This window comes from Stratiformator vulcanicus, assembly GCF_007744515.1.
GTDB lineage: Bacteria > Planctomycetota > Planctomycetia > Planctomycetales > Planctomycetaceae > Stratiformator > Stratiformator vulcanicus.
On the sequence record NZ_CP036268.1, the window covers coordinates 405,367 to 503,131 of the forward strand.

The window sequence follows — 97,765 nt, forward strand, 5'->3', positions numbered from 1 at the left end:
CACGGTCATCGGCTCTGATTGAAGGCCGGTCCGTCGGCGATAAAACCGCCGCGTCACCTCATCAAATTCGTCGATCGCCTGTTCGACGCATTGATGCACCAGGGCGTAACCCTCGAGCATTTCGCCATCGGCGGTCTTCTCACAGCATTGATCGACGATCCGCTTTGTGACCGTCGCGATCTCATCAGGTTCACGCATTCCACACGAAGTCAGATACGCAGCAACGACGCGACGCGCACATCGCGAGTCCCACTCGTTGAGGCGATTTGCTTCGTCACAAACCGACGGCTGCTGCGATTGTGCAGCAGTGTTGGTTTCGTTGACGATTACGGCTGACATCGGTAGCTCCATGTTTCTGAAAGAAAGTCTTTGCCGGAGACGAGGCACGCCCGTGCTTCGCCTGACAGTTCCGTTCCGGCTTGCAGGTCAAAGACTGCAACGATCGTTCCATCTTCAGCGCGCCGGACCAGCGGTCCGGCGATTAAGCGGTCTTTCGGCGTGACGAGAACGTCAAAGTCGCGATCTCTCGCCGAGTCATCTAATCCTCCGCCACCGAAGGTCAGCATGACCTTCGCCACATCCTGCTTCGCGTTGTAAGTCACGGAAGAGCTCAGTACGCGTCCTCCGGAAAAGGCCGGAGGATTCCCAGAGCAAAACAGCAGGTCGTATTTCAGGTCGATGACGTCGTCTGCGAGGATCGGCCGCTCCGGTACCCAGAACGCCGCGATGTTATCGATCCACTCACCGGGTGATTCGATTTCGAGCAGTTCGACGCGTCCGCGACCAAGCGATTGCTTCGGTTCGACCCATATCGAATATCTCCGATGATAAAGGGCCTCATCATCTCGGTAGTTGTCATAAGACTGATCGCGTTGCAGCAGTCCGAAACCCCGCAGTCCGTCAAATTCGAAGACTGAGCGTGTGGTCGTCGACGGGCACCGCAGCGGACGCCACAACCACTCTCCGCTCTCGGACCAACAAAGCAAGCCGTCGGCATCATGGACTTCAGGGCGGCTATCGCCCGAAGGCGGCGGCGTTCCATCCCCCCACATGAACATGCTGGTGATGGGGGCGATGCACAACTTGCCGATCTGATGCCGGGCTTTCAGCCGAGCGGTGACATCGAGCCGGGTGGTGTCTCCCGGGTAGATGTCGAACCGATACGCACCGGTGATCCCGGCACTGTCGAGCAATGCCCACGCTCGGACGCGCTCGGCGTCGGGCTTCGGACGTTCGACCCAATACTCTCGAAAACTCGGAAACTGCTCCGGCATATTCGAGGCGGTGTCGATGGCCAATCCGCGGGCGGAGGAACCATAGATATGATCCGATCCGAGGGCGCGAAAATAGGTCGCACCTAAGAAGCTGGCCACCTCTCGATAGCTCTCTTCTCCTTGAAAAATGGAGTTCAAGCGGATGCCCGCGTAGCCGAACTGTTCGGGGATTTGATCGCGTTTGACGACGTCATCAAGATACCAGAACAGGTCGGGATCAAACGCGATTGGCTTGATCTCCGGCTGTCGCTCGGCATTAGCTTCAACGGTCGGATCGCCGGAGCCGATCGCAGGGGCCGCGGCTGAGTCCGCAACAGAGTCGGACAGCACCTGCCACACCCGCACCGGCTCTTTGAAGATATACCCGGCGTGGAATAGGTCGAGAATCCAGCCGAGGTCATCCCCCTTCCAGAACTGCTTGTCCGGATCGAAGATGATCTTTCGGTAGCCGTCGTAATCGATGTCGGCCAGCGGGCCGGAGACGATCGGGATGGCCCCTTCACGCGGGCCACGGGCGATCGCGGTTTGCCAGACTTTCTCAAAGACCGGGTCGACGTCAGGCGGCGGAGAATTCCCGCCATAAATGTGCGGCCCGGTCGGGACGGCTACCGTCTGCTCTACGTCCGAGGAGCGCGAAGCGACGAACACAATGATGATGACCGCAGCGCAGAATAAACCGATCGCCGCCGACTTCCATGGCGGGGCTGAACGTCGTTCTGTCTTCGAAACCGTAGCCACTTCTTCCTACTGCAACTTTCCGCCGACCCGTGAGGCCGGCCATCGGCTTAAAAAGCGAGAGTCGATTTCGACGGGACGCCATTGAAGCCATTGTTCCTGAGTTTTGTCGCAGCGCTCGCATCATCAGATCCTCATCCGATCGTGAGCGCGACCTGACCGATCGAATATGCGCAGCATCGTCGAACGGCGCGCACTCTCAAGAGTGAAAACATTAAATTTTGATCGAGTCGACGCATCCATAACTGTTGAGGTGGACGCCTTGCATTTTCAACGTGGCAAAATCGCGCGAAGACGTTGGAAAACGCTGGGAAATTGCGCGTTTCTGCGTCAGTGACGCAAAATAGATCGCAAGATCGGTTCGACTCCGGGCAAGAGTCTCCCGACCGGGTACGTCCGGGTTTCCCCGATGTCTTGGAGGGCAAATACCCTGTTACGTCCAAGCGGAGTTGCGAACGGCCGACCTGCGCCGCCTTTTCAACTGGTCGTTTTCGAAGGTTTTCAGGCATCAGCAACGCGCTTTTACGCTGCATTCGACACATTCAACGAGACCAAACTCGAATGCTTGCTAAGCGGCTTACTGATGATGGATTTAAAAACGCACAGGCGACATAAAGTTGAATCATAAGGTTGAATCAAATCGTCCTTCTGGCGATCGATCTGTCATCGATTGATGCCCTCTGCCCGCCTCCGCCGCAGAGGCGAATGTCGCAATGACATCGACGCTTCACCCACAGGTCATTTTTTCAATGAGATCGTCGGTCGGTGTGTCGGAACCGTCTAGCCACAACGGAAATGCCCGTAATCTTGTGGGGGAAGCAATCACGTCAGCACGGGTGACGAGTCGTGATGCCGTCGCGACGCTCAACCGTTCCAGGCCAGTCGAGCCGTACTGCGGATCGTCAGCAATTCGGCAAATTTCAACGAAATTGTGCGTCGATGCGATTCGCTCGCGAACCTCCGGAAGTACCCTTGCGGTCTCTCGGTAAGATTCAGAAGATATTGCTCTCCGGAGAGGTGACAGAGTGGCCGATTGTGCCGGTCTCGAAAACCGGTGTACCGCAAGGTACCGGGGGTTCGAATCCCCCCCTCTCCGCTTTTGTTTTCACCGCTACGCGTAACACGTTTCGCTGAGGCATGTTACGTAAGACAATAGCCATCGTCGATGCTTCCCGGTGCACGATTGGTGCACAACTTGTGCACGGGAGTGTATCCGATGGCGCCGAAGAAGATCGCCCGCCGACAGAAAGTCGGCCGCGTGAGTGTCTATCTCCACCACGCTAGTTGGTGGCTCTATTATCGGGAGCTTGGTACCCCGGTCAGGCGGCGGTGTTCGAGCGACCGTGATGTCGCGCTTGAAACAGCCGCACGTGTCAATGCGCAGCTCGCAAGGGGTTGTCCCCAAGAAGCGACGTTCGTTCCCATTTCTATCGGAGAACTGAGGCGACGCTTTCTCGAATACCACGAAGACGTCGCCCGCTCATCAGTGGCGACGGTACGTCGCTACGAGGCAGCGACCGATCACCTCAGCAAATTCGCGGGATCATCACCAGCTCACTTGCTCGACGTGGAGGCGTTCGCGAAGCACCTACGGTCGATCGAGGTGCCGCCCAATGGCCATCCGCATACAGCCTGTCGCCCACTGCGAGAGAAGGGGGTTCGGTACATTCTCGAAGTTTGTCGAGGAATGTATTCCTATGCGAAGCGGTCGCGAAACTTGCCCGCATACGAGGAGAATCCTTTCAGCAGGATTCGGATCGATCGCCTCCCGGCTACGGACTCAAAACCGATTTTCGTATTTGACGAAGTTGAAGAGGAGAAGTTCCTCCGGGTAGCCGACGCATTCGACTTCGCCATCCACTTCGTTCTGGCGAAAACAGGCCTGCGACCCGGCGAATTGGTTCATTTGATGGTCGATGACGTCCACCCCGATGACGCGCTGCTGACAGTACGGAATCGACCGCAACTGGGGTGGAGAACCAAGACCGGACAAGAGCGGATCGTCCCACTGGTCAAACCGGTCTGCGTGCTGCTTCGCTGCGTTGTCGGCCATCGACACGGTGGCCCTTTATTTCTGCGACGACGATTCCATCTCGGCGAAACCGCTGAATTGCAATCGGAATCGGAAATGTCGGCCGCACTCCTTGAGCAAGGTCGCGGCAAAAACCGGCTGACGCGACGGGAACTCGCTACCGAAGCCCGCCGCGTCTGGCGGGACGCAGGGGCGTTGAAAACCGACGATATCCGAAAGTCGATGATCCGGACCGCTCGTCGTGCGGGACTCATCGGCGTGACCTGCCCAAAGTCTTGGCGTCACACGTTTGCCACACTGCTGCAGGAAGCTGAAGTCGATCCCGTCGTGCGGCAATTGCTACTCGGGCACAAGGTGACCGACTCGACCGAATTGGGCATGACAGCGCGCTACACACACACCCGCCTTCGGACGCTGCGGCTTCAGCTCGAACGAGCGATTTCGCTTCGCCCGCAAACCTTGAACCTCGCACGCAATCACACAGAGGACCACAAATAATGCACACTTTTATTAACGCCTCGCGGCCCGACGGCATTCTACGAGTGCTTAAACCCGGCAGAATCTCTACGCCAAACCAACGCGATGAAGCTATTCAAGCCAAGAACGACACTGTCGAACAATGGCTTAGACAGCGATTTGACGGCGAGATCGAGTTCAAATACGTGTCACAGCAGGTCAGCGGCTATTCCTGTCAAAACGAGGTCTATAGTCAATCGCTTGCCTTTGTGTGTGACCAGTGGCCCGATTTGGTGGTCGTAACCGAAATCCGGGAAATCGTGAGGGAGCCATCTCGCCAGCACACTTTTATCAACACATGTGTTGATAACGATGTTCGACTTATCTCTATCCGAGGAGCACTCGATACGGCAGATCCCAATTGGCGGCAGAGCGCCTGCGTCGGTGCACTACTTGAAAGCATGGCGCCGGCCGAAGCCTCTGAACGGGTCAAGGAAATGGCGGCATATAGTTTTAAGCGGGGAGGAATGACTCTCAAGGTCAGATTCGGCTACGAGAAAATCCCCGTAAACGAACGAGTCGTCGAGAAGAACGGCGATTGCGTCGCCATTCGGAAACTGACCTAATGTACCCCTGTCATCCAAAAAATGTACCAAATGGCGATCGTCGGAAAAAGTGCTGTGCAAATAGCGGAATGGCTCAACGAATCGGGTGTGAAACCGGGACGATACACTCAATTGCAGCAATGGTCATCGAAGACTGTTGGTAACCTTCTTCGAGATCGACTTCTTTATGGACTCCGGCGGTTTGGCAAGCAGAAGTCACGTTGGCTGCTCAATGCCGGAAAATACAGGATCGAAAAGAATCCGAACCCTGATGAAGATTACCGGCCCGAACTCGCCCACATAACAGAGGAGCAGTTCGATAAGCTCCAAGACGCCCTTGATCGCCGCAAGCGGGGTGGTCAAAAAACCGGAAAAGAAAATCCACTTTATGGAAAGCCGCGGAGCCGAACGAAGTGGCCGGGACAAACCGCTAGCTGCAGTGTCTGCGGCGAACGAATGCACTCGGACGGTCGTCACCTCCGATGCAAAGACTCAGCAGTTCAATACGGGTCGAAGTGCTGGAATCATGTGAAGGCCAAGAACGAAGTGGTAGTCAATGAGGTAATACCGTGGTTGACCTCCTTAATAAGAGAAAACCCTGAATTTCTACAGGAGGCTATCTCGGCCTGTTGGGTCGAATATCAACGCGAAATCGACGGTCTCGGCGCGGAGGCAAAAAAGATCAGCAAGCAAATGGCGAGTCTTGAACGAGAGCTAAAGAATTTGACACAGGCGATCCGTCTTGCCGATACTTCGGGCAAGTCGTTGCCGACTTTGCTTGATGCAGTTGAAGTGACTCAGAATCAGCTTTCTGACCTTAAAACCTGGAAAGAGGAGAACACACTTGTCGTGTCGCAGCGACGGTATGCTTCCATCGGGGCGGTTTCGGCACACTTTGACAACGCCTTTCTCGAACTCGCGCGAACGTCGCTAGATTTTGCGGAGGTTCTCCGTGATCTCATGCCGACGTTCGAAATTTTTCCCGTAAAAGCTCTGGACTCCAATCAGGTTCGACCTATGGGGGAAGTGGTTGCTTCAATACCCTGCGGCCCAGACTTGTCGGACCGTCAAGAGTTTCGGAAGCGCTTTTATCTATTTCAGCCCTCCAAACCGATTCAGCTGCTGGACTCGATAAAAGAAATGCGAATGGAACATCCCGACTGGTCACGGTGCCAAATTATGAAAGCGGTTGGCGAACGCAAATCGACAGTCGAGCGGAGTATTTTTATTCTCAAAGTCATGGAAAAAGAGGGACTTTCGGTGCCTTTTCGCCGGCTGCATTGCAAACCTGAGAAAGCGTCTCGATTGTATCGAGAAGAGACAAGAGCAGCCGAGAAAAGAAAGAGAACTTCTTGATAAGTGTCAGCTCAATGGATGGAGTCGACTTAATGGTGTTGTACGCCTCAGAGTTTTCTGGGGCACCTTCATTAACAACCGAGCAGAAAGGTTCCAATACGAAGTATGCTGATCAACAGACATGAGGCGGGCCTTTTAGATGGGGTTCAATTCGACTCCGAAACAATCCGTGAAGCTGTTTGATCTCGCGGTACCGGTGTAGAGCGGAAACGGGCTATCTAGTCCACATGAATCGGCTGCTGACGACCGCGTATCAGGCACTGGCCGGAGGCGAATCTATATAGATTACACAAACGAGGATCGACGGGGCGACGCTGCCGCATGGGGTCCTAGTCTTAAGCTCACGTCATTTCTCATCGAAGGCCGGTTCGACGTATGTCGGCCCGGCCTTTCTTAATTGAGGAGCTCGACAGCGACTTCTCGAATCTCGCCCTTGCGGCCCTCAACTGATGCCCCCGGTCGTGCGCGACCGGGGGCATCTTTATTTAAGGACACCTATATGAGTAAGAAATCCCGACTGCCGATGAAGCGGCGGTTTTGGAAGACGGCGATAGTCGGCACATCGGTGCATGCCAGCCGTCGTCGAACGATCAATGCCCCGCAACGCAGCAACCGACAATCGATCCACCTTCACCGCCGCGTTGGCGGTTCGTGATACATCACTATGAATCAAATTCAAACCGGGAGAATGAAAGGTGACATGTAAAGAGATCAGCGACCGCACCGGTCTTGATCCAAAGCTCGTGGCGCAGGCTGCGGCTTTTGTAAATGGACGTCCGAGCAACAAACCAAAGACTTCCGTCCGGATCGCTCTTGCCGGCAAATTATTCGTGGCAGGGCTGAATGAATTCCAGGTCGGCTGCATCCTGTCTCACGCCCACGATCAAATAACTTGGGGATTTCCACCAAAACCCCGCGTCCAGCTCGAAGGCCGTCGCGAAGTCGAGCTTCCAGACCCGCTCTATCCGTGGGAACTGTGGCTGGTCGATCGCCGCTTCTTTCAGATACTCAATCGCGGACTGTGCAGCCATCGCAACAGCCGCCTGCTGACAAGTTGCTTCTACGACCTCACCACCGGTATGGCTGTCGGGGCCGAGGAAGTGACGTGGAACCACGACGGGGCCGCCGAGAGAATTCCCGATCGAATGTTCCCGTTCGATCTCGCGGTCGCGTACTCCGAGGCGTACTCGCTGAATCTGACGGAACTGGAGGAGAAGCTGGCTCCTCGAACTCATCGGTAGTGAGGTGTTTGTAAGAGTCGGGCCGCGGCAACGCGGCCCGGCTTTTCTGTTTTTTAGCTATTGGAGTCATTCGGAGGTGATCGGGCATCCTTTTCCGCCAGCCTTCACAGTTCCTATTCCATCCTATCTCTCGACCAACAACCGTTGATTTAATGGGCAATTGGAAACGTTAATATCAAATTGTGAATACACGGCTCTATCACGGCTGCTCGGCGACCGCCGAAAGGCAGCCGGATTGACGCAAATCGATTTGGCCAATGCGCTCAAGATCACGCAGTCCGAAGTCAGTACGTTCGAGCGCGGTGAGCGACGGCTCGATGTCGTACAACTCAGGGCATATTGCCATGTCATCGAAGAGCCGTTGAGCGAAATTGTCATCGAGTGGGAGAGGCGGATTGTTCGTCCACGGCAGTCGAAGTAAACCGAGCATTCGCTATCCGAATTCTCGCGCTTCGATTGTTTCCGAATTCGAGATCGGCTGTTTCGTAAGTGCTCACTTTATTGTGGGCACGTCAGGTGAACGGAGCCCTCGCCCGGCGTAAGACTCACCTCGGCCAGCGACGCTTCGTACGGGCAGATGCCCTGCGCGCTAAGATCAACTAACAGCCACGCGACCACACGAGTGGGCCTACGCCGCCTTCCGCTCGAACGACTTCACGAGCCCGCCCACGTATAACCTTACCTCGATCTGTTCCAGCGAAATAGTCCTCACGTCGTCCGGCGGCTCTACGAGCGGGGGCAGGTGAACTCGCGAGTCAGGTAATCCAGGTGCTGTTTCCCGAACACAACGAAACGATTCAGGCATTCCAGCTTGATCGTTTCGATGAACCGCGTGCAGAACCCATTCAGTATGGCGAGGCTCTCGGCAAAGGATTCGAGCATCTGAGGATGCGATTCTCCTGCTGAGGATACTCGACGTACCTTGCCACTTCGCGGTCTGTAGCGGACGCTACGAGTGCCAGCAATGGGTGGAAAGGGGCCATCTAGGTAACATTCGAGCAGCGAATCTGGAAGGTATGTCACATTCGTTGAAACGGAGGGCCAACCTCAATCCGAGCGAGATGTCCCACCCTTCCAAGTTTCGTAAGGAGGGTCGAAGTTATCTACACAACGCTGGCCCGTATCCTTCTCCAACGCCGCCAGCACACCAGGTGTGAGAGAGCCTTTAGTGCCACTGCCATCAAGAGAAAGAATGCGAAACATTTACCGGGTTTTCTCCATTCATTCTTCCCGTCGCTTTCGGAGAGTATTACTTGCTCTTCCAAGAATAGCGGTCCCGTTTTCCGTCGAATGTGTATTCACCGGTGAGTGCCGTTGGGGCATTACGATAGACTGTGAAGAATACATCTCCTTTGGAATTGCGCGCAGTCCATCGGCCGGCTAAGTGACACCCCTTGTCATCTTCAAACACCGCGAGATCGGTAAATCGCCCGGCAAAGTCGGACGTTTCGAAAGTCAACTTTCCGAACTCAACCCTTGCACCGTAATTTTTGCCGTTGCCCGCCTTGTAAACGGTTTCCCACTGTCGCTTAAGAACTCCGTTTGCAAAGCTTGAGTCGGTTTCTCCAGAGAACACTTCAACGCTTCGCTTTTCACTGTCCAGTGTTGCGCCGCTTGCTTGAAATATTACACGACCCTGAACATCTTTTGCCGCAATTGCGAGGCTCACGTCGAATTGGCCGATGTCTCGTGCGAGTGCCCTGAGTGGAATAGGACGCCCCACCTTGGCGTGAAATACTTGGATTGTTCCGTTCGAATCTGACTTTGGCTTGAGATAAAAGGACACGTCATAAGGGTCCTGCCCAAGGATGGACACTCGTGTAACGCTCCCGTTTTCCGAAGGAGGAATGCTGATCTCGTCCATTTTTCTGGGCCGTCGGTTGCTCGGAAGAAATCTCATCACAATTGTATTGTCGCTCGAATTCGCGAGCCGAAGCTCTTCGGCATGGCTCATGCTGGAGATGAAGCTGATAACAGTAAGCAGTGTTGCAAATCGCATTGTGTCTCTCTTTGGGTTTAGGGTTTCGAGAACTCTGGAGGCATTATTTTGTAGAACTTAAGCGAAAGTCCATGTTCTGTAAGTTCAGTGATGGTTGCCACCACGAAGGGTTCCTTGTAAAGCGCTGTGCTGTAAAGTTTGCGTGCTTCGGTGCCGTTGGCGGAAGCAAAAAAAACAAAATAGCCCGGGTCTAATCGGAATAGCTTGAAGCGTGCATGTTTGCCGGGTTCTATAGAACTCTTAGTTTCAGATTGTTTGATTTGTGTCCATCTGGCTGCAAACGGATTCTGTAATTGCGGGTTGTTCGATGGCGGCAGCCAGAACAAAAGTACGTCCAGATGTTGCTGAGTCATATTTTGAACGATCAGCTCGACATCCTTTGCTGGCACGTCATTATCGGAGATATCATCTGCAATCTGTTCGTCAGTAGGCCAACCAAGGACGCTTCCGACATTGGGCTTAATCGCCTCGAAGTAGTCAATGTCGTCCAGACAATCATCAGAGTTAGTTGCGCGATCTAGCGCGATCTTGATCAGAAAACCGTCATCTGATTCGGCAACGTTAGTCTTGCTAGAGTCGACCGTGGACTTGAATCCGCGGCATTCAACAGAAGTAATTGAAATATCCTGCGGCTTCGTGTCGACAAGTAGGTGCTGCACAGCCGGGGGGCTCTCGGCTCTGTCGTCTACTCGTAAAGCGAATGGTCGAAGTACGCGCTCGCCCGTCGATGAATCAAACGCTTGGACGATAGTGTCTGGTATCTGTGGTCCTAGCCCGAGAAAAAATGCAGCAACCATTAATGCGAGAAACACGCTCGCCGCAGCAACAAATTTAGGCCACAACTTTTTCGGTGGAACGTGCTCGGCGATGAGTTGGCAAAGGCTCTCCATGTCGTCCGTGAAATCGGGGTCAGGACGAATTTTGACCGCGTTCCGATCAACCAATTCAGCGAGGGCCTCCGGCAATTCCTCTTTCTTCGGTATCTGCTGATGATTGACGAGCACAGGAATGACAATGCAACCTGGTTGCGAAAGGGCCGCTTCAATTTCGAAATGAACATAGTCTTCAGGATTGTCAAGACGCCGAAGCCCTTGGTCGTCGACCGCATCAACCCAGTGACTGCCAATGACCGCGAGAAAAACTTTCGTAGCGTTCAACTGATCGCCTATTACTTCTCGAAAACGCTGTCCACCTCTGATATCAAATACGTCATTAAAAACGGCCTTTTTTCCGAACCGTTGGACTAGATCATTAACGATCCGCCCTGTCTCGCTCGCCGCGTCTTTCCGTCGGTATGAAACAAATATTTTAGACATCAGTCACTCGATATGCGAGAATATGCGTCGCCTAAAACTCCGCTGGCTCACCGAGGTAGCCGTGGTCGACTTGCGAGCGAATCCAGTGGACAAATAACCCTGCCAGCACGTGAGGAAAGTTGCACTTGTGCCCGGGACCGGAAAGGCAAACATCAAGGCCGTTGTAATTGCGGAATTGATTTGGAATCTTAGGACCGGATTTTCCCCAGTAATAGAACTCTTCACCGATCAACACAGCGTCCGACTGCGTGTCACGCTCAACGTTGGCGGGATTCGAGCTTCCATCCGCGTAGCTGTGGTGCGAGTCTTCTTGAAGCCAGTCACCAGTTTGGGGATGTCGATGATAAATGTTGTCGCCATACGCCTGCTTCAGACTGCCGCGTAGGTTGGGTCGCTTGCGTTTGAAGCGAGTGTCAGACCAGTATTGATCGAAGGTAAGAACCTCGGTGACCCGCATTGCGAACACGATGTGACCATCGAGGCGGAAGCCCTTCGAGCCCGTGCCGACAATCCAGTCACCGGGTCGTGCCGTCGCTCGGATCTTTGGCTTACAAGTTGCTAAAGTGCAAATCCCGTAGAAGGGATTTGGAGCGAATCCAAAGTCGCGGGCAACGATGTAGGAGTACAGTCTCACGTCCCGATCCTTCACTGGCACTTGATGCGCTTGATATCGCGTTTCGGCCATGCCGTACCGTCCGACTTTTGCGAGTTGTCGAGTTTGCCGTCGATCGCGTCCATGATTCGGTCCGACTGCCAACCGACCAAGGCGTCACGGTACTTATGCAGATTTTTTGGCAGATCTGCCTCAGTGCCACCTTGTTCGTAGACGCCGATGATCCTCTTTCCCTGCTTGTGTGCCTGCTCGATCTCCCAGTCAACCCACGGACGAGAATGTGTCTCCTTGCCGACTAAGACTACAACGGCCCCCGCCCAAGAGATCTTTGCGCGAAGCCAGCGTCGAATGGTCTCGTCCTTGACCATACCCTTCTTCATGCGTTCTTGATTCTCAGGCCGCAATGCACGTATTGAGCTGTTGCGAGCATCGCAGCCGCCACGCTTGAGGAGATCGGTCATCTTATCGACGCCAGCGTCATCCTTGTGGTGATGGCTGACAAAGATGTGCCGTCGTTTGCTTTCGTTCTTTGCGTTGCTCACGTTACAACCTTTGTTCATGTTCTGATGTCGGCTTCACCACCCGGTGGACCGAGGAATGCAATTCTCCGCTCGGGCAAGTCGACCTCCACCGTGCCGCCGCGATGTTCGCGGACCTGACGCCACACTTTGTATCCGGCAAGAATTGCCTGTTCCCACTCGGCCAGCGAACGGGATTTGACTTCACGGTCGGCGACTAGCGACTGGATCGTCTTGAGCAGGTGATAGTCGAGGCTACCCACGCCTTCCAAGTATTTGTGTTCGCGGGCGTAGGTGTAGGCGAGTTGCGAAATCAACTCCTCGATGATCCTGGCACGGGCTCCATCTTCAACTTCGTCGATCTGTTCGTCAGCTTTACGTTTGACCTTCAGTAGTTTCCGGGCAATGGGAGACCAGCCTAACATCGCCGCATAGGAAAAGTGAAAGACATCGTGGAAGCGATAGCCGTCGTCCTCGTAGGCGTTATCCGTTAATTCGTCACCGATCTGCCGATCGTCTCGGCTAATGATGACCCGCACCGAGTCGCCTTCGCATTGTTCTTTGAACTGGATTGTGAACTGGCGGGGGATTTGCTGGTCCGGCGGAAAGTCATCGTCGAAAAGACGACTTCGATCCGAGTCGAAGAGCGTTCCATGATCGTCGAGCGCGTACTCGGGCCATCGTCCACGGGTTTTTTCCAGATTGCCTTTCGCAACCTGTTCTAAATCGAGATCGAACTTGCTGGCCACGTTAGCGATGTACCACAACAGATCGCCGAGTTCCTCGGCCACTTGTTCGTCAAAGCGTTCGTGAGCGCTGCCATCGCGCAGGAGTTTCTTGTACTCGGACAACAAAGTCCCGACTTCACCGGCCAGACCGAGCAATGGAACGAGCTTTCCCTTTTCGTCGTCGGGAGTTTGGTCCGTTCTTAAAGATTCGTTTTGGTACGTCCGGAAGTCCATCTTTAGGCTCAATCAGTCGTTGAAGATGAATTGACACTGTTCTGCCGATTTGGAGCAACATCGACATTATCGACTGCATCGCCCTCATTGTTGGGCTGGTCCGGGCGCCTATCCAGGACGTTGTCCTGTTCCTCGGTCTGCGATTCAGATGTTGCTCTACTATTCTCTTCAAGCTCTAAGAGTTCTTTTCTCATTTCTTTGATGACGTCGATTCGAAGTTGTTCAATGTCGGACGACGATGGAGCAGCAAAGTAACTCATGAAAAAGAGCCGCAATAGTATCGCCACAACAAGTGATAGAAAGACGGTCAACACCAACTTGATATTCATTCCTAGATGCTTCAGATTCTCGGTCTTGGAATCCACTTCGCGCCTCAAAACTTCGATTTGTGATCTCAGTTCAGCGGGCGATGCTATTTCACCGTGCATGACATTTTGGTCGTCGGATGAAATCTTGTCTTGGTCTGGACCAGCAGAAGGGTAACCGTCTGTCGTATTATCATCGAGATTTGCGTACCAAATCAGAAATACTCGGTCTCCCTGCGTGATTGTGATGTCACTACTGCCCGCATTGTAGACGGAGAATTTAAGGCGACCTTCAAAACCTGGATCCACGTGAAAACCAGAAACATTGATCAATCCACGGCGTTTGACGCCAAACCGCATCGAAATGAATGCGATCGCATTCATCGGAACGTTGATGCGTTCTTCTGTGAGCAACAGAGCAAACTGTCCCGGTGGAATCACTAATGACTTCCCAGCAGCCAGTTCGATCTTTACTTTGTTCTCAGTCGACGTGATGAACGCTTCGGAGCCCTGGCATAGCTCGTAGGCGGATCGCGTGACATGCTCCTCGCGATAAGGGGCAATCAGTTGCTCCGCGGGGATGCGTTCTCGCATCGTTTCGGTACGCCAGAAAGTCATTTCAGCTAACCTTTCTGTTCATGGAACTCGATTGCGATGCAGTCGTTGATACCCCACTTAGGCGGATACCACAGAGAGAGCGAATCAAGATTAGGTTTGTACTTCTGCTTTATTCGCGTCCGATTGGCGACACCTCTCACGTTTGGATGCCGAACGCGGGCATATTTGCTGATCTCGCAAAACAAATTTTGGCAGTCAATTAGTTGCAGCGGCCGTCCCCAGAGGCTTTGAAATTCTAGGCCAAGCCGGTCAAATTCCTCGGTTTGTCGCTGGGTGACCAGTTTGATGATCTCCGTTTCGGTGAGACCGCCGAGCGAAGTGAAACACTTGCTGATGCCATCGATCGCACCTGGACCAGGAACGACAAATTCCATTTCCGTGAAGTCGCAAATCCCGCTGTAGTTCAAATCCGTTATGTACTGGTACGCCAGAAAATCGCCGATCATCGGGTACGATACGAGGATCCGGAAGGCATCTTGCATAGATGCGGCCGTGGCGATGCGGCCAGGAACGCCATCCTCCATCATCCGCTCCAGTAGCCGCAGATGGCTGCGATGTTTTTTTGTGCTACCGTTTTTCCGACTTCCGGAAGGCATGATGTAGGCCGCGGAGTAAATCGTTTTTTTAATCTTCATAGCGTGGGTCAAAACCCGGTCATACTCTTTAAAACAGTAAAACTTATAACTCAAGTGACCGAGTTCATGCGTCAGCAATTTCCACGTTTCGATTTTGTTGAACAACTTGAAGAGGATCGTGCGAAAGAAGATTTCTTCCGTTGTTTGAGGACCATGATAGATCACGTTGCGAATCAAGTACTGGCTCACGCGATCGGAAGCGCGGTACGCGTTGGTGAACTTGTAGGTTTGCAGAATCTCATCATCCGACCACGGGTACGAGTTGCCCAAGTATCGCCGAAAGAAGATGGCCTGACGCTCGGCAGCGAATTGCCAATAGGTATCGAAGACTTCCGTCGGCTTTGCGGGCGCAATCGCGGTAGAAGCAATTGCGGCAGGGGGCTTCGCCCGTTCGATTGGCCAGAATGTCTGCTGAAGTTGGTTTAATCCCATGCCGCTTAGTCCTTCATGGTTCGCTGGGGATCTGCTCCCTATAGGTAGCGTGGGCACCGATCATGGCAATTTGGGGACGATTCATTCAAGCTGGTGGCCGGGGGGCATCCTTCAAGGTGGATGCCAGATGCATCGGCGGCACGAGTTGATTATGGCCGCTGTGGGAGGTGTCCTGCCCCAGATTCCTGATACATGCGGAGTGCGAGCGACCTGCTCCGTTCGATTAGTTTTCTCAGTGACAGCGTGCCCAATTGGCCGGAGCCGGACTGATTTCGAATGTCTCGTTCTTCTCGGCAAGATGTTTCGTAGATCCGATTACTGCCGCAAACGGAAGCGGCCGTCGCCGTAGAGGAGGTAATTGGCCCAGTCGGGCTGTTCGGGCTGGTGATCCCTCAGCGCGCAGCGGGCGGCGGTGACAGCATCGAGCAGGCTCTCCCCGGCAGCGAGGCTGCCGTAGAGGCGTTCAGCGAACATTGCTGCCGCGAGATCGCCGACCCGCCAGAAGGTTCCGAGATAAGATTCGACCCCGCCACGGAGGAAGAACTCTGCGAAGCTGGCCGCCTTTTCAGGATCGGGTTCGCCTCGGTATCCTCGGACGCGTCCGGCTTCGCAGGCATTGAAGATTGCAACGCGCGGCACCTTCAGCCCGGCAAGCTCCGCAAGTCGAAACTCCTCCTTCCCCGACAGAACCAGTCCGCTCTCTGTCTCACCCGGACCGTCAAAGAATGCGTGGCCGCAGTAATGAAGCAGGTCGGCACGTTCCAGCTCGGCGGCAAACGTTTCGCGATTCGCGTCTTCTCGATGAAGAATGACCGCTTCGACGGCACCTGTGGCATCGAGAATTTTCTCGACGACATTACCTTCTCTTCGAGCACCTTCCAAGTCGCCCGTCGGATCGACCACGAGTAAGACCCGCAGCTTGGTCGTCCGCGGCGCCTTGCCGAACATGCGGTTCGATGGCAGGCCCGGCACGATCAAGCATCGGGTAAGCCCTTTAAATGTCGCCGGTGTCCCGCCTGTAATTGACCGCAGACACTCGAACGGGAGTTTTGAAGCGGAAATGTCATGCGCAACGACGAACCGAGACCCAGCGACGAGGCTGAGCAACTCGGTAGCGTCTGCTCCGAACAACATATCAGCCAATTCGTCGCCGCGTCTGGCGATCTCGTCAGCCGTCGGAGTATTCCGCCCGTCACCCGAACCAGAGGCCAACCGGCCGATTTGCTCTTCTGACAGTTTGGTCCGCCTGAGGCCTCCCACTGGACTGGAGGACGGAGGAAGAGTCGCCACTGTTAACCCGTCGTCACTGTGAGTGACATGCACGACAAACGGTTCCGCTGACGGCTCAAGCACTCGTATTGAAGACTCGACCCTTCGAGTGGTTAGATGAACCTTCGGATCTTTTCTCAGGATTGCTTCAACCTTTTCAAACTCATGCTCTTTCGATTCAAACCAGCAAATTTGCGTTCGGTCCCCGAGGAGCGCGAGACCGCTCAGCATCGCTTCGACGACCTTGGCGCTATCACCGATGGCGCGGCCACCGAACGTGACGACGCCGAGCCTTTCAAGACCAAACCGCTGACAGAATTCGGCGCATTGCTCAGCGGCCCCACAGATTTTGTCAAAGATTTCTACAGGTTCTGCGGGTTCTCCAAGCGAACTGGACAACACCCAATCGGCGTCGATGCGGTGGCTGCTCTCGTCGCCGACTAAAGGGCGAGCCGACATCCGGCCCTCTTTGAAAAGTCCGACCGCAAAATCATCGAGAGCGGCCCCCGCACCCCCTAACGGGACGTCCGCGAAGGTCGCTATAGCAATGGCGTCGAGATTCACGGCATCCTTGACTGTGGCGTAAACAAGTTCGATCGAAAGCTTTCCTTCAGTTTGCTTTCGCGCGACCGCGAGCAGGCCCTTCATAATCAGCGTATTGATCAGCACAGGGTCGCGCGAGTCGAAGAGCATGCGGTTCTCTGCAACGCTCAGGCCATTCCACGCTCTTGAAGACTTAGACGAGGCGAGCAACGTAGTTCCGCGTTCGCGGATCGCCTGAGCCAACTCCTCCATCGAGTGGGGTAGGTTTAATTCCGCAAAACGATGGTCCGCAAGAATCGCCTCCGCGTTATTACGATAGCGTTCCTGTTGTCTCCAGTGCGTATCGTCAAGTGCTTCCGGAAATGAACCACCCCCTAATAGTATCGCCACCAACTCCGCCGCTCCGCCATATCCTCCTACGGCATAGAGGGGAAGATTCTGCTCCAAAGCTCGCCACGCCTCTTCGACGATTCCGGGGTATAAGCCTGAGTAGCCATCATGATCTTCGTCGTGGAGCTTCGGATATGTCTTACCGCCGACGAGAATTTGGGCATCGATCTCCTGAGCGATAATTCGACGCATGTCAGAATAGTACATTGCGGCAGGATGTTGCTCGCTCTCCTCAGGAGGTAGAATCCGACGCCTGGTTAGGTTGTCCGACTCCGCCAGATGGGAAAGTGTGACCGGAACGCCCGGCGAAAGTTTGGTCGGTTCAATAGCAGCAAGAAAATTTATCAGCAATTCGGCCGGATTTGCCGCCGTCTGGTTATAAGCCGCGATCAATTCTGCCAGCAGAAGTGTGTAGCCGCCTCGCCGCTGATCGCCGCCATAAACGATCGCTGCCCCCGTCGACACCATCGCTCGTGCGATTTGCACAATCACGTCTTGCACGTGATACTCCGAAAAGCCGTCCGCCTGATCGACGTCAGGGCTATTGGAAAGTGACAGCGCGACTTTAAATCCCGACAGCGGGGACGAAGTGTGCGGTTCCGACTCCGCATGATCCTCGATCTGCAAGAAATGCCGGAACGCCGTCAGCGGAGTGACAAGCCTCAGACGCGGATTGGCCGAGCGCAGCAGTTCGTGCTCAAGCACCGGAAGCTCTGGATCGGGATACATGACCAATTGCGGCGCACCCGCTTTGAGCGGACCCTGCATGAGATCAAGCAACTCGGGAGGTCGCGTCAGAATGCTGGATTTCGGCAGATTATTTAGTGACGCGACCCGTTCTGCTTCTCGCTCGAAGTGCGCCGCCCGCAGTGCCTCGATCATCGCTTTCGATAGAATCTGCTCCTCATTGTTGACGTCACCCCAAACGACCGTTGGACCGTTCCCGCCGTAGGCACTACTCCGCCGCTCGCCCCGGCATAAGACTTCAACCGTCAAAGTCGGCAGATGATTCTTCTTGGCGTGCAGCACTTCCCGCTGACACCACACGCGCGAACTGTAATTGTCTCCCCGAACGGCGACAAAAACGCCTTGTTCCAAAAAACCTTCAATTTGTTCGTCCAGCGGCTTGCCGACCATCAGCTCAGTGCGATCAAAGAACGAATCGATGCCACTCCGTTGCGTCTTACCGAATGCAGCGATTCGCTTGGCCGCATTCTGTGTCGCTTTAAGATCGGCCTTGGCGTGGGAAACAAACAATGACGGACGATCATTGCGCAGTTGCCTGTAGAGAGCCAGTACGATCTCGTCGATCGTGGCTCGCCCAGGAAGCACGTCGTCAGCTTCATATAACTGCGTCAGCAACGGTGTGCCTGGAATCGTCCCTTCGGCATTACGCCAGACGTCATCAATTGGCAGCGGCAGCACTCTTCCTTCATCGCATAATTGATGCCACTCCTGAATCCTTAATACGGTGCTTTCTTTGGCGTAATGAAACGCCGAGCCACCGAGCACGGGTATCGTCACGACGATCTCCGCCGCACTGAAATCGACTCGATCGGGATGCACATTGCACAGCACCGGGATGCCGCCTCCGAAAGCGAGCGGATCATCCAGCGGCCGAGTCAGCTCATTGTAGAGCGCGAGCCCGACCTTCCGGGCGTCTTCCGCATCATTGTCGTGAAACGCAACCGTTTGAACGAGTAGCGTGGGGCGTGAAGACTCGACCGAAGCCATAGCGTTACCAATTACGATTTGAAGCCGTTCGCGTGTACTAATTGCCCGTCGTTCGGTTCGCCGGTTCTTCCAATTCGGTCAGGTCTTCCACGCCAGCGAGATCAGCGAGGGCCCTACTGAACTGAACGAGAGTTGGACGGATTCGTCTGAGATCGGCACGGAACTCTGTTCGGCGCGCTTCATCCTTAAAACCATCACTCAGGCTGATTGGGTGCCACTTCGCCGTCACCGGGCGGAGGACCTGATTGAGCACGGGGATCGCGATCTTGGCGAACTCGCCCGTGTACTTTCCGTTCCGCCTTAATATCTCGCGGGTGACGGGAAATAACTTATATAAACTCTTCAGCGCAGCCGCCTCGTCGCCATGATCTGTCGGCAACGGCTGCGTTGCCACCCGCGTGAGCAGTTCGATGTAAAGCTCCCACGCCGCGTCGCGATCATAATCCTGTGGTTCAAATTCCGCTTCAAGAAACGGGGCCGAAAGCTTAAGATTCGACAGACCCCAGTTGGCGAGCCATTGTTGGCGTTTCATCGACTACACCCTCGTAAATGTTCGAGAAAAGATATCACGTCACTAATATGGTCCTCTCGTCAGTAAAATAAATGCGGACCGCGTTAGACGGTTTTATCAACAAACAAATCCAGCTCTGGGCTGAGATTAGAAAGAAAATGTCGCCACCTCCTGTGGCGACAAATGGGCCTCTTACTCGGATTCACATTCAGCACACGGGACGGATATCCGAAGAATCCCGTCATCCTCGGTGACTGTCAGGTCTTGCGGATCGTCCGTAACTGAAATCACTTGGCACGCACAGATCGTGCGATCGGCATTCCAGACACCGACCACCCTCATTCCATTTGCAAAACTCGACCGTGAATGCGATTGGCCGGGCGCGATTTCCCGACGATACTCAGCGTTTGGTGAGACATTGCCACCGGATATACACCGAACAAGAATTTTCCCAGAGGTAGAGTTACGAAAACTGACGGTCCCTGCATCGGCTCTACTACCAATGCAGCAGGCGGTCGCCAAGAGCACACACTTCAGCAGCATCTTCATTTTCTCGCCTTTTCAAAAGAGGTCTCGACGATTCGGGCTCCGTGCCGGTCAATTCGCCTTCATTATCCTCCGAAGGCAATCCAATTAAGTCGACGTTCTTTGTCGCCGCACTATTTATCAATGCTTCGACCGCGTTTGGTGTTGACCTGGGCCAGTCGATACCTGATAGGTTCAGCGACTGAAGAGCTTCTGTTGAATCAAATGCAGCCACGACTTCGAGATCGATGACAAGCTGTTCACATGCCGGAAGATTTAGTGTCGTCAGCGACCTCATTGTACGCAGTGTGTACACGGCATCTTCGCTCTTTATCGCTCGGTTTCCTCCTAGGTGCAGTATTTCAATGGTATCGTTACGCTCTATATCACGTAGGCGAGCCGGGTAGAGCTCCGTGCTTGTGAGGCTCAACTCCTTCAGGCGTGATAGTCGATTAATGAATTGAAGTGACGGCAGGTTTTTGCATCCTCTCAAGATCAGCCGTTCCAACGACTCCAGCTTGGCAATCGGCTCAAGATGAAGACCTTCTCCACCTTGGATGACGAGATGGGTCGTCGTGCCGGCCTGGGTGGCCAGCGAAACAACACTCTCGACGTTCCCGTAGAGATCAATTGCTGCTGCAGAAGGAAATGTTATTCTTAAAATGTTTGTGTCGCCATCAATTTCGGCACCGTGAATATGCTTGAGTCGATATCGTGCCACCGACGGACGAGTCGCGACGTAAAGGACAAGACCAAATACGGAGAGCCCCGCAATTGCAATCATTGCGACCGACTTCAAAAGAAATCGTCGCCTTTCGGCTAAATTGTGCTTCCTTACAAATAGCCCATACTCGACTTTGAGTAGGCCCGCTAGCAGCCGGAGTCTTTCAACTCTCAGCCGTTTCGCATAGTTCCGCGTTTGCTCTTGGATATCAGCGCGGCCCTTGCCTTCTGCAATGAGACGACGACGCAGGGCAGCAGACGATGTAAAACCCTGATTTGGCAATCCTGAGGGTCGAAAATCCGCGGCCAATGGGGGATCTTCGGTGTTTTCAAACAGAGCCGGCGGGAAACACGTCACACCGGGCTCACGCGTCGATGGATCTCCATCAATTATGACGCAAAAAATTCTGTCCGCGGATTTCAACTCACGAAACTCGGTAATCTCGCGATTGACATGCGGTGAGACGGCGGATCGTGGAGAGCACAACACGACCAACGCATCTGATTTGCTCAGTTTGTCCTTTAGAGAATCCGTCAATCGGTGAGCCACGGCCAATTCGTCGTGATCGACGAAAACTGGGAAAAATGATCTTCGACCGTCCGACTTAATTAGCGACGAAGGTATTTGGTAGTGTTCAAGGTAGTCCTGCAGCCAATCTGCCCAATTTCGGTTGCGGGAGCTATTGTCGCGACGAGAATAGCTGATGAACGCACCGAATCGTCGTGCGGTCCGCCGAGAATCAGACGTGTGGGACGGTTGATTAAACATCAGGCTGTTTCCCGACACAGAAGAAGATGTCAATCTGTCAGCAAATAATTCAGGCCAACCGTCCCAGGATCTTGGTCAGATATCGCTCCATATTGTGGTCGCGGATGCTGGGGAGCCAGCCTTCGAGGAACAGGTCGCCGCGGGCGCTTTCAATAAGGGGCGTGGCGGCCTTTGCGGCGCGGCAGCGGGCCTGGAGTTCTTCGAACTGGGCGGGGGACATCGTGGGGGTGTCGTCGCCGATCGCCTGCGGGGCAAGGCTTTCGTGCCGCAGCGTGTCGTCACCGGTGAAGTGATAGAGCTTCCCCACGTGCCGATAGAATGGCGGGACGCGGGGGACGATGTCGTCCTCGTTGACGAAGCGGTGGAAGGAGTCCGGGTAGCGAACCGCCATTGCCGAGCGAAAGTTGCTCAACCCGACCGCCGGCTGCCCGAAGGTGTAGACGCCGGCGATCTCGAAGTCGCCGTGCCACTCGGCGGCCGCCAACGTCGCCAACGCGCCGCCGAGGCTGTGACCGGTGAAGTAGACCTTCTTATTCGCACCGCCGGCGTCGCGGATCGCCTCTTCCACCTGCGACCTCACCGCCTGCAATGCGAAGAAGAACCCGCGGTGCACGGTGCCCAGCGGAAATTGAGTGTAGCCGACATTCAAATTCGCCAGCCAGTCGCGAACCTGTTGCGTCCCACGGAAGGCGACAACGACTGCATCGGAATTCGAAGCGACGAATCCCTCCGTATCGGCCTCGGCGAAGGGGACGGCGGTCTCGAGTCCCCACTGATTCTTCGCGGTCTGCTGCACCGCGCCGCCATCCCGGTAGGCCAAAGCACTGCACAGGGCAGTATTTAACGCCGTCTGCCAACCGAACGCGGACTCAGAGAACGAAGCCGCGTTGAATCGGCGGGATGCCTCCTCAAAGGGGATCTCATCGGAATCGGAACCGCCAAACAGCCCTTCGGCAGTGACGCCTCGCCCCGAACGCTCGCGCAATTCGGGCGAAGCAGATCCGAGGGAAAGGGTCACCTGCAATGGAACCGTCCAGGTTGAAGTCACAGGCATGTTGCTGCTCCGCTGTCGAAAGTCTGACTTTCCAAGCACGAGTCTAGGCATCTACGTCTACAGCAATACACTGAAAAAATCATCTGTAGACACTTGCGTTCACATTCCCGATATGTGGAACTAGTTATTTTGACAGAATGGATCGTTCGTATGTTCACAGACGGATCGCCGGCGCCTCACTACAGAAACGGACCGACATGTCACCGATTGAACGGCTTCTTGAGCGAGTTGACGAAACGAAGAATCGCTATAACGAGCGAGAGCAGCCGCGGGAGCAGGCGACGGAGCGGCTCGAAAAGCGGGACTTCATCGGAGCGAACGAGGACGATGTCGTCCGTCGGCGAATGGAGCGGCTCGGGGCTCCGCCGGAGGCAACGGCGGGGGTCGGGACTCGATCGTTTTCCGCGCCGGAAGTAGCGCCGGCCGCCGGGGCCCGTGCCATTATCGAGAATGTCACGCTGGAACGGATTCTCGGTTCGAACGACCTGATGCCGATCGCCTTTCTGGCCCTGGGACTACATCGTGCCCGGAGCGTGGGGCGGATTCATATTAAAGACAGTCGCGGCAATCGCCTCGGCCACGGCACCGGATTTCTCGTCTCGCCGCAGTTAATTCTCACCAATAATCACGTGCTCGAAACAGAGCAGGACGCCGCCGGGAGTGAAATTGAATTCGACTATGAACTCGACCTTGCCGGAAAGACGAAGCGGAGCGTTTTCTTTCGGCTGAATCCGTCAGCCTTCTTCCTCACCGATCGGAGGCTCGATTTCACACTGGTGGCGGTGCAGCCCGATGGCGGATCAGCCCGCAAGCCGGAGGATTGGGGCTGGAACCGGCTTTCAGAGACCGAGGGCCTGCTCGTCAAGGGCGAATATGTCACGATTATCCAGCACCCTAGCGGCGAGCCGAAGCAGATCGCATTACGTGAAAATCAGGTGATCGACCTGCTCGACGACTTCGCCCACTATAAAACCGACACCTCCCCGGGCTCCTCAGGCTCCCCCGTCTTTAATGATCAGTGGGAGATCGTGGCCCTGCACCACTCCGGCGTGCCGGAACCTCACCCGGACGGCGGCTACATGTCGACCGACGGTCGCAAGTGGGAGCAGTGGATGGGCGAGCACAAACTAAAGTGGATCGCCAATGAGGGAGTTCACGTTACGCGGATTGCCGGTTTCATTAAGGATCAGTCGTCGCTCACTGCTGCGCAGAAGCGGCTGCGGGACGACCTGTTTAACCTTGAATCGCCGCTGCCGACTACGATTCATCTTCCCGATGACGGGAGCTCCGACCAATCGGCGATATCGCTCACGGCTCGCCCCCGACAATCGGAGCAGAATCCCTCAGCCGGGCATATGACGCCGGGCTCTTCCGTAGCGTCGGCAGCCGAAATCAGTTTTACGGTGCCGCTGCAGGTGAGCATCTCCCTCGGCTCCCCCCTGACGCCGCCCGCATCCGGAGCCTTCGGCGGCCCGTCCACGCCTATAGACAGGCCGCAGTCGGTCACTCCTCCCACAGACAATGAGGGTATGCAGCAGGCGCTCGCGGAGTTGGAGCAGGGGCGTCGCCGCACTTATTATGATGGAGGACAAGATCATCGCGACCGTGACGAGTATTACCGCGACATCGACGCCGAGAATCTCTCCCGCCGTGACTTCTTCGAAAAATTAAGCCGCCTCCTGAAATCGACGCATGCGAATCAGCCGAAGTACGCCCCAAGCCAACATGTCTACCCTTGGGTCGATCTCCACAAGGACGGCATGCTCCGCAGCATTTATTCCGGTAAGGCCTACGATCCCGCCGAGTTCATCCGCGAAGACTTCCGCATTGAGGAGGAGAGAACGCAGGTTCTTAATGGAATGTTGCGTGCGGAAACCTTTACCGCCGAACGAATGGAACAGGAACTCAACTTGCTCGAAGCTCGGCTGCCTTACAATTGCGAGCACGTCGTGCCACAGAGTTGGTACAATAAAAAAGAGCCGATGCGGGGCGACCTGCACCACCTCTTCGCTTGCGAGTCAGGCTGCAACAGCTTTCGCAGCAACATCGCCTACTTCGACTTCTCCGACTTCGAAGAAGCCGAGCGCACAGCGTGCGGTAAGCGGCTGAGTAACAAGTTTGAGCCCGTCGCGGGCAAGGGGACCGTCGCCCGCGCGACGCTCTACTTCCTGCTCCGCTACCCCGGCAAGGTCGACAGTCCGGAGGAGTTTCCTGCCGAACGCATCAGCACCCTCCTCCAATGGCACCACGACCACCCGCCCAATGAATACGAACGCCACCGCAACCAGGCGATCTTCGAGATGCAAGGGAATCGTAATCCGCTGATCGATTGGCCGGATTGGGCGGGGAGAGTGGAGTTTACGCTAGCAATTGCGACCTAGAAGAGCCAAATTTGAACAATCGTTTACAGTTCACCCACAATTGTCCGTCAGTTAACACTTCGAAGGAGTCAAGAAATGGTTTACCGCCTTGTGTCGATAGTGACCGCGATCTTGCTGATGAGTGTGTTTACGCCGCATTTCTCTAATGCCCAAGAGAAGACGATCACCAATAGGACCGCGTCGCCGCTACGACTGACACTTTCCACACGGCAGGGCAGACGGTTTACAAGCCCCCTTTTGGAAAAGAACAAATCATGGAAAGCGGACATCCCTCGTGGCAACTATGATGCTGTTGTGGAATATCCAAACGGCGTTTCGGCGCAGTTATCGGACGGCACAATGATAACTCTCCAGCCAGGGCATCGCGAGCAGTTCGGGCAGCTTTCATTTACCGATCCAAGAAAATCAGTCGCAAATCTTTCGCGCAAGCTTGTCGAGTCAACCGTTCTTCGGGAAGACCCCACCTCTGGCGAAATCAGGCAAGAAGTAAGGGGTCGTTTCGTTTACTTGGCCGTTTTGGGAGCCCAGGACATCAACCAAGATGGGCTGAGGTTTGGCATCACATTAACAAACCATTCCCGAGGAGTCCGGATTATCAAGGCTCATGCGAACATGCCGTCGCGAAACTGTGCGGACGCCAATGGACAGCGGGGCTTAAGCCTAGAGACCAATGATATTATCACCCATGTCAACGGGCGACAGATTACGGGTTCAGCATCGATGCTGAAAGCCGTTGCCGAGTCACCCCAAGACATGACTTTTCGGGTACTCGATCGAAACACTGGGCGTACAATGCAGCTTTCGACGCTTCTCGCTTGGTAGTCGAGCTCCAATCCACCACATTCGAGCGATTTTCGATGCAAGATACGTTTGCATTAAAATAGCGGCCTAAGACGGGAATGCACGGAACCATTCCTCGAATTCATGTCTTGCAAATCGTAATAACTCTGCCACGGCTGCCTGTCGGCGGATCCTGCCGATTATCTCAAAGGTCTCGGCGTCGACGTCAGTCTCTAATATGTTGTCGACTAATCGCCTGGCGGTGATTATTTCGTTGCAAGCCAGAGACAACTTCTGTCGAAAAAGGAGGCCCAGGGCTTTCTCCTGACGTAAATGCGCTAGATGTAGTCCGGCAAGTCGAGCCCGCTGTGCGGCGTGCGGATTATGGAGTGTCTCGATACGACTGATTGCCTCGTCGAGGGCGTTTAGGCCAGCCGCAGGCTCACGAATTAGGGCGAGGTCACGTGTTGCTAGGATCGCTTCTACAAATATTTGATTGTTATCTGGATATCGTATTGTCGCGTCGATGGCCAACTCGGAAAGCCTAGTGATTACACGTTCTGTTTCGTACCCAAGTTGTTGCAAGGAGAAATACGCGTTCCTGAGAAGTTCCAGCAGCCTTTCGCGATGGTTTTGCGAAGTTCCCGCCGTATGGCTTGTGCCGAGAAAACTCTCAGCAGAGTCGCAGAATGTCCACAGTCGATCGGGCGATGCGTTTGGACCGTCAGCAAACAATTCGAGGGTAATTATTCCAAAGAGTTCAAGAATGCGTGGGTCGCGAGGCATGTCGATTGCCAACCGCTTTGCCACCCCCCACGCCGTGTTTCGATTCGACGGGGCTCGATCTCGAATCTGGCTGACCAAGTCGAATGTCTTTTGTCGAAGCCTTCTGCAGGATTCATCGTCTAGATGTGGTCCGAACTCTTCTATGGCCACATCAATCCATCTGATCCATGATTCTAACTGCTCCATCGTAGGATGTTTTGCGGCCGATTGCTCAATTGAGAGCATCAATTCGTGTGCATGGACCAAATGCGAGAGAATTTGCACATTGGTAAAAGGCGAGTGCTCTTCAGCGTAGAGTTGCATCCCGGTGTTGAGATTCTTGATGCCTGTTACTGCCAAGACGCGAGCCGATCGGTACTCACTGTCCGACAATTGAATGCGAGCGATTGCTAAGCGAATACTGCCAGCCTTGCGATAGAAATTCCAGAGAGCCGGATTTGAGTCGGGATCGTGTATTTCGATCGCGGTTTCGACGTGAGATAAAGCCCGAAAGAGTCGAGCGACTGGTTCTTCCTGAACTTCGTTGTCAGCGTTTGCTATTTCGGAAAGCGCCATTTCGGTTGAAGCGAGGTTTAATAGAAACCAAGAGCGCATTGGGTGATCATGCAACGAAGCAAGCTCGTTCTCAAGTGTGTAAGCTTCGGTAAGCAATTCATCCCAATTACTTCGTGGTAAAAATGATCGCTTCAGCCTAGCGAGATTACCCAAAGCGACTGACCGTTGACGTTTTTGCATGGTAGCTACTTCGTTATTTTTTGCTGCGAACTTGCACGCTTTCACTGACGCCTCATACGCCTTAATTGCGTCTTCATGCCTCGCGTTTTGAGAGAGAACGCGACCGTAATTATTTAGCACAAAAGCCATTTGTATTCGGTCTTCGCCTCGGCTATCTGAAGTGGAAGTTAGCTCTTCGCAGATCACAATAATAATTTCAAAGAGTTGCGCTGAATTGTCGATGGCTCCAATATCTCGCAGGTTTTCGGCAATCACAATGTAAGCGTCGACGAGCCGGCGTAGTGATTCCGGCGACTTCTGTAAGTCATTGGTGATGCTTTTCATCCGTGATATCGCATCTGAGATCACTTGGGTGCGAAGCGAATTCGTCTCGGCATTCGGCTGGAGGCCCGCAGTGTTGATCGCATTCAACGTGTCGATCAAACTCTCGCCTTGGTCTCCAATACTCTTAATCGCTGCTTCTGTGCGTGAGGCAGCGACCTGGTTTTGTACATACGAAAATGCACCCGTGGCGAGCATTCCAATGAAAAGGATGCCAATCATGCACAGTGAAAGTGTGGCGGCAACTTTGAAGCGACGATGCTCTCGAACATCGGTACCGATCAACTCATCTTTCGGCACTTTGTGAATCGCTGCAGCAAGTGTCGCGACAGCATCAGCGAACTTCGGATGTTTTAGCGATCGGTCTTCTTCTGACTCGACCCAGCGTAAATCGATGAAGAGGGGTTCATGCTCAAAAACGTTTTGAAAAGTGTTCGGAAGGCTGTTTGTTTTATTCCAGTCAAAGTCCTGTTTGGCACCGTCCCATCCGATCTCTCCGTCGGATAATACAATCAGCACATTTTGCGACTTCCTGTGTTCGCACCAGAATTCGGCTTCGCGTGCAACCCACGGTGACTCAGAAGCTGCTTTGCTGGCAATCAATATGAAGTACTCGGAGGAAGCTAGGTTTCGCCGCAAGAGAGGCCATAGTTCCGGCGTTGCTGAAAGACTAGTGAAGTCGCGAAACAACCTAAGCGCGCGGCGACGATACCACTTCTTTCCAAAACGTGTAAGAGAATACTGAAGGGCGGTGGCAAGCGCACTATCTGCTCTCTGACTGTACGAGATAAATCCATCAAATCGGTCAGCTTCCAGGACAGCGGCTTCGTGCTGGGCATCCTGTACCTGCGAATCATCGAATTTTTTCATTGCCATGACTCTAAACAGCCGGTTAATGCCATTCGAACAGCCTTAGTCAGCTTGCGCGATACCGGCAAAAACATCACTATCGTTGAGGTAAAAATATGTTCGATCGATGAAAAACTGGAGAATTTGGGCATGAAGTGTGGAATCAAAACTCTACAAGTAGACAACGTGAGCTTATTGGAGCTTGATTGAAGTGACACCTTAAGGGCGACATACCCTACCGGTGGTTATGTGACACGTTTCAATCCGAACCTGGAGATCAAAATTGTCTGGCACCCGGCTTTCGCCTCCGGCGAAGCCATCGCACGTCACCTCTTCGCCCGGCTCTCGCGTGATCTGAGCGTGCGACGTCGCGGGGGATCGGAATTCCGGTCCGGTTTCGCTGCGTTGTTGAAGACGGCCGGGATCGGCCGAAGGCGATCTCATTCGACGACTGTCAGCGGTCGGCGGTGGTCGTACTCGTCTCGGATGAGATCGTCGTTGACGATCCGTGGGGCGAGTATGTCGCCGAGTTGTGGGAACAGACGCGTGACCCGGTCGGGCCGCACCGGTTATTGCCGGTGGCTCTTTCGGAGCATGCGTTTAACCTACATGCGGAAGTCGGGGCGGCAAACTTCATTCGTGCGGCGTCACTACCGACCGAAGAGCGTAACGGGTTTATCGCGGACTCGGTCGTGCATGAACTGTGTCAATTGCTACTGAATCGGCCCCGTGTCGATGGCGAAGCGGATCCGTCGAAGGCGGAGCGGACTCCTGCCGTGAATGTATTTTTAAGTCATGCCAGTGTTGGCGGGCGTGGACTGGTTGAAGGGTTCCATCAGCATCTGGTCGCGAGCTGCCCGCTCAACGCATTTATCGACGTGCGGACATTGCGCCCGGCGAAGATTTCACCGTACGGCTCGGCAACGGAATCGGCGAATCGTCGTTACTCCTGATATTCCTCACCGATCGCTATAGTTCTCGCGAGTGGTGCCGATTCGAGGTTCTCGAAGCCAAGAGGCGGGGGCTGCCGATGCTTGGCGTCGACGCCCTGAACGAGGGCGAGAAGCGTTCCTTGCCTTATGTGGGGAACGTACCGACCTCGCGCGTCGAGCCTAACGCAAATGGGCTGACCGAAGCCGACTGCGAACACATCACGGCTGCGCTTCTGACCGAGGTGTTGCAGCGGACCTACTTTGAAAAGCATACCGAAAATCTGCTGGACTTGTTCGGCTTGCCTTCGGACCTGACAATTATGAGCTGATCGCCAGAGTTGTTGGCCGTTCTGCAGGAAGCCCGAAGGAACGATAGGCTCTCGGGAATACTTTATACCGACCCGCCGTTGGGGACGCAGGAAATGAGCGTGCTGCGCCAGTTCGACGATGCACTCCGCGTCGCCACGCCGCAAACAATGTTTCACGTCTTCGGGGAGGCAAATCTATGACGACTCCCGCCCGCCCCTGGTCGACCGACCGCAGCGAACTCCCGCTCGCGGAGCTTGCCGTCGGTATTTCGATCTCGGAAGCCGACGAAGAGGAACTGAAGCTACTCGGGCTCGGCGAGGCATTTCAGCGTCAAAATTTTCCGATCCCGGCGAAGACGGGAGAGAGCGACTTCATCGATGCGTTTAACCAAGAGCATCCCGACGAGGCGATCGACTGCCCCGCCCTTGTTTTCGCTTTCCAACGATCCGGCGTTGCCGGACAGAACAACCGTCTGACCGCCGCGGAGAATCATGTCCTGTTCGAGTCGGACCGCATGGAGGTGATTGTCGCCTTGGTGCTCAAAGGGCTGACGCAGGTGGCTGCCGGATAGGCCCCACGCTTCGCCCACCACCCCGACCACGCTCGCCTGCCGGCTCCGGCCAATCGGGGTCGCCGTCGCTGAGGTCGCCGAACGGGCAGAGTGGGTCGTACTCCTCACCGGGGAAGAGGTCATTCCATTCGGCTTTGGTGAAGTTGCGGCCGACGGCGCGGTAAGCGTCATCGATTAGGATTCTCCAATCCAACGCGTGCAGCCGTGCGGTCGCGTCGTCGCTGCCGGTGACGAGCCAGCGACCGTTCGGCCCGATCGCGACGCTCCCGATCGAGCCATCGTGCCCGGCGAGGACGCGCGCGGTCGTCTCGGGCTGTTCAGCGGTCAGGTCCCACAGCCGTGCGGTCCCGTCGCGGCTGCCGGTGACGAGCCAGCGACCGTTCGGCCCGATCGCGATGTTCCAGATCGGTCCATTTTGACCAGTCAGCGCGACACCGCCCAAGCCCTGCAGTCGATCGCGGAACGCCTGCTCGGCAGCCGCCGGAAACTCTATTCCGAACTTTCTCGCATCTCCAATTGCGCGTACCGCCATCAACATCGCCGAAACAGGTCTCTCTTCCGCCATTAGCTGTGCCTGCAGCCCCATCGTGGATACAAGCTGGCGATGAGCGTCGCGGCTTTCGCGTCTCGCCCTTTCCGCCTCCATGTCCGCCCGACTTTTCTCGGCAATTGCTTCCTCTTTCACCGTGTCGGCGATCCGAGTTTTATACTCCGCGATTCCTCGCTGAGTGTCGGCTTCGACAGCTTTCGCCGAGGCCTCGCTCCATTTCCAGCCCGCGACGCCGGCCGCGATCACTCCGATTAACGCTAAAGAGACCGCGACGGCGCTTAATTTGCGCAGCCGCGAATTGATCTTTTGTTGCCGTTCCAGCTCCGCAGCACGCTCCGAAATGCTTGCCTGAATAAATTCGATTTGCTCGTCACTCAGGTCGCTACTGTGCTTCGCGAGCCAGTCCTCGGCCTCCACCAATGGGCCACCTCTCAGCAGCGCTCCTTGATCGCGTCCCTGCGTTAACCATTGCTCGACTTGCATCTCCAGCCGTTGGCGCCAACGAAGAAAATCGTTCGACTCCTCCGCCCAATCCTTCAGCCGATCCCATCGGTCGATCAAAGCTTCGTGGGCGACTTCGACGGCTTGGTCGTCGGCGCGCTCGACGTAACTGGTCGTCAGCAGTCGGGCTTGGATGAAGTGTTCGGCCGTTGCTTTTTGGTTATCGTCGAAGTGGCTGAGATCCTCCCGTCTCCGAGTCAGTTCGCTCTGATCGCCGATGCTGACAAGCCGCATGAAGATGCGTTGCAGTTCTTTTTGCCTATTGCCGTCGAGTTCGGCGTAAAGGTCCTCGGCCTTCTTCGACATCGCCCCCTGCACGCCGCCGACGGCGTCATAGGCCTCGTGTGTGAGTCCGTTGCCCCGGCGGTGCTTCCAGAGTTCTTCGAGTAGGAAAGACAGGAGCGGGAGTCCGCCCGGTTCGCTGCCAACATCGTCAAGGATGCGGCGAACTAAGCCCTCCTCGTATTGAAGACCCGTCTCCTCCGCCGGGCGTTTAATGACGGAGCCGAGTTCATCCTCGCCCATCGGCCCGAGCGCGACATGAGCATCTCTCTGAATCCGGTCGGTGAGCGGCCTGTAGCTGATGACGCGGCCGTAAAAATCGCCGCGGCAGGTGAAGACGACCCGGAGCGGAGAGTCGATTGTCGCTTCTAAGAGTTGGTCGATAAATGTTTTTGCGGCTGCCGGATCTTTGGCCTGCGTGTAGAGTTCCTCCCATTGATCGACGACGAGCAGGAGGCGATCGGTGCCGGGTTGCGCATCGAGAACGTGCTCGGTGCACCGTCGCAACGTTCCCTTCTTTTCGCGGAAGTCGCGGACGTATTTTTCTGTTTCGACATCCCTATCACGCTTGGACCAGTTGATCCACTTCTCCGGTTCGATCAGCGGCAGCAGCGTCCGCGCGAGCGAAGTGAGTGGATCGCTAGTCGGGACAAGTGTGGCGATTTCGTAAACACTCTCGGAACTTTCGCGCAATTCTGGGACCAGCCCCGCCCGGACGACCGAGGACTTGCCGCTGCCGGAGGCTCCAACGACGGCGATAATGGAGTGAGCGGCGACGGCATCAACAAGCTGTTGCGTATAAACCTCGCGGCCGAAGAAGAGCGGAGCGTCCTGCTCGCGGTAGGGAAGCAGTCCGCGAAAAGGGCAGATTTGGTGCTGCGGCTCAAACTCGGTCTCCAACTCTGCCGGAGAGAGGCCGCGTATTGCTGCGGCGAGGATTTGCAACTGCCGCGACTCGTTGACCGGATCGCTGAGATCGACCCACGTGTGGAGTGACAGAAATCCAAGAGCTGCGTCGGCACCGGGCAACAGGACCGGGATGACGGGCAGTTTTGTTTTCGTATGACGATCGAGGGCTAGGTATAGCTCGCGATCCTGCCATCGCCCGGTCCCGGCACTACCGAGAAAGACCGCAACGGCACCGCTGGCGTCGATCGCCTTCTCCAACGCCTTCGGCCACGGCTGACCCGGGACGAGATACGTGCGATCCGTGAAGCATGTAAGTCCCTGATCTTTCAGCCATCTCCTGACTCGCTCCACGACTTCGTGGTCATGAGTGTTATAGCTGAGGAAGACGTCGAATTGTTGGTCGGCCATACGGCACGCTGAGACAACCGGCAGGGGTGGACGAACGAACGGACAAATGCTTGCACGCAGTCGTCAGCGTTTCAAGTCTTGTAGGATTAATGCTTCGGGCTGGTTATTGCGGAGGCTAAAAAGGCAAAAGATTTTTCGGCGGATATTGAGTCGATTGATAACGGAACTAACGAATACCTCGCGCCGTCGGAGCACGAACGGTGCTACGGCCGGCTTCGCTTCGGCCACGAGCCGGGCTTCTCGCTCGACCTCGGGGCCGACGTGACCTTCGAGCATCCGTTCGAAGCCACGGATCACAAGTCGTGGCAGGCCGAACTCGCGGCCAATCTCACAGTGCTTCAACCGCAGACGGTCTGCGGCCCGGACCTCGTCGACCGGGATGAATTCTTCGACGAATAGAACTTCGACTGGGACTGGAGGTGGGAGGATGAGAAGCCGTTTAATGCGGCAGAGCGGGCTGGTGCCCGAGGAGAGACTTATTGAATCGCCGGTGACGGTGATCGGCGTCGGAGCGATCGGCCGGCAGGTNGCCNTNCANGCGNCNTCGCTCGGNGTGCCGNCNCTGCAANTAATCGACTTCGACACGGTCGATGAGACGAACGTCTCAACGCAGGGGTACCGACAGCAGGATGTCGGCCGATTAAAGGTCGATGCCGTGCAGGACGCGATCCGTGAGATCGACCCCTCGATCGAAGTGCAGAGAATCGCCGACCGCTTTCGCACTCGCCATGAAGTTCATCGAGCGGTGTTCTGCTGCGTCGACTCGATCTCGGCCCGGTCGGCGATCTGGAAGGCCATTAAGGACCGCTGCCGCTTCTGGTGCGACGCTCGGATGCTGGCGGAGGTGATCCGCGTGCTCGCTGTGTCGTCGCATGACGATCACCCGCGGTACGAAGCGACGCTATTCACCCAAGACGAGGCTCAAGCCGGCAGCTGCACGTCCCGCGGGGTGATCTACACCGCCCACATCGCCGCGGGCTTAATGCTGCACCAGTACGTCCGCTGGCTGCGCGGCATCCCGACGGAGCCGGAGCAGACGCTGAACTTAACGGCCGCGGAACTCACCGTCGGCCACCCCTCAAATTAACAAAAGGAGATAACCAGATCTTCGAGCGGATGCTGATGTTCGCCCTCGCGGTGAACGTGCTGGTTCAAGTCGGCATTCTGGGCTTTCGCGACATGGGAGAGGTGATCGAGTTCGTGCTCGCGATGCTTGCCCTTGTGCTGGCCTACTGGGTGCTTAAGAACATGTTCGGCTGAGCCGCGTGGCTTAGCCGATTAATCCTGACCGATACCGAAGGCCGCTCCCGAATGGGGCGGCCTTCTTTAATTCCTGAAAGGCTTTCAGCTATGACCACGAATGACCTGAACCGGGCCGTCGCCCGAGCCACCGGTGAGACCGTCCGCACAATCAAGCATCGCGGCTTCGGACCGGAGGAAGAGGACGAGAGCGGCTCCTACATCGACTGGGACGCCGTCGACCTCCGGCGGAACACGTCGCTGTTCTCGCAGCCGAGCGTCAATCGAAACCCTTAATTCCGTGATCGCGCGGAAGGTCCACACGAAACCAAACGGAGAATCTATGGAAGAACTGTTCTACATCGCCTTAATCGGCGGTATCGGCTACTGGCTGTACCGCGCAGGGAAACGGACCGGCAGCCGGAAAGGCTATAACGTCGGCCGTAGGCATGGGCGGAGACGGCAGAAATAACTTTCCGGCTTGATTAAGACGACCGGGTTCATTCTTGATGTGCAGTGGCCGGGAGTCCGGCCACTGCACATCAAGGTCAACTGCCACCGCAGATCCGGGGTGCGTGAGATTTTTTTAGCTATTAGAAGTTCCGGCTTCAATGGGGCCGCGTATCCGAACCGAGGAAAGACGCCTCGAATCCCAAACCGATGCTCCACGGCTCAGGCTTCAGAGGGGCCGCCCGTCCGGTCCGAAAATCTGCCGTGCTGTCTGTCACGACATTCTGACACTTCCTGTCCGAATTTCCGACAACTGGCCACGGCTGATTCGACACGTTCGCTTCGCGAGTGCAATGCCGCGACAATCGGGAGATGTCCAACGCCACTCGCACGCATCGCCAGTACGATCACCGACTGAAAGAACTCGTCCGAGCCACGGGCGATATCGAACCGGCGATTTCGCGAGGCGTCCCTCGCTCCACCGCGCACGGCTGGCTGACAAGACCACAGAACGAGGTCGTGACGCTGGATGTGCTGGGCTGCGACATCACGTTCCTACAAGCGGAGGTCGTTCGGCTCCGGCAGCGAAACGCGAAGCTGATCGCGCTGCTGCGACTCGTGATCACCGTCATGAAAGTCACGGGAATCTCGCTCTCTCAGGCCCGGCTTCCCGATGAACGCCAGAAGCAGCGAGTGCTGAAGGCGATCAAACAGGCCGGCGCAGATTTGGCTCTACGGTCGGTGCTGCGGGGAAATCGCCTGGGCCACGAAACTTCGGACAGAATTTGCCAGAATGTCGTGACAAACAGCAAGGCGATTTCTCAGCAGCGTGTAGTTTTCGATCACTCCATTGTGAACGAGCACCACCTCGCCGTTGCCGCCGCGATGCGGGTGGGCGTTGACGTCGGTCGCCGGGCCGTGCGTGGCCCAGCGGGTGTGACCAATTCCCAGCGACCCGAGAGGCGACTGTTGCGCCAGCGCCTTTTCCAACTCCTTCACGCGGCCGGCTTTTTTATGAACCTTTAGCGTTCCGTTGTGCGAAAGTCCGACTCCGGCGCTGTCATACCCGCGGTACTCGAGCCGGCGCAATCCGNCGATCAAAATTTGCGAAGCGGCCTGAGAACCGACGTATCCGACAATTCCGCACATGGGACCCGTTCCTTAATCAAAATCGTCCGTCGCAGGCGATTTTCGTAAATAGCCGATTGATAACGTGTTGTGATCCATGGCCGGCGCACCGCGAGTCTTGGGCGGCTGACCTTGGAACAGTAGGTCAAACGCGAAGGATCAGTCAATTCGAGACCGGCGATGAGGCCATTTCGAAGCATCCGGCGGGAATTCTACGAATCAAGGAGGGCCAATGTATTTATTCCGCATGTGCGAAACCGGGTCACGCAATAGACACCTTCGCAATGCCATCGAACACAGGTATTGGTATCTACCGACGACCCTCGGCTTTCTACTTCGGCACTTTCAGTGACTTCCAGTCGCCATAGCCATTCGACGAGTTTGTTATACCCGTCCTATCCTCAACGCCAAAAGCCCTGTTGAGTTGGCGAAAGTTGTAGCGGCCGTACTGGGTCGCAAACTCCGCCATGTCTCGAACGAGGCACGGTCCTGCAAGTAGTGGACGAATTATTGATCCCGTCGGCATGGCCACTTAAAAAGTCAGATCCGCAACTTGAGTCTGCAGCACGCTTTTGGCAAGCATTGAATGTTGTTGACAACTGCACTCGCTATCACATAGCCTCCCGTCGCCTCGGGCCACACATGGTTGGCAGAGAATTCACACTGGAACGCCCAAGGCAGGCACATTAACGCGACTTTTGGGGTTTCGCCGGAAATGGGAATGACAACAGCATCAGGATCGTGTCGCCTCCCCGATGCTGACTCTCCTGAGGGCAGCCCGGCGCCCGTCGTTCCGCCAGCTTCACCTGACTTGTGGGCGCGCCAGCCGAGCCTAATAACGATTGTTGCACCGGTGTACCGCGAGTCAGACGGGATTGCCCATTTTTTTTTAATCTGTCATGACGGTACTCGAACCGCTTGGTCTGCCGTTTGAGGTGCTTTTTGTTGAAGATGATTCACCGGACGAATCATTTGAACGGATCTGCGAGCTGCACCGTCGCCACCCGGAGATCGTGCGCTGCATTTCGCTCTCGAAGCGTTTCGGTCACCAAGCGTCTTTGGCGGCCGGCTTTCAGGCAGCCGCGGGCGAGGTTGTGATCTGCATGGACAGTGACATGCAGCACCCCCCCCGAACTGCTTCCGACGCTCCTTTGGAAATGGTCGCAGGGCTACCAAATCGTTTACACGCGGCGGCTGCGGCAGGAAGGACGTACTCGATTTAAGGAGGCACTTTCGTCCCTCTTTTGCAGGGCAATCAATCGCATTTCGGAGGTATCGTTTGAACCCGGAACGGCTGACTTCCGTCTGATGGATCGCGTCGCTGTTGATGCCCTGAATCGTTTCAGCGAGCGCTGGCTGTTCTATCGGGGGCTGGTCCACTGGGCCGGATTTCGAAAAGCGGCTGTGGATTACGACGCGCCGCCTCGCTTTGCGGGTTCGTCAAGCTATTCGCTAACGCGCATGTTCAACATCGGCCTCGATGCGGTCTTCTCTTTCTCGCTTCTGCCGTTACGGGTGAGTCATGTCTTCGGCGTCATCTGCATGTTTAGAGCCTGTTATGCACTTCAATTAAGCAGTCGATTGGTCAGCAGGCCGAGGAAGGCGAGCCAGTGCCAGCCGGTTAATGTCGTTGCAAGCCGTTCATAGTCGCGGGCGAGGCGGCGAAAGCGGCCGAGCCAGCCGAGCGTCCTCTCAACGACCCAGCGACGCGGAAGCAGTATAAAACCCTGACGGGCTTCGTGATGTTTAACGACCTCCAATTCGATCGATTCCGTAGCCGCCTGCTCAGCGGCACTGGCCCCGGTATATCCTTGATCGACGTAAGCCAGCTCAACAGTCCCGCCGGTGACCTGCTGAACCTTTTCGGCAAGTTCTTTGACATAGCCACGCTCCTGCTCGTTCGCGGCGGAGATCGTGACCGCCAACAAATTTCCCAGCGTATCGACGGCAATATGGGCCTTCGACCCCTTCTTTTTCTTAGCGCCGTCGAATCCCGCGCGAGCGCCGCTTTCGGGTGTCGACTGCAACGTCCGGGCATCAAGGATGACGGCCGTGGGCTGCTCGTCGCGTTCTTTAAGAATGCGTTCAATGATCCTCAGATCGTGCGCGATCGTCTCGAACACGCCGGCCTGCATCCATCTTCGGGCCTGCTGATACGCGGCCGACCATGGCGGGAAGTCATGCGGCAAATAGCGCCACTGGCAGCCCGTTTTCGCCACGTAGCGGATGGCATTAAACAACTCACGCAGCGAGTGCTCCCGCTGCGGGGCGTCTTCTCGCATCAAGGTCAAATACGGGAGCAAAAACTCCCATTCCGAATCGGTGACATCGCTCGGATACGACTTCCTTGTCGTGCTCATGCCCCAAATTCAACGCCTCACGGCACATAAGTCAATAACAGGCTCTAGAGTCGCTATGGCGACCTCCGAGTGGCCCGGGGGGGGGCTGGAAAGAGCACTTCGACCAGAAGCCATTGTGAATCATTGAGTTGTCGTGGGGGTTCCGTCCTGAATCCCGCTTCACGGAGTCGGCCTGACTCCGTGCGGGATCGCGTGGACATGGCGGTGCCTCCTTTCTAAAGAGAAACACCCCTGCAATTCGCAAGCCAAAAGCGTTCAGTGCAAACACATTTCAGGACTGGTTCGTGTCGATTCTGGGGCGGCGGACACGTGTAGCCGAGAACGTGCCACACTCCCGGCGGCTGAGTAAGATTCGGTTCTGCAATCGAACAACAAACGCAAATATTACGAATTCATACAGAGTGGAACAAGCGATTGCGCCTATGGTGCGAAAGCAAGGATTACGATGTCCCGGACGGATTTCAGACCGAGCATATGCTGCGAAAACTGCAACAAGCGGTCGGCAAGTGTAATCTTCGGGGGCGAAATGCTTTGAAATTCGGGGCGAAGATGGGTCCGCCGCCTCTCCTCAAGACCACTTCGCGCTACCTGCATCCCGCGTCACACATCCCCTCGATAACGAATTTGTACAGTCACCTGTCTTGACGCATCTTTGAGCGAGTGATAGCAACTCGCCAGACCGTCTTGGCATGCACCAGAAATCGCATTCTCGTCGTTGCAGCAGCCGTCTCTGCTGTCGCAAGACGTCACAACCGGCGTTGATGGTAGGGGTGAATTATGGACCACAACCACAGGGGCGGCTTAGCGTTTGATGTCGCGTTGAAGGCTGCCTGCCCTGCACCAGGCCCCCACTCGGGCCATGGCGTGCCGCTAGATGCCGGTCAACCAGATGGGCCGACGCTTGAGTCGCCGATGCCCCCCCCTGCCGGAATAACGCCTCGGTTGAAACGATTCAGTCAAGCAATCCGAAGTCGAACAAAAAACTTGTTGCGTCGTCCCTACAGAGTGACGAAACGTCTGAGCCGTCCTTTTGTTTTGCCGGTCGTCACCCGACTTCGCGAGCACCTCTTAGGGGAATTGCGGGCCGAACTGCAACGCGATCATGCTGAGTTGAGGGAGACGTTCAAAGGAATTCAGGGCGAACTCGCCCGGGTGTCGGCGGAAATTTCGGCTTCGCGTGCTGAGTCACGCACCGTCGGGGCAAGAACGCAAGATGTTAACAGGTGTGTCTGGGGCTTGGGTGATAGACTCGGGAGCCGAATCGATCAAATTCAAAGTCAGCAGGAAAGTAGTCTTCAGTGCCTCAGCCGGGTCGAAGAATACTCGCTGGGGACGGCGCGGCGGCTCGTTATAAATTGCGGTGACGACGGGATGCTTGTGCGGACTGCAGTCGGTTACTTGTTCTGCGACTCAGGAGATTTTCAGCTTATAACACATCTCTTAGAGGCTGGAGAACTTGAGCGTGGAACTCGCCTCGTCATTGAAAGGTATCTGCGTCCTGCCGATACCTTCGTTGATGTCGGGGCGAATATCGGCATCCATACACTTGCTGCCGGCGCGGTTCTCAAGGGGTCTGGACGAATATTCTCTTTCGAACCATCCCCCCGGACTTTCTCTCTACTTAAAAAATCGATTCACCTGAACAGCATCTCTCGGGTTGTTGAACTTCACGAGGCAGCAGTTTCTGACAATGCCGGAGAGCACTCGCTTCACTTCGGCGACACGTGTGGGCATCACTCCCTGTTTCCGGTCGAGGCTTCCTCCAATGAGACTGTAAATGTCAAAACTGTAAGGCTCGATGACGTTCTCGGCAGCACCGAGCGGGTGGACCTAATTAAGGTCGATGTCGAGGGGGCGGAACTGTCAGCTCTACGCGGAGCGTCAGGCGTAATCACAAAAAATCGTGATGTCGCGATGATTGTCGAATACGGTCCGTCGCACCTGCGTCGTCTGGGCCAAAAATCAACTGACTGGTTCGACGCCTTCACAGACGCGGGACTGATCTTCAAGGCGATTAACGAGCAGGACGGCACCCTATTTGACACTTCGATCGAAGAACTCGAATCAGTGCCCTCCGTTAATCTGTTCTTTGCTCGGCCCGAATCTTCGGCATGGGAAAGGGCTGCGGCATGAATGACAGCATTGTGATGGTCGGCGCCGGTGGACACGCAAAAGTGTGTATCGAGCTTTTTCGTGCTGCCGGTCAGGAGGTCGCATACTGTATCGGCGGGCCGAATGAGACTGGCGAATGTCTCGGCGTTCCAATCATACAAGGCGACGAGCAGATTCAACAACTACGCCAAAAAGGCTTCGCAAAACTTTTTGTCGCCATCGGATCAAATTCGGTGAGAGAAAAACTAGCCGCTCGAGCGATTGACGCCGGATACGAAATTGTGAACGCGATCAGTCCGGTTGCCCAAGTTTCTCCGAGTGCGGTCATGGGCAGGGGAATCGCCGTGATGGCGGGCGCCGTCATTAATGCCGCTACCGAGGTCGAAGATTTCGCAATCATTAACACCGGTGCGACAATCGATCACGACTGTCGAATCTCAAGCGGCGTTCACATTGCCCCGCAGTGTGGACTTGCAGGAAATGTAATGATCGGCGCGAAGACGTTCCTCGGGATAGGTTGTAGGGTCATACCCGAGAAAGCAATCGGAGAATCGAGCGTCGTTGGTGCGGGCAGCGTCGTCATCAACGATCTTCCATCGCATATCACTGCAGTGGGTGTTCCCGCGAAGGTGATCCGTTCGCACAATCAAGCCGCCGCTTAATTCGTATTCGCGGACACGCCGACACTGCCCGGCGGTTCCTTACTTTGTAAATCGGGAAGCGGTCGCAAGCACCGCTCCGCACCTCCTAATCTGATATTCAGGAACAGCTTGATGAAACGCATTGCAGTTGCCAAACCGAAACTTGCCGGGAACGAGCGACAATACGTATTGGACTGCCTCGATACGAATTGGATTTCGTCGAACGGTAAATACATTCCGGCGTTCGAAGAATCGTTCGCAGACTTCTGCGGAGTGAAGCACGCCGTCGCCACGAACAATGGAACGACGGCACTTCACCTCGCACTCGTGGGTCTTGGCTTGCAACCCGGCGATGAGGTGATCATCCCTACCGTCACCTATATTGCAACGGCAAACGCTATTCGATATTGCGGCGCCGTTCCCGTGCTTGTCGATGTTTGCCCGGATAATATGAATATCGATTCCTCTGTGATCGAGGCTAAAATCACGTCCCGCACGAAGGGCATTATCGCCGTACATCTTTATGGGCATCCAGCCGAGATGGAAGCGCTTAACCAAATTGCTGAAAAACACGGGCTGTGGGTCGTCGAAGATGCCGCTGAGGCCCACGGTGCAGAAGTGAGCGGCCAGCGGGTTGGTGGCCTGTCGAACTGCGGAATCTTCAGCTTCTTTGGCAACAAGATCGTTACGACCGGCGAGGGAGGAATCATCACCACAAATGATTCCGAGCTTGCAAGCCGGCTGGTTCTTCATCGCGGCCAAGGCATGGACGTGAACCGTCGATATTGGTTCCCGGTCGTCGGATATAACTATCGGATGACGAATATCCAAGCGGCCATCGGCTTAGCGCAGATGGAAAGAATCACAAGTTATCTCGAAGAACGAGAACAATTGGCCCAATGGTATAGCGAGGCCCTCTCCGATATGGGCGATGAAATCGTCCTGCCAAGCACTCGTTCGTGGGCCAAACAAGTATTCTGGATGTACAATATTTTCCTCAAGGACGGAGACGCCGAGACTCGAGATGCGGTTATGTCGGAACTGGGAAACGCGGGCATCGAGACTCGACCGGTGTTCTACCCGATGCACGTCATGCCACCGTATTATGAGCAGGCGTCCTACCCCGTAGCCGACACTTGGTCAGCACGTGGAATTAATTTGCCCACGCACTTGGAAGTGTCGCGTTCTGATGTGGAATATATTGCGTCGAAACTTCGCCTTGCGATAGCAACGGTCAGTGACAATCGCGGACTTACATCCCCGGTTGCCGAACGACGCCTTCGTGATGCGGCTTAGTCTACCCAACGAACTCGACATATGGTTGAGGCGGATCGCATAAAGTGGGCGCATTCTACGGTGACAGCACTAGTTCAACTGTCGCGGAACGTTGAGCGAAATTAGTTACCGCGACAACCACTGTGTCATCACGAGCATGCAATTTGCACCGCATTTGAGCCGAATTGACTTTCTACGAAAGCCTCGCATGAAAATCGCGCTCTGTTCGACGGTCGTCCCTTTCATTAAAGGGGGAGGACGAAACATCGTTGAGTGGCTTGAACAGACACTCCTTACGTATGGACATGAGGTTGATCGAGTCTATATCCCGGAAATTGACAGGCCGGACCTGATTTTTCAGCAAATGATGGCATTTCGTTGGCTTGATTTAAGCGCAGCAGATCGAATCGTTTGCTTCCGGCCTCAATCGCACCTGATCCCGCACGATCACAAAATTCTTTGGTTTATTCACCACATTAGAGAATTTTATGATCTCTGGGGTGGGGGGTACAGCTTTCCTGTTGATGCTCACCACGAAGCAATTCGTCACGAACTCCATCGAGTCGACACAAAGGCCATCAGCGAAGCAAAAGCGGTCTTCACAAATTCGCAAGTCGTCTCCGACCGCCTTGAACGATTTAACGATGTCCCTTCCGAAGTTCTCTATCCGCCTGTATTTCAACCCGAACGTTTCCGCTGCGATGACCACAATGACTCCGTCGCTTATATTTGCCGAGTCGAACACCACAAGAGACAACATTTGCTGATTGACGCAATGCGGTACACAACCTCGCCAGTCAGGCTACATATCCTCGGTGCAAGTATAAATCAGGGACATCCCGAATGGCTTAAAAATCGAATTAAGAATGCTGGGATTCAAGAGAAAGTTACTTACGACAGCAGGTGGATTTCAGAGAAGGAAAAGGCAGACGTTCTTGCAAATTGTCTGGCTGCTGCTTATCTGCCGCTTGACGAGGACTCCTACGGCTACCCCAGTGTGGAAGCAAGCCATGCCGAGAAGGCATTGCTCACGACGACCGATGCTGGCGGCGTGACCGAACTTGTCGAAGACAACTACAATGGGATCGTTTCCGAATCAACTCCAGAGGCCTTGGCTGAGGCACTTGACCGCCTTTATTACGATCGTCAGCAGACAGTTGTGATGGGACGTAACGCAAAGGAACGTCTCTCTCAGCTCAATATCTCATGGGACCATGTTGTCGAAAGGCTTGTCGCATGAAAGTACTTGTCGTAAATAATATGGCACCTTTCATCCGCGGCGGCGCCGAAGAGCTTGCAATTCATCTTGAGCGAAATTTAATAGAGTTTGGTCATGAGGCCGAGATTCTTCGAGTTCCTTTCCAATGGGAACCCTTTGATGGTATTCCTTCGCAGATGCTTCTTGCACGGACGCTCGAACTCGTTAATACAGACAGAATCATCGCACTGAAGTTTCCGGCGTACCTCATTCGGCATCCCGAGAAAACGATCTGGCTTCTTCACCAGTATCGGCAGGCATATGACCTCTACGACCTGAATGCCTCAAACATTCCGACTGGGCAAGAGGGCGATCATGTTCGAGATTTAATTAAGAATGCAGATAATGAGACTTTCCGAGAGGCTCGGGAAATTTATACCAATTCCGCAGTCACACGCGACCGGTTACGACACTACAATGGCTTCGATGCCGAGATTCTTCTTCCACCGGTCAACGATCCCGAAGCGTTCTCCGAGCCAACACACGGTGATTACATCTTCGCTGGCGGTCGTGTGAATAGCATGAAGCGTCAGCACCTGTTATTAGAGGCACTCACGCGGACCGAGTCGCACGTCCGATTAATTATTGGCGGACCGCCTGAAGATCCGGCTTATGCTGAGAGATTAAAGGCCACCGTGGCCGATCATGGATTAGTCGATCGCGTTAAACTTGATTTGAGATTTCTGCCACGCGAAGTTTACGCGGACTACGTCAAACATGCAGCGGCCGTGGCCTATCTGCCGGTTGACGAGGACTCCTTGGGATACGTCGCAATGGAGGCGGCTGTTGCCGCGAAGGCGCTGATAACGGTCTCTGACAGTGGCGGAATTCTCGAGCTCGTAAAACCCGGTCAGACAGGATGGGTTGCAGAACCCGATGCCGAAGCAGTGGCTCACGCACTCTCATCGGTCTATAAAAAGCCAAAAACCACGCGTAGCTTTGGTGATGCAGCGAAGCAGCTGTGGGAAGGTTTTGGCATCAATTGGCCTCATACCGTTGAAGCTTTACTCAAATGAAATTAATTACATTTACGCCTACGCTGGAGTCTTCGGCGATCGCCAGAATGGCTGCGCTGGTAACGAAATCGTTGTTGGCAGCCGGTCACGAGATCACCATCGTTTCTAGTGAGGACCTCCAATTTGCCGGACACCCTCGCCGCGATTTTGGTTGCGACATCCTTCCGTGGCATGACGGGGATCGCGTGAGGGCGAGTGCTCTCGAGACCGACGGATTGATTTATCATATCGGGGATAATTACGGGTTTCACCGAGGCTGCCTCGAGTGGATTGAGGAATTAGGCGGCGCGGTTTGTCTTCACGATTATTTTGTAGGGTACTTGTTTTGTGGGTGGGCGCAGACGCGCCGCGAGCAAGCCCGCCAAGTGCTCCAAAATCTCTACGGAGCAGACGTTGCCAACTCCTATTTCAATCATGCTTGCCAGTCTGATTTCATCGAACGCACGCGAACGATTGCGCCCCTGACCGAGTGGATCGGCTCTCTCGCCGATGGTGTGATCACGCATAGTTCGTGGGATATTCAGCGACTGTTGTCCTCGTGCCCCGGTCCCGTTCGTACGGTCGCGCTCCCCTATGATGCGGGCATTCAGCCAAAACAGCTTGGTCGCCAAGCGAAGCGCGATGAGCCGTTTCGGCTTCTGACAGTAGGGCATGCCAACCGCAATAAGAGAATTTCGAGTGTCATTCGAGCGATCGGCGGCTGCGAGTTGTTGCAGTCAAGAATACAGTACACGCATATTGGTCATGCTGAAGCCAGTATGATAAGTGAGCTGTCTGCGGTAGCGGGAGATACCGGCGTCGACTTCAGGATGCTAGGCGAAGCCTCACAAGATGTTTTGAACGGCTTTATCGAACGTTCAAATGCAATTTCCTGTTTAAGGTGGCCTGCGTTAGAGGCAGCTTCGGCAAGCGCAATCGAAGGCATGCTTTGCGGCAAGCCGATTCTCGTGACAGATACCGGTTTTTACTCTGAAATTCCTGATGAATTTGTGATTAAGATAAACCCTCATTGCGAAGTCGAATCGATTCAGCAGTCGCTCCAAAAGCTTCTTTTGCAAACTCGCTATGGCGAAACCCTTGGACTTAAAGCGAAAACGTGGGCGAGTCGGATGTTCTATGCAGATAAGTACGCCGAACGACTGGTCGAACATATTGAGGAAGCGAAGCGATCATCCGTCACGGTACAGGGATTGCTCTCTTTTAAGAAGATTTTAGAGGGGTGGGGCGGGCGTACTCATACGCTTGCAAATCCAAGGACCGCGAAAACCCTCAATATTTTTGACCCGACGAAAATCAAGACGCCGACTTTGCGACGGCAAAGTGATGGGCAACATGGCTTTCACGCCGAGCAAGTCGTTCTATGAAAATGTCCAACCATGGACGGTAAAAAGGTTAGCGACAACTAAGTTATGGGAAATTGCGACGTTCGCGAGCACGCGGCGAATCATCTTTCTCTCAAAGCCTACTTTTCTGAATTACGAACGCTGCAATGCGGAAGATCGCCAAATTCGAGTTGGCGAGCATCGACAGCGTGATATGCCCGGTGTGGTCATTTGTTACACGGACTTCATATTCGTCGAGTTTAGACTACTGCCTGGACTGCTCGAGGCAATTTTTCAATTGTCTATCACGAGCCGGTGACCTCTGAATTTTTCTAAAGGCTTATCGCCTCAGCGCTACGGGTCAAATAGCAGGCACGCTCTTTCGTTTCATCAAAACTCTAAAGGACTCATGAGGTTTGCATCCCGACCACGCCTCGCTAATTCTCGTACGGTAGAGGGACCGGGCGATAAGCGAGGTTTTCCTCGATACCGTTTCCACGGATTAATTTCTGCCCCCCCTTTTTTTCGGAGATTGCATCGTGGTAATCTTCGAAGCGTCGCTGTGTGGCCCCCCTCACCTTTTGAAGTAGCAAGAGCATCTGCCAAGGGGACGTTACACTGTTAAACGGGGCCTTAGAGACAGGGCTAAGCAACGCTCAGAACGAAACATACTATCTATACGATCAAGTTCCGTTGCTTTGACTACGCTGCCGAATGGGAAACAACAGCATGTTCGAACCACTCGCACGTCTCGCGCAGGCCGGTTTCGAAGTCGATCGCGGCTTTGAAGCCGAAGCGTTCTTCGGCGCGGGTTATGTCGAGGCAGCGGCGGGGTTGGCCGTTGGGCTTGGTTTCGTCCCAGACGATGTCGCCCCGAAAGCCGGTCACACGCTGCAGCGTCTCGGCGAGGTCGCGGATGGAAATCTCCATCCCGCTGCCCAGGTTAACGGGATCAGATTCGTCATAGCGTTCGCTGGCGAGCCGGATGCCGCGGGCGGCGTCGCGAACATGCAGGAACTCACGCGTCGGCGAACCGTCGCCCCAGAAGACGACCTCTTTGGCGCCGCTGTCCCGCGCGGTGATGAATTTGCGGATCATCGCCGGGATGACGTGTGAGGTTTCGAGATCGAAATTATCCCGCGGGCCGTACAGATTCACCGGCATCAGGTAGATGCCGTTAAAGCCGTACTGGTCGCGATACGCCTGGCACTGCACCAGCAGCATTTTCTTGGCGAGGCCGTAGGGGGCGTTGGTTTCTTCCGGCATGCCCGACCAGAGTTCGTCTTCTTTAAAGGGAACCGGTGTCATCTTCGGATAGGCGCAAATCGTCCCGGCCACGACCGTCTTTTCGACGCCCGCAAGGCGGCAGTGTTCAATCAGATGCACGCCCATCACGGCGTTTTCATAGAAGAACAGTCCGGGTTGGTCGCGATTCGCCCCGATGCCCCCCACGACGGCGGCCAAATGCACGACCACGTCGGGTCGGTACATCACCAGCATCCGGCTGATGTCGTGTTCGCTGCGGAGATCGAAGTCGACCGACCGCGGCGCGAACAACTGTTCGCAGCCCTGAGCACGGAACTCTTCGCAGACAAATGATCCGAGGAATCCGCCGCCCCCGGTGACCAACACGCGTGCCGATTTTAAGTCCATCCCTGACCGCCTTTGATCGCGTCGCCAGAGGCGTATCGTACGCCCCGATTTGATTTCACTCGCGGCTTTTATATCGGTCGGCCTTTTCCGTCAATTTCGATCCGGCCTCTGACCCGCACTTAGTCGCACTCGTATATTCTCATTGACTCAGACGGTAGCGAAGGGTCAATCTACCAGCAATTGTGAAAGCCGATTACTGTTATAAATACGAAAATTTTAGAAGTGTTACCTGCCCACGCAAACCGAAGCCACCTGTTGGGCTAGAAACCCGACGATTTGACCTTGCCCCTAACTTTGATCCAGTTGGGGTGTTAATAACTTAGTAAACAGGATAATGCCTGAGCGGCGAATTCAGCCGGGGGGACCTGCTCCAGGCTGCTGTGCGGTCGATAGTTGTCGTAGTCGTGACGCCACTGGTCGACCCTCTCCTGGGCATCCTGCAACGACAAGAACCAGTGCTCGTTGAGACATTCCGCCCGCAACCTGCCGTTGAACGAATCCGCGAATGGATTGTCCGTCGGTTTCCCCTGACGACTTGTTGACGGCGGTCGAAAGTGGTGTCGGCGGGCGCTCGAATTTGGTGGCGCTTGGTGTGTAAAGGTTCTCCGTGGTTGTGGTGTGTCGCGGAACGTTTCGGTCGGGGTCGACTGTCTTCAGCCGGCAGTCCGTTTTCGCCGCTTGGCGTCCTGAAGCCGGTAGCTCTCCCTGGTGGTTTCTAAAATGTGACAACGATGCGTCAGCCGGTCGAGGGCCGCACCGGTGAGTCGCTCGCTGCCGAGCACTTCGGTCCAGTTCTCGAACGGAAGGTTCGTCGTCACGATCAGGCTGTAGCGTTCATAGGCCGTGGCGATCACGTCGAACAGCAACTCGGCCCCCGCCTTGCTCGCCGGAACGTAGCCCAGTTCGTCAAGCACGAGCAGGTCCAGCTTCCCCAGCTGCTGCCGCAGCCGCAAGAGCACCCGCTCCTCCCGGGCTTCCAGGATTGTGGTGACCAGTTCGGTCACGCGAAAGAACCGCACGCGGCGTCCCTCGGCACAGGCCGCCATCCCCAGCGCCATCGCCAAGTGCGTCTTCCCTGTGCCGCTGGGGCCGACCAACAGAATATTCTCCCGGCGGTCGAGGTACTCTCCGGTCAGCAGTTCGAGGACCAACGGCTTGTTGACGCTGGGGCGGGCCGAGAAGTCGAACTCGTCGGTCCCTTTGGCCGTCGGGAAGCGGGCCGCCTTCTGACGTCGCTCGGCGGCCTTCCGCTCCCGCTCGATCAGTTCCTGTTCCACCAATTGCAGCAGGAACGCCAGATGATCGGCATTGTCGGCGGCGCACCGTCGGGCGACTTTCTCGCACTCCGCCAGCATCGTGGGGAGCCGCAGGGACTTGAGGTGATGCTTCAGAAGCACCGTGCTCTTCGTCTCAGTCTTGGTCATGACGCTTCTCCTTCCAAGAGGACCTGATAGGCGGCCACGTTCGTCTCTTCGACCCGCACGTGGGCGAGGTGCGGACGCCCCTCCAGCGAAAACAGCCGCACCGGACGATCGCGACGGTGCCGGGCGATCATGCGGATGCCGTCGACGTCGAGCACGTCAAGGCCGAGCGCGTACTCGACGGCCCCGGTCAATTCGGGCAGTGTGAACTGCTCCAGGAGTCTGAGTACGCGGATGAAGGACCGGGTGCCGTGACCGGGAGCGTCAGCCTCCAGACGCCGCCGGAGCAGTCCGAAGCAATCGGGCAGGCGCCAGTCCTCCAGCAGCCGGGCGTGGTCGAAGCCGCCGGGCTTACGCTCCAGCAGCGCGAGATAGTGCAGCGGCTCGAAGAACGTCCGCGTGCGGCCCCAGCATCGCCGGTGCCGGGCCACCAGGCGTCCTTGAAACGCCAGGCGGACCTCATCGACCGTGGCGACGACGGTCAGCGTCCGATGGGCGTGCCGCACCGGAAAGGCACGGCTGTGCGCCGCCAAATTCGACTGCCGCGACACTCCCCCGCCGACGCCACTTTCGACCGCCGTCAACAGCGTGAGCCGGCCGGGAAATCTTCGATACGCTGAGGGAGGCCAAGGTGCTCATCGAATGGTGGCGGCGAGACTATAACACGCATCGACCGCACAGCTCGCTGGGCTACCGCCCTCCGGCGCCGGAGGCGCGCAGCCCGTTGGAGTGGAAGAGACTAAATTAAAGGCTGATACCATCCTTGGGGGCAGGTCATCCAAATCGGGCCGCTCGCCGCAAGCGGATAACATGCTTTAGACATTCGCCGTTTCGATTGAGCCGGGCAATGTAGCTACAGCTGCATTGCCGGGCTCAATCGGTCAGGCTAAATGCCGCAAGCCATTTATTTGAAACACGTTATGAATTTCGCTTGGCCAAGCGGATCGATCGAATGATCGCCCGAGCCCTTTAAATTTCGGTCTGAACTGTCTGTCGGCCTACCGCGACGGACAACTCGCACCGCTCAGATTCGTGCTCGAATCCAAGTGCGCAGACGCCCCTCGCGACTGCCGCCCGTGAGTTGTCAGGCCCATAGAGGCGTATCGACCCCGCATTGATCTCGATAGCTGGCTGGTCTGGATATTCGTTTGCAACAACGCTTGAGAGATTCGGAGCGGGTCAGTGACCGTGGGCACCCCGAGCAGGGGCGGCCCAACGTCATTGCTTAATAAACTGCGAAAATGCGGCATATCTATATGAAGGGCTTAGCGGTCGAAACCGCCCCTGGACCTTCTGCCTGGTGTGCCTTTCAGAATTGAGGTGACCGTTACTTTGGACTTTGGGGAGAAATTGATGATGAGTGAAAATAGGAGGCTTAGGCGAAGGGGGAGCCGAGAGGGCACAACTTCGGCATCGACGCCGGGAAACTGCGCTTGGATGGATCTGGCGGAAGAAATTGGCAGGGTGATCGCAAGGAGATATCTGCAGTCGCAGGACGGGCCATCGGAACATAAAGCGTCCGGCGATAGATAGGTATCATCGCATCGTCTCTGTTGGCGATAAGCGCAGACTTAAGCGTTTGGTGAGCAAATCGCGGGTTTTCGAGGCTCAGCCAGGTGGCCCTAGAAATTTTTATCTTCATATCAAGAAACGCTTTACGTCAACGAATCCTCGTTGCGGCGGTGAACCGGCTGACGCGAGTGGACATTCTGCTCACAGATTGCTTTACTGAATATGCTGGATTTGGGGTGCTAGTCGCTTGACGACTGCAGCTTAACTGATCTACCGGCCCTCGGCTGGTGAGTCGACCAGCCGGCTTCGCGGCCACTCGCGGTTCCCATACGGGCGTCGATTCACCGTGAGCCGAACGAAAATCGGCACGATCGACCGGCGCGAATCAGCCCACACTGAATTTCGCAGCTTTCCGAATTCTTGGGATCGGATTGCGCGCTGGTCACAAATGCATCACGCAGTTTCGGGTGAGTTCGGGAATCGGTGTTGGCGAAGGATTCGCTGACGACAACGAGGCAGCGGTCATGGATGACGACGAACAAAGCTCCGAATTTCTCTCCGTCGCTGAAACCGCGCAGCACTTTCGCGTGAGCGAGAAGACGGTCCGGCGTTGGATCGACAAGGGGCGCCTCTTCGCGACGCAGCCCGGCGGCCCCGGCGGCCGGCTCTTGATTCCGCGGTCGGAATTGGACGCGATCGGTTCGCGGCCCCCTGTCTCCGGCTTCGCGAATATCGAACAACCACGCTCATCCAGCGGCCCGCAGCCTCGCTGGATGACGAATCGGAGATAACCCATGAAAAACTCAAAAAAGAAGGCCCGCTCAGGCGGAATGAAGATCAATGCAAGCCATTATGAGTGGCGGCTTTTTCAACGCGACAACGGTATCTGGTACGCCGATGGCCGCGGGAAACATCCGTCGCTCGGTAAGCACTCTCTTGCAACTCGCGACTGCGAAGATGCCCGAAAGGCAGTCACGGCGCTCGATCAGGCAATGGCGATTCAGCACGGATTACTCGATCCGCGCGATGCCCCGAACTCCGGTGCCGAGTTTGCCTCGATCGACGTCGGGATCGACGCGTTCCGCGAACACGTCGGACGTGATGAGGCCACGGGCGGAGTCCGCTCAGCCACGAGGAAAAGATACGATGCCGCCCTCGACCACATCAGGCGATTCTGCCATCTGCAGAGGCTCAGCCACTGGGGACAGTTCCGGGAACGGCAAGCAGATCACTATGCCACGTCACGCAGCAAGGCGGGAGCCAAGCCGAAGACCGTCTATCTTGAACTGACCCTGCTCAAGCAACTCGTTAAGTTCCTCGCCGAACGAGGGTTGGCCCCCGCCGGTTGGGAACTCAAAACCAAAGTTCCCAAGCCGGACGCCTCTCCCACATATTGCTACACAAGACAGCAGGTCGCCGCGATGATCCGGCACTGTCGCGAAGTGGAAGGTCTTGAATGGCTCGCGGACATCATCCTCGGTCTGGCTCGAACCGGCCTTCGGATTGGAGAGTTTGTCAATCTTCAAGCCGAAGACATCGATCTGGAGCGGCAAGTAATCCGCGTCGTTAGCGAGAATGGGAAGCTGGGAAATTCATCGATCCGACGAACGAAGAGTGGTAAGAGCCGGGAGGTTCCGATTCATCCCGAACTGTTGCCGGTTTTGAAGCGGCTTCTGAAGGGCTCGCCCGGTCCCGTGTTTCGGACCGCGAGTGGGAACCAACTCCGTCCGGACCGGCTGCGAGAGCAATACGTCAAGAAGGCGCTCGTGCCCATCCTTGACGACTTTCCGAACGACAGACTCCTAGCCGAAGGACGGCTCCACTCGTTCCGACATCACTTCTGCAGCGAGGCAATTCGTCAGGGCGTCAGCCAGCAGACAGCCATGGCGTGGATGGGGCACCGTGACCCGGCGATGACACAACACTACTTTCATCTCCACCACGGGGACGCGGCTCGGGAGATTAGCAAACTCGAACCGCTCCAACTTGAATCGGTGGAGCAATCGAACACGGTCGGCAATGTCGCCGGCGTGTCACTTGATGAACCCGGAGATCTTCGACTCGAGCCGAGGGAGGACGAGACGACGCCGGAAAACTGACCGTTTTGTCTCAGTTGTGTCCCAGTTCGGTTTTCGGGCCGAAGCCCATGCCGCAAACTGAAACACAGAAGAGACTTACGGATCGGTCAAAATTGGGAGCGGAGAGGGGGGGATTCTCCGCCGCAGCACATTCGACCCGTTCGCTTGGTGATAATACCAGCATTTCTTCGACTTAAAAGCCTCAATCAGTACGCCGCGGGTAGTCTTCTTTGTCGCATTGACGCCACAAATACGCCACAACGAACAGAATAAAGCGGTGTCATCACGATTCGCGGTTTCAGTCAGATTCCGATGCAATCAGCTCGTCTCTCCACCGAAATCGGCCTCCTCCATCCATTGATAGGAAGGCCTCCTTAGTCAGGTAAACCTTCCGCTGAAATTCTAACCCAACAGGTGGCGTCGGTTTTAAGGGGCAGGTCATAACAGTTGACGTTTCGGCGCATCGAGCGTCGGCACACGTATCACCGTAGGCCTATCTTTCATTGCAATTCTTTGCCTTCTCAGGTTCCTTTGTCCTGCTCCGAATTCTCCGATCGCACAATGCGGCAAGTCTGAGCGTTGCCCGGTGGTAGGGCCGACTCACCGAAGGCGCTCCCGAACGCCAGCAAAACTTGATAGATCAGCACACAGAAACTGCTTCTTGGGGAGTCTTGCAATTAGCTGCGGGGGTTTATTCGGCTATTTCTACCACGGTCCCTTCGCCGTTCATTGACGATTTTTCTTCCGTCAGAAGACCCGATTGTTTTGCGATTAATGAGTCTCGAATAATCATGACAACGGCTATCCTCGCTTCACGACACGGCGGAACACCAGCCACCTGCATCTCATTACGCTGACACCTAAAACGGCCTCAATCTCCGTACCAAGAAAGCGAATGACACGCAGCCAAATTCAAACTGCCTAGAGACACCCCTATCCGGCTGGTACTTATGAGCACCGCAGGGAAAAAATTGCCTTTTGCTGCTTCATTACCTGTAGGGGCAATGCCCCCGCTGACGTTGTCGGAAGCCAATCATCTACCTGCGAAACACGGGGAAGAGCAATGCGAACGAAATCCACTTCCAGCTCAGTTGCCACTGTCACCGAGTATAAACTCGCGCAAACCGCCGAAGTCAGCGAACCCCTTCGGTCTCCTTCGGCAGTTCAAGTAAGCCCGGAGACACAGCTATCGCGACTTGCTCATCGCGTCGCCGACAAGCTTCCCAGTGATCATGATCTGATCGACAAGGAACTGAATCAAATACGAATGAACGCTGGCGGCGAGTAGCACGAGCCTCATATCGTACTCCGTCGAAAAGTTCAGTGTGTTCACCGATCGATTGGGTGAAGGGACCGCCACGAGCCACTTTCGGCGTGATCAATCGACTTGTAAGTCGTTGAGTTCGGTGGGGCCGATGATCAGACCGTCAGATGGTTCGACGCTCGCGACCTACATGCCATTTTTCCGGGCCATTTTGGATCGGCCCCACCCAAACCGTTGCGAAATGATAGACACGAAGACCGCTGGGCGCCTTGCCGGATCAACAGCCCCGACGGTCGACCCGTAGCGGTCGTGACGTGAAAACCTTTCCGCCGCGTATTCCGAAGTGTGCCGTCCGACTGGCTCGAACTTCGGCGGCAAGCTTCGACGGACGGCCTGACTTGCGACCGCCGCTTCAGTCGTCGACATCAATCCTTCTCCGCCGGCTCATCGCGGGACCGCCGGTCATCGTCGTCCAGTTCGTCTGGGCGGCGATCCCAGATCAGGACGCGGCACCGTCACGACTCATTTGCAAGCAATCATTTGAAAAATCATTCGCGGGACTCTTGCCGCCGGAAAATTTCCGGTGCACCTGCTTAATGAATGTGAGCGGGCAGAAAGACTCCCGCGCCACCGATTTCAGTCAGGAGAAACAAAAATGTTACTCGCCTCGTTTTCCGCTTTCTGCGCACCATTCCTGATCCTCTTTCTAGCTTACCTGATCTCAGGAATTGTTCGGTTCACCCGTCTCCTTCACCGACTCGTGTCAAATCATGTTTCACCAGTTCGCGAAATTGTTTGCGAGAGCTAACGGTGCAGCACCAATGGACACGGAACCTGTAAACGACGAAGTTACGAAGCTTTTGCTGCCGCAGACGCGCCGCAAGGCCGTCTGCGGTAGCGATGGCTTATGTTTACAGCTTTTTTTGACAGCGGCTGCATAATGACAAGGCAGTCGCGGCGCTCGGAGACTGTCTCTTCTCCGAGCACCTCGCGGACAGAAGTTACCGACGGCCGCTGCCTCGCCGGACGTTCCGCATCTCCACGTCCTTCAGCAGCTTGACCTGATCGGTCGGTCCGGATTACGCCCTCTCGCGGTCACTTCGCAATCAAAACAAAACAGTCCTCCCTTAATCGGTAGCAGGTCTGCTCGGTCAGCCGATGTGACGGCAGACCTGAGCGGCGGTCTTGCGCTGCGCGAGCAACACTTCGGCCTCACGCAGAAACCCGACAAACTACGCGATTGTAAATCGCTTCCGCGGCAACGCATGCCCGCTCTGCTTTGGACGCCATCCCCCACTTTTGGGCCGACCACTGCCGTCGGTTTGAAGTCGAGATTTGCTCTGACTGAAAAAAACGCAAATTCGCGTGCGGACGACATTCTTTTAGGAAAAAAAGATCGCCGTCCGGCTTTGTATTTTGGGATCGATAGTTGTCGACCCCGCCAGAGTAAACCCCAGAAAACCGGAGATTAAGATGTCCAGAACGAAAGAGCGATCAAACTCGAAGTTTTCTCGTCAAGGTAATGGTGTTCTCACGTCGCGTCTTGACAAATTAAACACCGCCGGAACGGACAGCGAGTCGAGTCTCAAAAAGAGACTTTATCAAGCCGTTGCAAGGCGGATGCAGGATCACTTTAAAACAGACTGTCGGAGTTCTATTGCGAATAGTCTGGATCTCATGGCGGATGAAGCGGAACCGCGGTTCGAACCTTACGAAGGCTTCTCACCAGTTGATCTGGGCATCTATGAAATCGCGGAACTTGCTGACAGTCTGAGGCGGGGAGAGCCCGCCTCAACCGAGGTGCAAGTCTTGGTAGAGAACGCAGGCGACCCGCTCAGATCGTTTGCACAGCATTATTTTAGGTATTCAGAAGGCCCCCAAGAACTCGCAGCTGTGAATGAGTCGGAGCAGGTCGGACTTCGACTCACATTCTACGTGGCTGGCCTGTTGGTACCGAGCTATGTAGCGATCGGTCGGGTTGACGAAGCCGCGTTTATCGTGCGTCGACTCGCAGCGTGGATCGTAGGCGAACGTTTCGCGTTGATCCCTGGCGGTGGAACTGAAGGCGAACTCCCGGATCACTTGCTCGGTGCCGACGGAGATGCTGGTCGTGCATTCGTCGAACTTCGATACCTCTTGCTCCAGCCGCTTTTTACCGCCATGGTCGGTCACTGGCCAGAACGCAATTCGGCCGGCTACGATTACTGGAATGATACAGCTTTAGATCTTATCGCGATCGCTGAGAAGCTGCATCCCATTAGTCCCTGCACCTTGATTCGGGCTGCGATGATGATCGCGTTTCTGGATCAGCCTCGTCTGTCGCTGGTCGACAAGGCAGTGGCAGCGTTGAGAGTGCGAAGACGGTCGGGAGATGATGAAGTTCTGTCCGCTCTCGAAGAACTGGCCCGAGCCATTTCGGACTGAAAACTACAACACCCGATGGCTGCGACAACGGAAATAGCCTCGGAAGGTCACCCTAAGGACGGTGGCCTTCCGAGGCCTTCCGTTTCTGTTCGACATCAGCATTGGGAGCTTTGAAGCAAGCTTTATGCGAACCAGGCCGTCGAATTATCAGCTGCAGCTATGTTCGAGACATATTTCTTCGTTGCTGCTTCGGGTTGCTGAAGCGGTTATCCTGACGCTGGGTGAGTCGGACGTTTTTTTCGAGGACGCGGATCGTTGCCAGAGCCAAGTGCGCCGATAGCGAGTCAACTGACCTTTCTGAGGCATCACGTACCCAAGGTGCTGTCGAAGACGGATGACCTGTTGGGTCTGGCGGAATTAAGAAGAAGGTTGGGGCCGGAAGCCGATTCCGCCGAAGGTCGACGGCTGCTCTCGCCATGGGCGTATTTCTACAATGACCTTCCCGGCGAACAGCTCTACCTGCCCCTGCCGCTTCGGGCTGAGAGGAACGACGCCGGCGCGGAGCAGCTTCTGAAAGACGCGAAGCCGCATACCGAACGTGTCAATCCCACGCTCTCGGCGATGCTGCGGCACCTGGGTGAGACGGGCGACACGCATGGAGTCTTACTACTGTCTCGCTCGGGAGCAGGTAAGACGGTTGCGTGTCGGCGGGCGTTCTTCGACTGCTTCCCGATACCCGAACAGCTCGGTGTCCGCAGCGAGCGCGTCGGCCAACTGCCCGAGCTGGCCGGCTACCTACCCTGCTGGGCCAATTTCGGCGTGCAGCTCCCGAGACTCTACGAACTTTACAAGAGCAGCGGTGCGGACATCGACAACGCCTGCGAGCGGATCGTCGACGGTGATCCGATGTTGGAGTTAATCGCTCAATCATCCGGTTGGAGCACGGAGCAGAAGGAACTGATCCGCCGGCGACTGAAGCGATGGCTGACGACGGCTGGCGGGCCAAAATTGCTCTTGTTCGTCGATCTTAACTCGGCCGAGAGCACGCAACGCCAACTACTCGCAAAAGCAATCAGGCTATTCCAGCGGGACTTCGGGGAGTACGGCCATCGCGTGGTGGTCACCTATCGCTCGACCGCCTCCGGCGACGCGGTGATGACAGAACTCCGGGATGATGAGCAATTTGTCGCCTTCGATCTCGAACCGATCCACCCGCAGAACGCGGAGGACTACCTGAGGAACTTTCGCGGCTATGAGCAGTATCTGCGAGAGAAGCTTGGCCTGCCGGTCTTACAAGACGACGTGGAGTCCGAGTGCCGAAAACTGGGAGAGTTCATCCGGCGACACGCCAAGCAGGAGAGCCTGATCTCGACCCCGCTTTTGACTCACTTCGTGGCGTCATTGGAGGGAGAGCGTCTGGAGCAAATCGACTCGTTGTTCGATCTCTATGACGCCGTCGTCGATCAGCACATTATACGCGACATTAATACATACGGCAGACAACTGCCGACGCGGTTGGCGGGACATCGTGCTCCAGCGCTGGTGCGAACCGCGCTGTGCCGGCTGGCACTGGCAATTCTGCCGAACGAGGAAAGCACGCGACTCGACAGTCTCGAAACGGCGATCTGCCTGCTTGAGGATCCACTACACCTGCGCACCCACTGGTGGCCGGAGGACGAATGTTGGCATCAGGGGTCGTACTTCACTGAAGAGTTCAGTGAGTCCGAGCAGGACACGCTCCTGGAGTTCTCACTGCTCCGCGAGGACGGTAACGGCGTCGGCTTCCTGCACGACTCGCTACTGTACTACTTCGCCGCGCTCTCGCTGCGTTTTCCCCGCCGACCGGGGCGTGGTGCACTGGCAGATATTCCGGAGGAGTGGGCCGCGCAGGTCGTGCGGCGAATCCGAACCACACCGCGACAGTGGATGCTTCCGGCCGAGTTCCTCGGCGGAACGCTTCAAGAGGACGGAGGCCGATGCGAACGTGTCCTGCATCTGGCCGAGGAAATCATCGTCTGCGAGCAGGGGCAAGACGAACCAGAAGCGGACTTCCTGACATTGCCATTGGTGCTACAAAACCTGCTGAGGGGAGTCGGAGGGAAAGACGAGGTCATAAAGGCCTTAGGCCAAGCGCTGACTTGGCATGGCAGTGACGTCACTAAATACCCGGGAGTGCTGCCGCAGGATTGCGTCAACTTCCTGGCTTGGCGGGAGGAGGAGCGGGGACCCTGCCACGCCTATTCCGAGCGGCTTCGCGAACGCCTGCGAAACACCGATATCCATTGGCTGAGGCAGGTTTGGGGGCCAAGGGTCAGCCTCGTAAAAATTTTGCAGGAGCATAGAGGCTTAATCATCTCCCTATCGATTCTTTCTGACGGTCGTGTGGTCAGCGGGTCATGGGACAAGACCGTGAAAGTCTGGAATGCCGACATCGGCGAGGTCCTCACGATGGACGAGCATCAGCACAGCGTTGNTTGCCTTGCGGTNNTTCCGGACGGNCGTGTGGTCAGCGGGTCATGGGACAAGACCGTGAAAGTCTGGAATCCCGACACCGGCGAGGTCCTCACGATGGACGAGCATCAACGCCTGGTCGATTGCCTGTCGGTTCTTCCGGACGGTCGTGTGGTCAGCGGGTCATGGGACAGCACCGTGAAAGTCTGGAATCCCGACACCGGCGAGGTCCTCACGATGGACGAGCATCNCCACGGGGTTTATTGCCTGTCGGTTCTTCCGGACGGTCGTGTGGTCAGCGCGTCATGGGACAAGACCGTGAAAGTCTGGAATCCCGACACCGATGGATTGATAACTATTAGTAGCACGACAGTACATGGAGTGTTTCCGAAAGCTTATCACTTCTACACATTAAAACCGGTCAGCATTCTCGCGATGGAGCCCGATGCGACGAGAAATTGAATGGACCGGCACCGGAGTCCCGGACTAGAAGCAGTTTCAAAACCGCATGAGTAAGGTGTACGCGCAGGCGAGTTGGACGAAGCCGTAATAGAGGTGAGCGTGATATTCCCAGCGGGTGACGAGCCGACGGAAGTTAGGCAGCCAAGCGAAGCTTCGTTCGACCGTCCAGCGTCTTTAATATCTTGCCAGCGTCCATTTTCTCTTGCAGCGGCGGCTTCACCCGGCCGCGACGATGCGGCGCGATCAGGTCGATTCCCTTCGAGCGCAGCCGGAGTCTTAATGCGTCGCAATCGGCCGCGCGGTCGTAGATCAGCCGTTCTGCTTTTTAATATGTAAGAACTGTCTTATCGAGCAGCGGTTCGATCAGTTTGACATCGTTTCGGCCGGCCGATTCTGTGTCGATCGCCAATGGCGGACCGTGACCGTCGACCCAAAACATGATCTTAGTGCCATTGGCGCGGCGGAATGGGCCGACTTCCAGGCCCCCTCTGTTTTCAACGAAAACATGCTCAAGGCTGCTGCCGATGCGAAGGTCGCGTCGGCGAAGCGCTCTCGCCAGATCACGATCAGGCGTCGATCAGCTTTCGCGAGCAATCTTCGACAGGCTTCTTCGAAGACGCTGGCTTTGGGCCACTCTTTGTGGCGTCGCCAGCACGTTGCAGAACTGGGATATCGCGGTGGCCGACTTCTCGACAAACGGGCTTTCCATCGCGCGCCACTTCTTAAGATTCACAGGATGCCTTCAAGGCAGCCCCGCGGATCGACTCTCGGGCGTCCGTCGAGTTCGGACGGTGGCGAGTCTTCGAACAGGTCGCGGATCAATTCCCATTGGAAATCATTGAGGAGTGGCTGCGGAGCCGTCCTGGACCCTGTCGTGTTCGGTCGACGGCGCGAGGGCCACGAAGACAGGGTGATGAGCAAAAAGCCTCCTCTCGGAGGCCAAAGTATGCAGCTTGCTTGCCAAACCGTTCAATTCAATTCGGGTTTTGAAACTACTTTTAACCCACACCTCAAAGTACAGGCCAACGCCCCCGCGCCGTATTTTTTACCTGATTTTCGGGTGCAACACTTAGGCGATTCAGAGCTCACATGCTTTTTCCGAGCCTCTAGCAAAGCGGTGTTGAAAATGCCTGAACTGCCCGACTATTCCTGGTCCATGCGGAATGCGAGTCTTCATAAATTCACTCTTTTGGAGAGGGGCAAGGCACGATGGATTGGAAGGGTTTATCGACAGACGGGTCATTTTTACTCTGCGTCAGAGTTCAATCGCCTTGCGGGGTTCAGGAATCGCAGAGGGCTGATAGAGCCGCAAGCTTACCAATCTCAATTCCCTCAAATACTTCGGCCGGTGGTCACCAATTATCTTGGTCAAATCTCTGCTCAATATAGACATCGCAATTAATTGTGATGTCTCTCAAGTCCCGTCTGCGTCACCACTCATTCCGGGTGACATCATCGTTATCGAGAACAATCCGAGAGATTTCTGGGATGGAATTCTCTTTTTCGTAATGATGTTTTCTGTTCTGGCATAAGCGTTACAGGTCAAGAATCAAGGTTAATAAGAAACCCTGATTGCGACGATCAGGTCGGACACCATGCAGTCTGGGATTCAACGGAATGATGACGAGCGAATTCGAGTGCAACCTGCTGGGCTCGTGTTCGAAGTTCCCCCCGCTGCACTTCGTCTTTGGAATCGTATGCCGCGATCCAAGTTGCTAGGATTTCGTCCATGTCATCGCGATAGTCGGCGGCAGGTACCGTTGAAATCCAGCCCGCAGGGAATATTAACCGCTATTCCGGGTTGATAAGGATTGCCGGCTACGCTAGCCGAGATCCATTAAGTCGTCGAATAAGAAAAACCGGCTGCCCCCGACGGCGAGTCAGGGGCAGCCTCGGCGCTCACTTTTCAGCAACCTCAATAACCGGTTTCAGGCTTCCTAGGAAGTTTATGAGATCGCTTTTCTGACGATCGTCCAAGTCGTCCAGCGTCCCCTCCGGCATCGCCGACCGAGAAGGCTGGAAGTCCTCCACGTCTTTGGCCAAGAAGGTTTTGCTGACGCCCGGTTCGACCTCGACGCGGTAAACGCCGTCAGCGACCGTGACTTTACCGTTGAGAACGCGACCGCTGACCAGCAGCAGAGTCGCATTTTCAAAGCCTTTAGCGATTTTTGCATTCGGCTTCTCGATCGCTTCCAAGATTTCGTTCCGCTTCATACGGCCTCCGAGGCCGAATAGACTCGGCCCGACGTCGATGACGCCTTTACAAGTCGAGTGGCAATACGCGCAGGCTTCTTCGAAATGCAATTGGCCTCGCAGTACCGCATTTCGCTTTACGACAGCATTTGCGTTCGGCGGAGCCGCGTTCACCACAGCAGGTTGCAACATCAGCGATGCCAATGTTCCGGCGATAGACAACGAAACGATAACCACTGGTTTCCGCTTTACGCGGAAGGCAGCGCGAATCGCGCCCTTAAAGTTCAATGACTCCCGCGTGAGTTTCGCTGAAACTGTTGCCGTTTCGGCGATTGCCGTTACACCGACCGGCAAGATCTTCTTCAACATTTTCATCACCTCTGGCTTTCTCGAGGTTCCCGGCGACTGGCTCGGTCGCCAAGCGGGCTTCACAGGTGAGTAAGCAAGAGGGCTTCAAATTTTCTGCCAAGTCGGATTGAAAAATCTGAAATCGATCAAGAAAGAGCTTGGACGCAGGTTTCAGACGACGGGACGTGGAGATGAGGGACGGGGAAACGATCAGCTTGCTTCTGATCATGTCCGAGACAAAGTTCCGCCGTGTCAATCATCTGATTCACCCAGCTGACAAGGCAGCTGCGTATCAAAGGGGTCAGGCATCATGATCAGCTCATCCGAATGCGAGGTTCTCACGCGATCCCACCCGAGCGTTACGTCGTCGCAATGCCACAAATCGGCAATGATTTTCGCTCTCGCGTCAGCGCGGGTGTGCAAGCGTCGAGAAATGCTCGAAAATCCTAGGGGAGGCGAAGGCACTGCCTCCGGGGCAACAAGGCCGCCTTCGCACTGCTCTTGGAAAATCTTGAGTGGCCCAACGAATTCGTGGTACCCCTGATTCACGACTGCCAGCCGCGAGCCGAGACTCAAATCAGTCGCCGCCTCGTCCCAGGTTGCTCCCAGTTCATCGATAAACTCGGTCAGGAAGCGGTACTTGATCCACGGGTCAAGTCTCTCAGCCAGCCATGGCTGATCGTCAGACGTAATGGCGCCGAGTGTGCTCTCCCACATCTCGAAGATGACCTCGGTCCAGTCAGGTAATGAAACACATCGATCGGCATATCGCCGAGTTGCGTCGAGAAAAAGCCGCTGCACTCGCAGGGACCAAGCGTCGACCCGTAGCGGCTGGCCGAGCGAAGCGAAATGATTGAATCTCTCCACCGCTCGCATCCAGAAAGACCGGCGTCTTAAATCTGGCGCAATCCACTGTTTCAGCGGAACGAATGCGTCGGGTGATTCGACGGCGGCAGCAAGGACCAAGGCGGTTGCCCCCAATCGCAAGCAGCGCGAAAACTTGGAGCGGTTCGAGTCGCCGGCAGTGCAGTGGTAGCGGAAGTACCCGAGATCGGAGCCGGCATAGTTGTCTCTCAGGCCGCGAGCCGCCAGAGCACGGCCGTTGTTGTATCCGGGGAAAATATCCCTCTCGAGAAATCGGAGACGCGGCGAGCCGACGAAGGCATCTTGTTGGAAGTCCATTCCACCGGCACCGAGAAAGCATCTGGTTGCGAAGAAAGGGACTACAGCCGTCGCGATATCGGCGGGATTTCGGGTAACGAGATAATTTTCGTGACATCCCCACGCCGGCGAACCGGCTGCGAGAATCCCTCCATAACCGACGTCTGCAATGACCATACTTTCATTGCAGACGTCATCGCGACAACAGGCGTGCCGGGCCAAGTGTTCTTGGCTGACCCGCATCAGTTCCACGTCGAACGGCGACCGGCATTCGGCCGTCGCCAACTCTAGATGACCAGAGTCGAAATAATGACGCCCGAACATTGAAAATACGCCCGCCGACGCGGAAATCGTCGGCGTCAGCTTCGAGGTGGCGTCGAAAAATTGCGATTCGAACTCGCCCGAATCGCGCCGAGACGGGTCGCGAAGAGCCGTGAGGTACTCGACCTCTTCGCCCATACAGAACTTGGGTGCGATGATCCGGCGCATCGACGCTTTGCTCGATTCGAAGATTGAAGATGCACAGTCGGCTTACCCGTGTCGGCCGCGACAAGATAAGGAAGCGAGATGGAGGCGGCTTTTCGGGTGCCTTCTGTGACGTTTGCCATTCCAATCTGCCGTCAAACGGCACTCGGATCGTCGAGCGTTACTCCGGCAGTCTCTCGTCGTCCCCGGCCATCGGCGACAGGCCAGACGCTGTAGGCCATTTGTCGGAAACAGGTTAGGGCTGCGACTTCCCGACTCTTGCTGCTTTCTACCGCAAGCCGAATTTCGGATGACGAATTTCCGGAAAATTTTGCCAGCAGGTGCTTCCTCTACAAGGGCAACAGCACAGTTCCCCGCGAAATACTCACCCACGAGGCACCGCAATGAACACCAAAACCACAAGCAAACTCGTGCACCTTTCCGGCCAAGACTATCTACGCGAAGAACTTCCGACCGAGGGCGAAGCCGTCGCACAGCAAGTCCGCTACTCGATCTTGCAGGGCGAGGGTGAAGGGACGGCTTCCCGGTCTGGTCGATTCGCCAAGCATCTCATTTGGCTGCTTCCAACGCTCGCCGCTATGGCGATCGGAAGCGGATTGGCGTGATTTCTCGCCAAAAAAGCGTTTACAGTCGACATTCGAAACGACAATCTGAACAACTGCAATTCTGAATTCACTCACAGAAAGAATCGATGCCCGAGCTCTTCCCCTATCCGCCAGTTGACCCCGAAGTCGAAGTCGAAGACGTCGACGGAGGCAAGTCGTTACAAGAAAGGCTGTTCGAATTGGTGCAAGCGTCAACCGTGGTCACATACCTGACTCACCCTCAGACGGGACTCCACAGTAACGCAAAGTGGTCAGCTGCTGACTCTACAGCTGAGTTCGTTTTGACGGCCTATTCGCGAAAGTTTCTTAGAGACGGGAGATTTGACTACAACAGCCTCGACGAGCTCAGGCAGATGCTGGTAGTGGAAACATTCAAACGTCTTGGTCAACAGCGATTCTTCCCCTCCGAACGCTCTTTCCTATATTTTCTCGCCCTTGGCCAGAAACAGCGAGAACAGCGCGGCCGGGACGCAGTCACGTTCTGTCTACTTTTTCTCGCCTCCTTGGACGACGACCGCACCAATTGGAGATTCCTTGCCGAGAACTTTGGGGATTCCGAGCTCTCTTCGGAGGTGGGTGATGTTGAATTGCCCCGCTCGGAACACCTCACGCTAGAACAACAATCTGGACTTGTAGAGAGACGCGATGAATTGAGAGAGCTGGCGAATCCCACTGACCGCGAAAAGCGGGCACGCTCTGTGATTCGCGACTACTTAGACAGCAAACGGCATCCGCGCAGTGGATTTCGAGTAGCTGCCTCGGCTCCTTTCATCGAGGTAGATGACAGCGACGAACGTTTGTTAAAATCGCTCGGGAGATTGCTGTGGACTGGCGAGCCGGATCATCAACTCTCAAATTCTGAAGAACTCTTTGATTTGAACAAAAAGTTCCAGCTTCTGTTCCCCAGGTCGGTTGGGTTTTCGCTATCGCCGAACGACGCAGGGAACCCAGTGATTTTTCTGACCGCACAATTTATTAATCTTCTTGGCGAGGTGGGTGAAGCAATTGCCGTCGACTGCGCGATTTTAAACGAGTGTCGAGAAGGGGAGGCTTTACGGCTTTCAGGAGAACGCCTCGAAAAGGCTTCTTGGGTTCACAAATTGATGGCACAGGCTCGCGAACGACTAGTGCATAGAGTGAGTGAAGAGAAGCATAGGGAAGTCTTGCGCGATTATCTTTATGGAATGAAGAACAGCGAAGTCGCCACAAGGCAAAATATCGCAGCTCCAACTGCATCGAATCGGTACAGGAGAGCAAAAGCTGAGTTGGCCAGCCAGCTTAGAGTGCTCGGTGTAGCCCCGGAAAAGGCTAGTGATGAACACACTGCGGAGTATGCGCTAGCGGTCGTTGACTGCTACGTCAACGGTCTCCGCGATTTCTTCCGCACAAAGAGTCAGCCACCCGCGGAGCGCAATTACGACGCGCGGACCGATCAAGACATTCGCAACCTAGCGAAGTCGAAATACCCAAATGAACACGTGATGAAAAGCGAAATAGATCACGTTGGGAACGCCGCCAATCACGGTCTGCAATTTCCCACTTATCAGAGTAAGCCGCTCGGAAAAATATTTTCTACTCCGTGGGCTCGATTTAACTCCGACTTCAGCGAATTGGTAGAGCCATTAAAAGAGACTATTCATCATCCTTGAGGAAGCAAGGATTGGGGGGGGACCACTGAAGCGAGACCGGAAACGTAGTCGAAACTAACACTTTCCGGTACTTCTCATAGTGAATTGTGTCGCCGAAGATTCAGCTCAAAAGCGACGAAAAATATTATTAAGGAAATTGTCATGAGCATTCAAACTGACACGATAATCGAACCCGCTTTTTTCGCATCGGACAGCGTCTTTGGCGTCATCCGTCGCGGGTATCCGGAAGAGTATGTTCTGGCGAAATGGCTTTCGGCGAGCAGCGATTCGGCTCCAGGCCACATCGTCTCGCTCCCTGATGCCGTGAATCTCACTGAAGCCGGTTCCGCTGCTCGGTACCAGATCGCCGCTGCTTCGGAGTCACCGAATCTAGCATTCACTGTATCAGGGGAATTAGCGGCATTTCAGGACGAATTTGAGGAAGACCAAGTCGAGTGGGACATCGTGGAGGAACGGAGCAAAGTGAGCTTCAACATTGGTCCGTTAGAGTTCGTTGACGATAGTCAGGAGGCGGCGCTCATTATTGGCGACGACGATTCGGTCGGGAAAGTTGACGAGTATGACTGGCCCAAGTTGCTGTCCGATGCGACACTCGATAACGATGTCGAGAGATCGGATTGGCTTGCGCGCCAAGCGCCTTTATATGGCCTGTGCCAGGGAAAGCATCTAAGGATCGGGCCGATTCAATTGCCCGCTGACACATCGTTTGATGCCGTGCGACAGCGACTTGCTAGTTCCATTTTTGTCGTCGTCGTTAATCTTACGAGTGCCGAAGGTGACGAAGGATGAACTATTTCAAATCGTTTTCGCAAAGTAGCGACGCACGGCAAGCTGTTGCGAGGGTTGCGCAAGACGAAGGTCACTCCGCCGCAATCGAATTTTTTCTCGATAAGGCTGCTTACGGTGTCACGGACTCGTTCAGCTTGCAGGACAAGATTCGCTCCTTTGAATCAGGGGTCGCGACTGCAGCGTTCAAAATGCTGATCTCCGAGTGCCGGCTGCCGGGTGATCCTTGTCGCGGCCTATCGAGTGAAATTTGGATTCGATTCGCCAACAGTAACGAAGATTCAATAAGAGCGTTCTACTCGTCGCTCTGGCGTGCACTTCCCGAATCTTGGCGCGAGGATCAGCTTCCATACCTAAGCTCGCATGACGGCTCATTAGATGACCTCGCCGGACTCGTGGAACGCTTCGACCATGAACCGCATGTGATGCAAGCGGTTTGGTTCCCGACTGCGGAAATCGACGAAGGCAACCCTACTGAAACAGTATTTCTTTTCCGAGTCGTCGTTTCTTTCCGTGAGAACACGTCGGTTGCGGGGCAAGACAAGAGGGATGAGGTACTCCCTCGAATCATTCAAAGGCCGAGATCTCGCTATTGCGTCGAAGCGATGACGCTGGCCACGGTCGAAAAAGGTCTCGCGACTATGCTGCAGAACTCCGATCTCAAGCTTCCGGATGGCAGTCTAATCGAGATCGACCTTCAGCACCGACCTCTCCAGAACGAGGGAGAGGCGTCGCCAGCTCCGAAGACCAATCAAATCACCGGGCGTTCCCTGACACTTGCGGTATGCATCGCGACTTGGGCGTCGTTAGTCCAGCGTGAGTTGCAACCCATTTTAGCGTCGGCCTCTATGGTGGGGCCCAGACTTCGAGGCGTTGAATACATACTCCAGAAGTCGAAAGCGCTCAACGATACCTACTTCAAGTATTTCCTTGTCGAAGAGGCGAACTATTCGGAAGTCGTCGGTCCAGCTTGGAAAGAGCGATGCATTCCGGTCAAAGGGATTCCGGATCAAAGGTTCTGGAACAATTATGGCTCAACGATTTTGACAGACGGCTTCGATTTATGGAGGACCTTGCTGCTTGACTCCACCACAAGCTCCCACGGCGATGACTCTACCGGTTTGGCAACAAGCAATCCGAGCGAGCCGATCAGCGCGATCATCAAGTCTGCGTTGGAAACGATCGCGGATGCTTGCGATAGTGAGACTACCGACGATGATGATAAATCCGTGAATTGGCCAGCGGATGAGCACACCACCATGATCGCCGTTCCTTTCGGCGATGATCCGTCGAAGATTGCTTGCAAGTTGACAATTCAGTTGACCCGATTGCTACAACAGTTTCCGGCTGAGCAAGGATTACCTCGAACTGCGGTGCCCTTGTATCTCGGCAGCGTCCCATCTTCGGACGCGGCTTCGAAACTGACTTCCTGTATCGTCGAAGGGGCGAACACCGTCCGGCAATTTTTGAACCATTCGCTTGACGCCCAGCCGCCATTCACAGAATTCGTGCTTCAAAACCGCCTACGTCAACAAACGTGGCTAGACACAATTTTCGTCTGCTTTGAGCCGGACGTTTTCAAAGCGGAACCTGGCAGTCAATCTGCAATTTGGTTACAGATGATTCGCGATCTCAATGCGGCTCATCTGGTCTTAATATCCAACAGCATCCATTCCGCAGCCTGCCTTAAGTAATGTCGCATCAGTGCAGCGTGTGTGCATAAAACGGTCGATTGAGGCGGGTACTTCGACTAGATATGGACCGCCCCCATTCTGAGTCATAGCTCGCACTTCGCTCAAACCGAGGCGGTCAAGTCGTTTTCCGCCTTAAAATTGGGAGCGACGGAGCCGCCTTCGAGGTCGAAAAACAGGGGCGCTGTAATAAAGATGTCCAAATTGTGTGAAAGGACACTTTATTTCGATATTGACGGAGTGAAACTCTGGAAAGACGATGAAGTTAAGCCCGCCCTCACAGGCGAAATTCTCCACCGTGAACTTGACCGCAAGAGGTTTACTCGCCTCGAATGCGTGAGTGGCCACTCGGGCCAACTGTTTCTCAATTCATTGCAGCGTCCCGGCAAATTTGATTTAGACATTGTCAAAACAAAACTCGCCGACTTACTTGAACCCGCTTTTCCCGACCGGGACGGGTTTATCAAACGACTTGTCCCGTAGTCCAATACAGACAACCACGTGCGGGAAATCGATTTTTCGGCAGATTGGTTCTACGCAGACGACTTCGCCGAACAATTCTGGCTCAGGGAATATCCGATCGAGACGCTGCAAGAGTCTTTACACCCGACAACTTTTGCAGAGTCCGATCTGAAGTCGCAGCTTGGACTTTTGCCGAAAAATCTGCCGAAGCCAGCCGACGATGATCGTCGCGTCTTTCTTACCGATCCGAATGATGACGGGAGGGAATTACTCAGATGTATTCGGTCGCTCGGATGACTTGAGCGTTTGGCATCAACCAGGTTAGCGCCGGCAATTAACTATGAACTGCTCCCTCACCTTTGAACTTGCGTAGCGACCTATGGAGTCCATTTTTTTATGACGGCCGACATAACGCGCGACTGAGAAGGTTTCACCGGCGTCCTATGCAAGTATCTCCTCACACCGTCGCATCATGCCATACACGCTGACGACTGAGTCACAACATCACGCAATCATCGTATCACCCAAGACTTAGAACGACTGAATCTGTACCAAGAGTAATCACGGTCGTGTTAACAAGATATATCACAAACACCAGTTTGACCGTACGCCTTCGGCTCTTAAAACAACAATCCCCCCTCCCGAGGTCTCTACCGCGAACCACCCGGATGTAGAAAACGCGACACCTCTAGGATGTTCAGGAACAAATACTTCGTCGATTACAACAGCGGAATGATTGCAGATCGTCAATCGTCCACTTTCCTTCAACACTCCGAATAGACAGTCTCCCACTTTGGCGATATCAACAACTCGGTCTTCATCCTCCGCGAGTATTACTTCGCCCGTCCCCGTTGATTGGATCAAGTGTGCTTGTCCAGTCTTGTCGCGAGCTATAATGACCTTCGTTGATCGCAGCACCACAAACTTTTCAAATGCGGGCTGCCCGTGCGAAAGCTTCACTGTACAATCGGACACAATATTCCACTTATAGACAGATCCCCGCGAGGTCCCGATGACAAGGGTCGACGAATCAAACACCGCGACTGATGTAGGATACTCATCTGATAATTTTAGGCTCGCTCGCTCGCCCCAATCGTATTGTTTCCAGGCCCGCGGGCGATCTCGCCATCCCCGAATTGCGGGCCGTGGGTCCCACACCTCAATCTTTCCGTCTTGCCCGGCGCTAGCCCATCTTCCGTCTATCAGCGGCACGATTGAAGAGACGCGGTCATTGTGGGGGCGGAAAGCTGGCCCGGGCGGCATGGCATTACGCTCAAACCTCTTCGATCTAGCAAGGATTGCATCTCCGGACGTGTCGCTGAACCCCGCGTTCATATCGCGGTGCATCGCTTCGAACTCGTCAATTACAGCAATTTCTCCATACAAATTAGAAGTGATAACAGCGTACGGTCCTCCTTCGACAGCATAATCCGCCCCAATCCGGTGCGTTGCATGTTTTTTTACATTTGTAAATATTTCCCATCTTATGAAAATATTTCTCTCACCGTCGTGCAATATCAATTGCGTTGGGCCGGCAAAGCCGATCATGGTTAAATCTTCACAACTGTAGTCGCCATCTGCGTTGCAGTAATCCCGCTCTAGTTGTATTCCTTCATTCGTCGTCCATAGCGACAGCGTTTTGTCTTCACCTGCCGACACCAGCGAACCGTCGCTATTGCATGCCAAGCAAGTGACCCCGCCCCTGTGCGCTTTAATTCTCTTTGGCGGTCCGTATAGATCGGTGAATTGAAGAAGGTTCCCTTTGTCGTCGCCAACGAACAGACCAACATGCGTCAACAACATGCAGTTTAAAGTGTGTTTTGTCTCAAACACTTTCCTGACTTCCGATATGCCAATATCCCACGCGAGAAGAGTGCTATAGGGTCCTAAAATCATTACCGCTTCTGCCGGATTGTCAATATCCGGGAAGAAAACGTGAGATGCCAAAAGTAAAATTGCATTCTCGCCAAGGCATTGCAACTCTTTAAATATCCATTTGTGGCCCTCAAATTGTTGGCCTCCGTAGTTCAATGACTTTTCTATATAAATCCCTGCCTTTGGGTTCCATTCGATAATGTTGCCTGACTGCATCATCAAGAGAACCCAACCGCTATCCGCAAGAAAGAGGTTTATAGAATCCTTAAAGTTAGAGAAATCATCAGCCTCCTCTTCGATCGTTATGCAATCAATCATAACTCGTTCCTCAAAATTGTAGGCGACGACCTGCCTGTCGGTAGTAAGCGCGCAGATATATGGGAAATGCACTTTGAGGGTCTCTACTGGTGAGCAGCAAGAGAAGAGCGACTCTGGTCGAGATGCAGGCAACTCCACATAGAGAACTTCTTCTCCGGTGCATATGGCGAGACCATCTTCGATTCGAGCTGCAGCGGTTATAGTCTTTTCTGTTTGATATAAGATGCGTATTTCGTTTTCTCGCAGATCCCAGTGAACAATCTGCGTACATGTTATTGCGAATACTTCTTCATCTTGTGTAATAAAGAAAACATCTTGGAATCTGAGAGAATATTGATTGCATTTGATCAGTGTCCCGTCCAGTACATTCCAAGAAATGAGTTGGGAGCGTGAGTCCAGAGCGATTACCCTATTTGAACTCGAAAGACGTATTGATTTGCAAGTGGTGCCGGAAAGCGAAATTGTGTAGGGGATGCCACTACGCATCGTGTTTATTTCAGCAAGCCAAGGCCATTGCGCGTCACCATGGAGGGCCGAGAAGATGCGTTTGACACGGTCCACGGCTTCGGACAGCGAATCAAGCTCATTCTTTTTTAGCGTAAAGAAGTTATAGACCTCCTGTATCAGTGTGGCCGGGTGCATATACACAAAAGGTCCGTGCCAGCGGATGGCTTGTAACATTGCCGTGAGGACTTCGTGCTGGGATCCCGATCCCTCAAGCAAGCGCATTACAAGACGGGGGAGCCCGTCTTTCGGCGGTGAAGCCACCAGCCGTTCCGCGAGATCGATGAGAATTTCGTCCGCTAGCGTTCCGCCGAGGAACTCGGCCGGAAGCATCCACTGTCGCGGTGTGGTTCGGATTCGCCGCACGACCTGCTCGGCCCACTCTTTTGGAAGTTCTGGCAATGCACCACGCCCCGGTCGGCGGGAATAACGCAGTGTGAGCGCGGCGAAGTAGTACAATAGCGAGTCGTGCAGGAAGCCGACGCCGTTCCCGTCCTTGCGGAGCAGTGAGAACTCCAAGAGCGTGTCCTGCTCGGACTCACTGAACTCTTCAGTGAAGTACGACCCCTGATGCCAACATTCGTCCTCCGGCCACCAGCGGGTGCGCAGGTGTAGTGGATCCTCAAGCAGGCAGATCGCCGTTTCGAGACTGTCGAGTCGCGTGCTTTCCTCGTTCGGCAGAATTGCCAGTGCCAGCCGGCACAGCGCGGTTCGCACCAGCGCTGGAGCACGACGTCCCGCCAACCTCGTCGGCAGTTGTCTGCCGTATGTATTAATGTCGCGTATAATGTGCTGATCGACGACGGCGTCATAGAGATCGAACAACGAGTCGATCTGCTCCAGACGCTCTCCCTCCAATGACGCCACGAAGTGAGTCAAAAGCGGGGTCGAGATCAGGCTCTCCTGCTTGGCGTGTCGCCGGATGAACTCTCCCAGTTTTCGGCACTCGGACTCCACGTCGTCTTGTAAGACCGGCAAGCCAAGTTTCTTTCGCAGATACTGCTCATAGCCGCGAAAGTTTCGCAGGTAGTCCTCCGCGTTCTGCGGGTGGATCGGTTCGAGATCGAAGGCGACAAATTGCTCATCATCCCAGAGTTCTGTCATCACCGCGTCGCCGGAGGCGGTCGAGCGATAGGTGACCACCACGCGATGGCCGTACTCCCCGAAGTCCCGCTGGAATAGCCTGATTACTTTTGCGAGTAGCTGGCGTCTCGTGCTGTCGGCCGAGTTAAGATCGACGAACAAGAGCAATTTTGGCCCGCCGGCCGTCGTCAGCCATCGCTTCAGTCGCCAGCGGATCAGTTCCTTCTGCTCCGTGCTCCAACCGGACGTTTGATCCTTGCCCCGGCCAGAGGTTTGGGCGATCAACTCCAGAATCCAGTCACCGTTGTTAATCCTTTCCAGCGTGTCGTCGATGACGTTGTGCCATTTTCGGTCGCCGCCCGAGTTGCAGCTTTCGACTAATTGGTCGAGACGAGACAGCTTAGCTCCGACTTCGGCCCAGCAGGGTAGGTAGCCGGCCAACTCGGGCAGTTGGCCGACGCGCTCGCTGCGGACACCGAGCTGTTCGGGTATCGGGAAGCAGTCGAAGAACGCCCGCCGACACGCAACCGTCTTACCTGCTCCCGAGCGAGACAGTAGTAAGACTCCATGCGTGTCGCCCGTCTCACCCAGGTGCCGCAGCATCGCCGAGAGCGTGGGATTGACGCGTTCGGCATGCGGCTTCGCGTCTTTCAGAAGCTGCTCCGCGCCGGCGTCGCTCCTCTCAGCCCGAAGCGGCAGCGGCAGATAGAGCTGCTCGCCGGGAAGGTCATTGTAGAAATACGCCCATGGCGAGAGCAGGCGTCGACCCTCGGCGGAATCGGCTTCCGGCCCCAACCTTCTTCTTAGTTCCGCCAGACCCAACAGGTCATCCGTCTTCGACAGCACCTTGGGTACGTGATGCCTCAGAAAGGTCAGTTGACTCGCTATCGGCGCACTTGGCTCTGGCAACGATCCGCGTCCTCGAAAAAAACGTCTGACTCACCCAGCGTCAGGATAACCGCTTCAGCAACCCGAAGCAGCAACGACGTTGGGGATCCAGCCCGTGTGGAAAAACTCTGAGTCCGTGCAATCGGAACAGTCAATTTTCCGTGTTTCTGTAAATAACACAGATCGCCGGCGGAAAAAATTCATTGAGCCGCTTTCTGTTGTCGGAGGGGCATGCCGAGTGTCGGCCGCCCTCAACGAATACCCGATGAAATGAGCGAATTGATGCAAGCTAGTCGACTCTTCTTTTTGTCCGCGAGCCTGCTCTGGGGGACCTTCGCATCCGCACCGGTCCTCGCCGGCCCTGTCCCGTACGGTCTCCCCGCGCCGGTCCGGCCGCAAAAGCCGCATCCGCTCGATAATCCAAACGTAGAAACTGCCGCACCCAGCAAGCCTGCACGACCATTGCGGTTCTTCCTTATCGCCGAAGACGGTGAGCGCGTCATGCAGATGGAAGCCGAATTCCTGCCGGAAGGTGTGCGGGGACGCATGGTCGCAGAAGATCAACGGCTCAATGCCCAACTACAGCAGCAGGCCGCGGCCTCTCCGAGAAATTCCGACGGTGAGATGCTTTATGCAGAAGAAGCTCCGGCTCCGCCAGTACAGCGCCGATCGACCCTCCGCCCGGTCGACGGCTATTGGGACGAACGTCCGGTCTACTGCAGGCACGGCCGGCTGCTCGGTTACGAGAAGGTGTGGATGGAATTCTGCCCGAAATGCGGCAAGTACCACCCGCAGAATTAAGACCAAAATTTCCACGCGTCAAGCTTATTCCTCAAACACTGCAGGGCATGTTGCACTGCCAATGGGCTCAAGCGGACGGCCGCGACTTGAGTCTCAATAAAAATGGCCGCGGAGAATTTTTTATGTTTATCTCACCGAAGATGCTGACCCACGCCATTGCCGCTCCCGTGTTAATGTGGTGCGCCGGAGCCGCTGATGCCGGAAGCAGCTACACCGAGGCCTACGCCGGCCCGGGCAGCAATGTGATGGTGGCGAATCGCTCTTACGGCAACGCCGATTCCCGGATGTATGCGTCGGCGTCGAACGGCGGAATCGCCAGAGGACAACAGATCGCCATCGGCCATGGAAATGGACGTGCCAAAGCCTCGATGAACCTGCAGTCGATCGGCGGCCAATCGACCGGCGACAGCTTCGTTGAGGCGGGGCACGGATCCTTCGCGACGGGTGACACGCGTGTCGGGAGCTTCTACGGCGCCGCCGAAGGATACACTCGCTCCTCCTCGAATTTCGGTGGCCACAGTGCGGTCCGCACTCGGTCCTACTCGAGGTTCGGCCACACGGACGTTACGGGCTGCGGCAAAGCAATCGGAAACGCCCGCACGACCGTTAATTCGTTTGGGCAAAGTTTCAGTCCACTGACGTATTCGTTCGCCAAGGGTACTTCTATTGGCCTCGACGGTGGTTCCGCATTCTGCGAGTCGACGACCCGCTCAATCGGCTTTGGTCATCCAGCGTGGTCCCAGTCGGTGGGAATCTCCCGGGCCCGCGGCTGGGGAAGTCGGTCGTCCGTCCATTCGACGGATTTCTCGATCGGCTACTAAAAACTGAACCGAGCGGGTGGCAGCAGCTGCCACCCGCTCTCTTTCCTTTCAACCCGGAGTAAAGTTATGAGCAAGAATTTTGGCTTATTGCTCGGTTGCGTGTTGGCGGTCGTAGCAACGACCGGATCAGCGAATGCCCAAGATTTTCGGTCCGCACTCAAAATCGATTCGCGAGGAACTGGTTTTCAGCAGTGGGCGAGCGGCTACGAGGAAATGGAACACAAGGTCGAGATGAGTGATCGTAGCGCGGACGCACTCTTCACTGGACGGTCGCCCGGTCGTCATGCCATGAGTGATTCCACCGCTTTTCGCCTGCCTGATGGGTCGATGTTCATATCGCGATTCGACATGGAAATCGGCCATGAACGGTCGTATTGCGGAGCGGGCTACGTTGCCGGGGCTGACGAGGCGATGGTTGAAGGCGGCTTTATTCCGACCGGTGGATTCATGAAATTGCAGGGCCGCACCTATTGCCCGGCAATGCCTCGCAATGTGGTCACCCATTCGCGTCTTGACGACGTCCGTTAAGGTAGGCCGAGTTCGGTCCACTCTCAATTCACTATACAATGAACAATGGAAATACCCATGAAACCGATCCTGAAAACTGCAAGCATTCTTTGTGTGTCGACTCTCGCCGCTGCCGTCACACTTGGGGGAGATCGAGGGCCGGCGCGGCAGCAAGACCCCGCGGTCACCGAAGCCCCCCATCTTAGCCCAATCGAGCACGCCCTCGGGGCGATGCTGCGAGAAGTCCCGCCTTTGCTCGAGCACCATATGCCGGTGTTAAAGTCCGGGGCCCTTGTGACGGAAATCGCTACCGATTCGCTGTTGCGGGAAGAAGGCGTCTGCCGGGGCGATGTCATCATCGCGGCGGATGGTCGGCTGCTCGAAAGTTGTTCCGAGTTCCTGCGGCAGTTCGAGCAACAGCCCCCGCAAAAGTTGCTCATCGCGCGCGGGACCCGCATCAAGCAAGTCGATCTGGCAATTGGGGCTGGGCCCACAAACCCCCGGACCGTCCAAGAAGTCGTCGCTATCAACGTGAATATCTCGGAAGGTTCCGTGTCCATCACTGGTACCAACGGCCTTTACCACATCGTCGCGACCTACTCCGGCGAAAACGGCCAGTTAATTCGCATCGACGAGCACGGCCCGCATGCCAAGATTCAGGGTCTCGTCAACGCACTCCCGGAGCCGCTTCGTCGCGCTGTTCGCGAACGCATGTGACGGATGGCATCGGCCCAATCGATCAGGCTCCCGGTTCTCCGGGAGCCTCTTTTTTTGAATCGTCAACGACGAATACAACAGGTTTCGTCAGAAAAACGATGCCCATCTCGCTTACTGCTTGTAAGAGTCGGCGGTAGTCGCGGTGACTGCCGCCGAATCTCGCGGAGAATTCCAACTTAGCGAGGTGAGGAACATGGCGATGAAAAAGGTTCGGTACTTCGGATTGGCTGTTGTGGCATGTGCTTTATTGTACCTCGCGGGGGCAGCCGCCGCGCGGCAGATGCCGACGGACGCAGTCGAAAGCAGTCCGCCTTTCACTCAGCAAGAGCTGGCTGTCGACTTAGAGTCGATCGAGCGCGCCGCGTGCATTTCGATACGCGCTGCAGCGATTGCCACGCCTTGGAAAAGGACGTCGTGTTCGCCGGCCCGAGTCTCTTCGGGCTCCGTGCTCGGATGAGCCTGGCCGAAATCAAAACCGCGATTTCGCGGCCGAATGAGACAATCGCGACGGGATTTGAGGATGGGACATTGGTGCTCGTCGACGGCCGATTAATCTCCGGCAACATTACAGTCGAGGAAGACCACTACTTATACAGTTCGGCCGACAAAAATGAGTCCTTCACCAAGGTGGAAGTCGAGGTCTACTCGCCAGCGATTTCCGGAATGCCTGAGGGGCTGCTCGAAGACCTCGGGAAACACGAGATCGACGACCTGCATTATTTTCTGGTGAACCTGAAGGGCGAGTAACCCTGAGAAATTTTGCGTCCCCTTAGAACTGCAAAATGTCGATGACCAGCGGCTCGATCTACGACGCCTTCGACGAACAGGCGATGAACGTCATGCGGGTCGCCGTACAGCTCGCTATGCCTCCGACCGTCAAGGTCACCGACTGGTTAATGGCCGTTGCCCGTTGCGGGATCGTCGTTCTAGACGAGATTCCTTCTGCCGAACCGGCAGGTCGAAGAATCAACGGCCATCGACCAGCGGCGGTGACTTCGCTGGAGCCCGATCTTGAGCGACTCTTCGCAAGGGCCGCGTCGCCTGAGGGAACCGGTCCGATTTCGGTGGTGCAGGTTCTCTCCATCATTGGCAACGATAGGGAAAGAAACTCGGCCGCAAAAAGGGAGACGGGTTGCCCCCGAGTTCCGAACCCGCGTGGAGACGGCGCGCTCAAGGTCGATTCAACGGTACCTGCCGCCGACTATCGCGATGACATGGACGAAATCCTAGCAACTTGGATCGCGGCATACGATTCCAAAGACGAAGTGCAGCTGGGGGAACTTCGAACACGAGCCCAGCAGCTTGCACTCGAATTCGCTCGTCATCATTCCGTTGAATCCCAGCCTGCATCATGAACGACCTGATCGTCGCAATCAGGCTTTCTTATTAACCTTTATTCGCGGCCTGCAAACCTGAGGCTTTCTTACTCCCTGCTCGCAATGGTTGCAGCCTCAAGCTGCGTAAGACTGCAAGTCTAATCGCGATTGGGTAGAACGGCACCAGCTCGCAGCCCTGAAAGCATCGCCAGAACTCAATAGCCACGATTTTTTTCCGAGTAAGCATCTTCGTTTAGAAATTTCGCGAGCTGCCGCTTATTCCTTCTGAACCGGATCGTTTTCCTTTCAGCAGCAGGACGCTTTCGACCGCGCGATCGACCATTTGCTGCCAAACCTAACTTGCGAAGTTTGGCAGCCGTGGATTCTTACCTACGGTTGCATGCTATCGCTTTCAAGAGACAGCTCGGCGTTACCTGTCGCCAGTATCGATCCCAAATGCCGGGCGACCGAATCCAGCAAACTATGTTCGACTTAAAATCAGATTGGAGAAATCCAACGGATCCTTTTCTTTCACGAGTCACATTGACCGGGGCTTATGAAAACGTGTTAATCGACGAGGTCATTCAACTGTTGGACAAATTCCATTTTGACGAGTTCGGAATCTTAATGTTTACCGCCCGATGTCATCGCTGCAAGCGGATCGATTGGTTGTCAAGAATTACTCACCATCGGAACCTGACCGAGACACTGCGATAGCCCACGACTTTCGGACAGGGGGGCCGGGATGGGACATCATCGGTCGCGTGCAGTTCAACATTTGTCGTCACATTTCTAAAATAGACCGGGAGCACTTTGCGAACTCGGCAAAAAAAGATGCAAGACCGCGAGTCTTTCTGCAGCTTGACAGCTTCAACCGCGAGTTTTCATCGCAGATGCTTAACGCGGACGTGAATTCGTCAACGCTTTTCGACTTGAGCGGAGGCAAAGGTCAGCTTCCCCGCAATGGCTGGCCGGCGGCCACGAACGGTAAATGTGGATACGCCGGCGGGCTCACTCCCTCAAACTTGACCGAGCAGCTCTGGTCAATTTCGCGGGACGCGCATACGGCAAAATCAGTCTTGGTCGACGCGAAACCCCCTTTTCGACCCTGGTACTTTCTTAATGCCCACCAATACTTTGCGAAAGCAGACCCCTGGGTGCGATAGAAGCGTTTATATCCTGAATGTTTGCGGCATCTCTCGAACCCTGTTCTGCGGGAATTGATCGCAATAGCGAACGTCGATTTGACGTTCGCAGGTAACCTGCCACCCGAGATGGCGCCAGCCTTGTGGGCAAGTCATCAATGTTGGGTTAGTGCCCCAGCGAGTGCATTCTGCCCTTCTTCGTATTCATTTCTCGGTCTCCTTACCTCCCTCGCTGTGACCTTCAACCCAACACCACGTCGTCATTTAATCCTAGTTCCTTCAGGCCCGATCTCGCCTCTTCCGCCTTAGATTGGCCTTGTTCCCCATCACAAGGGACCTCAAACGATACCTTTAGTTTCAAGCCATCAATGGAAGCGAAGCGACTCAGCACCTTCGTGTAGAAGTTCATCCATTTCTGCGGTGGCACGGTTCCAGTCCAGCGAACCGCTTTATTTCTTGACCGCTCATTATCTAAACGATTTCCTTCGCCATCGCCTTCATGAGTCGTCATGACGCGGACCTCAGCGACGGTTTCAAGCCCTTCGGCCGTGGCTTTGACGGTGAAAAGACCGCCAGTGGTATCGCTGCCCGAATTGTAGAGTCCCTCATCAGTGACTTCCCCACTGGAGGCTAACCACTCGACCGCATTGATCGAAAACGGCTCGCCGTACTGATCCACTCCCGAGCAAGAAAATGATACCTGCTCACCGGGCTGAAGCGTGACTTCGGCCGGGCGTATCGCAATGTGGTCCAACCGAGGTGGTTCGCGGAGCTTCTGGGCATCCTCCGCTTTAAGAATGAAAACATCGTCCGCTAATTCGATATCGCCTTCAACGAGACTTTCATTGAAATGCAATAGTTTAAATTGTCCACTGCTCTGCTTGACTGCGTACCCAAACGTCCCTTGACTGACTCCATCGGCGATCGTCCGCTTGATCGTGTCGGCATTAAGCAGCCGTGGAAGCTGTGGAGATGAGAAAAACGCATCGCGAACTCCCTTCGTAGACCATTCCGTCAATGCCGGCGGCCAATATTTGAGAAGCTTATTTGGCCCTACCCCAGAAGTTATCTCGTCAGTCCGGCTCAGTTCATTGACATACAACTCGATAAGACCTCCAGCCATGCTCGACGTGATCTGGCCCAAGTCGATCTGACGCAGCTTATTGTCTTTACCGAGCAAGTACAGATAGCGGTATGTTCGCCAGATAGCCTCTTTCAAATCAGACTTTGCCCGACCAAGATTGCGTTTCAGCAGGCGACCTTGCCCCTCGTCCAACTGTTTTCGGGTATCGGTGTCGTCTTCAATCGCTTCCCAGGCAAGCACGTCTCGGGCGGCATCATGGATCGCATCGGCTGAATCTGGAACGGCGAACATGAGCGCGGACTTGTAAGTCCGCCCGGACGTACCACACTCTCGGACGATCGTTTCAAGTAGTTTTTCAGTAGATCGTTCGCCAATGGGGAAATCCAGTCCCATCACCGCCAGCGTCAGTACCGGACGGTTCGGCACGTCATTGCTGCGTTCAGGAAAGAATCGACGATCGAGAGCTTTCGTCCCCTTATTAAACAGTTCCTGAGTATCCCGTTTGATCCGCTCGTTGATCTCTTTAGCCTGTACGGCCCCGCGGCGGGTCACAAGAATCTGGTTCAGGTTCGGAGTCAGCCCGAAACGGTAGTGATTCTTGTCCCAATTTAGGTAGTAGCAATTACCCACCAAGCCTTCCAAAACATTTTCAATGTCGACCATATTAAGGTCGGGTGTGCCAACCGCTGCCCGGATTTCAGGAAGTGTCGCGACTGCCTTCGATTGGCTCATGCCGCCGTTCGACTCAAAGAAGATCGCGGATGCGACCTTCCGGTGCAGATTGGACTTCTTGATAACATCAGACGCTTCACGATCCAGACGGACCGCATGGGCGTCTTTCTTGCCGGCAATGTCTGTGGTCAGCGGCACTTCCAACTCGTTTGAGCCGAGTTGCTCGAACATTGCCGAACGAAAAATCATCTCTTCCAGTGGTGCGGAGCCGAGTGTAATCAGCGGTTCGCGCATCGCCTTACGATGTTCATCCTGATAAGCATGAGCGACCCACAACGCGAGCAAACGCAGGATTCCCCGAGTCCGCTGAAAACGCGGGAGGCTCTGCCATTTCCGCTCAAAGACCGACAGCACTGAGGGATGAAAAGGATAGCAGGTCTTAAATAATTCGTGCGCCGATTCGGGATTAATTCCACTCAACTCTTGCGCATGATCAACTGCCCAGTCGGCGTACGCCGTCGCGACCTTCTTCGCTTCCGCATCAACGAGGTCCCACTCGAACAGCCTGCGGCGAATGATCTCGGCGATCTCTGAATCGGCCGACATCATAATCGCCTTGCCCAGTCGATCGAGCAGCTTCTTAAGCGACTGGTAATCCCGCACGTCCTCCGGTGACATCTCGAGGTCTTCGGACGCCGGGATCGACACACAAACAACGACGTTGTTGTGAGCGCGGGCTTCTTCACACAGGCTTTGCAGGAAGACGAAGAATTGGTCCCGCATCTCCAGCTTACGCGCCCGGCTGATGTAGTTCATCAACTCGTCGATTAGGATGAGTGCTGGCTCATGACCCAGTATTTGTTGCAGCACATCTCCGCCGGGGGCAATCCCTTTCGCATCGTGTTCTGCGACCAGATCAAACCCTGCCTGACCCCGCAGTTGCCAAGCGATCTCGCCCCACGGAGTTTTGCGAACCGGTTCACCATCACCCCCTCGCCCCTGAATGGCGTCGAACTCCGTGCCCACAAAGACCGCCACCCGGGCCTGCGGCACATGCGGAATCTGTGCCCTGGCTAGAATCCGATCCACGCCCTTATAAGATTTTGCTTTCTCTCCACAGGTCGCCAGATGCCAAAGCGTCGTCAGCGAGTGGGTTTTCCCACCGCCGAACTGGGTGGCCATGTTGAACACAGCCGATGTTTCAACTTGAACACCGGATAATCGACGCACAACCTGCGAAGCCAAGTCCAGCAGGCTGCCGGTCAAAAACGTCCGTTCAAAGAACCGGGCGGGATCAAGGTAGTCTGGCGAGACATTGTCCCGCTGCTGCCGAATATGATCCAGATGCACTGCAAATTCAGAGGCGTCCATCGGCCGATTCTCCCGCAAATCTTCGCGGGGAGTGACCACTTGATACCAAGGTTTTAGTTTTGTCATCGATATGCTTTTACCTTCTTGGATGCTGTCGCACGTATTCGGCTAAACCTGGCGTACCGCTTTCACGTGCGATCTCTTCTGATTCATCAACACCGCACGTCAGATCGAGCATCTTGGGACTTCGATGAGCAATAGCTCTCTGAGGTGCGGATAGCGGATAGGCCTGTCCCTTTGCTTCGGCCTCAGCCAAGACCGAAAGCAATCCGTTCGGATCTTCCTCACGCCAACGATTCTTCTGAATGAGTTCGGTATCGTTCCCAGAATGGAGACTCTCTCCTTCAGCGATGACACGAACTTTCCCGACGATCTTGTTGCGTGCTAAAGGTGAATAACAGCGAAGTCCCATTGCACTAGAGAGCCGAAGAAAAGGGATGTCTTCTTGCGAAAACCTGACTGCGTAAACGACTCCGTACTCATGCTGTTGTGCAAGTGCATCGCACCGCTCGCGCAACGGTCTCAATCGGTCGACTTGTTTTTGCAACCACCTCAGATTTACACGAACGACTCGATTGGGAACTGCAACAGAGGCCACAAGGGAGATAGCTTCACGCCGTTGTGATTGATAGTGGTCCTCTCGAACCATCTCCTCTTTCAGGTACCGTTCGAGATCGCGAGTTGCATAACGGATCGCGCGGGCTGATTCGCCACCCGCGAAGTCGCGCTGTGCATAAATCAGTGAGCGAAGGCTGTACTCGCGGAAATACATAGGCTTGAAGTCTTCGCCTTGGAAATCGCCTGAAAGTGAGAATGAATCAAGGACGACGTATCCACTAGAATGAACGCCGCACCAGTTCATCGAACGGAACACGGAGACAACGTCGACGATGTCTTCTACGGAAAAGAGATTTGGCGACCAACGGAGGCCTTCCGCGTCGATTTTGGCTTCATTCGATGACGATGTCGCGTGGTACTGAACCCATGAGTCTTGATCAATCTCAGCGGGAAACAGCGCATCACTTTCCCGGAGCTCGTCACCACTCAACGTCCGGATGTCTGCGAATCCAGTCACAGCCCCAACCCCTTCTTCCGTGCCAGTACCCCATCCACCCAGCGTTTTTCGTCCGTTTCTTTCGGGTACAGGGCGGAGAGGGATTGGGCGAGTTTCCAGAAGCGGGCTTCGTTGCCGGCGCCGTCGTCGACTAAGAATCGTTTCAAAGCTTCGCCGCGGCCGGAGGCGAACAGGATCATCGATTGATGCACGCGGTCGAGGACGGTTTCGCCGGCCTGCGGCTTCAACTCCCCGGCGATCGTCTCTTCCGCCTCGCTTTCAATTTCGTCGAGCGTTTTAAACAGGTCGAGTTGTTTCGCCTTTGCCTTCTTTCTGCCGCGGGTCGTAGCGGTCGCTTCGTCTTTGCCGAACAGGTGGCGGGTGCGTTCGCTGACGGGGAGCAGGCGGGCCTTATCGCCCTTAACCTCCACGATCGACTCGTTCTTTTCGAGGTGGATGCCCAAGCCCTGAGCAATCTTACGGGCGGCATCGAATTCCAGCGAGTACCCGGTACTCGCGACTGTTTTTTCCGCAGGCACCGGGTCGCCGTCGGTATCTTCGTCGGCAAGCCCGGGGACGATGGTGGCGCTCTCTCCGGCGGCCTTGCCCGTCCCGCCGCCCAGCGTCCACAGCCACATCGCGGTCAGGCGGGCGTCAGGTTCCAGGCCGGCTGCGTCGGCGTCTTTAAAGATCATCGACAGCGCTTCGGTCGAAACGGTCGCCCAGACCTGCTCCAGATATTCCCGCAACGGCACCGCTTCACCGCTCGCCTTTTCGACCCTACTGTAGCGACTGAAGATTTCCAGCGCCGGCCCCAGGCAGGCGAAGATCGCATCGGCTCCGACAACCCCTTCGGCGGCAAGGCGTGGCATCCACTCGTGAATGCGTTTGGGAAGTTCGGAAAGAACGTCCCGCCATTCGCCGGTTTCGTTGCGAAGGGTTCCGTCTTGATCTTCGCGAGGGCGGATGATGAGGTGGACGGACGAAGCGAGCACTGAGCGTCCCTGGGCAATTACTCGGCTCGCCATCTCCGTATCAATTGGCCAAGAGCCAGTGATCGTCCAACCCGCCTCCACCATTGCCTGGAGTTGTGATTCCCAACCAGCAGTCGAGGTGTGAGCAAAAACGACAACACCGATCCCGGCAGGTTGTACAATTCGTCGCGAGTCCGACATGGCCCGAGTCATCATTTCCTCGTAGAAGGCATTGTTTTTGCCTTCTGTGGCAAACTCATGACCCGGTGACTGCACGATGATTTCGTCATCTTTGTCGATTAAAGGAGTTTTAAACAGGTCTGGGTGCGAGGCTGACAATATGCGTTTAAACCAAACGTAAAAGAAGTCAGCCAAGTCCGCATACTGAACCGAATAGTAATACGGGGGATCGGTCACCAAAGCATTGACACTATCGCTCGGCAATGGATGCGAGACTGCAGAAGCAAGCTGAACGGTCCCCGCGGCCCAATCGTGCCCAATTGACTCTAGCACGTGGTCCGTTCGCGACACCTGAATACTCCACGCCCCGCTGGAGTCTCCAATCGGAATACCCTCTGCAAAATCCCAAACCATCCCGATCGCTTGCTTACCAAAGAGATGACGCGGACATTGGGCAATTGGTTCCCACGCGCAAAGGCTGTTGGTTAAGTCAGCCTGTTTGCCGAATGCCAATGTGAGGCAAGACGCAACGGCTGAAGCTAACGTCACGTCAGACTTTAATTCAGTCGACGTTTCGCCGACCCTGCGGATGGAACGAGCAAGCAAAGCGAGCGCGACGGATTGGCGTGGAGTGAAGTAGTGCCTCCATTTGGTCATCCCGTAAATTGGTCCGCGATTCACAAATGAGTGATAGTTCGTCGTCGATTCAGTCGGCACTTCCTCTGGCTCAATTTGCAATTCTAGATATTTTTTCGCTTTGTCGATTGCATCAATATCGTGTGAATCTGGCATACGATATTGACGGCCAGTCGTGCCCTCACGTTTGACGACAACGCACAACAGACGCGCGTCATCGCCACCGCCGAATCGTGACTTGAGCTGTTGCTTCACACTATTCAGCGGAGTTGTGAAACCAGTCACAGGACATGTTGCAGATCCCCTTGCGACAATACCATCCCGGACCTCAGATGCCTTGCTAGGTTCGAAGATTTCCAATCGGGGCCGTCGGACTATCAGGTGTTTTCCGTCGGAGGTGTCTACGTTAACAACGTCGGTGATGACATTACCTTGTTTGTTGGTCGCGAATCGCATTGCAACTTTGCGATTTGCCTTCTTGCACAACCACATCGACCGGATCAACGGAACTTCAACCGGCTCGTCAACTTGTCCAGGCGCTTCCGACAAAATCGTTCGAGCCCATAGGTACGCGATCGGCGTCGCCCCATCGGGGTCCTTCGGATAAAACTCAGCGAGTTCCTTCTCCGCTTCTGCCTTCACCCACTGACCCCACTTGCGGACTTCGTCCGCGAGTTTTTGGCCGTACTTGGGGATGTATTCCAGCACGACTTTATTGAGCAGCACGGCCACAGGGTTGAGGTCGCTGGCAAACGCATCGGCTCCGACCCGCAAAGCCTCCAGTGGGATCGAACCGCCTCCGGCAAACGGATCAACCACGAGCGGTCGCGTGCCCGGCACGCCTCCCAAGGCTTCGTGAGCGGCCTGCGTAAGGGCCCGGCTCGTCTCCAGATAGGCCGGGACGGTGCTGTTGTCCCAGTTGGCGAAGTCGGCAATGAAATCGAGCAGCGCCCCGCGGAGCACCTGCTGGTGAGCCGGGTCGTTCGAATCGAGCGGCAGCCCGTTCTTCTCCGATTGAATTAAACCCTCCCAGCGCCCACGACTCTCCGGCGAGGACGTCTTATTTAATTGATGTCCTTCTTCATTAATTCCTGCGGGAAACATGCGATGCGCAAATGCCATCAACTGCGTGGCCGCCGCTTCCCGAAACGCGGGGGGACAAAGTTCATCCGCCGGATCAGGCCACAGCGACGCACAGATGACGGCCCGACAAGCCGCCAAGGGCCGCCGCGCCCACCAGATATGCAACGTCGAAATATGCCCATGCCGAATCGACTTCTCCCGCCGCGCATGGGCGGAGATACGAGCGATAGGGAGATCGACTTCGATGAGGCGTTTCGGGTATTTGATCGCTGAAATCATGCCACTTCCGGATTGACGATTCGGTCTGCGATCTTGAATATTTCCTTCAGTCGCCGGTCGCGAAAGTCGCTATAAGTAGCCAGATCAAACGTCATTTTCGTCGGGTCGGACACATAGTCCTTGACTAACAAATGCGGACCGATGTCGACACCGCCATCCAATAGTCTCTTGAAGTACGATCCGGGCAATTCCGCCCGCTTGCGGATATTGTCCGTCGCGCCGACGAAACGGTAGTTACCAATATGGTTAATCTCAGATGTCGAGAGATTCAATTTGCTTTTCAACGAACTTTGCGGATAGATGTGATCAATGTGCGGTGTATTGCCTTTAAAGCTCACGTCAAATGGGCTGATGCCAAATCGCTGGACGTAGATCATGTTCAAAACAATAAACCGAAGCCGCATGTTCAATAAATCTTCGAAGGTTAGCATTACACCTGAGCCTCGCGATCTGCTGAAATAATCTTTCACATCGTTCAGCGGAAACTTTCCTCCGAGCGGCTTGCCAAGGCGAGTATGGAGGGCATTCACCACGTTGTCGGTCTGCGCTCCATACCAGTTAAACAGTTGCGATTTGTAGTAGTAACCTCGCATCAACACTCGGTTGGACTCGTCCGGCTTGGGGTTGTGATAGAGAAAGTCGAAAAGCGGTACGAAGCTTCCATAGCTTCGGACGACTTTATCACCGTAAAGGTTTAAATAATGCTTGATGAAATCACGTAACTCTTGAAATGCGTGTTCTGCGCGATCCCATTCGCCCTGAATGCTCCTTAATAGCGCTTCACCGGCGGCAGACGTGAACTTCTCGGGCGACAATTCAGCACCCTTGCCGTGAGCAACAACCAAGCATTTCAAACAAAACGTTTTATCGAATGACAGTCCATTGCCATTCAGCATGTCGGCGACATCCTCCACGTTCTGTTCAACTTCAGTCCATCCCTCCTTCATTGCTGCAAACATTAAATCGGATGCATCTAACTTAGTGCCACCTGAATTCACGCGGACAAATATGTCTAGGATTCTTTTGTAAGGAAAGTCGTTTGCGACACCATCAAGTTCTTCCACCCAGAAGTGTTTCTCTTCCCGAAGCAAAGACACTAACTGGCCGCAATTAAATCGTACTTGCCTCTGCCGATCACGACGAGACTTCTGACCTTCTTGAAGGAAATTGTCCAGCTCGTCGTTAAGATCGTCACCAAGTGTCGACGCATTCTTTTGAGCGTCCTTTCCGAGCAAATTACGAATGCGATAAAATGGCAGACCTGGTACGCTCGCGCTGAAGAGCAGTTTATAAAGTAAGTCTCCGTCCTGAACGTCATTGCCGCTCGTAATATCTACATATGCATCTAGATTGTTACTGTTTTCTGTATCCTTCAGCGATCCGTTGAAGAGCGCAAACAGAGACTGAAGTCGTTGCTGTCCGTCCAATACAAAGACTTTTTGCACGCCATCTTCACTTTTGGCGTTGTCATAGTAATCATGCAGATCAGCGTCCCACTCGACCGTCTGCATGAACTTCCTCGCTTTGATCGGGTCTTTCGTGCGCCAGAACAGCAATGTCTGAATGGGATAATTGCGCATGAGACTGTCGAAAAGCCGGCAGATTTGCTCTTCATCCCAAACGAATGGGCGCTGGATGTGGGGCAGAAAAAGAGAGCTGTTAATCTCTTCGATTAATCGAAAGAGGGTGCGTGGCTTATAGCTCATTTGCGTATACGCTTTCTGATATCAAGTTACTTGAGCGACCGAGATCGCGTCTGGACCAATCCGATAATGCTCCACAGCCATCACAGGCTGCCAGCCCAGCCGAGCGGGGTCTTGTACGATGTGAAGTTCCGGCGTTCCCGCGCAGTTGAAGACGGCGTACAGCCAGTAGTCTTTTTTCATCCGCTCGGCGGTCCGGTATTCGTTCTCGCTGAGGGCGACGATGCCGACTCCGGCTCGGCCTTTGACTTCGATGAAGCGGACTTCAACGAACGTCTGCGGGTCGTCCGGGTGGGGTCGCCGGGAGATCAAATCGAATCCGCGGTTCTCGGCTTCCACGCTTTCGACAACCCAGCCCCGTCCTTGTTCATGGCGGGTGGCGATGTCGACCGCGATGCGTTCGATTTCTTCGTCGCGCACCATCGGTGCAAAGTCGGGATTGCTGCGATCGGGATGAGGCGTGATCCATGCCCGGCCGAGGTGGTGAATGTCCGAGATGGAGCTATGACGTTCGAGTTCCAGTTCCTGCCGCCGGGTTTCGAGCCGATTATTGAGGGTGTCGAGATGCTGCTCGGCCTGGGCGATCAATCCGTCGAGCCCGGGAATTGTCTGCCCTTCAATCTGGCGATTGAGGTACTCACCCAGTGTGTGCTGGCTCCGATCGATCAGGGCATTGAGGCTGATTTCGACGTGACGTTCGATTCGTTGGATTTCTCCCAGACGATCGGCTGCGACCTCTTCGCCCCACGGCTCCAGTGCGCGCTCATATAAAAATTGTTCAACCGACTGCCGACCGGGCAGTGTGACGGCATCGCCCGGACCAGCCGCCCCGGCCGGAGCGGGGGCAACATCGAGCAGGATTGTCGGTTCGTGGAGCGTCATTTCACCGCCGAGGGCTGTTTCCACCGCGAACAAGCGGCGATGTAGAGTGCGGCCACGGCCATCTTTGACGGAAGCAGCAAAGACGTCGATCAACGACGGGTCGTCTCGATGCAGGTCATAGAACACCGCTCCTCGATGAAGATGATCTTCCGTCCGCTGCAGGATGTCATGGCGTACAACCTCAAATAGAGGATGTCCGGGAGTGACCCATTCCAGCGTTGGATCATCGCGCAGCCGTTCTTTATCGAACACGACCTGTTTGTATTCCCGGCCGAGCCGCCCGAAGCGATCTTCCTGCGCATCCCCGATCGGAAGGAGATTGCGAGGCGTTTTCCCAACGCGGTAGATATGACTCTGCTTGCCAGTTTGTTTCGCCCGCATTCCGCATTCGGGCGCGGCGTCGACGAAGAATTGCTCGATGACTTCAGGAACCAGGCGCCGCTCCCTGGCTTCGGCACTCTTGCCGACCATTGCGGAGAGATTGAGTTCCTTCTTGGCCAGCCCCTCGAGCGTTGATTCGGTGATAACGCGGAACTTCTCCGGGCTGACGTCGCGGACGATGCGATCTTCAATCTTATGGACGTCCGTTTGCCGGGCATACATGTCGCGGAGCAGCCGTTCGAGCTGGTTGGCGGGGAAGACTTCGCCGACGACATCAAAGACTTGATCGGACCCCAGGTCGTTGCGGATTTCCTCCAGTCGATCCAGCAGCTTGCGAAGGACTCGTCCCTCGCGTGTATTCAGGGCAACGAAATTAAAGACCAGACAGTCTTTCTCTTGGCCGTAGCGGTGAATACGACCCACGCGCTGCTCAAGCCGGACCGGGTTCCAAGGAATGTCGAAGTTGATCATTAACCAGCAGAACTGCAAATTGATCCCTTCGCCAGCCGCCTCGGTCGCCACGAGCACCTGACAGCTCTCTTTAAACTCTCGTTCGGAATAAATTCGGGTACCGGGGGTGTCTCGATCCCCGATCTTCATCCCCCCGTGAATTTGGGTGACCGTCAATCCCCACTCGATGAGTTTGCCGAGTGGCCGACCGTCTTTGCCGTCACCAACGAGGAAATCGAGCGTATCCTTGTGTTCGGTAAAGATCAGCAGCTTCATCTGCGGATCGTCGAAAATGCCCTCTTGATTGAGGACAGCCTGCAGCTTCGTCAGCTTGGTTTGATCGTCGCGATCTTCGAGCTCGAGTGCTTGAGTGACCAAGTTTCCAAGGCTGGCGATCTCTTCCCGCAGGACAACGGGATCGACGGACAACACTTCGTTTTCGAGTTGGTCAACAATGTGCTGCTGTTCTTCGGCATCCAGGTCGTCGAAGTCTTCGGGCATACGACGCTGAATCTGTTCCTTCCGGTAGGCTTCCGGATCAGAAAGAATTTTCTCGCGACGAGCTTTCATGCGCTCGAGACTGCGACGAACGGCATAGATGGAAGACGCCATGCGCCGCTGAAGCATGGCCATCGTAAATCCAACAGCGCGTCCGCGGGCGGACTGATCCTGTGCCGCAGCAAAAGACTGATCCTCCACATACCGTGTCAGGTTGTCATAGAACTCCAGTTCGTCCCCATTGAGTTCAAACGCCGCACTGCGAACCTCCCGCTTAGTAAACAGCTTGTGAACCTCCCCCGTGTGCGGGTCAGGAAACGAGACCAATGCTTCTTTAGTCCGACGTAAATAGAAAGGGGCCTCCTGCTCCCGCATCGCCTGTTCGAGGCTTTGAATGCTGCCGTAGACGTCCGCGTCGAGGAGAGCGAGGAACCGCCGAAAGTGATCGGGATCACCTTTGTGGGGCGTGGCGGTCATCAATAAATAGTGGTCGGTCATTTTCGAGAGCGACTCACCAAGTCGATAGGCGTACGTCGAATGGTCTTCACTACGAGCGCTCATTTTGTGCGCTTCATCGACGATGACTAAATCCCAGCGAGATCGAAGCAAGCTTTCTCGAGCATCTTCCACGATAGATACCCAAGAAACGGACGTTACCGCCTGATCGTGGTCCTGCCACGGATTCTGCCCGTAGTTTTCGCGGAGGACGGTGCCACGAATTACCTTAAAATTCTCACGGAACTTGTCTGCCATTTCACGCTGCCACTGAAAGGTCAGGTTGGCAGGGCAAACAATGAGAACGCGGCGGACGAGACCGCGAGCCTTAAGCTCTTTAAGCAGGAGACCGGCCATAATCGTCTTACCGGCTCCTGGATCGTCAGCGAGCAAGAAACGGATCCGGGGCAGTCTGAGAAAATAGCTGTAGACCGCTTCGAGCTGGTGCGGCAGCGGGTCGACTCTCGCGATAGAAAGTGAGAAGAACGGGTCGTATTCGTAAGCCAACCCAAGCCGATGGGCTTCGACACCAAGTCGAAACATACGGGCATCGCCATCGAACGGTTCGCGCTCGGCAGATACTCGTAATTGACCAAGCTGCGCCGCTGTCAAAACCGGATCGTGCGTCATTCCGCTATTGCGGCCGCGTCCAATGACCTTGAGTGACGTGCCCATTGGCACGGTGGCCAGAACCTCGATTGGCTCAGGCAATGTCGGGCCGGTGACGATGCTACCGATCCTGATCTGATTTGCGACGGTCATACTCGTCTCCACCTGCACGACAGGCGGCCCCACGTGCGCAATTCGAAAATCGCTCCCAATAAGGCAGCGGGCATTCCCAAAAAGGAATGGCCCCTACATTGCCCGAAGACCCGGTCCACGCCGGCGTTCCAAAAGTGTCGCGATAGTGTACGTTTTTGGTCTACGAGTTTCACCGCAGTCTATTGCAACGGAATTAGATTGCGCATCTGCAACTGTGTTCGTACCGTTGGTGCAACACGTTGACGGGCGGCGGTTCACCATCAAGCACGGAATAACGGTTTTCGGTCCCCTTCGACCTGATCTCCAACCACAACGTCGGGAGCTGCAAAATGGTGATTGTTGCGAGAATTCGCAGAGAGCAATCCAGTCCGAATTGACCCGCCGACGCGACATTCGACAGCAGAAGCAACGAATCGAGCAATGCGATTTTTCCCGGGAATGGCCGAATATTTCACAAACTCTTCTCGGATCGTATCCGGTACATGACCATGTACTGATCACGTACCGGGAATCGTTGACCCAACGCTTTCGTTCCGCAAGCCCTTTCCCGTCAGCGGTTTACATCATCCCTCTGTCTGCAATAGCTAAGAAAAAATCCGGCGTGAGCCGGCTCTGAGAAGAAATCTCCCTCCGACGTCACGCCGCTCCCGAAGAAGAGTCGCGGCGTCGCTGCTCGGCAATCCGACGAGCCTTTCGGATGGTCGGCTCCGATCTGCCAAACTCGGCCTCGGCAGATTTCATCGTGTTCCCTTGCTGCAGGAAATGGAACACGGCTTCAGCGTTCTGCTTCGCCCAGTTCGGCTTGCGAAGTGCCTTCACGGCAGCGTCCGTGCCATCGAACCCATGCTCGTCGCGGGCGATCTCCAAAGCCTTCCGCAGGGTCGGGTACGACACTCCGAAATGCTCGGCCGTCTGCTTAACGGACCGACGAGTCGAAATCCGATACTTGGCGACTTCGACCGCATGTGCCTCGGGCCAGGTTTGCTTCTCGGGGAGCGTGAGCTCGATGGTCTTGAAGAACTCCCCGCCCAAATGCCCGAAGCGATCGTGACCGGTCGCGAAGTCCATCGTCGAGTCGAAAGGGTCGGTATCCAGATCAAAGTCGGCTTCGGTCTGGCGATGATGGAGTTTTCGTCGTCGTGGTCCGAAGGCGGGCTCGTCCCGATCGCACGATGTGTCGTCTCTTTCGATCTGCTCTGCCTGGCTACCGGCGAGACACAGTCGCAATTCGATCCTTCCATCGGAGTGCACGAAGACCCCGTCGACGAAGGAATTAAGCCCCACGTTTACCGCTGACGCGGATTCTGATTGCAAGTGCCGAACGACTTCTCGGATCGACGCGAGAATTTCATCCTGATCGACGGCTCGAGATTTCTTCTTCAGGTCCGCGTCTAAGTCGGAGAGTTGCCGGTCGATTTCCGTTAGCCGATCGTCAATCTCGCGATAATCTTTCCGCAAATCCGCGCGGAGCGGGCTATCCGACGGTTCGTCAAGCAGGGCTTGTCGAATCTGCTTTTTCCGCTCTTCGCATTTCAGACGCTCAGTGGAGAAAGATTCTCGCCTCTTAGGAAGGTCGGTTTCGTCATTATTAAGATCCTGTTCGACCGCGTTTATTAATTTCGTAACCCACGGACACTCGGAAAGCTCCTCATCCGAGAGGCGCTGAAGTTGCGAAAGGTTTGCAAGCCCGAAGAATTCAGCCGCGATTTTTTCGAAAACGGCCGCGTTCAAATCGGCAACCGAAACTGAGCATCGGTTGCAACAGACCCCGCTGAAAGTGTCGCCGCAGCGATAGCGATCGTACCGACGGACCTCTCCGTTCTTCTTGCTCGTGTACTCCGGACCCGAAATTGTCGCAAGCACTTTCCTGCACTCGGCGCAGCGAACCAATCCTGCGAGCGGGTTCTTAATTGCAACGCCGGGAAAGCGGCCCGTCGATGAGTTCGGCTTGCGCGAGCGTCTGCGACGTTGTCGCTGTACTCGGTCGAATACCGCCTGTTCGACGATGGGTTCGCAGAAGTTGTCGTTAACCTCCCACTCGTCTACGGGCTTCGCGACGAGTGTTTTCCGGTCATTACGCATCTCGGCTCGCGTCTTTCCGAGCGCGTAGCGACCGACATAAATTGCATTGCGGAGCCACTCGCGAATGGACGATTCCTTCACTTTCGCTCGTAACTCGGGATCGAGCGACTCGTCGTCGTGAATTGCTCGGACGATTCTGGTCGGCCCGAAGGCTTCTCGATCTGCCAACTCGAAGACTCGACGTACGATTGCAGCTTCTCGCTGGTTCGGAACGAGCCGATGATTAGGCCGCCCGTTGGCCCCCGTGCCGGCCGATTCAAGGTCGTATCCGAACGGCACCGGCCCTCCACGCCACCGCCCTTGCCGGACTGCATCGCGTTGTCCCCGTCTTGTTCGGGCTCCCTTTTCACGATTCTCGTGTTCCGCAAAGAGAGCCTGTGCTCCGTACGTGAACCAGCCATTACCGCTGTCGGGATCCGCGAAGTCGTTGCTCGCCGAAAAGAGCTTCACGCCAAGGTTCCGCAAGGTTCGAACGAGAAGCGTGTAGTTCTCTCGATCTCTCGAAAGGCGGTCAACGGAGTCCACGACGACTGCCTTGATACGGCCGTTGAGGCCCTTGATCCGATTGAGCATCTCCAGGACAGCGGTTCGCCGGAGTATTGCTCCTTTAACCGCTTCGTCGTCGAATCGATCGACGACACGAAACGGCAACTGCAATCGCTTGATTGCCTTCTCGATCTCAATTGCTTGCTGATCACAGCTTCGCTCATTCTGCGCGTCGCTTGAATATCGGGTGAGGATCACGACTTCGACTTGGGATTGCTCAGTGTTCTTCATCGTTAATCTCCGTGAGTTTTTGACGCCGACGGCGGATGCCGTCGGCGATGGCTTTTGCGAACAGTCGAAGAGCGTCTTGACGCCATCGGCCGGTCAGTTCCGCGTCAGAGTTGATCTGAGGTTTCGCTTCTGTTTCTGTTCGTTGACCGGGTACAGATTGATTCACGTTGCCTCCTTGGCATCGCTGCGTGTAAGAATTGCTGGGATTGGTTCACAAGTGGTTCACAGGTTCAATCGAACTCGGTGAGCGCATAAAAGAAGCCGACTCCAAGAGCCGGCTCGAAAAGATTTTGAAACGTCTTGTCGACTGAGGCGCTATACGACGCGGACTTCCTCCGGATCAACTTTCAGCTGGCATTGCTGCGTTCTCGACTCAAGCAATGCACCAATCAGCGGGAACTTCTCCCGAAGGCGTTTGCAGCGGGTCGGTAACGTGCTCGCGCTTACGGGAATAGCTCCGTAAAGTTTTCGGGCTAATACTTCAGAGCCGCCCGATGCACTTGTGATGAGCTCTTTTAAGAGTTGTTCTTCACCCTGCGTAAAGGGAATTCGTCCAGTGCTCTCCGATTCGATTAAGGTTCTTAATGACTTGCCGTCGACCCAGGCATCAAACGGATTCCTGCGGAGCACGACTCGGTACCGCCCGATCAAATCGTCGAGATTCTCGGCGTCCTTATTCTCATCGGCATAGAGCCGCTGGGTACGCTTAACCGCCTGTTTGAGATGATCGAGAACGCTGTTTCTGTTACTGCGGACGTGTGTGCGAAGTAATCCGCCAGTCGCTAAGACTGACTCGTCTAACGGCAGCCACGAAAGATCGGGGTTCGGAGACAAGGCCGCATAGGCCTGCGTCAACACGCAGCAGGCGTCTCGGAGCGGAAACTCCTCGTGTAGAAGGACGTCTGCTCGGATCGCATCAATCAATTGATTCAGACTCGAAACGTCTTCGTAAGCTTGCATAACCAAGACGTCGGCCCGAAGTTCCACCGAGAGCTGATTCATCCGCGATGAGAACCAGCGCAGATCGCCCCTGATCGCAAGAAGCCTCGCGTCGAACTCACGCGCGACCAAGTCGCCAACATATCGGGTGCGGCCGGGGAAAATCGGGTGAAAGCTGCCGTCCTGAAGTCTTACAGTACTCCCATTCTCATCCTTCGCGTCGATGAATTGCGTTTGATGAGCAAAGTAGCCCCGGGTATCGACGAGAGGGGTCTTCTGCCAGTCGGCGAGTGCCGCCAAACATTCCGAAACCGGATCAATCGGGATCGCCGGCGAGGCCTGCTGCCTGAGCGCACGTGTGCCCTCCGCCGAAAAGGTGAATTTCTCCACGACTTGAGAGCGGAGTACCGGCTTGATCAACAGCGGTCCCCGAATTCGCTCTTCGGTAAAAGCGGCCCTGAGTGATTCGACCGTTCGCTCCACGCGACCGGGCAGCTTGTCGATCAGTTTACGGACCTCACTGCCCGAATCCGGCGCGAGTGTTCGGAGTGAGTGCGTCGCGAGCGACCGCACTTTCGGCCGTTTCACCAGATCAGCGGCGTATGGCCGAAGGTCGGTTTCCAGCCACGCGGTCAGGTCACCGTCCCCCCTTTTGAATTCACGGTGCAACGCGTGAGGGTCCACGTGAAAGCCGAGTGCTTCGTAGCTTCGACTAATAACTGCAGCGTCTTCCATCTGGCTTCCGTCCTAAAATTTATTGTCGTTCACAAACATTCGCGCCTTCCGTGAACCGCCTGTGATCGGCTTTCCGTGACCATTCCCCTTCCTCGGATAGAGCAGCCCGAGGTCAGAAAAATTTCGCGTCACGGATTCTGCCGATGTCTTTTCAAACTCCCGCCGACAGTGCCAACGCGTCGGTCGACTGGACCAGCCGCTATGGCGAGCGACACCGCTGGCGACGTATTAATGATTTTCCTGACGGGATTCGGCGTCCGGAGAAAGTCCGAATCTACAGGCGAACCTCGCATTATATCCTGCAGTGGTGGTCGAAGTCGCTCGGAAAGAACGTCTCCGCACGCGTTGATGGCGACTTGCTCGACGCTTTGAGCCGAGCCCGTGAAATCGAATCGGCCATGGCGACAACGGGAGAGTCGGAGTCGGGACGAGGCCGCATTAAGATTTTGGATTTGACCCGGCGGTATCTCGAAGATGCTTCGAAGCGGGCAGACGCGGGCGAAATTTCCCCGGCGACTTGCCGGCGATATCGCTCAGCGGTAGCGCACCTCGAAGAATTTGCCGGCAGTGCGGAGGTGCAGCGGAAATACCGCTGGGCCAGCGAGGTCGATCGTGAATTTGCCTCCGAATTCGCAGCGTTTTTGCGGAAAAAGGCGGTTTCCGCGAACGGTCGGGGCGACGGGGGGCGGCCGATGAAATCAGCCGACTACGTGCTCGCCACCTGCCGGGCCTGCTTCGCTTGGGGCATCGATCCGGACAGGGGCGGATTGCTTCGATCGAATTTCCGGAACCCGTTCCGGGACGCGGCGAAATCTCGTCGGCATGCCACCGATCTATACACGCCGCTTCCGATCACAATCGAAATGGCGGTCGAGTTCATTAAAGACTGCTCTGCCGAAGAACTTCAGATGTTTGTTCCGATCATCCTGTTCGGCCTGCGGCCTTCTGAGGTCTGTTTTTTATTCCGAGAGGACTGCCGGTCCGACAGTTGGTCTGTGAGATGCCATCCGGAGTTGGAATATTACACGAAGGGCCGACGCGATAAGCGGTTTCCCGTCACGAATGAGTTAAGTTCGATTCTTGAGACTCTGCGTGGAAAAGACGATCTCGGATTGTATCTGCGCGTCTCCGGGTCCGCGGCTCGCCGGAGCCCGAGCCGCCGAGGCCTAATCCAGACATTTTCGTCGGCCGCCTCGAGGCCTACGGCAATGTCATCCGAGAGCCGCCTGAAACTGCGTGACCGAATCCTGCGCGAGTCGGGCGCGTTTGACTATGACCGTCTCGAAAAGCGATTCCGCAAAATCAAAAAACGGCTCGGGTGGCCGGATACAGCGACTCTGAAAGGTTTTCGGCACCTGTTCGCCTCCGCGATGGAGGACGCGGGCGTCTCCGAGTCGTACCGCCGATATTTCATGGGGCAGGCTCCCGGCAAAGCCCCGATCAACGCCTACACACACCTGACGAAGCTACACGAGCAGTTCGGTCGGCTGATTCAACGTGAGTACCTGCCAATCGTCGAAGCTCTCAGAATGCGGCTGGGAGCGGACGAAAAAGCCAACGCCGCCTGAGATGGCGGCGTCGACTTGGATCAAGATTAATCTTGCCGTTTTCTGCGCCGCCCATGCCGGCGCACGACGTTATAGCCTTTCCGGCTGCCGGTCCGTTTCCCTGCGCGGTACAGCCAGTAGCCGATACCGCCGATTAAGGCGATGTAGAACAGTTCTTCCATAGATTCTCCGTTTGGTTTCGTGTGGACCTTCCGCGCGATCACGGAATTAAGGGTTTCGATTGACGCTCGGCTGCGAGAACAGCGACGTGTTCCGCCGGAGGTCGACGGCGTCCCAGTCGATGTAGGGGCCGCTTTCGTCCCCTTCATCCGGTCCGAAGCCGCGGTGCTTGATTGTGCGGACGGTCTCACCGGTGGCGCGGGCGACGGCCCGGTTCAGGTCATTCGTGGTCATGGCTGAAAGCCTTTCAGGAATTAAAGAAGGCCGCCCCATTCGCGAGCGGCCTTCGGTATCGGTCAGGATTAATCGGCTAAGCCACGCGGCTCAGCCGAACATGTTCTTAAGCACCCAGTAGGCCAGCACAAGGGCGAGCATCGCGAGCACGAACTCGATCACCTCTCCCATGTCGCGAAAGCCCAGAATGCCGACTTGAACCAGCACGTTCACCGCGAGGGCGAACAGCAGCATCCGCTCGAAGATCTGGTTATCTCCTTTTGTTAATTTGAGGGGTGGCCGACGGTGAGTTCCGCGGCCGTTAAGTTCAGCGTCTGCTCCGGCTCCGTCGGGATGCCGCGCAGCCAGCGGACGTACTGGTGCAGCATTAAGCCCGCGGCGATGTGGGCGGTGTAGATCACCCCGCGGGACGTGCAGCTGCCGGCTTGAGCCTCGTCTTGGGTGAATAGCGTCGCTTCGTACCGCGGGTGATCGTT

71 protein-coding genes, 1 tRNA gene and 5 pseudogenes (1 of these 77 cut by a window edge) are annotated in these 97,765 nt (G+C 55.3%); 40 read left to right on the top strand and 37 right to left on the bottom strand.

The window, feature by feature from the left end:
• Both Pan189_RS01495 and Pan189_RS01500 read right to left on the bottom strand, forming a co-directional pair.
• Nucleotides 1-339, bottom strand: partial view of a hypothetical protein gene (locus tag Pan189_RS01495; RefSeq protein ID WP_145362202.1) — the 5' portion only. The gene continues 261 nt to the left of window position 1, outside the view; the window shows 339 of its 600 coding nt (coding positions 1-339); its start codon is at nucleotides 337-339; its stop codon lies beyond the left edge, outside the window.
• Complete coding sequence (locus tag Pan189_RS01500) at nucleotides 327-2,012, bottom strand: glucan biosynthesis protein (RefSeq protein WP_145362203.1); 1,686 nt, start codon at nucleotides 2,010-2,012, stop codon at nucleotides 327-329. Before Pan189_RS01500 ends, Pan189_RS01495 begins: the two co-directional genes overlap by 13 nt.
• A 1,008-nt stretch (nucleotides 2,013-3,020) precedes the next feature.
• Between Pan189_RS01500 and Pan189_RS01505 the strand changes: the two genes are divergently transcribed.
• The 6 genes from Pan189_RS01505 (at nucleotide 3,021) to Pan189_RS21605 (ending at nucleotide 8,120) form a co-directional block, all read left to right on the top strand.
• Nucleotides 3,021-3,105 (top strand) — tRNA-Ser (locus Pan189_RS01505).
• A 120-nt stretch (nucleotides 3,106-3,225) separates the two neighbouring features.
• Nucleotides 3,226-4,539, top strand: a complete 1,314-nt coding sequence (locus Pan189_RS01510; protein WP_310820932.1) for a tyrosine-type recombinase/integrase — start codon at nucleotides 3,226-3,228, stop codon at nucleotides 4,537-4,539.
• Nucleotides 4,539-5,123: a recombinase family protein gene (locus Pan189_RS01515; protein WP_145362205.1), complete on the top strand. Its 585-nt coding sequence runs from the start codon at nucleotides 4,539-4,541 to the stop codon at nucleotides 5,121-5,123. Before Pan189_RS01510 ends, Pan189_RS01515 begins: the two co-directional genes overlap by 1 nt.
• A gap of 12 nt (nucleotides 5,124-5,135) precedes the next feature.
• Nucleotides 5,136-6,458, top strand: coding sequence for a recombinase family protein (locus Pan189_RS01520; RefSeq protein ID WP_310821331.1), 1,323 nt, complete (start codon nucleotides 5,136-5,138; stop codon nucleotides 6,456-6,458).
• 695 nt (nucleotides 6,459-7,153) lie between these two features.
• Nucleotides 7,154-7,699, top strand: a complete 546-nt coding sequence (locus Pan189_RS01525; RefSeq protein ID WP_145362207.1) for a hypothetical protein — start codon at nucleotides 7,154-7,156, stop codon at nucleotides 7,697-7,699.
• 250 nt (nucleotides 7,700-7,949) lie between these two features.
• Entirely contained in the window at nucleotides 7,950-8,120 is a 171-nt protein-coding gene (locus tag Pan189_RS21605; RefSeq protein ID WP_375154898.1) for a hypothetical protein, read from the top strand.
• A gap of 305 nt (nucleotides 8,121-8,425) precedes the next feature.
• Here Pan189_RS21605 and Pan189_RS21125 read toward each other — a convergent pair whose 3' ends face one another.
• The 12 genes from Pan189_RS21125 to Pan189_RS01585 form a co-directional block, all read right to left on the bottom strand.
• Nucleotides 8,426-8,581, bottom strand: coding sequence for a hypothetical protein (locus tag Pan189_RS21125; protein WP_310820935.1), 156 nt, complete (start codon nucleotides 8,579-8,581; stop codon nucleotides 8,426-8,428).
• A 367-nt stretch (nucleotides 8,582-8,948) separates the two neighbouring features.
• Complete coding sequence (locus tag Pan189_RS01535; protein WP_145362209.1) at nucleotides 8,949-9,698, bottom strand: hypothetical protein; 750 nt, start codon at nucleotides 9,696-9,698, stop codon at nucleotides 8,949-8,951.
• A gap of 17 nt (nucleotides 9,699-9,715) precedes the next feature.
• On the bottom strand, nucleotides 9,716-11,014 hold the full coding sequence (locus tag Pan189_RS01540; RefSeq protein WP_145362210.1) for a toll/interleukin-1 receptor domain-containing protein: 1,299 nt from the start codon (nucleotides 11,012-11,014) through the stop codon (nucleotides 9,716-9,718).
• A gap of 31 nt (nucleotides 11,015-11,045) precedes the next feature.
• Entirely contained in the window at nucleotides 11,046-11,648 is a 603-nt protein-coding gene (locus tag Pan189_RS01545; RefSeq protein ID WP_145362211.1) for an Nmad2 family putative nucleotide modification protein, read from the bottom strand.
• Nucleotides 11,649-11,659: 11 nt separating this feature from the next.
• The gene (locus tag Pan189_RS01550; protein WP_145362212.1) at nucleotides 11,660-12,187 is read right to left on the bottom strand and encodes a TIR domain-containing protein; all 528 of its coding nucleotides are present in this window, start codon (nucleotides 12,185-12,187) and stop codon (nucleotides 11,660-11,662) included.
• Nucleotides 12,184-13,107 carry a nucleoside triphosphate pyrophosphohydrolase family protein gene (locus tag Pan189_RS01555; RefSeq protein ID WP_145362213.1) on the bottom strand — a complete coding sequence of 308 codons (924 nt, stop codon included), beginning with the start codon at nucleotides 13,105-13,107 and terminating at the stop codon, nucleotides 12,184-12,186. The genes Pan189_RS01550 and Pan189_RS01555 overlap by 4 nt, the downstream gene beginning before the upstream one ends.
• An 8-nt stretch (nucleotides 13,108-13,115) precedes the next feature.
• Nucleotides 13,116-14,030 (bottom strand): dCTP deaminase domain-containing protein, encoded by a 915-nt coding sequence (locus Pan189_RS01560; RefSeq protein WP_145362214.1) that lies wholly within the window; start codon nucleotides 14,028-14,030, stop codon nucleotides 13,116-13,118.
• A 5-nt stretch (nucleotides 14,031-14,035) separates the two neighbouring features.
• Nucleotides 14,036-15,154 (bottom strand): nucleotide kinase domain-containing protein, encoded by a 1,119-nt coding sequence (locus tag Pan189_RS01565; RefSeq protein WP_310820936.1) that lies wholly within the window; start codon nucleotides 15,152-15,154, stop codon nucleotides 14,036-14,038.
• Nucleotides 15,155-15,412: 258 nt separating this feature from the next.
• Nucleotides 15,413-19,033, bottom strand: coding sequence for a CHAT domain-containing protein (locus tag Pan189_RS01570; protein WP_145362215.1), 3,621 nt, complete (start codon nucleotides 19,031-19,033; stop codon nucleotides 15,413-15,415).
• Nucleotides 19,034-19,070: 37 nt separating this feature from the next.
• A complete protein-coding gene (locus Pan189_RS01575; RefSeq protein WP_145362216.1) occupies nucleotides 19,071-19,565 on the bottom strand; it encodes a hypothetical protein in 495 nt (164 codons plus the stop codon).
• 475 nt (nucleotides 19,566-20,040) lie between these two features.
• The gene (locus Pan189_RS01580) at nucleotides 20,041-21,561 is read right to left on the bottom strand and encodes a toll/interleukin-1 receptor domain-containing protein (protein WP_145362217.1); all 1,521 of its coding nucleotides are present in this window, start codon (nucleotides 21,559-21,561) and stop codon (nucleotides 20,041-20,043) included.
• 49 nt (nucleotides 21,562-21,610) lie between these two features.
• The gene (locus Pan189_RS01585; RefSeq protein ID WP_310820937.1) at nucleotides 21,611-22,615 is read right to left on the bottom strand and encodes a lipase family protein; all 1,005 of its coding nucleotides are present in this window, start codon (nucleotides 22,613-22,615) and stop codon (nucleotides 21,611-21,613) included.
• A 197-nt stretch (nucleotides 22,616-22,812) separates the two neighbouring features.
• On the opposite strand from Pan189_RS01585, the gene Pan189_RS01590 reads away from it, so the two are divergent.
• The gene (locus Pan189_RS01590; RefSeq protein WP_310820938.1) at nucleotides 22,813-24,996 is read left to right on the top strand and encodes an endonuclease; all 2,184 of its coding nucleotides are present in this window, start codon (nucleotides 22,813-22,815) and stop codon (nucleotides 24,994-24,996) included.
• A 75-nt stretch (nucleotides 24,997-25,071) separates the two neighbouring features.
• On the top strand, nucleotides 25,072-25,818 hold the full coding sequence (locus Pan189_RS01595; protein ID WP_145362220.1) for a serine protease family protein: 747 nt from the start codon (nucleotides 25,072-25,074) through the stop codon (nucleotides 25,816-25,818).
• A gap of 66 nt (nucleotides 25,819-25,884) precedes the next feature.
• Here the strand turns inward: Pan189_RS01595 and Pan189_RS01600 are convergent, their stop codons facing one another.
• On the bottom strand, nucleotides 25,885-28,488 hold the full coding sequence (locus Pan189_RS01600; RefSeq protein ID WP_310820939.1) for a TIR domain-containing protein: 2,604 nt from the start codon (nucleotides 28,486-28,488) through the stop codon (nucleotides 25,885-25,887).
• Between the two features lie 446 nt (nucleotides 28,489-28,934).
• On the opposite strand from Pan189_RS01600, the gene Pan189_RS01605 reads away from it, so the two are divergent.
• From Pan189_RS01605 to Pan189_RS01615, 3 genes are all read left to right on the top strand, one after another.
• On the top strand, nucleotides 28,935-29,420 hold the full coding sequence (locus tag Pan189_RS01605; RefSeq protein WP_145362222.1) for a hypothetical protein: 486 nt from the start codon (nucleotides 28,935-28,937) through the stop codon (nucleotides 29,418-29,420).
• Between the two features lie 77 nt (nucleotides 29,421-29,497).
• On the top strand, nucleotides 29,498-29,728 hold the full coding sequence (locus Pan189_RS21130) for a hypothetical protein (RefSeq protein WP_310820940.1): 231 nt from the start codon (nucleotides 29,498-29,500) through the stop codon (nucleotides 29,726-29,728).
• 176 nt (nucleotides 29,729-29,904) lie between these two features.
• Complete coding sequence (locus Pan189_RS01615) at nucleotides 29,905-30,279, top strand: hypothetical protein (RefSeq protein WP_145362224.1); 375 nt, start codon at nucleotides 29,905-29,907, stop codon at nucleotides 30,277-30,279.
• Here Pan189_RS01615 and Pan189_RS01620 read toward each other — a convergent pair.
• Complete coding sequence (locus Pan189_RS01620; RefSeq protein WP_145362225.1) at nucleotides 30,248-32,929, bottom strand: nSTAND1 domain-containing NTPase; 2,682 nt, start codon at nucleotides 32,927-32,929, stop codon at nucleotides 30,248-30,250. The genes Pan189_RS01615 and Pan189_RS01620 overlap by 32 nt on opposite strands.
• Nucleotides 32,930-33,190: 261 nt before the next feature.
• Here Pan189_RS01620 and Pan189_RS21135 point away from each other — a divergent pair, with 261 nt between their 5' ends.
• The 5 genes from Pan189_RS21135 (at nucleotide 33,191) to Pan189_RS21145 (ending at nucleotide 34,640) form a co-directional block, all read left to right on the top strand.
• Nucleotides 33,191-33,328, top strand: coding sequence for a hypothetical protein (locus Pan189_RS21135; RefSeq protein ID WP_310820941.1), 138 nt, complete (start codon nucleotides 33,191-33,193; stop codon nucleotides 33,326-33,328).
• Between the two features lie 43 nt (nucleotides 33,329-33,371).
• Nucleotides 33,372-34,016, top strand: coding sequence for a ThiF family adenylyltransferase (locus Pan189_RS01625; RefSeq protein WP_445785724.1), 645 nt, complete (start codon nucleotides 33,372-33,374; stop codon nucleotides 34,014-34,016).
• A gap of 35 nt (nucleotides 34,017-34,051) precedes the next feature.
• Complete coding sequence (locus Pan189_RS21140) at nucleotides 34,052-34,189, top strand: hypothetical protein (RefSeq protein ID WP_310820942.1); 138 nt, start codon at nucleotides 34,052-34,054, stop codon at nucleotides 34,187-34,189.
• A 90-nt stretch (nucleotides 34,190-34,279) separates the two neighbouring features.
• Nucleotides 34,280-34,465 (top strand): hypothetical protein, encoded by a 186-nt coding sequence (locus Pan189_RS01630; protein ID WP_145362227.1) that lies wholly within the window; start codon nucleotides 34,280-34,282, stop codon nucleotides 34,463-34,465.
• Between the two features lie 46 nt (nucleotides 34,466-34,511).
• Nucleotides 34,512-34,640, top strand: a complete 129-nt coding sequence (locus Pan189_RS21145) for a hypothetical protein (RefSeq protein WP_310820943.1) — start codon at nucleotides 34,512-34,514, stop codon at nucleotides 34,638-34,640.
• A gap of 785 nt (nucleotides 34,641-35,425) precedes the next feature.
• Here Pan189_RS21145 and Pan189_RS01635 read toward each other — a convergent pair.
• Nucleotides 35,426-35,767, bottom strand: a pseudogene (locus Pan189_RS01635) (glutamine--fructose-6-phosphate transaminase (isomerizing)); the annotation flags it as partial.
• Nucleotides 35,768-36,645: 878 nt separating this feature from the next.
• Here Pan189_RS01635 and Pan189_RS01640 point away from each other — a divergent pair.
• On the top strand, nucleotides 36,646-36,969 hold the full coding sequence (locus Pan189_RS01640) for a glycosyltransferase (RefSeq protein ID WP_145362229.1): 324 nt from the start codon (nucleotides 36,646-36,648) through the stop codon (nucleotides 36,967-36,969).
• A 342-nt stretch (nucleotides 36,970-37,311) separates the two neighbouring features.
• On the opposite strand, the gene Pan189_RS01645 is transcribed toward Pan189_RS01640, so the two are convergent.
• Nucleotides 37,312-38,106 (bottom strand): IS5 family transposase, encoded by a 795-nt coding sequence (locus Pan189_RS01645; RefSeq protein WP_145362230.1) that lies wholly within the window; start codon nucleotides 38,104-38,106, stop codon nucleotides 37,312-37,314.
• A 984-nt stretch (nucleotides 38,107-39,090) separates the two neighbouring features.
• Here Pan189_RS01645 and Pan189_RS01650 point away from each other — a divergent pair.
• The 6 genes from Pan189_RS01650 to Pan189_RS01675 all read left to right on the top strand — a co-directional run bounded on the left by Pan189_RS01650 (nucleotide 39,091) and on the right by Pan189_RS01675 (nucleotide 45,772).
• Entirely contained in the window at nucleotides 39,091-40,239 is a 1,149-nt protein-coding gene (locus Pan189_RS01650; protein WP_310820945.1) for an FkbM family methyltransferase, read from the top strand.
• Entirely contained in the window at nucleotides 40,236-40,880 is a 645-nt protein-coding gene (locus Pan189_RS01655; RefSeq protein ID WP_145362232.1) for an acetyltransferase, read from the top strand. The genes Pan189_RS01650 and Pan189_RS01655 overlap by 4 nt, the downstream gene beginning before the upstream one ends.
• 111 nt (nucleotides 40,881-40,991) lie before the next feature.
• Entirely contained in the window at nucleotides 40,992-42,155 is a 1,164-nt protein-coding gene (locus Pan189_RS01660) for a DegT/DnrJ/EryC1/StrS family aminotransferase (protein ID WP_145362233.1), read from the top strand.
• Between the two features lie 187 nt (nucleotides 42,156-42,342).
• Entirely contained in the window at nucleotides 42,343-43,374 is a 1,032-nt protein-coding gene (locus tag Pan189_RS01665; protein WP_145362234.1) for a glycosyltransferase family 4 protein, read from the top strand.
• The gene (locus Pan189_RS01670) at nucleotides 43,371-44,408 is read left to right on the top strand and encodes a glycosyltransferase (protein WP_145362235.1); all 1,038 of its coding nucleotides are present in this window, start codon (nucleotides 43,371-43,373) and stop codon (nucleotides 44,406-44,408) included. The genes Pan189_RS01665 and Pan189_RS01670 overlap by 4 nt, the downstream gene beginning before the upstream one ends.
• Entirely contained in the window at nucleotides 44,405-45,772 is a 1,368-nt protein-coding gene (locus Pan189_RS01675; protein ID WP_145362236.1) for a glycosyltransferase, read from the top strand. The genes Pan189_RS01670 and Pan189_RS01675 overlap by 4 nt, the downstream gene beginning before the upstream one ends.
• Before the next feature lie 660 nt (nucleotides 45,773-46,432).
• On the opposite strand, the gene Pan189_RS01680 is transcribed toward Pan189_RS01675, so the two are convergent.
• The 4 genes and pseudogenes from Pan189_RS01680 to Pan189_RS01695 form a co-directional block, all read right to left on the bottom strand.
• Entirely contained in the window at nucleotides 46,433-47,383 is a 951-nt protein-coding gene (locus Pan189_RS01680; protein ID WP_145362237.1) for a GDP-L-fucose synthase family protein, read from the bottom strand.
• A gap of 311 nt (nucleotides 47,384-47,694) precedes the next feature.
• Nucleotides 47,695-47,919, bottom strand: a pseudogene (locus tag Pan189_RS01685) (integrase core domain-containing protein); the annotation flags it as partial.
• A gap of 117 nt (nucleotides 47,920-48,036) precedes the next feature.
• Nucleotides 48,037-48,807 carry an IS21-like element helper ATPase IstB gene (istB, locus tag Pan189_RS01690; protein WP_145362238.1) on the bottom strand — a complete coding sequence of 257 codons (771 nt, stop codon included), beginning with the start codon at nucleotides 48,805-48,807 and terminating at the stop codon, nucleotides 48,037-48,039.
• Nucleotides 48,804-49,388, bottom strand: coding sequence for a Mu transposase domain-containing protein (locus tag Pan189_RS01695; protein ID WP_145362239.1), 585 nt, complete (start codon nucleotides 49,386-49,388; stop codon nucleotides 48,804-48,806). The genes istB and Pan189_RS01695 overlap by 4 nt, the downstream gene beginning before the upstream one ends.
• 17 nt (nucleotides 49,389-49,405) lie before the next feature.
• Between Pan189_RS01695 and Pan189_RS01700 the strand changes: the two are divergent.
• From Pan189_RS01700 to Pan189_RS21790, 5 genes and pseudogenes are all read left to right on the top strand, one after another.
• Nucleotides 49,406-49,552, top strand: a pseudogene (locus Pan189_RS01700) (integrase core domain-containing protein); the annotation flags it as partial.
• Between the two features lie 1,231 nt (nucleotides 49,553-50,783).
• Nucleotides 50,784-51,107: a helix-turn-helix domain-containing protein gene (locus tag Pan189_RS01705; RefSeq protein WP_145362240.1), complete on the top strand. Its 324-nt coding sequence runs from the start codon at nucleotides 50,784-50,786 to the stop codon at nucleotides 51,105-51,107.
• Between the two features lie 3 nt (nucleotides 51,108-51,110).
• A complete protein-coding gene (locus Pan189_RS01710; RefSeq protein WP_145362241.1) occupies nucleotides 51,111-52,415 on the top strand; it encodes a tyrosine-type recombinase/integrase in 1,305 nt (434 codons plus the stop codon).
• Between the two features lie 2,920 nt (nucleotides 52,416-55,335).
• Nucleotides 55,336-56,082, top strand: a complete 747-nt coding sequence (locus Pan189_RS01715) for a hypothetical protein (protein ID WP_145362242.1) — start codon at nucleotides 55,336-55,338, stop codon at nucleotides 56,080-56,082.
• A gap of 1,866 nt (nucleotides 56,083-57,948) precedes the next feature.
• Nucleotides 57,949-58,935 carry a WD40 repeat domain-containing protein gene (locus tag Pan189_RS21790; protein ID WP_445785725.1) on the top strand — a complete coding sequence of 329 codons (987 nt, stop codon included), beginning with the start codon at nucleotides 57,949-57,951 and terminating at the stop codon, nucleotides 58,933-58,935.
• A gap of 36 nt (nucleotides 58,936-58,971) precedes the next feature.
• Here the strand turns inward: Pan189_RS21790 and Pan189_RS21610 are convergent.
• Together Pan189_RS21610 and Pan189_RS01725 are read right to left on the bottom strand one after the other, a co-directional pair.
• Nucleotides 58,972-59,097 (bottom strand): annotated as a pseudogene (locus Pan189_RS21610) (IS5 family transposase); the annotation flags it as partial.
• A 1,737-nt stretch (nucleotides 59,098-60,834) separates the two neighbouring features.
• Nucleotides 60,835-61,320: a hypothetical protein gene (locus tag Pan189_RS01725; RefSeq protein WP_310821332.1), complete on the bottom strand. Its 486-nt coding sequence runs from the start codon at nucleotides 61,318-61,320 to the stop codon at nucleotides 60,835-60,837.
• 106 nt (nucleotides 61,321-61,426) lie between these two features.
• Here Pan189_RS01725 and Pan189_RS21150 point away from each other — a divergent pair, with 106 nt between their 5' ends.
• Complete coding sequence (locus Pan189_RS21150) at nucleotides 61,427-61,570, top strand: hypothetical protein (RefSeq protein WP_310821351.1); 144 nt, start codon at nucleotides 61,427-61,429, stop codon at nucleotides 61,568-61,570.
• A 158-nt stretch (nucleotides 61,571-61,728) separates the two neighbouring features.
• On the opposite strand, the gene Pan189_RS01730 is transcribed toward Pan189_RS21150, so the two are convergent.
• Entirely contained in the window at nucleotides 61,729-63,126 is a 1,398-nt protein-coding gene (locus Pan189_RS01730) for a proteasome accessory factor PafA2 family protein (protein WP_145362245.1), read from the bottom strand.
• 380 nt (nucleotides 63,127-63,506) lie between these two features.
• Here Pan189_RS01730 and Pan189_RS01735 point away from each other — a divergent pair, with 380 nt between their 5' ends.
• The 4 genes from Pan189_RS01735 to Pan189_RS01750 all read left to right on the top strand — a co-directional run bounded on the left by Pan189_RS01735 (nucleotide 63,507) and on the right by Pan189_RS01750 (nucleotide 67,857).
• Nucleotides 63,507-63,728, top strand: coding sequence for a hypothetical protein (locus tag Pan189_RS01735; protein WP_145362246.1), 222 nt, complete (start codon nucleotides 63,507-63,509; stop codon nucleotides 63,726-63,728).
• An 86-nt stretch (nucleotides 63,729-63,814) separates the two neighbouring features.
• Nucleotides 63,815-65,377, top strand: coding sequence for an RNA polymerase sigma factor (locus Pan189_RS01740; protein ID WP_145362247.1), 1,563 nt, complete (start codon nucleotides 63,815-63,817; stop codon nucleotides 65,375-65,377).
• 141 nt (nucleotides 65,378-65,518) lie between these two features.
• Nucleotides 65,519-66,166, top strand: coding sequence for a hypothetical protein (locus Pan189_RS01745; RefSeq protein WP_145362248.1), 648 nt, complete (start codon nucleotides 65,519-65,521; stop codon nucleotides 66,164-66,166).
• Entirely contained in the window at nucleotides 66,163-67,857 is a 1,695-nt protein-coding gene (locus tag Pan189_RS01750; RefSeq protein ID WP_145362249.1) for a hypothetical protein, read from the top strand. The genes Pan189_RS01745 and Pan189_RS01750 overlap by 4 nt, the downstream gene beginning before the upstream one ends.
• A gap of 1,044 nt (nucleotides 67,858-68,901) precedes the next feature.
• On the opposite strand, the gene Pan189_RS01755 is transcribed toward Pan189_RS01750, so the two are convergent.
• The gene (locus Pan189_RS01755; protein ID WP_145362250.1) at nucleotides 68,902-72,918 is read right to left on the bottom strand and encodes a WD40 repeat domain-containing protein; all 4,017 of its coding nucleotides are present in this window, start codon (nucleotides 72,916-72,918) and stop codon (nucleotides 68,902-68,904) included.
• A gap of 348 nt (nucleotides 72,919-73,266) precedes the next feature.
• Between Pan189_RS01755 and Pan189_RS01760 the strand changes: the two genes are divergently transcribed.
• The 6 genes from Pan189_RS01760 (at nucleotide 73,267) to Pan189_RS01785 (ending at nucleotide 77,185) form a co-directional block, all read left to right on the top strand.
• Nucleotides 73,267-73,785 (top strand): hypothetical protein, encoded by a 519-nt coding sequence (locus Pan189_RS01760; protein WP_145362251.1) that lies wholly within the window; start codon nucleotides 73,267-73,269, stop codon nucleotides 73,783-73,785.
• A 122-nt stretch (nucleotides 73,786-73,907) separates the two neighbouring features.
• Nucleotides 73,908-74,606: a hypothetical protein gene (locus Pan189_RS01765; protein WP_145362252.1), complete on the top strand. Its 699-nt coding sequence runs from the start codon at nucleotides 73,908-73,910 to the stop codon at nucleotides 74,604-74,606.
• A 66-nt stretch (nucleotides 74,607-74,672) separates the two neighbouring features.
• The gene (locus Pan189_RS01770; RefSeq protein ID WP_145362253.1) at nucleotides 74,673-75,134 is read left to right on the top strand and encodes a hypothetical protein; all 462 of its coding nucleotides are present in this window, start codon (nucleotides 74,673-74,675) and stop codon (nucleotides 75,132-75,134) included.
• Nucleotides 75,135-75,191: 57 nt separating this feature from the next.
• Nucleotides 75,192-75,830, top strand: coding sequence for a serine protease family protein (locus tag Pan189_RS01775; RefSeq protein WP_145362254.1), 639 nt, complete (start codon nucleotides 75,192-75,194; stop codon nucleotides 75,828-75,830).
• A gap of 363 nt (nucleotides 75,831-76,193) precedes the next feature.
• Nucleotides 76,194-76,577, top strand: a complete 384-nt coding sequence (locus tag Pan189_RS01780) for a hypothetical protein (protein WP_145362255.1) — start codon at nucleotides 76,194-76,196, stop codon at nucleotides 76,575-76,577.
• Between the two features lie 35 nt (nucleotides 76,578-76,612).
• A complete protein-coding gene (locus tag Pan189_RS01785) occupies nucleotides 76,613-77,185 on the top strand; it encodes a hypothetical protein (protein WP_145362256.1) in 573 nt (190 codons plus the stop codon).
• 1,347 nt (nucleotides 77,186-78,532) lie between these two features.
• Here the strand turns inward: Pan189_RS01785 and Pan189_RS01790 are convergent.
• From Pan189_RS01790 to Pan189_RS01820, 7 genes are all read right to left on the bottom strand, one after another.
• Complete coding sequence (locus Pan189_RS01790; RefSeq protein WP_145362257.1) at nucleotides 78,533-81,484, bottom strand: ATP-binding protein; 2,952 nt, start codon at nucleotides 81,482-81,484, stop codon at nucleotides 78,533-78,535.
• 10 nt (nucleotides 81,485-81,494) lie between these two features.
• A complete protein-coding gene (locus Pan189_RS01795) occupies nucleotides 81,495-82,493 on the bottom strand; it encodes a hypothetical protein (RefSeq protein WP_145362258.1) in 999 nt (332 codons plus the stop codon).
• The gene (locus tag Pan189_RS01800) at nucleotides 82,490-85,624 is read right to left on the bottom strand and encodes a DUF1156 domain-containing protein (protein WP_145362259.1); all 3,135 of its coding nucleotides are present in this window, start codon (nucleotides 85,622-85,624) and stop codon (nucleotides 82,490-82,492) included. The genes Pan189_RS01795 and Pan189_RS01800 overlap by 4 nt, the downstream gene beginning before the upstream one ends.
• Nucleotides 85,621-87,330 (bottom strand): DUF262 domain-containing protein, encoded by a 1,710-nt coding sequence (locus Pan189_RS01805; RefSeq protein ID WP_145362260.1) that lies wholly within the window; start codon nucleotides 87,328-87,330, stop codon nucleotides 85,621-85,623. The genes Pan189_RS01800 and Pan189_RS01805 overlap by 4 nt, the downstream gene beginning before the upstream one ends.
• A 21-nt stretch (nucleotides 87,331-87,351) precedes the next feature.
• Nucleotides 87,352-90,795 (bottom strand): helicase-related protein, encoded by a 3,444-nt coding sequence (locus Pan189_RS01810; protein ID WP_145362261.1) that lies wholly within the window; start codon nucleotides 90,793-90,795, stop codon nucleotides 87,352-87,354.
• A 636-nt stretch (nucleotides 90,796-91,431) separates the two neighbouring features.
• Nucleotides 91,432-93,654, bottom strand: coding sequence for a recombinase family protein (locus tag Pan189_RS01815; RefSeq protein WP_145362262.1), 2,223 nt, complete (start codon nucleotides 93,652-93,654; stop codon nucleotides 91,432-91,434).
• A 315-nt stretch (nucleotides 93,655-93,969) separates the two neighbouring features.
• Nucleotides 93,970-95,328: a hypothetical protein gene (locus Pan189_RS01820; RefSeq protein ID WP_145362263.1), complete on the bottom strand. Its 1,359-nt coding sequence runs from the start codon at nucleotides 95,326-95,328 to the stop codon at nucleotides 93,970-93,972.
• A gap of 143 nt (nucleotides 95,329-95,471) precedes the next feature.
• Here Pan189_RS01820 and Pan189_RS21155 point away from each other — a divergent pair, with 143 nt between their 5' ends.
• Entirely contained in the window at nucleotides 95,472-96,896 is a 1,425-nt protein-coding gene (locus Pan189_RS21155) for a phage integrase SAM-like domain-containing protein (RefSeq protein WP_310820947.1), read from the top strand.
• Nucleotides 96,897-96,922: 26 nt separating this feature from the next.
• On the opposite strand, the gene Pan189_RS21160 is transcribed toward Pan189_RS21155, so the two are convergent.
• The 4 genes and pseudogenes from Pan189_RS21160 to Pan189_RS01835 all read right to left on the bottom strand — a co-directional run.
• Entirely contained in the window at nucleotides 96,923-97,057 is a 135-nt protein-coding gene (locus Pan189_RS21160; RefSeq protein WP_310820948.1) for a hypothetical protein, read from the bottom strand.
• A 46-nt stretch (nucleotides 97,058-97,103) separates the two neighbouring features.
• A complete protein-coding gene (locus Pan189_RS01830; protein ID WP_145362265.1) occupies nucleotides 97,104-97,289 on the bottom strand; it encodes a hypothetical protein in 186 nt (61 codons plus the stop codon).
• A gap of 90 nt (nucleotides 97,290-97,379) precedes the next feature.
• On the bottom strand, nucleotides 97,380-97,523 hold the full coding sequence (locus Pan189_RS21165) for a hypothetical protein (protein WP_310820949.1): 144 nt from the start codon (nucleotides 97,521-97,523) through the stop codon (nucleotides 97,380-97,382).
• 29 nt (nucleotides 97,524-97,552) lie between these two features.
• A pseudogene (locus Pan189_RS01835) lies at nucleotides 97,553-97,765 on the bottom strand (ThiF family adenylyltransferase); the annotation flags it as partial.

Coding starts and splice junctions, on each gene's coding strand:
- Pan189_RS01510 (WP_310820932.1), top strand. CDS start 3,226: ATGGCGCCGAAGAAGATCGCCCGCCGACAGAAAGTCGGCCGCGTGAGT.
- Pan189_RS01515 (WP_145362205.1), top strand. CDS start 4,539: ATGCACACTTTTATTAACGCCTCGCGGCCCGACGGCATTCTACGAGTG.
- Pan189_RS21125 (WP_310820935.1), bottom strand. CDS start 8,581: ATGCTCGAATCCTTTGCCGAGAGCCTCGCCATACTGAATGGGTTCTGC.
- Pan189_RS01535 (WP_145362209.1), bottom strand. CDS start 9,698: ATGCGATTTGCAACACTGCTTACTGTTATCAGCTTCATCTCCAGCATG.
- Pan189_RS01540 (WP_145362210.1), bottom strand. CDS start 11,014: ATGTCTAAAATATTTGTTTCATACCGACGGAAAGACGCGGCGAGCGAG.
- Pan189_RS01550 (WP_145362212.1), bottom strand. CDS start 12,187: ATGAACAAAGGTTGTAACGTGAGCAACGCAAAGAACGAAAGCAAACGA.
- Pan189_RS01555 (WP_145362213.1), bottom strand. CDS start 13,107: ATGGACTTCCGGACGTACCAAAACGAATCTTTAAGAACGGACCAAACT.
- Pan189_RS01560 (WP_145362214.1), bottom strand. CDS start 14,030: ATGACTTTCTGGCGTACCGAAACGATGCGAGAACGCATCCCCGCGGAG.
- Pan189_RS01570 (WP_145362215.1), bottom strand. CDS start 19,033: ATGGCTTCGGTCGAGTCTTCACGCCCCACGCTACTCGTTCAAACGGTT.
- Pan189_RS01575 (WP_145362216.1), bottom strand. CDS start 19,565: ATGAAACGCCAACAATGGCTCGCCAACTGGGGTCTGTCGAATCTTAAG.
- Pan189_RS01580 (WP_145362217.1), bottom strand. CDS start 21,561: ATGTTTAATCAACCGTCCCACACGTCTGATTCTCGGCGGACCGCACGA.
- Pan189_RS01585 (WP_310820937.1), bottom strand. CDS start 22,615: ATGCCTGTGACTTCAACCTGGACGGTTCCATTGCAGGTGACCCTTTCC.
- Pan189_RS01590 (WP_310820938.1), top strand. CDS start 22,813: ATGTCACCGATTGAACGGCTTCTTGAGCGAGTTGACGAAACGAAGAAT.
- Pan189_RS01595 (WP_145362220.1), top strand. CDS start 25,072: ATGGTTTACCGCCTTGTGTCGATAGTGACCGCGATCTTGCTGATGAGT.
- Pan189_RS01600 (WP_310820939.1), bottom strand. CDS start 28,488: ATGAAAAAATTCGATGATTCGCAGGTACAGGATGCCCAGCACGAAGCC.
- Pan189_RS21130 (WP_310820940.1), top strand. CDS start 29,498: ATGCTTGGCGTCGACGCCCTGAACGAGGGCGAGAAGCGTTCCTTGCCT.
- Pan189_RS01615 (WP_145362224.1), top strand. CDS start 29,905: ATGACGACTCCCGCCCGCCCCTGGTCGACCGACCGCAGCGAACTCCCG.
- Pan189_RS01620 (WP_145362225.1), bottom strand. CDS start 32,929: ATGGCCGACCAACAATTCGACGTCTTCCTCAGCTATAACACTCATGAC.
- Pan189_RS21140 (WP_310820942.1), top strand. CDS start 34,052: ATGTTCGCCCTCGCGGTGAACGTGCTGGTTCAAGTCGGCATTCTGGGC.
- Pan189_RS01630 (WP_145362227.1), top strand. CDS start 34,280: ATGACCACGAATGACCTGAACCGGGCCGTCGCCCGAGCCACCGGTGAG.
- Pan189_RS21145 (WP_310820943.1), top strand. CDS start 34,512: ATGGAAGAACTGTTCTACATCGCCTTAATCGGCGGTATCGGCTACTGG.
- Pan189_RS01640 (WP_145362229.1), top strand. CDS start 36,646: ATGACGGTACTCGAACCGCTTGGTCTGCCGTTTGAGGTGCTTTTTGTT.
- Pan189_RS01645 (WP_145362230.1), bottom strand. CDS start 38,106: ATGAGCACGACAAGGAAGTCGTATCCGAGCGATGTCACCGATTCGGAA.
- Pan189_RS01655 (WP_145362232.1), top strand. CDS start 40,236: ATGAATGACAGCATTGTGATGGTCGGCGCCGGTGGACACGCAAAAGTG.
- Pan189_RS01660 (WP_145362233.1), top strand. CDS start 40,992: ATGAAACGCATTGCAGTTGCCAAACCGAAACTTGCCGGGAACGAGCGA.
- Pan189_RS01665 (WP_145362234.1), top strand. CDS start 42,343: ATGAAAATCGCGCTCTGTTCGACGGTCGTCCCTTTCATTAAAGGGGGA.
- Pan189_RS01670 (WP_145362235.1), top strand. CDS start 43,371: ATGAAAGTACTTGTCGTAAATAATATGGCACCTTTCATCCGCGGCGGC.
- Pan189_RS01675 (WP_145362236.1), top strand. CDS start 44,405: ATGAAATTAATTACATTTACGCCTACGCTGGAGTCTTCGGCGATCGCC.
- Pan189_RS01680 (WP_145362237.1), bottom strand. CDS start 47,383: ATGGACTTAAAATCGGCACGCGTGTTGGTCACCGGGGGCGGCGGATTC.
- istB (WP_145362238.1), bottom strand. CDS start 48,807: ATGACCAAGACTGAGACGAAGAGCACGGTGCTTCTGAAGCATCACCTC.
- Pan189_RS01710 (WP_145362241.1), top strand. CDS start 51,111: ATGAAAAACTCAAAAAAGAAGGCCCGCTCAGGCGGAATGAAGATCAAT.
- Pan189_RS01715 (WP_145362242.1), top strand. CDS start 55,336: ATGGCGGATGAAGCGGAACCGCGGTTCGAACCTTACGAAGGCTTCTCA.
- Pan189_RS01725 (WP_310821332.1), bottom strand. CDS start 61,320: ATGTTGCAACCTGCTGTGGTGAACGCGGCTCCGCCGAACGCAAATGCT.
- Pan189_RS01730 (WP_145362245.1), bottom strand. CDS start 63,126: ATGCGCCGGATCATCGCACCCAAGTTCTGTATGGGCGAAGAGGTCGAG.
- Pan189_RS01735 (WP_145362246.1), top strand. CDS start 63,507: ATGAACACCAAAACCACAAGCAAACTCGTGCACCTTTCCGGCCAAGAC.
- Pan189_RS01740 (WP_145362247.1), top strand. CDS start 63,815: ATGCCCGAGCTCTTCCCCTATCCGCCAGTTGACCCCGAAGTCGAAGTC.
- Pan189_RS01745 (WP_145362248.1), top strand. CDS start 65,519: ATGAGCATTCAAACTGACACGATAATCGAACCCGCTTTTTTCGCATCG.
- Pan189_RS01750 (WP_145362249.1), top strand. CDS start 66,163: ATGAACTATTTCAAATCGTTTTCGCAAAGTAGCGACGCACGGCAAGCT.
- Pan189_RS01760 (WP_145362251.1), top strand. CDS start 73,267: ATGCAAGCTAGTCGACTCTTCTTTTTGTCCGCGAGCCTGCTCTGGGGG.
- Pan189_RS01765 (WP_145362252.1), top strand. CDS start 73,908: ATGTTTATCTCACCGAAGATGCTGACCCACGCCATTGCCGCTCCCGTG.
- Pan189_RS01770 (WP_145362253.1), top strand. CDS start 74,673: ATGAGCAAGAATTTTGGCTTATTGCTCGGTTGCGTGTTGGCGGTCGTA.
- Pan189_RS01775 (WP_145362254.1), top strand. CDS start 75,192: ATGAAACCGATCCTGAAAACTGCAAGCATTCTTTGTGTGTCGACTCTC.
- Pan189_RS01785 (WP_145362256.1), top strand. CDS start 76,613: ATGTCGATGACCAGCGGCTCGATCTACGACGCCTTCGACGAACAGGCG.
- Pan189_RS01790 (WP_145362257.1), bottom strand. CDS start 81,484: ATGACAAAACTAAAACCTTGGTATCAAGTGGTCACTCCCCGCGAAGAT.
- Pan189_RS01800 (WP_145362259.1), bottom strand. CDS start 85,624: ATGATTTCAGCGATCAAATACCCGAAACGCCTCATCGAAGTCGATCTC.
- Pan189_RS01805 (WP_145362260.1), bottom strand. CDS start 87,330: ATGAGCTATAAGCCACGCACCCTCTTTCGATTAATCGAAGAGATTAAC.
- Pan189_RS01810 (WP_145362261.1), bottom strand. CDS start 90,795: ATGACCGTCGCAAATCAGATCAGGATCGGTAGCATCGTCACCGGCCCG.
- Pan189_RS01815 (WP_145362262.1), bottom strand. CDS start 93,654: ATGAAGAACACTGAGCAATCCCAAGTCGAAGTCGTGATCCTCACCCGA.
- Pan189_RS01820 (WP_145362263.1), bottom strand. CDS start 95,328: ATGGAAGACGCTGCAGTTATTAGTCGAAGCTACGAAGCACTCGGCTTT.
- Pan189_RS21155 (WP_310820947.1), top strand. CDS start 95,472: ATGTCTTTTCAAACTCCCGCCGACAGTGCCAACGCGTCGGTCGACTGG.
- Pan189_RS21160 (WP_310820948.1), bottom strand. CDS start 97,057: ATGGAAGAACTGTTCTACATCGCCTTAATCGGCGGTATCGGCTACTGG.
- Pan189_RS01830 (WP_145362265.1), bottom strand. CDS start 97,289: ATGACCACGAATGACCTGAACCGGGCCGTCGCCCGCGCCACCGGTGAG.
- Pan189_RS21165 (WP_310820949.1), bottom strand. CDS start 97,523: ATGCTGCTGTTCGCCCTCGCGGTGAACGTGCTGGTTCAAGTCGGCATT.